The 112,690-nt window shown below is 52.2% G+C and carries 101 protein-coding genes; 29 read left to right on the forward strand and 72 right to left on the reverse strand.

The genetic code is table 11. From position 1 onward, the window contains the following. The 7 genes from WKJ04_RS11610 to sdhC all read right to left on the reverse strand — a co-directional run. Positions 1-268, reverse strand: a 268-nt coding sequence (locus WKJ04_RS11610) for an ATP-grasp domain-containing protein (RefSeq protein ID WP_337880572.1), incomplete at its 3' end; no start/stop codon positions are given. A gap of 145 nt (positions 269-413) precedes the next feature. Continuing rightward, positions 414-1,607: a 2-oxoglutarate dehydrogenase complex dihydrolipoyllysine-residue succinyltransferase gene (gene odhB / locus WKJ04_RS11615; RefSeq protein ID WP_337842060.1), complete on the reverse strand. Its 1,194-nt coding sequence runs from the start codon at positions 1,605-1,607 to the stop codon at positions 414-416. Positions 1,608-1,745: 138 nt separating this feature from the next. Next, entirely contained in the window at positions 1,746-4,553 is a 2,808-nt protein-coding gene (locus WKJ04_RS11620; RefSeq protein WP_337880573.1) for a 2-oxoglutarate dehydrogenase E1 component, read from the reverse strand. Positions 4,554-4,655: 102 nt separating this feature from the next. After that, positions 4,656-5,375, reverse strand: a complete 720-nt coding sequence (locus WKJ04_RS11625) for a succinate dehydrogenase iron-sulfur subunit (protein ID WP_337842062.1) — start codon at positions 5,373-5,375, stop codon at positions 4,656-4,658. 12 nt (positions 5,376-5,387) lie between these two features. Next, positions 5,388-7,160 carry a succinate dehydrogenase flavoprotein subunit gene (sdhA, locus tag WKJ04_RS11630; RefSeq protein WP_337880574.1) on the reverse strand — a complete coding sequence of 591 codons (1,773 nt, stop codon included), beginning with the start codon at positions 7,158-7,160 and terminating at the stop codon, positions 5,388-5,390. Continuing rightward, positions 7,161-7,508 carry a succinate dehydrogenase, hydrophobic membrane anchor protein gene (sdhD, locus tag WKJ04_RS11635; protein WP_337880575.1) on the reverse strand — a complete coding sequence of 116 codons (348 nt, stop codon included), beginning with the start codon at positions 7,506-7,508 and terminating at the stop codon, positions 7,161-7,163. It abuts the gene before it with no gap. Next, positions 7,499-7,876, reverse strand: coding sequence for a succinate dehydrogenase, cytochrome b556 subunit (sdhC, locus tag WKJ04_RS11640; RefSeq protein ID WP_337880576.1), 378 nt, complete (start codon positions 7,874-7,876; stop codon positions 7,499-7,501). Before sdhC ends, sdhD begins: the two co-directional genes overlap by 10 nt. A gap of 432 nt (positions 7,877-8,308) precedes the next feature. On the opposite strand from sdhC, the gene gltA reads away from it, so the two are divergent. The 3 genes from gltA to WKJ04_RS11655 all read left to right on the forward strand — a co-directional run bounded on the left by gltA (position 8,309) and on the right by WKJ04_RS11655 (position 11,316). Continuing rightward, positions 8,309-9,589 (forward strand): citrate synthase, encoded by a 1,281-nt coding sequence (gltA, locus tag WKJ04_RS11645; RefSeq protein ID WP_337842066.1) that lies wholly within the window; start codon positions 8,309-8,311, stop codon positions 9,587-9,589. A 71-nt stretch (positions 9,590-9,660) separates the two neighbouring features. Then, positions 9,661-10,869 carry a cysteine desulfurase gene (locus WKJ04_RS11650; RefSeq protein WP_337880577.1) on the forward strand — a complete coding sequence of 403 codons (1,209 nt, stop codon included), beginning with the start codon at positions 9,661-9,663 and terminating at the stop codon, positions 10,867-10,869. Next, positions 10,870-11,316: a SufE family protein gene (locus WKJ04_RS11655; protein ID WP_337880578.1), complete on the forward strand. Its 447-nt coding sequence runs from the start codon at positions 10,870-10,872 to the stop codon at positions 11,314-11,316. It abuts the gene before it with no gap. Positions 11,317-11,336: 20 nt separating this feature from the next. Here WKJ04_RS11655 and WKJ04_RS11660 read toward each other — a convergent pair whose 3' ends face one another. Continuing rightward, entirely contained in the window at positions 11,337-12,338 is a 1,002-nt protein-coding gene (locus tag WKJ04_RS11660; protein WP_337880579.1) for an NAD(P)H-quinone oxidoreductase, read from the reverse strand. 111 nt (positions 12,339-12,449) lie between these two features. On the opposite strand from WKJ04_RS11660, the gene WKJ04_RS11665 reads away from it, so the two are divergent. Together WKJ04_RS11665 and WKJ04_RS11670 are read left to right on the forward strand one after the other, a co-directional pair. After that, positions 12,450-13,640 (forward strand): class I SAM-dependent methyltransferase, encoded by a 1,191-nt coding sequence (locus WKJ04_RS11665; RefSeq protein ID WP_337880580.1) that lies wholly within the window; start codon positions 12,450-12,452, stop codon positions 13,638-13,640. Between the two features lie 37 nt (positions 13,641-13,677). Then, entirely contained in the window at positions 13,678-14,247 is a 570-nt protein-coding gene (locus WKJ04_RS11670; protein WP_337880581.1) for a YceI family protein, read from the forward strand. A gap of 49 nt (positions 14,248-14,296) precedes the next feature. Here the strand turns inward: WKJ04_RS11670 and WKJ04_RS11675 are convergent, their stop codons facing one another. The 6 genes from WKJ04_RS11675 to WKJ04_RS11700 form a co-directional block, all read right to left on the reverse strand. After that, complete coding sequence (locus WKJ04_RS11675; protein WP_337842072.1) at positions 14,297-14,596, reverse strand: PilZ domain-containing protein; 300 nt, start codon at positions 14,594-14,596, stop codon at positions 14,297-14,299. A 98-nt stretch (positions 14,597-14,694) separates the two neighbouring features. Then, entirely contained in the window at positions 14,695-15,084 is a 390-nt protein-coding gene (locus tag WKJ04_RS11680; RefSeq protein WP_337842073.1) for a response regulator, read from the reverse strand. A 67-nt stretch (positions 15,085-15,151) separates the two neighbouring features. After that, positions 15,152-19,033 carry an ATP-dependent RNA helicase HrpA gene (gene hrpA, locus WKJ04_RS11685; RefSeq protein ID WP_337880582.1) on the reverse strand — a complete coding sequence of 1,294 codons (3,882 nt, stop codon included), beginning with the start codon at positions 19,031-19,033 and terminating at the stop codon, positions 15,152-15,154. 106 nt (positions 19,034-19,139) lie between these two features. Further along, positions 19,140-19,559 (reverse strand): CBS domain-containing protein, encoded by a 420-nt coding sequence (locus WKJ04_RS11690; RefSeq protein ID WP_337842075.1) that lies wholly within the window; start codon positions 19,557-19,559, stop codon positions 19,140-19,142. 44 nt (positions 19,560-19,603) lie between these two features. Continuing rightward, positions 19,604-20,623, reverse strand: coding sequence for an isoaspartyl peptidase/L-asparaginase (locus tag WKJ04_RS11695; RefSeq protein WP_337880583.1), 1,020 nt, complete (start codon positions 20,621-20,623; stop codon positions 19,604-19,606). Positions 20,624-20,737: 114 nt separating this feature from the next. After that, complete coding sequence (locus tag WKJ04_RS11700) at positions 20,738-21,682, reverse strand: endonuclease (protein WP_337880584.1); 945 nt, start codon at positions 21,680-21,682, stop codon at positions 20,738-20,740. Between the two features lie 309 nt (positions 21,683-21,991). On the opposite strand from WKJ04_RS11700, the gene WKJ04_RS11705 reads away from it, so the two are divergent. Further along, positions 21,992-23,623 carry a response regulator gene (locus tag WKJ04_RS11705; RefSeq protein WP_337880585.1) on the forward strand — a complete coding sequence of 544 codons (1,632 nt, stop codon included), beginning with the start codon at positions 21,992-21,994 and terminating at the stop codon, positions 23,621-23,623. Positions 23,624-23,644: 21 nt separating this feature from the next. On the opposite strand, the gene WKJ04_RS11710 is transcribed toward WKJ04_RS11705, so the two are convergent. Both WKJ04_RS11710 and WKJ04_RS11715 read right to left on the reverse strand, forming a co-directional pair. Then, positions 23,645-24,139 (reverse strand): DUF1543 domain-containing protein, encoded by a 495-nt coding sequence (locus WKJ04_RS11710; protein ID WP_337880586.1) that lies wholly within the window; start codon positions 24,137-24,139, stop codon positions 23,645-23,647. Further along, on the reverse strand, positions 24,139-24,735 hold the full coding sequence (locus WKJ04_RS11715; RefSeq protein WP_337880587.1) for a nucleoside deaminase: 597 nt from the start codon (positions 24,733-24,735) through the stop codon (positions 24,139-24,141). Before WKJ04_RS11715 ends, WKJ04_RS11710 begins: the two co-directional genes overlap by 1 nt. Before the next feature lie 158 nt (positions 24,736-24,893). On the opposite strand from WKJ04_RS11715, the gene sbcB reads away from it, so the two are divergent. Next, entirely contained in the window at positions 24,894-26,330 is a 1,437-nt protein-coding gene (gene sbcB, locus WKJ04_RS11720; RefSeq protein ID WP_337880588.1) for an exodeoxyribonuclease I, read from the forward strand. A gap of 122 nt (positions 26,331-26,452) precedes the next feature. Then, entirely contained in the window at positions 26,453-27,469 is a 1,017-nt protein-coding gene (locus WKJ04_RS11725) for a hypothetical protein (protein WP_337880589.1), read from the forward strand. A gap of 520 nt (positions 27,470-27,989) precedes the next feature. Here WKJ04_RS11725 and WKJ04_RS11730 read toward each other — a convergent pair. Next, a complete protein-coding gene (locus tag WKJ04_RS11730) occupies positions 27,990-28,628 on the reverse strand; it encodes an NAD(P)-dependent oxidoreductase (protein ID WP_337880590.1) in 639 nt (212 codons plus the stop codon). Between the two features lie 109 nt (positions 28,629-28,737). Between WKJ04_RS11730 and WKJ04_RS11735 the strand changes: the two genes are divergently transcribed. Next, positions 28,738-29,634 (forward strand): LysR family transcriptional regulator, encoded by an 897-nt coding sequence (locus WKJ04_RS11735; protein ID WP_337880591.1) that lies wholly within the window; start codon positions 28,738-28,740, stop codon positions 29,632-29,634. An 84-nt stretch (positions 29,635-29,718) separates the two neighbouring features. Here WKJ04_RS11735 and WKJ04_RS11740 read toward each other — a convergent pair whose 3' ends face one another. Further along, on the reverse strand, positions 29,719-29,871 hold the full coding sequence (locus WKJ04_RS11740) for a hypothetical protein (RefSeq protein WP_337880592.1): 153 nt from the start codon (positions 29,869-29,871) through the stop codon (positions 29,719-29,721). 357 nt (positions 29,872-30,228) lie between these two features. Continuing rightward, the gene (locus WKJ04_RS11745; protein WP_337880593.1) at positions 30,229-30,561 is read right to left on the reverse strand and encodes a YebG family protein; all 333 of its coding nucleotides are present in this window, start codon (positions 30,559-30,561) and stop codon (positions 30,229-30,231) included. A 135-nt stretch (positions 30,562-30,696) separates the two neighbouring features. Here WKJ04_RS11745 and WKJ04_RS11750 point away from each other — a divergent pair, with 135 nt between their 5' ends. Together WKJ04_RS11750 and WKJ04_RS11755 are read left to right on the forward strand one after the other, a co-directional pair. Continuing rightward, positions 30,697-31,971, forward strand: coding sequence for an anti-phage deoxyguanosine triphosphatase (locus WKJ04_RS11750; protein ID WP_337880594.1), 1,275 nt, complete (start codon positions 30,697-30,699; stop codon positions 31,969-31,971). 37 nt (positions 31,972-32,008) lie between these two features. Beyond that, positions 32,009-33,046 carry a patatin-like phospholipase family protein gene (locus tag WKJ04_RS11755; protein ID WP_337880595.1) on the forward strand — a complete coding sequence of 346 codons (1,038 nt, stop codon included), beginning with the start codon at positions 32,009-32,011 and terminating at the stop codon, positions 33,044-33,046. 178 nt (positions 33,047-33,224) lie between these two features. Here the strand turns inward: WKJ04_RS11755 and WKJ04_RS11760 are convergent, their stop codons facing one another. The 34 genes from WKJ04_RS11760 to yceD form a co-directional block, all read right to left on the reverse strand. Then, positions 33,225-34,286, reverse strand: a complete 1,062-nt coding sequence (locus WKJ04_RS11760; RefSeq protein WP_337880596.1) for an alpha/beta hydrolase — start codon at positions 34,284-34,286, stop codon at positions 33,225-33,227. A 24-nt stretch (positions 34,287-34,310) separates the two neighbouring features. Next, positions 34,311-34,784: a hypothetical protein gene (locus WKJ04_RS11765; RefSeq protein WP_337880597.1), complete on the reverse strand. Its 474-nt coding sequence runs from the start codon at positions 34,782-34,784 to the stop codon at positions 34,311-34,313. A gap of 180 nt (positions 34,785-34,964) precedes the next feature. Next, positions 34,965-35,882 (reverse strand): restriction endonuclease, encoded by a 918-nt coding sequence (locus WKJ04_RS11770; protein ID WP_337880598.1) that lies wholly within the window; start codon positions 35,880-35,882, stop codon positions 34,965-34,967. A gap of 11 nt (positions 35,883-35,893) precedes the next feature. Beyond that, a complete protein-coding gene (locus WKJ04_RS11775) occupies positions 35,894-36,787 on the reverse strand; it encodes a hypothetical protein (RefSeq protein WP_337880599.1) in 894 nt (297 codons plus the stop codon). A 68-nt stretch (positions 36,788-36,855) separates the two neighbouring features. Continuing rightward, a complete protein-coding gene (locus tag WKJ04_RS11780; protein ID WP_337880600.1) occupies positions 36,856-38,337 on the reverse strand; it encodes a restriction endonuclease subunit S in 1,482 nt (493 codons plus the stop codon). Then, the gene (locus WKJ04_RS11785; RefSeq protein ID WP_337880601.1) at positions 38,337-39,971 is read right to left on the reverse strand and encodes an N-6 DNA methylase; all 1,635 of its coding nucleotides are present in this window, start codon (positions 39,969-39,971) and stop codon (positions 38,337-38,339) included. Before WKJ04_RS11785 ends, WKJ04_RS11780 begins: the two co-directional genes overlap by 1 nt. Before the next feature lie 27 nt (positions 39,972-39,998). Beyond that, positions 39,999-41,078, reverse strand: coding sequence for a Fic/DOC family N-terminal domain-containing protein (locus WKJ04_RS11790; protein WP_337880602.1), 1,080 nt, complete (start codon positions 41,076-41,078; stop codon positions 39,999-40,001). Positions 41,079-41,274: 196 nt separating this feature from the next. Continuing rightward, positions 41,275-44,796, reverse strand: a complete 3,522-nt coding sequence (gene hsdR / locus WKJ04_RS11795; RefSeq protein WP_337880603.1) for a type I restriction-modification system endonuclease — start codon at positions 44,794-44,796, stop codon at positions 41,275-41,277. 260 nt (positions 44,797-45,056) lie between these two features. Continuing rightward, positions 45,057-45,344 (reverse strand): Rho-binding antiterminator, encoded by a 288-nt coding sequence (locus tag WKJ04_RS11800; RefSeq protein WP_337880604.1) that lies wholly within the window; start codon positions 45,342-45,344, stop codon positions 45,057-45,059. A gap of 55 nt (positions 45,345-45,399) precedes the next feature. Beyond that, the gene (locus tag WKJ04_RS11805) at positions 45,400-47,409 is read right to left on the reverse strand and encodes a metallophosphoesterase (protein WP_337880605.1); all 2,010 of its coding nucleotides are present in this window, start codon (positions 47,407-47,409) and stop codon (positions 45,400-45,402) included. A gap of 61 nt (positions 47,410-47,470) precedes the next feature. Further along, positions 47,471-50,251, reverse strand: coding sequence for a TonB-dependent receptor (locus tag WKJ04_RS11810; RefSeq protein ID WP_337842099.1), 2,781 nt, complete (start codon positions 50,249-50,251; stop codon positions 47,471-47,473). 361 nt (positions 50,252-50,612) lie between these two features. After that, entirely contained in the window at positions 50,613-51,113 is a 501-nt protein-coding gene (locus tag WKJ04_RS11815) for a GNAT family N-acetyltransferase (protein ID WP_337842100.1), read from the reverse strand. Between the two features lie 59 nt (positions 51,114-51,172). Continuing rightward, positions 51,173-51,553, reverse strand: a complete 381-nt coding sequence (locus tag WKJ04_RS11820) for a hypothetical protein (protein ID WP_337880606.1) — start codon at positions 51,551-51,553, stop codon at positions 51,173-51,175. A 103-nt stretch (positions 51,554-51,656) separates the two neighbouring features. After that, positions 51,657-52,859, reverse strand: coding sequence for a 2-methylaconitate cis-trans isomerase PrpF (prpF, locus tag WKJ04_RS11825; RefSeq protein WP_337880607.1), 1,203 nt, complete (start codon positions 52,857-52,859; stop codon positions 51,657-51,659). A gap of 91 nt (positions 52,860-52,950) precedes the next feature. Continuing rightward, a complete protein-coding gene (acnD, locus tag WKJ04_RS11830; RefSeq protein ID WP_337880608.1) occupies positions 52,951-55,536 on the reverse strand; it encodes a Fe/S-dependent 2-methylisocitrate dehydratase AcnD in 2,586 nt (861 codons plus the stop codon). Between the two features lie 56 nt (positions 55,537-55,592). Beyond that, positions 55,593-56,723 (reverse strand): 2-methylcitrate synthase, encoded by a 1,131-nt coding sequence (gene prpC, locus WKJ04_RS11835; RefSeq protein WP_337842104.1) that lies wholly within the window; start codon positions 56,721-56,723, stop codon positions 55,593-55,595. A gap of 37 nt (positions 56,724-56,760) precedes the next feature. Next, positions 56,761-57,651, reverse strand: a complete 891-nt coding sequence (gene prpB, locus WKJ04_RS11840) for a methylisocitrate lyase (RefSeq protein WP_337880609.1) — start codon at positions 57,649-57,651, stop codon at positions 56,761-56,763. Beyond that, positions 57,644-58,363, reverse strand: coding sequence for a GntR family transcriptional regulator (locus WKJ04_RS11845; RefSeq protein ID WP_337880610.1), 720 nt, complete (start codon positions 58,361-58,363; stop codon positions 57,644-57,646). Before WKJ04_RS11845 ends, prpB begins: the two co-directional genes overlap by 8 nt. Positions 58,364-58,870: 507 nt before the next feature. Then, positions 58,871-59,653, reverse strand: coding sequence for a YchF/TatD family DNA exonuclease (locus WKJ04_RS11850; protein WP_337880611.1), 783 nt, complete (start codon positions 59,651-59,653; stop codon positions 58,871-58,873). A gap of 10 nt (positions 59,654-59,663) precedes the next feature. Further along, a complete protein-coding gene (locus tag WKJ04_RS11855) occupies positions 59,664-59,990 on the reverse strand; it encodes a PilZ domain-containing protein (protein ID WP_337880612.1) in 327 nt (108 codons plus the stop codon). Between the two features lie 10 nt (positions 59,991-60,000). Next, on the reverse strand, positions 60,001-60,900 hold the full coding sequence (holB, locus tag WKJ04_RS11860) for a DNA polymerase III subunit delta' (RefSeq protein ID WP_337880613.1): 900 nt from the start codon (positions 60,898-60,900) through the stop codon (positions 60,001-60,003). Positions 60,901-60,903: 3 nt separating this feature from the next. Then, positions 60,904-61,536: a dTMP kinase gene (gene tmk, locus WKJ04_RS11865; RefSeq protein WP_337880614.1), complete on the reverse strand. Its 633-nt coding sequence runs from the start codon at positions 61,534-61,536 to the stop codon at positions 60,904-60,906. Beyond that, a complete protein-coding gene (mltG, locus tag WKJ04_RS11870; protein ID WP_337880615.1) occupies positions 61,536-62,546 on the reverse strand; it encodes an endolytic transglycosylase MltG in 1,011 nt (336 codons plus the stop codon). Before mltG ends, tmk begins: the two co-directional genes overlap by 1 nt. After that, positions 62,543-63,307 carry an aminodeoxychorismate lyase gene (gene pabC, locus WKJ04_RS11875; RefSeq protein WP_337880616.1) on the reverse strand — a complete coding sequence of 255 codons (765 nt, stop codon included), beginning with the start codon at positions 63,305-63,307 and terminating at the stop codon, positions 62,543-62,545. Before pabC ends, mltG begins: the two co-directional genes overlap by 4 nt. A 105-nt stretch (positions 63,308-63,412) precedes the next feature. Beyond that, the gene (locus WKJ04_RS11880; RefSeq protein WP_337880617.1) at positions 63,413-63,931 is read right to left on the reverse strand and encodes a DUF6702 family protein; all 519 of its coding nucleotides are present in this window, start codon (positions 63,929-63,931) and stop codon (positions 63,413-63,415) included. Further along, the gene (locus tag WKJ04_RS11885; protein WP_337880618.1) at positions 63,931-66,342 is read right to left on the reverse strand and encodes a M1 family metallopeptidase; all 2,412 of its coding nucleotides are present in this window, start codon (positions 66,340-66,342) and stop codon (positions 63,931-63,933) included. Before WKJ04_RS11885 ends, WKJ04_RS11880 begins: the two co-directional genes overlap by 1 nt. Positions 66,343-66,483: 141 nt before the next feature. Continuing rightward, entirely contained in the window at positions 66,484-67,719 is a 1,236-nt protein-coding gene (gene fabF, locus WKJ04_RS11890) for a beta-ketoacyl-ACP synthase II (protein ID WP_337880619.1), read from the reverse strand. Positions 67,720-67,904: 185 nt separating this feature from the next. Beyond that, a complete protein-coding gene (gene acpP / locus WKJ04_RS11895) occupies positions 67,905-68,141 on the reverse strand; it encodes an acyl carrier protein (RefSeq protein ID WP_337842116.1) in 237 nt (78 codons plus the stop codon). A gap of 127 nt (positions 68,142-68,268) precedes the next feature. Continuing rightward, positions 68,269-69,015, reverse strand: a complete 747-nt coding sequence (gene fabG, locus WKJ04_RS11900; RefSeq protein WP_337842117.1) for a 3-oxoacyl-ACP reductase FabG — start codon at positions 69,013-69,015, stop codon at positions 68,269-68,271. An 8-nt stretch (positions 69,016-69,023) separates the two neighbouring features. Next, complete coding sequence (gene fabD / locus WKJ04_RS11905; RefSeq protein ID WP_337842118.1) at positions 69,024-69,959, reverse strand: ACP S-malonyltransferase; 936 nt, start codon at positions 69,957-69,959, stop codon at positions 69,024-69,026. A gap of 15 nt (positions 69,960-69,974) precedes the next feature. Further along, positions 69,975-70,934, reverse strand: a complete 960-nt coding sequence (locus WKJ04_RS11910) for a beta-ketoacyl-ACP synthase III (protein ID WP_337842119.1) — start codon at positions 70,932-70,934, stop codon at positions 69,975-69,977. Positions 70,935-70,940: 6 nt separating this feature from the next. Beyond that, the gene (gene plsX, locus WKJ04_RS11915; RefSeq protein ID WP_337880620.1) at positions 70,941-71,981 is read right to left on the reverse strand and encodes a phosphate acyltransferase PlsX; all 1,041 of its coding nucleotides are present in this window, start codon (positions 71,979-71,981) and stop codon (positions 70,941-70,943) included. Positions 71,982-71,986: 5 nt separating this feature from the next. Beyond that, on the reverse strand, positions 71,987-72,151 hold the full coding sequence (gene rpmF / locus WKJ04_RS11920) for a 50S ribosomal protein L32 (protein ID WP_337842121.1): 165 nt from the start codon (positions 72,149-72,151) through the stop codon (positions 71,987-71,989). A 16-nt stretch (positions 72,152-72,167) separates the two neighbouring features. Then, positions 72,168-72,695 (reverse strand): 23S rRNA accumulation protein YceD, encoded by a 528-nt coding sequence (yceD, locus tag WKJ04_RS11925; RefSeq protein ID WP_337842122.1) that lies wholly within the window; start codon positions 72,693-72,695, stop codon positions 72,168-72,170. 128 nt (positions 72,696-72,823) lie between these two features. Here yceD and WKJ04_RS11930 point away from each other — a divergent pair, with 128 nt between their 5' ends. Next, positions 72,824-73,417, forward strand: coding sequence for a nucleoside triphosphate pyrophosphatase (locus WKJ04_RS11930; RefSeq protein ID WP_337842123.1), 594 nt, complete (start codon positions 72,824-72,826; stop codon positions 73,415-73,417). On the opposite strand, the gene WKJ04_RS11935 is transcribed toward WKJ04_RS11930, so the two are convergent. Further along, positions 73,414-74,067, reverse strand: coding sequence for an HAD-IA family hydrolase (locus WKJ04_RS11935; RefSeq protein ID WP_337842124.1), 654 nt, complete (start codon positions 74,065-74,067; stop codon positions 73,414-73,416). The two genes, WKJ04_RS11930 and WKJ04_RS11935, sit on opposite strands and share 4 nt — an antisense overlap. 1 nt (position 74,068) lies before the next feature. Continuing rightward, a complete protein-coding gene (rluC, locus tag WKJ04_RS11940; protein WP_337842125.1) occupies positions 74,069-75,028 on the reverse strand; it encodes a 23S rRNA pseudouridine(955/2504/2580) synthase RluC in 960 nt (319 codons plus the stop codon). A gap of 494 nt (positions 75,029-75,522) precedes the next feature. Between rluC and rne the strand changes: the two genes are divergently transcribed. Then, the gene (gene rne, locus WKJ04_RS11945; RefSeq protein ID WP_337880621.1) at positions 75,523-78,597 is read left to right on the forward strand and encodes a ribonuclease E; all 3,075 of its coding nucleotides are present in this window, start codon (positions 75,523-75,525) and stop codon (positions 78,595-78,597) included. A gap of 57 nt (positions 78,598-78,654) precedes the next feature. Here rne and WKJ04_RS11950 read toward each other — a convergent pair whose 3' ends face one another. Continuing rightward, positions 78,655-79,713, reverse strand: coding sequence for an alpha/beta fold hydrolase (locus WKJ04_RS11950; protein WP_337880622.1), 1,059 nt, complete (start codon positions 79,711-79,713; stop codon positions 78,655-78,657). A 78-nt stretch (positions 79,714-79,791) separates the two neighbouring features. Between WKJ04_RS11950 and WKJ04_RS11955 the strand changes: the two genes are divergently transcribed. Continuing rightward, complete coding sequence (locus WKJ04_RS11955; protein WP_337880623.1) at positions 79,792-81,081, forward strand: hypothetical protein; 1,290 nt, start codon at positions 79,792-79,794, stop codon at positions 81,079-81,081. A gap of 41 nt (positions 81,082-81,122) precedes the next feature. On the opposite strand, the gene WKJ04_RS11960 is transcribed toward WKJ04_RS11955, so the two are convergent. Then, positions 81,123-82,265: a phospholipase A gene (locus WKJ04_RS11960; RefSeq protein WP_337880624.1), complete on the reverse strand. Its 1,143-nt coding sequence runs from the start codon at positions 82,263-82,265 to the stop codon at positions 81,123-81,125. A gap of 1 nt (position 82,266) precedes the next feature. Here WKJ04_RS11960 and WKJ04_RS11965 point away from each other — a divergent pair, with 1 nt between their 5' ends. Beyond that, entirely contained in the window at positions 82,267-82,605 is a 339-nt protein-coding gene (locus WKJ04_RS11965; RefSeq protein WP_337880625.1) for a zinc ribbon domain-containing protein YjdM, read from the forward strand. Positions 82,606-82,635: 30 nt separating this feature from the next. On the opposite strand, the gene WKJ04_RS11970 is transcribed toward WKJ04_RS11965, so the two are convergent. The 9 genes from WKJ04_RS11970 to WKJ04_RS12010 all read right to left on the reverse strand — a co-directional run bounded on the left by WKJ04_RS11970 (position 82,636) and on the right by WKJ04_RS12010 (position 91,372). Next, on the reverse strand, positions 82,636-82,980 hold the full coding sequence (locus tag WKJ04_RS11970; protein WP_337880626.1) for a GFA family protein: 345 nt from the start codon (positions 82,978-82,980) through the stop codon (positions 82,636-82,638). 164 nt (positions 82,981-83,144) lie between these two features. Continuing rightward, the gene (locus WKJ04_RS11975) at positions 83,145-83,540 is read right to left on the reverse strand and encodes a hypothetical protein (RefSeq protein WP_337880627.1); all 396 of its coding nucleotides are present in this window, start codon (positions 83,538-83,540) and stop codon (positions 83,145-83,147) included. Between the two features lie 53 nt (positions 83,541-83,593). Then, positions 83,594-84,352, reverse strand: a complete 759-nt coding sequence (locus tag WKJ04_RS11980) for an SDR family oxidoreductase (RefSeq protein ID WP_337880628.1) — start codon at positions 84,350-84,352, stop codon at positions 83,594-83,596. Positions 84,353-84,393: 41 nt separating this feature from the next. Then, entirely contained in the window at positions 84,394-85,284 is an 891-nt protein-coding gene (gene mmsB, locus WKJ04_RS11985) for a 3-hydroxyisobutyrate dehydrogenase (RefSeq protein WP_337880629.1), read from the reverse strand. 1 nt (position 85,285) lies between these two features. Further along, entirely contained in the window at positions 85,286-86,425 is a 1,140-nt protein-coding gene (locus WKJ04_RS11990) for an enoyl-CoA hydratase/isomerase family protein (protein ID WP_337880630.1), read from the reverse strand. 9 nt (positions 86,426-86,434) lie between these two features. Further along, positions 86,435-87,208 (reverse strand): enoyl-CoA hydratase, encoded by a 774-nt coding sequence (locus WKJ04_RS11995; protein WP_337880631.1) that lies wholly within the window; start codon positions 87,206-87,208, stop codon positions 86,435-86,437. Positions 87,209-87,218: 10 nt separating this feature from the next. Continuing rightward, positions 87,219-88,376: an acyl-CoA dehydrogenase family protein gene (locus tag WKJ04_RS12000; protein ID WP_337880632.1), complete on the reverse strand. Its 1,158-nt coding sequence runs from the start codon at positions 88,374-88,376 to the stop codon at positions 87,219-87,221. A 211-nt stretch (positions 88,377-88,587) separates the two neighbouring features. After that, positions 88,588-90,084 carry a CoA-acylating methylmalonate-semialdehyde dehydrogenase gene (locus tag WKJ04_RS12005; protein ID WP_337880633.1) on the reverse strand — a complete coding sequence of 499 codons (1,497 nt, stop codon included), beginning with the start codon at positions 90,082-90,084 and terminating at the stop codon, positions 88,588-88,590. A 103-nt stretch (positions 90,085-90,187) separates the two neighbouring features. Next, entirely contained in the window at positions 90,188-91,372 is a 1,185-nt protein-coding gene (locus WKJ04_RS12010; protein WP_337880634.1) for an acetyl-CoA C-acyltransferase, read from the reverse strand. 268 nt (positions 91,373-91,640) lie between these two features. Between WKJ04_RS12010 and WKJ04_RS12015 the strand changes: the two genes are divergently transcribed. The 8 genes from WKJ04_RS12015 to WKJ04_RS12050 all read left to right on the forward strand — a co-directional run bounded on the left by WKJ04_RS12015 (position 91,641) and on the right by WKJ04_RS12050 (position 100,416). Next, the gene (locus WKJ04_RS12015) at positions 91,641-92,045 is read left to right on the forward strand and encodes a MerR family DNA-binding transcriptional regulator (RefSeq protein WP_337843657.1); all 405 of its coding nucleotides are present in this window, start codon (positions 91,641-91,643) and stop codon (positions 92,043-92,045) included. A 220-nt stretch (positions 92,046-92,265) separates the two neighbouring features. Continuing rightward, complete coding sequence (locus WKJ04_RS12020) at positions 92,266-93,435, forward strand: isovaleryl-CoA dehydrogenase (RefSeq protein ID WP_337843658.1); 1,170 nt, start codon at positions 92,266-92,268, stop codon at positions 93,433-93,435. Between the two features lie 226 nt (positions 93,436-93,661). Beyond that, a complete protein-coding gene (locus tag WKJ04_RS12025) occupies positions 93,662-95,269 on the forward strand; it encodes a carboxyl transferase domain-containing protein (protein ID WP_337880635.1) in 1,608 nt (535 codons plus the stop codon). Between the two features lie 10 nt (positions 95,270-95,279). Then, on the forward strand, positions 95,280-96,083 hold the full coding sequence (locus WKJ04_RS12030; protein WP_337843660.1) for an enoyl-CoA hydratase-related protein: 804 nt from the start codon (positions 95,280-95,282) through the stop codon (positions 96,081-96,083). A gap of 1 nt (position 96,084) precedes the next feature. Continuing rightward, a complete protein-coding gene (locus WKJ04_RS12035) occupies positions 96,085-98,064 on the forward strand; it encodes an acetyl/propionyl/methylcrotonyl-CoA carboxylase subunit alpha (RefSeq protein WP_337880636.1) in 1,980 nt (659 codons plus the stop codon). Positions 98,065-98,067: 3 nt separating this feature from the next. Further along, complete coding sequence (locus WKJ04_RS12040; RefSeq protein ID WP_337880637.1) at positions 98,068-99,018, forward strand: hydroxymethylglutaryl-CoA lyase; 951 nt, start codon at positions 98,068-98,070, stop codon at positions 99,016-99,018. Positions 99,019-99,047: 29 nt separating this feature from the next. Then, positions 99,048-99,749: a CoA transferase subunit A gene (locus WKJ04_RS12045; protein ID WP_337880638.1), complete on the forward strand. Its 702-nt coding sequence runs from the start codon at positions 99,048-99,050 to the stop codon at positions 99,747-99,749. 10 nt (positions 99,750-99,759) lie between these two features. After that, entirely contained in the window at positions 99,760-100,416 is a 657-nt protein-coding gene (locus WKJ04_RS12050) for a CoA transferase subunit B (protein ID WP_337880639.1), read from the forward strand. A 38-nt stretch (positions 100,417-100,454) separates the two neighbouring features. On the opposite strand, the gene WKJ04_RS12055 is transcribed toward WKJ04_RS12050, so the two are convergent. Together WKJ04_RS12055 and WKJ04_RS12060 are read right to left on the reverse strand one after the other, a co-directional pair. Further along, positions 100,455-100,973, reverse strand: a complete 519-nt coding sequence (locus WKJ04_RS12055; RefSeq protein WP_337880640.1) for a hypothetical protein — start codon at positions 100,971-100,973, stop codon at positions 100,455-100,457. 104 nt (positions 100,974-101,077) lie between these two features. Then, positions 101,078-102,079 carry a helix-turn-helix domain-containing protein gene (locus WKJ04_RS12060; RefSeq protein WP_337880641.1) on the reverse strand — a complete coding sequence of 334 codons (1,002 nt, stop codon included), beginning with the start codon at positions 102,077-102,079 and terminating at the stop codon, positions 101,078-101,080. Between the two features lie 91 nt (positions 102,080-102,170). Here WKJ04_RS12060 and WKJ04_RS12065 point away from each other — a divergent pair, with 91 nt between their 5' ends. Continuing rightward, positions 102,171-102,338 (forward strand): hypothetical protein, encoded by a 168-nt coding sequence (locus WKJ04_RS12065; RefSeq protein WP_337880642.1) that lies wholly within the window; start codon positions 102,171-102,173, stop codon positions 102,336-102,338. Between the two features lie 6 nt (positions 102,339-102,344). Here WKJ04_RS12065 and WKJ04_RS12070 read toward each other — a convergent pair whose 3' ends face one another. Then, entirely contained in the window at positions 102,345-103,244 is a 900-nt protein-coding gene (locus WKJ04_RS12070) for an NAD(P)-dependent oxidoreductase (protein ID WP_337880643.1), read from the reverse strand. A 95-nt stretch (positions 103,245-103,339) separates the two neighbouring features. Between WKJ04_RS12070 and WKJ04_RS12075 the strand changes: the two genes are divergently transcribed. After that, positions 103,340-103,825 (forward strand): glutathione peroxidase, encoded by a 486-nt coding sequence (locus tag WKJ04_RS12075; protein WP_337843669.1) that lies wholly within the window; start codon positions 103,340-103,342, stop codon positions 103,823-103,825. A 67-nt stretch (positions 103,826-103,892) separates the two neighbouring features. Beyond that, positions 103,893-104,876, forward strand: coding sequence for a 2-hydroxyacid dehydrogenase (locus tag WKJ04_RS12080; RefSeq protein ID WP_337880644.1), 984 nt, complete (start codon positions 103,893-103,895; stop codon positions 104,874-104,876). Between the two features lie 38 nt (positions 104,877-104,914). On the opposite strand, the gene WKJ04_RS12085 is transcribed toward WKJ04_RS12080, so the two are convergent. Next, the gene (locus WKJ04_RS12085; RefSeq protein WP_337880645.1) at positions 104,915-107,128 is read right to left on the reverse strand and encodes a S9 family peptidase; all 2,214 of its coding nucleotides are present in this window, start codon (positions 107,126-107,128) and stop codon (positions 104,915-104,917) included. 287 nt (positions 107,129-107,415) lie between these two features. Between WKJ04_RS12085 and WKJ04_RS12090 the strand changes: the two genes are divergently transcribed. From WKJ04_RS12090 to WKJ04_RS12100, 3 genes are all read left to right on the forward strand, one after another. Continuing rightward, entirely contained in the window at positions 107,416-109,995 is a 2,580-nt protein-coding gene (locus WKJ04_RS12090; RefSeq protein ID WP_337880646.1) for a TonB-dependent receptor, read from the forward strand. A 118-nt stretch (positions 109,996-110,113) separates the two neighbouring features. After that, positions 110,114-111,046, forward strand: coding sequence for an alpha/beta hydrolase (locus tag WKJ04_RS12095; RefSeq protein ID WP_337880647.1), 933 nt, complete (start codon positions 110,114-110,116; stop codon positions 111,044-111,046). 29 nt (positions 111,047-111,075) lie between these two features. Then, positions 111,076-112,182, forward strand: coding sequence for an META domain-containing protein (locus tag WKJ04_RS12100; RefSeq protein ID WP_337880648.1), 1,107 nt, complete (start codon positions 111,076-111,078; stop codon positions 112,180-112,182). A 36-nt stretch (positions 112,183-112,218) separates the two neighbouring features. Here WKJ04_RS12100 and WKJ04_RS12105 read toward each other — a convergent pair whose 3' ends face one another. Next, the gene (locus tag WKJ04_RS12105; protein ID WP_337880649.1) at positions 112,219-112,458 is read right to left on the reverse strand and encodes a hypothetical protein; all 240 of its coding nucleotides are present in this window, start codon (positions 112,456-112,458) and stop codon (positions 112,219-112,221) included. 1 nt (position 112,459) lies between these two features. After that, positions 112,460-112,690 (reverse strand): hypothetical protein (locus WKJ04_RS12110; protein WP_337880650.1); only part of this gene is annotated, 231 nt, incomplete at its 5' end.

The raw sequence follows: 112,690 nt of genomic DNA on the forward strand, positions 1-112,690 counted from the left end.
CTTTTTCGTCTGTCTGGTAAGTTACCAGATTCTTACCCAGCCATTTTTCTGCGAAAGCGCGGATTTCGTCTTTGCTCTTAACCAGCTTCACACCGCCCGCTTTACCGCGGCCACCAGCGTGAACCTGAGCTTTAACAACAAACATGTCGCCGCCGATCTGATCAGCTGCTGCAACTGCTTCTTCAACAGTGGCTGCGGCGATGCCTTTAGATACAGGCAAACCATATTGGGCAAACAGCTGCTTCCCCTGATACTCGTGCAAATTCATGGCTATTTTCCGTTCATTTTGACATTAAGGCTGCACCGGGGGATGCAGCCAGATTTAAAACCGGCGCCGATTATAGTGCCGATCGGTTCGATAAAAAATGCCGGGGGTACAAATAAACCGGCATTTTTTTACCTGTTCGCTGAAATTAGATATCCAGCAGAATACGGGTTGGGTCTTCCAGCAACTCTTTCACAGTCACCAGGAAACCGACAGACTCTTTCCCATCGATAATACGGTGGTCGTATGACAGAGCCAGGTACATCATTGGCAGAATTTCCATTTTGCCGTCCACCACCATCACGCGGTCCTGGATTTTGTGCATACCCAGAATAGCGGATTGTGGTGGGTTGATGATGGGCGTTGACATCAGAGAACCAAACACACCACCGTTGGTGATGGTGAAGTTACCACCAGTCAGGTCGTCCATGGCCAGTTTGCCGTCACGGCCTTTAATGGCTAAGTCTTTGATACCTTTTTCGATTTCAGCCAGGTTCAGCTTGTCACAGTCACGCAGAACTGGCGTGACCAGGCCACGTGGTGTAGACACCGCAATGCTGACGTCGAAGAAGTTGTGGTACACAATGTCATCGCCATCAATAGCGGCGTTCACTTCTGGGAAGCGTTTCAGCGCTTCAGTCACGGCTTTCACGTAGAACGACATGAAACCTAAACGGATGCCGTGTTTCTTCTCGAACACGTCCTGGTACTGCTTACGCAGGTCCATGATTGGCTTCATGTTCACTTCGTTGAAGGTGGTCAGCATGGCCGTGCTGTTTTTCGCTTCCAGCAGACGGTTGGCAATGGTCTTACGCAGACGTGTCATAGGCACACGTTTCTGTGAACGGTCACCCGTGACTGGTGCTACTACTGCGGCAGCAGCAGGAGCGGCTTTGGCCGGAGCCGCGGCAGCTGGCGCGCCAGCCAGGAATTTCTCTACGTCTTCTTTGGTCACACGGCCGTTTTTACCTGAGCCTTTGATTTTGCTGGCGTCTAAGCCTTTTTCAGCAATGAGGCGGCGAACAGACGGCGTTAATACGTCGTCGCTGTCAGCAGCTTCAGCAGCCGGAGCTGCTGCAGGGGCAGCGGCGGCTGGTGCAGCAGCCGCCGCACCGGCGTTCAGGTGACCAATGACTTGTTCAGCCAGCACTGTAGCGCCTTCGTCGTGCAGAATGTCGCCCATCACGCCATCGGCCTGAGCAACCACTTCTAACACCACTTTGTCTGTTTCGATATCGACCAGTACCTGGTCACGGCTTACGGCTTCACCTGTTTTTACATGCCAGGTGGCGATTGTTGCATCAGCAACTGATTCTGGAAGTACCGGGACTTTAATTTCCACTTTGTCACCTATTCTATTGGTCAGAGTTCAGTTTCATCTGCCAGCATTCTGCTGGCAGCTAAAAGCCAAAGTCAGAGGTCCGCAAACCGGCCCCTGACTGGGATACAGCAAAGCGCGGTTCCAGACCGCGCTTTTCAGTTACACAAGAGTCAGAGCTGCGTTCACCAAAGCCTGTTGTTGCTTGTTATGAACGGACAGGTAACCAACTGCCGGAGAGGACGATGCCTCACGGCCAGCATAAGTCAGCTTGGCACCGGCCGGGACTGACGCCCAGAAGTGGTGCTGACTGCAGTACCAGGCGCCCTGGTTCTGCGGTTCTTCCTGACACCAGACAAAATCTTTGACGTGCTGGTAATCTTTCAGTGCTTCGGCCATTTCTGCCGCCGGGAACGGATACAGCTGTTCAATCCGTACAATGGCAATATCGGTGATATTGCGTTTACGGCGCTCGTCCAGCAGATCGTAATACACTTTACCGCTACACATCACCACGCGTTTCACGTCGCTTGGCTTGAGTGGGTCGATTTCACCAATCACGTTGTGGAACACACCGCTGGCCAGCTCTTCCAGTGAAGAGGTGGCTAATGGGTGGCGCAGCAGCGACTTTGGCGACATCACAATGAGTGGCCGGCGCAGTGGGCGCACCATCTGACGGCGGATCATCGCAAACACCTGCGCTGGTGTAGACGGCACCACCACTTGCATATTGTGGTCAGCACATAATTGCAGGAAACGCTCCAGACGGGCTGAAGAGTGTTCCGGGCCCTGGCCTTCATACCCATGAGGCAGTAACAGGGTTAAACCGCACAACCGGCCCCACTTCTGCTCGCCTGAGCTTAAGAACTGGTCGATCACCACCTGAGCACCGTTGGCGAAGTCACCAAACTGGCCTTCCCAAATGACCAGTGCAGTCGGTTCAGCAGTGGCATAACCGTATTCGAATGCCAGCACGGCCTCTTCAGACAGCGCTGAGTCATACACCTGGAACGGGCCCTGGTCGGCACTGATGTGCTCCAGTGGTATATACACAGAAGCGTCTGCCTGGCTGTGCAGCACCGCATGACGGTGGAAGAAGGTACCACGGCCAGAATCCTGACCGACGATGCGGATACGGTTACCTGCACCCACGATAGAAGCGTATGCCAGAATTTCGGCAAAGCCCCAGTCAATTTTCTTCTCGCCTTTGAGCATTAATGCACGGTCTTCGTACACTTTGCCAACCTGACGTTGCAGTGTGTGAGATTCCGGGAACTGAATGGCTTTATTGCCTAAATCCACCAGCTTCTCCACTGGTAAAGCGGCGTCGTAAGGCACATCCCAGTCTTTACCAATGTAGGGAGTCCAGTCGGCCATGCTTTCAGTCATAGGACGCCATTCTTCCACCACGCAGTCGCCTTTATCCAGCGCGTCACGGTAGCCGTCGATCAGCTTCTGCACTTCGTCTGCAGCAATCACACCTTCCAGCGCCAGTTTCTGTGCATAGAGTTCACGTGGCGTCGGGTGTTTTTTGATTTTCTGGTACATCAGCGGCTGGGTTGCATTGGGCTCGTCCGCTTCGTTGTGACCGTTACGACGGTAACAAACCAGGTCAATCACCACGTCACGTTTAAAGGTGTTGCGGTAATCCACAGCTAACTGGGCCACAAAAACCACGGCTTCCGGGTCGTCGCCATTCACGTGGAAAATTGGTGCCTGCACCATCTTGGCAATGTCAGTACAGTAAGGTGTAGAACGGGTATCTTCCGGGTTTGACGTGGTGAAACCAACCTGGTTGTTTACCACGATACGGATAGAACCACCCACTTTGAACGCACGGGTCTGAGAGATGTTGAAGGTCTCTGCCACCACCCCCTGGCCTGCAAAGGCAGAATCACCGTGAATGGTGATGGGCAGTGCCATAGAACCATCGACGCAACCGCGACGGTCTAAACGGGCACGCACCGAGCCCATCACCACCGGATTAACGATTTCCAGGTGAGACGGGTTAAAGGCCAGTGCCAAATGCACATTACCGCCTTTGGTTTCGAAATCTGACGAGAAACCCATGTGGTATTTCACGTCACCGGCACCGACTACTTCGTATTTACCGGCAAATTCGTCGAACAGTTTGCTTGGGTTTTTGCCCAGCACGTTGATCAGGGTGTTCAGACGACCGCGGTGGGCCATACCGATCACACAATCTTTGGCACCCTGCTCACCGGCACGGTGGATCATCGCTTTCAGCATTGGCACTAAGGCGTCACCACCTTCCAGACCAAAGCGCTTCGCGCCAGGGAACTTGGAGGCCAGGTATTTCTCCAGGCCGTCAGCTGCTACCAGGTTTTTCAGGATCTGCAGCTTCTGTTCTTTGCTGTAATTGGCCTGCGACTGCACAGACTCCAGACGTTGCTGGATCCAGCGCTTTTCGTCAGTCGATACAATGTGCATGTACTCAGCACCAATGGTGCCGCAATAGGTACGCTCCAGGGCTTTGTACAGATCGCCCAGCTTCATGCTGGTTTCACCGCCGGCGAAGGAGCCTACGTTAAATTCACTGTCAAAGTCGGCTTCGGTCAGATCGTGGTGAGATAATTCCAGATCACGCACCCGTGGTTGTTTCCACAGGTTTAAAGGGTCGAGATTGGCGTGTTGATGGCCACGGAAACGGAAGGCGTTAATCAGTTGCAGTACTTTTACCTGACGCTGATCAGCACCACCGCCTGCCACCGTAATGACTTCACGGTGTTTGTTTTTCGCCAAATCTAAGAACTGAGCGCGGACATCGCTGTGGCGGGTTTCAAGATCAACACCGTCAATCTTCGGAAGGCTGGCAAAAAACTGACGCCATTCTTCGTCAACACTAGCCGGGTCGGCTAAGTAGGATTCATAGAGTTCGTCCACATAGGCCATGTTGCCACCGCCTAAGTGCGAAGACTCTAACCACGCCTTCATTACACCTTCGTGCATTTGGTTTCCCTTTATTCGAAGCACCTGGAAAAACTAGCAATGCTATTGCTTGATGATTTTCACCAAGGCTTATTTTTCGACTTTGAACTAACGAAGGGCGCTTTACAGCGCCCGGTTTAATAACATGGATTTGATTTGACCAATGGCCTTGGTCGGGTTCAATCCTTTTGGACATACGTTGACACAGTTCATGATGCCATGGCAGCGGAACACGCTGAACGCGTCATCCAAATCGTTTAAACGTTGCTCAGTGGCCGTGTCGCGGCTGTCCGCCAGGAAGCGGTACGCGTGCAACAGACCCGCTGGGCCGATAAACTTGTCCGGGTTCCACCAGAATGAAGGACAAGAGGTTGAACAGCAGGCACACAGAATACACTCGTACAGGCCGTCTAACTTCTCACGCTCTTCCGGCGACTGCAGGTATTCACCGGCAGGCGGCAGACCATCATTGATCAGGTAAGGTTTGACTTTTTCATACTGAGTGTAGAACTGGGTCATATCGACCACCAGGTCCCGTACCACAGGTAAACCCGGCAGCGGACGAATGACCAGCTTGCCGCCTTTGCCCTTGCCTAAAGCAGACAATGGAGTGATACAGGCCAGACCGTTTTTACCGTTCATATTCAGACCGTCTGAACCACAAACGCCCTCACGGCAGCTGCGACGGAAGCTTAAGGTTGGGTCCTGTTCTTTTAATTTCAACAGGGCATCCAACACCATCATGTCACGGCCTTCCGGATTGTCCAGCACATAGTCCTGCATCCGTGGCGCCGTATCCACATCTGGGTTATAGCGATAGATAGAGAATACTAACTTATTCATTCTGTATCCCTCTTAATAAGTACGGGCTTTAGGTGGGAAAGCCGGACGGAACTTGGTTTCCATATTCACTTTGCGCTTAAACATTGATTCAGTCTCAGGCGAATAAACGCTGTGGCATAACCAGTTCTCGTCGTCACGATCCGGGAAGTCAAACCGGGCATGGGCGCCACGGCTCTCCGTTCTGTAGTTGGCAGCAACTGCAGTAGAGAAAGCGGTTTCCATCAGGTTGTCCAGTTCCAGACATTCAATGCGCTGAGTGTTGAACTCTTTGCTCTTGTCGTCCAGACGGGCATACTTCAGACGCTCGCGGATCACTTTTAACTGCTCTAAGCCTTCAGCCATAGCCGCACCTTCACGGAATACCGAGAAGTTCAGCTGCATACACTGCTGTAAGTCTTTTTTGATTTGCGCCGGATCTTCACCCTGACCTGGTTTGCTGTCTTCCCAACGTTGAGTACGGGCCAACGAGGCTTGCAGATCAGAGTCTGAGGCAGCACGGTATTCAGAGGTTGCCGCCAGAGCTTCGCCCAGGTGCAAGCCAGTTGCACGACCGAACACCACCAGGTCAAGTAACGAGTTACCACCCAGACGGTTGGCACCGTGCACAGACACACAAGCGATTTCACCACAGGCAAATAACCCTGGGATCACTTCTTCACGGCCATCTGCTGTTGGACGCAGTGCCTGACCATGCACGTTAGTCGGCACACCACCCATCATGTAGTGACAGGTTGGGATCACAGGAATTGGTTCTTTCACCGGGTCCACGTGCGCGAAAGTACGGGACAGTTCACAGATACCTGGCAGACGGCTTTCCAGCACTTCTTCACCCAGGTGGTCCAGCTTCAGCTTGATGTGTGGGCCCCAAGGACCGTCACAGCCGCGGCCTTCACGGATTTCTGTCATCATAGAACGGGCAACCACGTCACGGCCGGCCAGGTCTTTGGCGTTTGGCGCATAACGTTCCATAAAACGTTCACCGTCTTTGTTCAGCAGGTAACCGCCTTCACCGCGACAGCCTTCTGTCACCAGTACGCCGGCACCGGCAATACCTGTCGGGTGGAACTGCCACATTTCCATATCCTGCATCGGCACGCCTGCACGCAGTGCCATCCCCACGCCGTCACCTGTATTGATGTGCGCGTTGGTGGTTGATGCAAAGATACGGCCCGCACCACCTGTGGCCAGAACCACAGCACGGGATTTGAAGTAGACGATTTCACCGGATTCAATGTCGATAGCGGTACAACCGACCACTGCGCCATCCTGGTTTTTTACCAGATCCAGGGCATACCACTCAGAAAACACCTGAGTTTTGTTCTTCACGTTTTGTTGGTACAGCAGGTGCAATAAGGCGTGACCTGTACGGTCCGCTGCAGCGGCAGTACGGGCAGCCTGTTCGCCACCGAAATTCTTCGACTGACCACCAAAAGGACGCTGGTAGACACGGCCATTCTCAAAACGGGAGAAAGGCAACCCCATGTTCTCCAGTTCAGTGATGGCTTCCGGGCCAGTTTTACACATGTATTCGATCGCGTCCTGGTCACCGATGTAGTCAGAACCTTTCACGGTATCGAACATATGCCATTCCCAGTTATCCGGGTGCGAGTTGCCTAACGCAACTGTGATACCACCCTGGGCAGACACCGTGTGAGAACGGGTTGGGAAGACTTTAGATAACAAGGCACAGGTCAGGCCTGATTGAGTGATTTGCAATGCGGCGCGCATACCTGCGCCACCTGCGCCGATCACCACGGCATCAAATTCGCGTACTGGAATAGCCACTTAAACACCCCACAAAACAAAGAGACCGACAGCTACATAACCGAAAGCCAGCGTGTACAGTAAAAACTGCAGCACAGCGCGCAGACGGGCGTTTTTGACGTAGTCAGTCAACACCTGCCATAAACCGATTTTGGTATGAACCGCGATACAAACTAAGGCTAATAAAGTACAGGCTTTCACTAATACGTTGGAAAACAGCCCTTTCCAGCTGTCGTAGGTCACTTCTGGTGTACAGAGGAAATAACCCAGAATAAACAAGGTGTACAACGTCAGAATGATGGCTGTTGCACGCAGCGAGACATAATCCTGAACACCGTCACGCTTTAAACTGGCTTGATTCAGAACCATAACCACACTCCTGCTACTACTGCTAATACAATCCACAATGCGATCGTCACTTTGGCGCTGGTGTTACCAGACTCCAGCTCTTCCCAGTGGCCCATGTCCATCACCAGGTGACGCAAACCACCCAGAATGTGATAGGTCAGCACTGTGATAGTGCCCCAAGCAATAAACTTGGCAATAAAGGATTGCATTACAGATTTGACGGTCTCGAAGCCTTCCGGAGAAGACAGAGACACTGCCCAGGCCCAAATTACGAACACCAGTGCAAAGAACATGGCAACGCCCGTTACACGGTGAAGAATGGAGGCACTGGCAGACGCAGGAAAAGAGATAGTTGTAAGGTCGAGATTTACAGGTCTTTGCTTTTTCACAGTTTCTTGCCCATCGACGCCCTTTTACGAGCTTTGTTGTCATTATTTGTTGCTGATTACTCAGTCAACGCCCAATGGATATACAGGCTTTCGCTTTGAGAGGTTCAGCCAGGGTCTTATCTATCAAGCACTGAACAGGTTTAAAAACCCGCGACAGTATATATTTCGCTAATTCGGATTACAATTTACATTTGAATCCAAATCTTAAATTCTTCCTACAAAAGCGACCCAAGTGGTTTATTCCTAAAACCCGCTGCATCAAGTTATAGAAAAGATCAATCGGTTTAGCCTAACGAATGTGCAAAATCAGGCAATACGACCAGAGTCGAATACTTATTATGCATTCGCGCATTAAAATTGACTTTTACTCTGCGGTTGACGTTAGAATAGCCGCGATAAAGGTTCAACCCAATTAAAAACAGGAGAAATCCAATGACAGGCAAAAAAGCTGTCTTGCAGATCGAAGGCCAGGCCCCTATCGAGCTCCCCATTTACTCTGGCTCAGCTGGCACCGACGTAATTGACATCCGTACTTTAGGTCAACACGGTTACTTCACCTTCGATCCAGGCTTTATGGCCACCGGCTCCTGTGAATCAAAAATCACCTACATTGATGGCGACAACGGCGTGTTATTACACCGTGGTTACCCAATTGAACAACTGGCTGAAAAGTCAGACTATTTAGAGCTGTGCTACCTGTTGCTGGAAGGCGAATTGCCGGGCAAGGCTGAGTACGAACACTTTGTTCATACCATTACCCGCCATACCATGGTGCATGAAAAGCTGGCGTCGTTCTTCCAGGGTTTCCGTGTCGACGCACACCCCATGGCCATGCTCTGTGGTGTCGTGGGCGCTATGTCGTCTTTCTACCACTCTGACCTGGACATCAACGACCCGGCACAGCGTAAGCGCTCTGCCCACCGTTTAATTGCCAAGCTGCCAACCATTGCGGCTATGGCCTACAAATACACTGTCGGTCAGCCATTCGTGTATCCACGGAACGACCTGAGCTACGCCGAAAACTTCCTGCACATGATGTTCTCTGTGCCGGCAGAAGATTACAAAGTCAGCCCAACGCTGGCCAAAGCCATGGACCGCATTTTCATGCTGCATGCGGACCACGAACAAAACGCGTCCACCTCTACAGTGCGTTTAGCCGGTTCTTCAGGCGCGAATCCTTATGCCTGTATCGCTGCCGGTGTGGCGTCTCTGTGGGGCCCTGCACACGGCGGTGCCAATGAAGCCTGCCTGAAGATGTTGCAGGAAATCGGTTCTGTGGACCGTATTCCTGAGTTTGTGGCCCGTGCCAAAGACAAAAACGACAGCTTCCGTCTGATGGGCTTCGGTCACCGCGTGTACAAAAACTTTGACCCACGCGCCAAAGTCATGCGTGAAACCTGCCACGACGTGCTGAAAGAACTGAATATCAAAGACCCGCTGCTGGATGTAGCCATGGAGCTGGAGCGTATTGCGCTGTCAGACCCCTACTTCATTGAGAAGAAACTGTACCCGAACGTGGATTTCTACTCAGGTATCATCCTCAAAGCCATCGGCATTCCAACCAGCATGTTCACCGTAATTTTTGCGATGTCCCGCACTGTTGGCTGGATTTCTCACTGGGATGAGATGCTGTCTGACAAAGGCCACAAAATTGGCCGCCCACGTCAGCTGTACACCGGTTACACTCAGCGCGATTTCGTGAAAAAAGACTAAGTCAGAAAGCACTTAGCATAACAAAGGCCGGATGTTAAAATCCGGCCTTTGTGTTTTCAGAGGCCTGACATGTGACTTTTTCAGCAGAGCTTTTTCGCGCCGAGTTTGGCTTTTTTCAGCAGCATCCGGAGTGGATCTACCTGGATAACGCCGCCACCATGCACAAGCCTGCAGCAGTCCTTGCGGCAGAACAGCAGTTTTATCTGACCCAGAACAGCAACGTTCACCGCTCCGCCCATGGCTTAAGCCAGCTGGCCACTGCCGCTTTTGAACAGTCTCGCCAGACAGTTGCACAGTTTCTGAATGCAGGTTCGAGCCATCAGGTGATTTTCCAGAGTGGTGCCACCGCCGCATTTAACCAATTGGTGTTTGGCCTGACAGGCACTGTACTTAAGCCGGGCGATCGGGTGCTGCTGACGGTACTGGAACATCATGCCAACCTGGTCCCCTGGCAGCTGCATGCCAAATCTGCCGGTATTGAGCTTGATTTTGTACCATTAGACCAGCACAACAGGCTGGATTTGACCGCCTACCAGCAATTATTACAACGCCAGCCGAAAGTCGTCAGTTTTGCTCAGGTGTCCAATGCGTTGGGTCATATCCAACCGATGGAGCAGATGGTGAAGATGGCCAAAGCCGCTGGTGCCCTGGTGGTGGTAGACGGTGCCCAGGGCGTGGTCTGGCAACAACCCGATCTGCAGCAATTGGATATAGACGCCTATATTTTCTCAGGCCATAAACTCTACGGCCCCACAGGTATTGGCGTGTTGTGCGCCAAAAAACAATTGCTGGAGCAGCTGCGCCCGCTGTTTGGTGGTGGTGAGATGATCCAGCATGTCAGCCTGGATAGTGTTAGTTTTGCCGCCCTGCCTTACCGGTTGGAAGCCGGCACGCCCAATATGGCCGGTGCTGTTGGCCTGGCTGCTGCTATTGCATGGTTGCAGAAACAGGACCAACAAGGCTTAAAATTGCATAAAACCCAGCTGTTACGCCAACTTTATGCAGCCTGTATGCAGATCCCCGGACTGGAGCTGTTGTCAGAGCCCGATCTCAACGCAGGGATCCTGCTGTTTAACCTGAAAAATGAGCATCCTGCGGACGTGGCCGAAGTGCTGAACCAGTTTAAACTGGCTGCCCGGGCTGGCACGCATTGCGCTATGCCGCTTTTTCAGCAGCTTAATGTCAAAGGGGCGGTACGTTTATCGCTGGCTGGTTACACAACTGTCACTGAAATTGCGCAAAGTATCGACATACTGACGAAATTACCGGAGTTCTTTTAAGTGGTCCGACAAGACATCTTTACAAATACAGCGGTGGCGCTGGATACCATTTTGCAGGTGCAGCTGCCGCTGCTGCAACAAAGCAACGACTGGCAGGCGAAATACAGGTCTTTAATGCAGTTAGGCAAACTGCTGCCCGCCCTGCCGGACGAGCTGAAACGGGATGAACTGAAAGTTCAGGGCTGTGAAAGTCAGTTTTGGCTGGTCCATCACAAAGATGCAGTCACGCAGCGGCATTATTGGGCCTTTGACAGTGACGCCCGCATTATTAAAGGCCTGGCTTGTGTGTTGCTCTGTCAGTTAAATGGCCAAACCAGTGGCGAACTGAAGTTTGATTTAGCTGCTCAGCAACTGGCCCAATTGCAGCTGGCTCAAAACCTCAGCCCCTCGCGCAACAACGGCCTCTATGCGGTGTTGCACAGGGTCAAACAGCAGACTCAACCTTAAGCGGGCTGTCGCGCCTGATTTTACCAGCAAAGCACCAGTTTGCCTGTCACCGCATTGCTTTGCAGCAACGCATGGGCCTGTTCCGCGTCGGCGAAGCTAAAGGTCTTTGCCACAACAGGCTGCAGGCCTTGACCTAAATTTTCGCCGCAACGTGCTAAAAACTGTTGGATTAGCTGCGCTTTATAGGCATCCGGGCGGTTACGCAAAGTGGAACACAGCAGCTGACCACGTTTTTTCAGCATCAGTGCCATATCCAGCTCCCTGGCATACCGACCACCCAGCATCGACAACACCACGATTTGTCCGTCCATGGCCAGCAGTTGCAGGTCTTTGTTCAGATAGTCGCCGGCGACAGGGTCAATCACCAGATCAAAACCGGCGGGGGTCAGCTGTTTGAATGCAGTAACAAAATCCTGCACCCGGTAATTCACCGCATAATCAGCACCAAGCGCCAGGCAAGCCTGAGCTTTCTCGTCGGCCCCCACTGTCACTGCGACTGTAGCCCCGAACAATTTTCCCAGTTGTATAGCGGCAGTGCCGACACCACTGGCTCCGGCATGCACCAATAAGCGTCCTTGTGCAGGCAGATGGCCTACTTGGGCCATCGCCTGAAATGCAGTCAAAAATACTTCGGCGCAGGCCGCCGCCTGGCTAAAACTCCACTCCAGTGGTTTTTTCATCAGATGCGCGGCAGGCAATGCCACATACTCGGCATAACCGCCGCCCGGCACCAGGCCAAACACCTGTTGCCCCAGCCAGGGTTGATGCTCTGCGTCTGCGGCGGCGACAACAGTACCGGCAACTTCCAGGCCTAAAATGTCGGACTCGCCTGGCGGTGGTGGATACAGCCCCTGGCGCTGCAATAGATCGGCCCTGTTTACGCCAGCGGCCGCAACTTTTACCAGTACCTGACTTGCCTGCAGTTGCGGAACCGCCCTTGAGTTCACTTGCAATGTGCTGGCCGGCCCTGCATCTTTCACTTCGATGCAACGCATCTGCGCCGGGATGCTCAGGTTTTCCATGGCTATGTCCTTGTATTTATCTGCCGTTTTTATGGTTTTACTTTAGCTTTGCCCAATGCTTCACTAAAATGGCCGCCTTTTGATGGACCTTTACTTTACCGGACCTAACTTATGAGCCACAGCATCATTTTACAAGCTGACCGCGAAAAATCGCTGAAACGTCGCCACCCCTGGGTGTTTTCCAAAGCGGTAAAAGCCGTTCAGGGTAACCCCAAAACCGGTGATACAGTGGATGTGCTGTCGGCCGACGGCCAGTGGCTGGGCCGTGGCGCCTATTCACCGGATTCACAAATCCGGGTGCGCATCTGGACCTTCGATCAGCAGGAACAGATAGACGCAGATTTTTTCAGGCGTCGTCTGGCGCGAGCCTGGGCTGTGCGCACCGATTTATTCGATTTAAACCAGACCAATGGTGTCCGGGTAGTCGCTGCCGAATCCGACGGCCTGCCGGGTGTCACCATTGATTTGTACAATGACATTCTGGTTTGCCAGTTGCTGTCTGCCGGTGCCGAAAAGTTTCGTGGCGAACTGGTTGCAGCGCTGACAGAGCTGTTCCCTGGGTACAGCATTTATGAACGCTCCGATGTGGACGTACGTAAAAAAGAAGGCCTGGAGCCGGTCACCGGCTGGTTGCATCTGCCACGTGACAGCGGTGAAGTGGTGATACTGGAGCGTGGCCAGCGGATCATGGTGGATGTGATTCACGGTCATAAAACCGGTTTTTATCTGGACCAACGCGACTCGCGTGCCGCCGCCGCCCGTTACGCCAAAGATAAAACTGTGCTGAACTGCTTCAGTTACACCGGTACTTTTGCCTCAGCTTGTCTGGAAGCCGGAGCCAGCCATGTCACCAATGTCGATATGTCTGAGCTGGCACTGACAACAGCGGAACGAATTATCGAACTCAATACATTGAACCTGAACCAGCTGACCAATGTCCGACAGGACGTATTCAAACTGTTGCGTCAGTACAAAGAGCAAGGCAAGCAGTTTGATATGGTGATCCTGGACCCGCCCAAGTTTGCCGACAGCAAAGCCCAGCTGATGAGTGCGGCCCGCGGTTATAAAGACATTAACCGGGTGGCGATGCAAATTGTCAAACCCGGTGGCTTGTTGCTGACGTTCAGCTGTTCAGGTCTGATGGACGAAATGCTGTTCCAGAAAATTGTCGCCGACGCGGCGCTGGATGCACAACGCGACTGTCTGTTTATCGAGAAGCTCAGTCAGGCCAGCGATCACCCTATTGCCAGTTTCTACCCTGAAGGCCATTATCTGAAAGGTCTGGTTTGTAAAATTTATTAATGTTGTCAGCCTGTTGCTGACCCATAAGGAGATTTGTATGAAGAAGATTGTCGTATTGCTGGCGTCGGCTTTAAGTTTTTCTGCACTGGCGGACTGGTCGGTGGACAGCCAGCAGTCCAGCTTGTCTTTTGTTTCAGTGAAAAATGAGCTGGTGGCCGAAACGCATCAGTTTAAGCAACTGCAAGGCACGTTGTCAGACGCCGGTGTGCTGGCTCTGTCCATTCCTGTCAGTGGCATTGAAACCCAGATCCCGCTGCGTAATGAACGGATTTTACAATACACCCTGCTGAGTAAAGACTTTGCCGCCATCAACGCCACAGCCAAAGTAGATATGAGCAAAGTGGCTGCGCTGAAAGCGGGTCAGACCCTGGCTGTACAACAGCCACTCGACCTGACCCTGTTGGCTCAGAGCCAGACCATCACGGCGCCCTTGCAGGTCGTGAAATTGTCTGACAAGCAATTGCTGGTCTACACCACAGCACCAGTAGTGTTGGATTTGACCAAATTTAAACTCGAAGCGGGCATTGAAAAACTGCGTGAACTGGCCGGTCTGAAAATGATCAGCCCACTGGTACCCGTCAGCTTTAGCGTGACGTTCACTCAGTGATCTGAAACTGTGACCTAAGGGCGCAGCTTGCTGCGCCTTTTTTATCGGATTAATTCATCTCTACAATTTGCACACCGAGCTGATAACAGTCTTCATGCTCCTGAGCACAACGCACCACTTTGGCATGTGCCGACAAAGGCGGAATACTGGGATTGTGGGTTTCCATTTTAATAAACAATAAAATGCCCATTTCCAACGGCTCGTCGACTTCCAGCGACATCCCGGTTGAACTTAAATCACGGCAAATCCCATCGATCACCCGGCCCGTCTCCGGATCTGTGATCATGATTTGCACCTGGGAATTCACCATCATACGGAAGTAATTGCGCTTATCATTTTGTCCGAGCATAAACTCCACCTGAGAGCGAGTTGGGTTGCAGGAGATTTACAAGGGTTCGCTCTGCCAACCTGCCCTGTTATAGACAAGTGTCGGATGACTGTAAAGCCTTATTTATGCACGTAACTGCACAATAAATCATCAATCAGGGAGTGAACCTGCTGTACATGCAGGGGTTTACTGACAAACGCATCGGCCCCTGCATCCAGCGCGTGCACTTCGTCCTGCATTCTGTCCATACCGGACATCATCAGCACAGGGATATGGCAGGTTTCAGGGGCGTTTTTTAATAAGCGGCAGGTATCCAGGCCATCCAGGCCAGGCATGCAAATGTCCATCAGCACTAAATCAGGTTTGGTCTCCAGCACCAGTTGCAGCGCTTCAGTACCACTTTTGGCGTAATACAGCTGGTAATAAGGTGACAAGTTACTGTCCAGATAACGCAGCATAAAGTCTTCGTCATCCACCACCATCACCTGTTTACGTCTGATTTCATTCATAGCATTCCCCGCCACGCCAAGTCCCTGAGATCCCAGTGTAAAAGCTGTTTCCGTTTTTGCCAAGCCGTTACTTCAGTTCATTGACGGCCAACAGAATACGTTTTACCGAAACCGGATAAGGCGTACCCAGAGTTTGAGCAAACAAAGATACTTTTAGTTCCTCCAGCATCCATCGCAACTCCTGCACTGGTTCCGGCACCACCCGTCCGGCGTATTTGCCCAACAGGTTCAGGTAAGCATCTTCAGCTTTGGCGTATTCCAGCGCCATCAGCCGGTCTCTGTGCGGGTCTATCGGCAGTTTTTCCTGCCGTTTTTGCATTGCCTGCAAATAACGCAGCACGTTGTCCAGCCGCGCTGCGCCATGCTGGCTGACAAACCCCTTAAATACCAAGGCATCCAGTTGCTGCTTGATTTCGCCCTGACCCTGCACATGCTTTAAATCGACTTTGCCTTTAAGTTTTTTCTGAATATCGTGCGACAGCGTCAGGATCTGCTCCACTTTCAGCGCAATTTTAACGACAGCGTCTCCCAATTCAGCCCGCACTTTTTCTTTTAATGACAAAAACTGAGCTTCATCCTCCGGCCACGGGTGTTCGTTCACCAACTGATCAACAGCCGCCGCAATACAGTCATCTATCAGCTCCAGCACTTTGCCAAAGGGGTTAAAGTAAAGGCCCAGTTTCGCTTTGTTCGGCAGCGATTCCTGCAGGTATTTGACAGGCGATGGGACATTGAGCAACAACAAGCGACGCAGACCGAAGCGGGATTGATGTCTGGCCTGCTCCGGATTGTCGAGCAGCTTGATCGACACTGAGGTTTTATCGTCCACCAGCGCCGGATAAGCCTTAATTTCATAACCCGCCTGCAGTTTCACATATTCCCTGGGCAGCTGGCCAAAGCTCCACTGCGTGAGCTCCTGTTGTTCTATGCCCTGCTCCGCCACCTGGCTCAGGTTCTGCTGCACCTTGCCCTGCAGCTCCTGTTTGAGCAGCAACAGGGACCGGCTTTGTTTTATGGTCTGTCCTTTCTCGTCCACCACCTTAAAGTTCATTTTCAGGTGTGTGTCCAGTTCGCTCAGTTGCCAGGCGTCCTCCGGTATCGTCACACCGGACATCCGTTTTAAGCGCTGCGTGATCACCTCAAGCAGCCTTCCATCATCGGGCTGAATACTTTGCAGCAGAGCGTCGGCGTAATTGGGTGCCGGCACAAAGTTGCGCCTGTATTGTTTGGGCAAACATTTGATCAGCGCGACCAGCAAGTCATGCCGAAGCCCGGGGATCAGCCAGTCAAAGCCTTGATCTTCCAGCTGGTTCAATAACGACAGCGGCACCAGCACACTGACGCCATCATCCGGCGCCCCAGGTGAAAAGTGATAATCCAGTGGCAAGGTCAGATTGCCCTGACGCCAGAACTCCGGAAACTTGTCTGCGGTGACATCGGCGGCTGCATGGCGGCGCAACTGCTCCGGGTCAAAATGCAGCAGTTTCGGGGTCTTGGCTTTGGCCTCTTTCCACCATTTGGCAAAGTCGATGCGGTTATTGGCCCACACCGGCACCTTTTCGGCATAAAAAGCCGCCAGGCTGTCTTCATCCACCAGGATATCGCGCCGGCGTGATTTCTCTTCCAGTTCGGTCACTTCATCAATCAGCCGCTGATTGTGCTGTAAAAAGCCTTCATTCAGGCCCAGCTCCTGATTAACCAGCGCCTCACGCACAAAGATCTGATGGCAGACGGCCGGATCAATTTTGCTGTACAGCACAGGGCGGCGGCCAACAATAATCAGGCCATACAAAGACACCTGTTCATAAGCGACCACAGCGCCTTTTTTCTTCTCCCAGTGCGGTTCGCTGTAATTGCGGTTGACCAGGTGCAACGCCAAGGGTTCTATCCACTCAGGCTCAATTTTGGCGACAGAGCGGGCGTACAGCCTGGAGGTTTCCACCAGTTCAGCCGCCATCACCCATTTGGGTTTGCGTTTAAATAACCCTGAGCCTGGAAACACATAAAACCGGCTTTGGCGTGGGCCCAGATAATCGGCGTCACTGTCCCGGCTGCCCACCTGGCCCAATAAACCACTTAACAGTGCACTGTGGGTTTGTTGGTAACTGGCTGGCTCCTGGTTAAAGGTCCATTGCTGTTCGGTGCAGATTTGGCTCAACTGGCCATACAGATCCTGCCATTCCCGCACCCGCAGGTAGTTCAGCAGTTCCTGTTTGCACAGGCGGCGGAACTGGTTGTTCGACAGCTGTTCCTGCTGCGCCTGCAAATAGGCCCAAAGGTTCAGCCAGGCATTAAAATCCGAATCGTTGTCGCTGAACCGGCCATGCAGTTCATCGGCTTTTTGTTGTTTATCCAAAGGCCGCTCGCGCGGGTCCTGAATAGACAGCGCCGACACTATCACCAGTACTTCCTGCAAACAGCCGGTTTTTGCTGCCGTCAGCACCATACGTGCCAGACGGGGGTCCACCGGCAGCCTTGACAGCTGTTTACCCAGTTCGGTCAGCTGCAGCGTTTTCACGCCTCCACCGGTTTTCAGCGCGCCCAGTTCTTCCAGCAGCTTCACACCGTCGTTGATAAAACGGCTGTCGGGTTTTTCGATAAAAGGAAAGGCCTGAATATCCCCCAGACCCAGTGCCAGCATTTGCAGAATAACCGAGGCCAGGTTGGTGCGCAGAATTTCCGGGTCGGTAAATTCAGGCCGGCTGATAAAATCCTCTTCGCTGTATAAACGAATACAGATACCGGCCGCCACCCGGCCACACCGCCCCTTACGCTGGTTGGCACTGGCCTGACTGATGGCTTCAATTGGCAGCTGTTGCACTTTGGAGCGGTAACTGTAGCGCGACAGCCGGGCTGTGCCCGGGTCAATCACATACCGAATGCCCGGCACTGTCAGCGAGGTTTCGGCCACGTTGGTGGACAGCACAATACGCCGCCCGGCATGACTTTGAAAAATACGGTTCTGTTCGGCCGCGCTTAACCGCGCATACAAAGGCAGCACTTCGGTATGGGGCAGTTTGAGTTTTTCCAGCGCATCGGCCGTGTCGCGGATCTCCCGTTCGCCGTTTAAGAAAATCAGAATGTCGCCCGGTGGCTCCTGATACAGCTCCTGCACCGCATCAAAAATCGACTGCAACTGATCGGCGTCTTTGTCGTCGTTTTCCGCAACAGGCCTGTACCGCACTTCGACCGGGTAAGTCCGCCCCGACACTTCAATAATGGGCGCATCATAAAAGTGTCTGGAAAAACGCTGCGGATCTATGGTGGCCGAGGTAATAATGACTTTCAGATCAGGCCGTTTGGGCAATAATTGCCGCAAATAGCCCAGCAAAAAGTCGATATTCAGGCTGCGCTCGTGCGCTTCGTCGATAATCAGCGTGTCGTATTGGTTTAAAAAGCGGTCCTGCTGGATTTCTGCCAGCAACACACCGTCTGTCATCAGTTTGACCAGCGTAGTGGCCGCAGTATGGTCACCAAAACGGATTTTAAAGCCCACCTGTTGACCCAGCTCCACCGACAACTCTTCGGCCAGACGGGCTGACACTGAACGGGCCGCCAGCCTGCGCGGCTGGGTATGACCAATCAAGCCCGCGACCCCCCGGCCAAGCTCAAGGCAAATTTTAGGAATTTGGGTGGTTTTGCCTGAGCCTGTTTCACCGGCAATAATTACCACCTGGTGTTTGGCAATGGCGGCTTTGATCTCGTCTTTTTTGCCCACCACAGGCAACTCGGCCGGGTACTGAATACGCGGCATCGCGGCCTGCCGGCTGGCCCGGCTTTGCACCGATTTCTCCATGCGCTCCGCCAGTTGGTTCAACTGTTTTTGCTGCTCTTCCGGGTTCTGGTCAGAACGGATGCGCTTCAGCGCCTGACGGAATTTAAACTGATCTTTCAGTAAACAATTGGCAAGGGTCTGAGTCAGGGCGGAGATAGAAACAGTCAACAGCATGGTCCTCTTTAAATAGGCCGCCATGCTATCAAGTTCACAGGGGAAAAATCCAGTCAGAACAAGGCGCAGCGTCGGCAGACTGCGCCAGTTTTATCGCCTTTTACGCTTAACTGACCGCTTTGTAATGGGCATGCAGTTCCAGATCGATGGCGCGCAGCACGTCGGAGCGACTGATCACCCCCAATAACACACCGTTATCATCCACCACAGGGTAAATTTTGGGTTTGGCCAATAACATGGTTTGCGCGAGATCCACGATACCGTCATACGACTTCACGGTCAGCACCTGCTGACGCATCACATCCCCGACTGTAGCGCTTTGGGCCAGGTGGTAGGTGTCTGACAGCATACGGGCCAGACAATCCTGCTCTGAGACAAAACCTATGACTTTTTTCTGAGCATCCACCACAGGGCCGCCCAGTTGTTCGGCAATAATCAGTTTATTGACCGCTTCTTCGACCGACATTTCCCGACTAAAAGTGACAGGATGGCGGTTCATATGATCAGCTACTTTCAGTAAGTCCATAATTCCCTCAAGATGTTGACTGGCAACATCTTAAGCGTAGCCGGTTAAAATGAACTCTCCTTAAAAATTTCGGTAACAGCGTCAAAGCCCTGCACTTTGCGGGCCCTGTACATCCCTTCTGTATTAAAACTCCAGCTGACATTGCCTTTGTGGTCGATCAGGATCACGCCGCCAGTGCCTCCGACTTTGGCCAGCTCCTGCTGAATCACCTGATCGGCGGCTTTTTGCGCACTGATGCCCTGATATTTCACCCGGGCACAAATATCTGAAGCCACACGGTAACGAATAAAAAACTCGCCATGACCAGTCGCTGACACAGCACAGCTTTGATTGTCGGCGTAGTTCCCCGCACCTATTACGGGCGCGTCACCAATGCGGCCATAACGTTTGGCCGTCATGCCACCTGTGGAGGTAGCGGCCGCCAGGTTGCCGTTTTTGTCGATCGCCACAGCGCCCACAGTGCCCATATTCCACTCCGGTTGCCAGGGCGCCTGTAAACGGAAATTCAGCGCCTGTTGAGGCAGTTTCTGCATACTGGCTTTGGCTTTTTTCAGCGCTTCCAGACGAAACTCGGTGTCGAAATAACTGTTGGGTACCAGTTCCAGTTTCTGCTCGGCGGCAAATTGCTCTGCACCTTTGCCAGACAGCATCACATGATCGGATTTTTCCATCACAGCACGCGCCAGCAGCACCGGGTTTTTCACTGTGGTGACACCGGCAATAGCCCCGGCTTCCTGTGTGTCGCCGCGCATAATGGATGCATCCAGTTCGTGGCGTTCATCAAAAGTGTACACAGCGCCTTTGCCAGCATTAAACAGCGGTGAGTCTTCCAGCACCAGCACCGCCTGAGTGACCGCATCCAGACTGCTGCCGCCTTTTTCCAGCACGGCATAGCCTTGTTCTACCGCATGTTTTAAGGTGGCATGGTAGGCCTGCTCCTGGGCGGCAGACATCTGTGCTTTTTCGATGGTACCGGCACCGCCGTGGATCACAATGGCAATGGGGGGCTGCGCAGCCAAAGCGGCCACAGGGAACAAAGCAGAGGCAATCAGCAGGCGTTTCATAGGTTATCTCGTTGATTTAATTCAGGCATACCCTTGTTGTACCTCAGAGCGGAGTCAACAACAAGGCTGTCACGGCAAATTCACTGCAGAGGTCGCTGAAGCCCACCCCTGCCTTCACTCCCCCGACTGGCCGGGGTCAGCGGCTTTGCAGTTGCCGGCCAGGCTAAAACCGGCCTGCTGTGCCTGCAGCTCAGAATCAAACAGCACCTGGTTAGACTCGGCAATCTGACGAAAACCACTGCAATGGCTGAAGTGGTATAACTTACTGTTTTTATTCCCTTTCACCACAGAAGCACTGAGCTGTGCGGGTTTGGCTGTGCTGTCAGACTGAACCGCAGCTGTCAGGCCAAAACGGCTGGGCTGATAGTTCAGGCGCCAGTGTTTTTTACCAGTGACAAAGTCATTGGCGTGCCCCATGTGCTGGGCCAGTCGCTGCTGCATCTGCTGTTCAGCGCTATCCACCGGGTCTTGCTGGTGCCAGGCCATAAACAGCTGCTGCTGCGCCTTGGCAAGCGTAATGCCGTATTTATCGGCCATATAAAAATAAATACGGGCAATGTCGCCGCGAATTTCCGGCCTGGGCTCCACCAGTCTGGCCTGAAAATCAATTTTTACCGGACACTGGCCGTACGCTGAGACCGAAGATGGCAACAAACCAAACCTGTAGTGCGCCCTGTCACCATTCACTTCCCCAATGGCCGGTTTGAGGTTAAATAAATCCGCTTCCATCCGCTGAAACAACTCGTCGTTGGCCGCGCAGGCTTTGCGCCCCCCCTGTTGCCAGCACGGCAATGGTGAACCAAACTGCTGAGCGGGCATCACATGTTCCCACTCAATGCGGCTGGCCCTTGGGCCGTTTTTCCGTACCTGATAACCACAGCTGTTCAGATCAGGAATGCCTTTCCCACCTTGCCATCGGATAGTACAACCACAATAAAACTCTTGCTTTTCTGACGAATACATCCGGCCAGCGACTTTTTTTGCGCTTTCAAAACTGGCTGGCGCAGCAACCAGTCCAAAGGAACTCAACCCCAGAACTATAGAAATCCAAAAATGCACAACACAACCCTTGACTAGCTATTTCGACCACTTCACGACAAAAGCAGCTTTCGCCTGTTACTTTACACAAATAACTACCATGATCCAGCTGATAACTGGCCTGAAAACAGAAAAATGTGAAAAATATTCACGCTTTGAAAGCTCGGCGTTGGCGAACTAAATAACTGGTTTTAAACACAATAGATAAAATCTGCTGGTTAAATTTATTTAACACAGAATAAACAGACTTTACACAAAGCAGCTTGCTTTGTAGGATGTCGACCTGTCGCTTATTTTTGTTTGTTTATCGCAACGATTCGGGTTACCCCCATGGACCAGGCATTTTTCCGTAGTAAAAAAGTGTTGGTCATTGATGACTGCGCCCCTGTGCGGGCAACCATCAAAGGAATGTTACAACTGATGGGTTTTGACGCCATTTTTATGGCGAAAGACGCTGACGAGGCGATTACAGCCTGTCACGAGCTGCCCTTCGACCTGATTTTGTGTGACTTCAATCTGGGTCAATGCAAAGACGGCTATCAGCTGTTCGAATACCTCAAAGACAGCCAGTTGTTAGCGCCGCTGTGCTGCTTTATTGTGATCAGCGCTGAAAACCAGCGCCAGATTGTGCACGGCCTGATTGAGCTGCAACCCGACGATTACCTGCTGAAACCTTTCAGCCAACCGGCCTTAATCGAACGTATCAGCCGCGCCATGCTGCAAAAAAGGGCTCTGCGCAAAGTGTTTTTTGCCTTATTTGAACAGGATTACCAGGCGGCGATCGATGAATGTGACCTGTTGCTGAAACAAAAAACCGAACACAGCCTAATGCTGCTGCGGCTAAAAGGCGAATTACTGCTGAAACAAAAACGCTACAGTGACGCAGAACGGTTTTATCAGGCCGTTCAAAAACAAAAAAACTACAACTGGGCCCGGCTTGGTTATGCCCTCTGTTGTTTTTACTTGCAGCGCTGGGAAGATACCGAACTGGAGCTGGCCGATCTGACCCAGTTCAGCGACACCAAAGTGGAAGCGCTGGACTGGTTATCCCGCCTGTATCTGCGTCATGGCCGCTATCAGCTGGCTTATGACAGCCTGTTGCAGGCCTCACTGTTATCGCCAAAAAACATTAGCCGGCAGCAGAACCTGAGCCTGATCAGTGCGTTATTGCAGGATTTTCCGGCAGCGGCCCGCATTCGCGGCAAAATAGTGCAATTTGCCCGCTATTCAAAAGACGATACCCCAGACAACTATCTGAACTACGCCCGGGCTTTGGTGGATCAGGCACAGGATTTAAACCTGCTGGAAAAAACAGTTCAGCTGCAAAATGCCAGTAAATCGCTGGATGAGCTGCATAAACGCTTCAACCCAGAACAGTTGCAACAGGCGATAGGGATTTTGCGCAGCCGGATGCTCAGTGCCAAAGCACAGCTGAAAGATGCCCGCCAGCAACTGCAACACATCAGCATGGCTGATATTCAGCAGTTGTCGGTAGACACCTGCCTGGATGCACTCAAAGCCTATTACCAGCTTGGCGATCTTTATGCCTGCGAACTTTGTATCGCTCGCCTGGATGCCCTGTTGCAAGGTCAGGATTATCTGACAGAAACCCAACGTATTCTGCTCACTTTTGAGCAACAAAAACACGACCAGCTGAAGCAGCAACTGAAACAAATCAACAGCGAAGCCACCGACGCTTATCAGCAGGGGTTGTATGGCCGTGCTGTGATGTTGTTTTGTGAAACCCTGGATTTTATGCCAACCAATCCTATGGTGGCTTTGAATGTGTTGCAGTCGATGAGTAAAGCCGCTGGCTTAACCAGTGAAACCTTGCCTTATGCCAAACAGGCCGCCAAAGTGCTGCGGCAACAGGAATTGCCTTCTAAAGAGCAGGCCCGCTTCGAACGTTATGTCAGTGTATTGAAATCGCAGCAACCTGCGCTGGCGCAAGTGCCGCTGTAAAAGAGCCTAAACCGCTCTGTTTCAGGCCAGCACCAGGTAATCGGACCGCTGCACCAGCTCAGCGTGGGCGCCAGGTACTAAATGCAGGTACTTGCCTTCCACCTGTTCAATCGCCAGGCAGTCATCAACGTCGATCACCGCATCGGTATGGGGCTTGTCCCACAGTGGTGGGTAGCGCTTTTTGCCAAGCGCTTTGGCTTCGGCTTTGTCATGCGCCAGCTGCAACACAAACTGGTGTTCTTCGCCAAAATTGCCCGGCAGATAGCCGCCGTAGTTCAGCAGAAACAGTTTCAGTGCCCCTGCTTCCGGTGGATTATCTTCCAAACGCAGCTGATAGCCCTCGATGCCATCCACAGCCAGCCAGCTGTCGATATGCATGCCAGGCAGGCTGCCAAACCAGAGCTCCCGCAATTGGGGGTAACAGCTTTCAAGACTGTCGCCTTCGACAAAGACCACATCATGCACTTCAATATTGGCCTTGGGGTGTTTACCTCCAAGCATCACCACATAGAGCATCAAGCCTCCTTACCGTTGTATATACGCCCGCCAGAGCTTTTGTAATAGTCCAGTACCGCTTTGGCATCGGCGCGTTTGAACTGACGTACCACCTCAATACCGGCATTTCGCAGGTAATCATACGACTGCTCAAACACCGGACCTTCATCAAAACCAATGGCTCGCGCGTCTGCGGCCGCACCTGCGCACACCAGCCGGTTCACACCACTCCAAAGCACAGCGCCCATGCACATGGCGCACGGCTCACAAGAGGTAAACAGCTCGCGCCCTGTATCCAGCGCCAGGCTAAAGGTGCCCAGCGCTTTTTCGGCCAGCATAATAGCCACGGTTTCGCCATGCAGGGTGCTGTTGGTCAGGGGCACCACCCGGTTTACGCCCACACCGAGCAACCGGCCTGAAGCGCGGTCAAAAATAGCGGTACCAAAGGGCCCACCTGTGCCACGCAGCACGTTTTGTCTGGACAGCTCAATGGCCAGCGCCATCTTTTCATCGTCTGTGTTGTACTGTTGATCCCAGTCAACCAATTCAGTCACCCAATCAGGCAACTCGACAGTCACTGCGCTGCCCGGCTTTGCAACAAAGGGAATTTTATTCATTGTGTGTGTCTCCATTCAGGCGCACCTTGTACCGCAAGGCGCAGGCAGGTACAAGTGAATTTTCTTCCTGTACCAGTGAAAGCGTGAATGACGCTTAAAGCCGATACTGTTAGACTGAGCATCACTACACAGAGACCAATAACCATAAGCTACGCAGAGTGAACCAGCCCGCTTCCCTTTATTTTTACGACTACGAAACCTGGGGTGCAGACCCGAAAAAAGACCGCCCGGCTCAGTTTGGCGGCATTCGCACCGACCTGGAGCTGAACCCCATTGGCGAACCGGATATGTGGTATTGCCAACTGGCACCGGATTACCTGCCACATCCGCAGGCGGCATTGATCACTGGCCTGACCCCACAAATCTGTAATCAGCGCGGGCTGACTGAACTGGAATTTTGCCGCCGCATTGCGGCGCGGTTCAGCGAGGCTGGCAGCTGTGTGCTGGGCTACAACAGCCTGCGCTTTGATGATGAAGTAACCCGCTACAGTTTTTACCGCAACTTTATCGACCCTTACGCCCGCGAATGGCAAAACGGTAACAGCCGCTGGGACCTTATTGACATAGTAAGAGCCTGCTACGCACTGCGCCCGGACGGTATTGTCTGGCCGGAGCGCGAAGACGGCAGCCCGAGTTTTAAGCTCGAAGAGCTGACCAAAGCCAATGGCCTTGGTCATCAGCGGGCACACGATGCACTCTCTGACGTGTATGCCACCATTGAAATAGCCAGGCTGATTAAACAGCATCAACCCAAGCTGTTTGCCTATTTGTTTTCACTGCGAAAAAAAGCAGAGCTGGCTGCCATGCTGGATACTGTGAACCTGATGCCTCTGGTCCATGTCTCAGGGCGCCTGCCAGCTCTGCAAGGCTGTGCCAGCTGGATAGTGCCTTTGGCCTGGCACCCAACCAATAAAAATGCAGTGATCGCCTGGAACCTGCAAGCAGACCCCAGCCCATTGCTGGACCTGGACCTCGCGTCAGTCCAGCAGCTGTTGTTTACCAAAACGGAAGATTTGGCGCCCGACCAACAGCGGCTGGGCCTGAAACTGATCCATCTGAATAAATGCCCGGTGCTGGCGCCGGCAAAAACCTTGTCCGAGCAACGGGCAGATGAATTGGGCATTGACCGCGGCGCCTGTCGCCGTCATCTGGATTTTTTACGTCAGCACCAGACCAACATACAAAACAAAGTGGTTGAACTGTACCAGTTGCCGAATGACTACAAAGATGAAACCAACCCGGATTATCAGTTGTACAACGGTTTTGTCAGCGACAGCGACCGCAAACTGATGCTGCAACTGCACCAGATGAGTGCCGAGCAGTTAGCCGCGACGCCGGTGCTGTTTAGCGAAGACCGTTTAAACCAGCTGCTGTTTTTGTTCCGTGCCCGCAACTACCCAAGCACCCTGACCTATCAGGAACAACAGCGCTGGCAACGTTACCGTGCCGATAAATTGCAACAGGGTCTGGATAAACCCAACCTGACCTTTGAAGAGTTTGGCTTGCAGCTGGAAAACCTGGCGCATGAGGTGGGCGACGACAGTAAAAAGATGGGTGTTCTGAAGGCACTCTATCAATACGCCCAAAGCCTCTAAAACGCAGTTCACGCAAACAGTGAGCCCGGTCAACAACTACACAAATTCCGGGCTCCCCCTCTATCTAGTTTCAGGTGCTTCTGCTAGCCTGCGCAACAATTCCACAGCTAAGGTAATTCGCGATGAAATGGCTGCGACAACTGAAAGTATTTTGTGCTGCGTTACTGTTAACCGGCTGTTTTGCACCGGCTTTATTGGTCAGCAGTCAGGCCCAGCTGATGGGGGAATTGCTGCGGCCTTTGGTAGGTTTTAACCCGCTGGATGTCAAACTGTTCGAAAACCCCCTCATTAAAGACCGTATGGTGGCTTTGATGGGAGAAGACAATTACCGTACTGCCACGACCTTGCTGTACACAGCCACAGCACTGCAGGTGCAAGGGCCTTTGTACTTTGTCACCTCCGAACATTCCCCCCTGCCACATCTGGCCGAAAAATCCGGTTTTGTCTGGAATTCCGAGCATAACCAAATGGCGGTTTTGCTGGTGTCTGGCGGCAAAACGGAGATTTTTGCCGAAGCAGTGAACAGTGCAGCCGGGGCTGTGGTGCCCAGTTGGCCGAAGGAGCTGGTCGACTACACCAGTCCGGACAAGCTGAAACAAAAAGCTATAGCGGGCGCCATCAGCCATTTGGGCCTGGAAGGCGACCAGGCCGCATTGGCCGAAGCAGCTTTATCCGGTGGCTCAGTTGAAAATGTGCTGGAGCAGCAACTGAAAGATCAGGTGCCGGACCCGATTGAAGAGATTAAACAAAAAGTCGAAGCTGGCCAGGAAGAACTGTTAGCCGCCCCCAAACAACGTTTTAACCAGATGGTGCAGGAAGCAGTGCCGACAGATGAAGATGTAGTTAAACAGTTTACCGGCAAAACCTCTGCGGAACTGGAGCAGGCCAAAGCGCTGAAAAAGCAACTGGATGAGGCTAAAGCCCGCGCCGCTGCCAATGTCAAAGCCGCACAACAACAGCCGGTGAAAGACAAAGCCACACTGCAAAAAGAAGCACAGGAATGGGCAAAAAAACAAGCCGCAGAAAAAGCCAGGCAGCAAGTCAAACCCATCACCCAGCCGGTCGATGATTTACTGGAAGAGCTGAAAGAAGAAACGGGCAACAAAACCAGCACAGAAAAGAAAAAAACAGGTGGTTGAACATGGCCCTGTTGGCACAAAAAGCCAAAGCCGGCACCGCAACTCAGCGAGCGCCGGCTGAACCTAAACTTATCAGCAGTTTCTCCTGCGCGGCCGACCCAACAGCGATCACTTCCCCGTCAACCGGATCCAGGCGGATTTCTAACGCACTGGACTGCAATGGCCAGTAGCGTTCAACCATGAAGCGCATAAATACCTTGTAATCCGGAGTGAGCACCTCTCCTTGTTTTCTTGATAGTCCGCCAGGACTTGTATCCACTGCCTGGCCGTTGCTCACAAATCAAACACTACACTGGTACTACCAGCGCTGTCCAGTCCCTATTTGAGCACCAACCAGTAAAGGGACAGGTCTGGCCGTTCCGGTGCCATTGACAGCTGTACTGGCAAAGGCGGGCATGTAAACGAAAGGGAATTGCAGGCATAGAACACAAAGACAACACAGACAAAGGCTCTGACTGCAATGGCAGCACAGAGCCTGATCTAATCGCATCGACCAGTGAAGCGGCCTGCGGGCGACCACTTAATATGCCAGGGTAAAACGCTGGTTCTGGTGAGCGGGCTGCTCGGCTTCATCCAGCATCGCCACCGCGTAATCACCGTTGGAAATACGGCTGTTGCCTGCTCCGTCCATCACTAACTGATCCTTACCTAACCGGAACTGGCCGGTTTTTTTGCCAGGGAAAATTTCTGCCGCCGGTGACAGGTAGCTCCAGTTCAGTGCGGTCTCGCCTTGCAATTGCTGCAACGCATAATAGGCACCTTCAGCACTGCCGCGGTACTGTGCAGGAAAGTGTGGACTGTCGATAAGCCGGCTGCCATCCGGTAATTGCAGTGATGCGGCCCCGCCAACCACCAGAACTCGTGGTACTGCGGCTGCTTTTACTGCGTGCAGAATGCTGTCAAAACCCCGGCGATAGTACCCCGCTACGTCCGCGTCCTTATGGCCACTGAAAGCGCTTATGAGTAAGTCAACACCGGCGAAAGCGGCCGTCAGCGCCTTGGTATCAAACACGTCCACCGCCTGCACTGTCAGGCCCGGCTCTGCCACCAGTTTGGCCGGGTTACTGACCAACGCCAGTACCTGATGACCTCGGGCCAGTGCTTCAGTCCGGATGGCAGAACCAATAAAACCTGAGGCACCAATTAATGCAATTTTCATCTTAAGTCTCCACTGATGGTTGAATTGCCCCTATTGTCCGGATTTTTATTGATTTAAAAAACAGCAAAAACAATAATTCACTGTTATTAAATTTAGAACAATGATTGCTATGGACTCACTGGATTTAAACGCATTACCGGTATTTTTTGCCCTTGCCGGCAACCGGAGTTTTACCGCAACGGCCCAGCAGCTGGGGCTGACCAAAACCAAAGTCAGCCTGAAAATTAAAGCGCTGGAACAGCAGTTAGGCGTGCAGTTATTTCGTCGCACCACCCGGCAAGTCAGTCTGACCACGGCAGGTGAACAGTTGTATCAGCACACGGCACCACTGATGAGTAACCTGCAGCAACAGCTGTGGTCTGTGCAGCAAGGAGAACAACAACTTGCCGGCAGCCTGTGTATCAGTGCGCCAGAAGATTATTGCCGCGAAGTGCTGGTCCCATTACTGGCAGAGTTTGCTGCTTTGCATCCGGCACTGCATATAGAGCTGAAAAGCAGCGACCAGGTGAAAGACTTGATCAGAGAAGGCATCGATCTGACGGTCCGGGTTGGCTGGTTAAAAGACTCCAGCCAGAAAGCCCAGCGCATCGGTCATTTTGAACAATGGCTGGTGGCAAGCCCGGCATATTTGCAGCGTCATGGCGAACCCAAACAGCCTGCTGATTTGGCCGAACATGCATTTATCAGCTTTAGTCTGCTGCCCTCCCCCCTGCTCTGGAGCTTTCAACAAGGGGAAAAATTGCAACAACAGCTGATGAAATCCCGTTTCAGTGTCAACAGCTCTGCTGCTGTCAGCGCTTTGGTGTTACAAGGCGTCGGTTTAGGAGTGCTGACGCATTACAGTGCAGGCCCTTTAGTGGAACAGACTAAGCTGGTAAGGCTTTTAGCCGACTGGCAATTACAGGACGGCGGCATTTATCTGGTGTACCCGCCGGGCGATCACAGGCCCGCCAAGGTACGGCTTTTTGTGCAGTTTTTACGGCAGCGTCTGGGTGGCCAGTTCTGAGATTCCGGATAAAAAAAGCCGGGCATTTGAGCCCGGCAAAAAACAGGTTTTCAGCAACAAGTTGCGCTTGCGCGCCAAAGGGGATTATTTCAGATAAACAGCGCTACTCAGGTTCAGAGCCTGGCCCATTTTTGCCAGAAAAGCATTGAGACGACGAACCAGCAGCAGAGCAGTAACGCGACGCTCTGAAGCGTGAGTAGCATTGCTTGTTTCAACTGTGGTGTTCAAAGTGTTCATAGCCAACCTCGTTTAGTCTGAGTAAGTTGTTTCATCCGGAAACGTGGTTATTGTGCTGAAATTTCAGCCAGTTGACTAACGAATTAAATTGCAACTTCGCATTAGTTTATTTAATGCTTTAACTTCAGCATGAATCAGCTGCCGTTCAGTTTCAAAAAGCATATTTTTAATCTCATGCAAAAAAACGCTCAACTAATACAACTACAATGAATAACTTATGCGACAACCCTGCATAAAAATGAATTTATACGGCTGTTTAGCCTATTTTTATGCAGGTTATTATATAACCGCTTTAATTAGTTCAGATAACTCAAAACCCCTGAGCAGACATACAAGCCCCATACGCTGCTGTTAAGCTTAAGCGGCCTGAGCTGCGTTCTCGTCAGTGCCGACAACGGCCAGCTTGTCTTTGGTTTTTTCGGCCTGAGTCTCTTTACCTGCAGTTTTGTCTTTGGCTGTTTTAGTTTTCTGGTTCAGGCACACCAACAGGTTGTCTTTATTTTTTGCCAGATAGAGCGCCAAGTCGTCTTGCTGACGCTCATCGCTTAGCAGCTGGCTTTGCCCCAACAGCACAAAAAGCTCATCAGCCAGATCCAGCATACGGTCATATGCGTCGGCCTCAGTCTTGCTGCTAAAGGTCATTTTCTCCACTCCGTTTCGTTCAACAATGTACTTTGTAATAACAGCCATCACACACCCCCTGATTAATTAACTGTTATTTTATACAGTGAACACTGTTTATTTGTCCAGTATTTTTCTGCAAATATTTCATTCCTGCCACAGCACTTTTGCCTTAGCATAAGAAAAAAGCTTAGGGAGTTGGGTATGGCAGTGTGGCTATCAGAGCTGTGGGCGGAACGCAGATTGGCAGAAAACAGCCAGCGACCGAACGATCACCGCACCCCATGGCAACGGGACAGAGCCAGAATTCTGCATTCAGCGGCCTTTCGCCGCCTGCAGGCCAAAACTCAAATCATGAGTGTGGGTCAGAACGATTTTTATCGCACCCGGCTGACCCATAGCCTGGAAGCGGCACAAATAGGCACGGCCCTGGTGGCTCAGCTCAGAGTGCAACAAACAGATGAGCCACTCAGCAGGCTTATCAGCGACGACAGCCTGATGGAGGCCTTGTGTCTGGCCCATGATTTAGGCCACCCGCCTTACGGACATGGCGGTGAAAAAGCGCTGAATGCCTGCATGCTGCACTATGGGGGTTTTGAAGGCAATGGCCAGACTTTACGTATTGTCGGCAAGCTGGAACCCTACACGGCCAGCGGAGGCATGAATTTAAGCCGACGCACCTTATTGGGCTTGCTGAAATACCCGATAGTGCAGCCGTCGCTGCAAAGCGATACGGCACTCGCGGTTAAACCAGTCAAAGCCATTTATCAGGCCGACGCCGATTTACTGGATTGGATACTTGCCCCTTTATCGGCCGCCGATAAAGCCCTGTTTCAGCAAACAGAATCTCTGACCAAAGCACCTTTTATAAAATCCGTGCATAAGTCGTTGGATGCTTCTGTGATGGAACTGGCGGATGATATTGCCTATGGTGTGCACGATCTGGAAGATGCGGTCGTGACAGGCACAGTCACCCGTCAGCACTGGCAGCACTTAGTGGAGCCGCAGTCCGATCAGCTGGGTGGCAAGATGGCCGCAGAGCTCGGCCTGATCGCCGATAAATTATTTATGAACGAGCATCATATCCGCAAGGACGCGATTGGCGCTTTGGTGAATCAGCTGATCACCAGTGTTGAGCTCTGTATCAGCCTGCCGGAAGCCACAGACCCCTTGATCCGTTACAATGCCCGCCTGCCGCAAGCACAGCAGCAACTATTGAACCTGCTGAAGAGTTTTGTTTATGAGGCGGTGATCTGTGCTCCGGATGTGCAACGCGCTGAATTTAAAGGCCAGCGTATCGTCAGGGATCTGTTTGAGGCCTTCACTGCCGAAGCTGAACGGTTGCTGCCCGCCAATACCAAACACCGCTGGCAACAGGCACAGGATGAGCAGGCCAAAGCCAGGGTGATTTGTGATTATGTGTCCGGCATGACAGACGAGTATGCCCTGCGTATGCATCAACAGTTATTTAGCAGTTAAGGCCAGATGTCACAGTTGAACAGTAAAGGATAAATCAGTGCGACCTTCTTCTTTGCGGGTGCAGGCCGGGCCAGACGCTTTTGCCCGCCTGAGCCAACATGGCCTCTGCCCCGACGATATTTCTTTGATGCTCGGCGCCAGTGGTGGCCCCAAATGGTTTGTATTGTATGGGCTGGATCGTTATCTGGCCGGTGAGTTTTTTCACGGCAGGCAACACAGTCTGCAGTTACTTGGCAGTTCAGCCGGTGCCTGGCGTTTTGGTTGCTTAAGCCAGCAGAACCCAGTGGCGGCCATTGACCGCTTTGCCAACGCTTACAGCACTTTGTGTTACCCCAAAGATGCCGGCATTGACCTCATCACGTCCATATCAGCCACAGTGATGGACGCTATCTACCCGACAGATGCTGAAGTGGATCAGGTACTGCACAACCCTGTAGTGAAACTGAACCTGCTTGTGGCCCGTCAACATCAGCCGCACCAGCCAAAGCCAAGCCAGCAACTGACGCACTTGCTGCTGGCCGCAGGTGCCAACCTGCTCAGCCCCAAACTGCTGCATAAATTTTACCAACGCGTGGTGTTCAGCGCGCCCGGGCAGCCGTCCTTATTCAGTCAGGTGCCGCACGAACGGCAAACCCTGACCCGAGAAACCCTGCGCCCGGCGCTGATGGCGTCCGGCTCTATTCCGCTGGTGATGCACCCGGTGCTGAACCCCGCCGGGCTACCGCAAGGCGCTTATCTGGATGGCGGTATTCTGGATTACCATATCAGCCTGCCCCTCGACACCGATGGCCTGATCCTCTACCCGCATTTTTACCCTTATCTGGTGCCCGGCTGGTTTGATAAAAGCCTGAAATGGCGGCGTAGCCGCGGCCAACTGCTGAGCAAAACAGTGCTGCTCAGCCCAAGTGACGCTTGGGTGAAGTCCTTGTCACTGCAGAAAATTCCAGACCGGAAAGACTTCAGCCAGCTCACGGATGCCAAGCGGTTAAGTTACTGGGCTGAAGTGCTGGAAAAATCGCAGCAACTGGCAGAGGATTTAAAACAGGGCCATTACCAGCTGGAACCATTACGCTGACTTCAACATTCAGGCACCTCGTTGCCTCAGGATGTCGTAGGGCTCTGTCTGGAAACGGCGCTTTGGCGCAGTACATTCCCCTGCCCGTGGCGCTGCACTGCATTGCCGCTTTGATTGCGGCCGCTACTTTGCTGTCAACCAAAGTGCGGGTCTGAACGACCCGCCGCTGGCTGTGACCTTAGTCAGCGTTGACTGCCAGCTCACGCTGCAAAAACGCAATCATGTCGTTCAATACCACTGGAGCATCCCGTTCAAAACAATGGCCAAGGAATTCGTTACAGCCATTGTCCAGGTAGGCGTGGTTGTACCCCTGGTAAATCTTCAGCTCAGCTTTCTGACCTGCCGCCCGCAATTTTTCGACATAACTGCTGGCCAGCTCCGGGGTGGTCAGCTGGTCTTTGCTGCCGACATGCACAAACTGCGCAGGCAGCCGGCGGACTTTGGCGTCTGGGATCAGGCTGACGGGTGACAAAGCGCGGTAATACTCTGGGTTGTCCGAGCGGTTAATCTCCGGGCCAAAAATGCCACGCGGCTCTGCATTGCCCCATTTCCAGAAGCCATTCTCAGCGGTTTCAAAATTGGCAAAGCCCGCTGCAGTTAAATCCAATGCGCCATAGCTGATCACCGCAGCCTGTACTGATAAATCCAGCTGCTCTGCGGTTTTTCCATCAGGAATGTAGCTGGGCTTGTAGCCGCCAGGGCCTTTGCTGAACCCCTGCTGCGACAATTTGTCCGCAGAAAGCACCACCATAGCCGCCAGATGACCACCAGCGCTATCGCCTGTCACGGCAATACGGGACGGGTCGCCGCCATACCCGGCAATATGCTGTTTTACCCAGGCCACTGCGCCCAGTGCATCTTCGACAATCTGGTTCATGGTGGTGCTGTTGTTATCTGCACTCAGCAAGCGGTAATCGGCATTCACCACCAGCAGCCCGCTATGGCTCGCCAGGTAATGGGCGGTGGAATCCATAATGCTTTTGTTATTCACCAGCCAGCCGCCACCATGGTAAATAATCAGCACAGGCGCTTTGTCTTTGGTGCTGGCCGCTTTATAAATGTCCAGTTTCAGCTCGGTTTGGCCGGCCTGGGTCCAGACCTTGTCTTTGGCCAGTGTCTGAAGTTGTTCAGCCTGTGTCACGCTGCTCAGGCCAAGAAGTACCAGCCAGACTGATACCTTAAGCCATTGGCGCACACTCAGGCCGGCTGTCCGCTGGTTTTGGTGAAACAAATGATGCATTGGATCCCCCTTGTCGATGCTGTATTAAGGCTGGCTGCTCTGCGGCAGGTACTGACTAATCTGCCATTGCTTGCTGGCCGGGTCCAGCCGTAACTGGTATCGGGCCAGCTTTTTCAGTTTTTCACCATAACGGGTTTCACCAATTTCAGTGCTGAATTTCTGCATCTCGGCCAGCTGCTGCTGGCCCTGACTGGCATTTTTCAGTGATTCATCCAGCTTAAAACGGGCGGTTAAATCCTGCTCCAGCCCCTGCTGATCCAGCAGTTGTTCCACCAGATAACTGACTTCCACTTCTTTGGTCTGGTCATCCAGCTCCGTCACGTTTTGCACCCGAACCTGACTGATCCCAATCCACTCTTTGGGCACAGGCCCAAAAAAACGTTGCTCAAGCAACTGCTGCATTTGCCGATCATCCGGCGTTTTGCCGCAGCCTTGCAGCAGCACTACTGCAAGCAGTAACGCCCATAAGGTTAATGTTGAAGAAAAGCTCAATTTCATTCGTCGTTTCCTGAAAAGGTGTGGGAAGCGCCACTTTGGTTTCGATCACAGGTGTCATTTTTCATACTTAGTGTCATCGCTTTGAAGTCTTTGAATGGCCATCATAAATCTATTCCAACGAATCTAACTATTGGTAAATCTCGTTTGGTTGGCGTCATCTGTAGTTCGGTTATTTATCTGTCACTCTTCAAAATAGTCACTGTCAAACTTTGGAATTCTGACAACACGGGTCGATACGCCCACTTCATGGTCAATCATCAGTTCAGCAAGTTTAATCCCGTCGACTAAAACAATCTTTTCAACTGATTTGGCAAACTCGACGGCTTGAGCGGTATAGGCTGAAGTGGTGATAAACACTCCTTTGCTGGCACGCTGACCAGCCAAAGCACCATAAAAACCCTGAATTTCCGGGCGCCCTACGCTGCTTTGCCAGCGTTTCGCCTGCACATAGACCTTTTCCAATCCCAATTTATCAAGTGAGATCACCCCATCAATGCCACCGTCACCGGAGCCACCGACGCGCTGCAAATCATTTCGGTTAGCGCCGTATCCCATCTTATGGAGCAAATCTAACACGATGGTTTCAAAGTAAGTTGGGCTCACCTTGGCGAGAGTTTCCAATAAGTCCGCAGCTACGCTTTCTCGCATTTCTTTCACTGCTGTGCCTAAACGCTCTTCTGGGCTAGCCGTTTCTACTGCAGGAACGTTTTTGATGGGCTTCGGAATTGGAGTTGTTGTGGATGTTGCATCTTTTAACCTTACGTCCATATAGCCAAACGCTAAATCAGCTACTTGCCCTTCTGACAGCGGGCCTGCATTAGTCGACGCAAATAATTTTCCTTCATCTGTTAAACACCAAACTCCCCGCCTGGCAGAGCTCGACAGACCCGCACGCTTCAACCGGTCATGTGCCCAGCCTATGCGATTTTTATATACCTGTTGTGCTTGACTGGGTAATAACTCAGCGCGCTCTTCTTCCGTTAATTGCATCGCATCAGCAGCTGCTTCATAAACTTCACGCGCAAGGGCACCATCTGGGCGGGTTGCCAAAAACCGCAGTACAGGTTCAATAAAAAGATCGTAGGTTGGAATTGCCATTGTATATCCGCTCACACAGTTGGTTGCCAAGGTGCTACATAAATTTCATCATAACTTGTCACCTGAATGGGTTTGATTCCCACGCTCCCCAGAAACAGTTGTTGACCCGCTTGAAGTGACGATTCATTGCAATAAATAAAAAACGCTTCACGGCGCTGATTTGGGAATTTTTTGAAGAACTTTGCCCGTTCGATCAGTAGCCAACGCAAGAACACTTCGGTGACTTCCAGGCCTAGACCAAAGATAAATAAATCGTTCTGGAAAATTGGGTTTAGCCAAGTATGGCGGCCAGGCCATTTGCTGAAATCGGCTTTACTGAACAATCTGTTGCCTGATTTGTGCAACATCGGCCGTACGCGCTCAACAGAGCCCATATAATCGGACAATCCCAAGCGAATACTACGCTTGTAATGTTGCATGCCGTTGATATGCCAAATGGCAAATTCGTTAGCGGTATCAGAAATAGGTTTGGCTGCGTAGTAACTGCCCCAAGGGTAGAAATCAGTGAACGTATATGCTTTTAACCGTTGTAGTTTTAAGCCAAGCGCATCTGATAAGGTATTTTCAAAGTTAGTCGTCAGAATTGGACATTTTTTGTCCTTGGCCCATTGCACAATGTTGCGATGGTGCTCCTTGGATTGCCAATGTGCCATGCCCTCACAGAATTCGGCTTGCAAACTTTTGCTCTGTCGCGCCATTTTTAAGTCGAGCACATCATAGAATTCTGTCAGTGATATCCCTTCCAAAGCTTTATCGTCGACATTACCAATTCGACTTTGCCACAGCTCTAGTAAGAGCTGTTTCCAACTGCTTGCACCATCGGCTGCGTTAAATAAATTCACGCCATTGCCAATGATCAGCGCGGGTTTTAGCCCAGGCTTTCGTAATAGCGCTTTGAAATCCATTCCCATTGTTCATTATTCCGTTTACATCTGAGTTTACTGAGTATGTTCTAGCAGCTATATGCTAATTGTCATGCTTTAGCCTTGGCTTTTTTCGCTAACTTTGCCCGCTCGGCTTTGATTTTGGCCAGTAACGCCTCAGCGCTATTGTCGCCGCTAATGAGATCGGAGTTGGCGGCTCGCCAATCGGCGGTGAGTTCACCACGGAATGCTTTGGCGAGAATGGATTGGGTGAGGTTATTCACCCGCGCTAAAGCGGCATTGGCTCTTTGTTCTATGCTGTCGGCGAAGGCGAATAGCTGTTCTACCCGGCGGACGATTTCGGTTTGTTCTTCCCTAGAAGGTAATGCAAAAGCAAGTTCATTCAATACTGTTAAACTCAAAAATGGTTGAGCACCACCTCTGGTCTGTTCATCAAAAATTCTCTGCTTTTGAGAATCGAAGAAGCATTTTAGATACTTACCTATAATGAAGCTTGGACGTTTTATTATCGCAATATTTTTGAAACTAAATTCGAAATCCACATCCACTAAGACGTTATTCCCTGTACCTGCACCGATATTTACAACAAGTAAATCATCACGCTCCGGAACACATTTCAAGTACAACTCCCTATGTTCTTTTTCCGAAATATAGCGTTTCTCAGAAAAATCCAAAAATCCCACGGTTAAGTCTTTCGCCATTATGTAGGGAAATCCCTCATTAAGGACTTTTGGTGTATTGTGCGCCCCATCTGTAATTTTTAATGCAAGATTTCCAAGGCGAAACCACTGCCAGGAATCTGGGATTTCAAATGGAATTTCTTCTGTGTTGGCTATTTTTGAATGTTTAGTCTCACGAATACCTCTTAACTTGCGCTCTTCAATTGCAATCTGTGAATAATCTCGGGGCTCGATTGAAGCATTAGATCGCCACTCCTCGCTCAATTTTCCGGAGACTGCGGCGGCGAGGACGGATTGGCGGAAGCTTTTTAGGATTTCGGGGATGCGCTCGAGGCGGGCTTTGGTGTTGTCAACCTGTGCCAGCAGGGTGTCCAGTTTTTCGGCTATTACTTTTTGTTCTGCTAGTGGGGGGAGCGGTAATCTAATAGCGCGAATGGCGTCCTGTGATATGTTGCGCATTGATAACTGGTTGCCAGTTGCTAAGCTCTCAATCTGAATACGGGCATCCTTCGAGTTTAAATATCGAAGCACCAACGGTTTTAATAAATTATCTATTTCTAAACGCAGAACCTTATCACTTAGGTACAAATTCTTAGATAAATTTTTAACCATCACACAGGCGCCAACTAGTTCTAGGGTGTTTGCTCTTGAAATAAGAAGGTCGCCGATATCGATCTTATGACTAGATTGCAGATGGTCAGTACTTAGTAATGTTTTACTCTCATTTTCATTAAATTCCCCCCATGTAACTGCACTAATCTTAATTAAGCCTTTCTCTTGCAACTGAGGTGGTCTTTCATCGCAACGGACACTTTTCCCTGTTTGAATTCCTGTTAAAAGGTCACCAAGAGCACAATTTTGCCAATCTAAGGGCAGATTCACCTCCCCCATCACACCGCCCCTTCCAAAGCCTTTAACAACGCATCCAACTCACTCAGCGCCGCTTCCAACTCTTCTTTCGCCTCGCGTGCCAATACATCTGGCTCTGGTAAATTCGCCGCATCCACACTGTCTTTGTCTTTTAGCCAGCTGATATCCAGCGAGTCGCCTTTATGTTCTTTAATCCACTCGCGGCTGAATTTGCGCCAGCGGCTATGGGCTAAACGCTCGTCGACGCCCTGGTTTTCATCGGTTGCAGCCACTTCTACCCGCTCGGCGTCAAAGCTGTATTCGCCCTCGATTCGCGGGCTTTGACCGTGCGGGTCGTCGCCGTAGACTTTTTCAAAGGCACCTAGATGTGGGTCTTGCCCAAAGCAGTCATCAGTAAAACCTAACGAGGCATTACCAAAGGGTGTGCGTTTACCAAAACTTGGCATATTGGTGCGAAGGTCGTAGACCCAGACGTGTTCGGTGCAGTTTTCGCTTTGGTATTTATCTTTGGCGCTGCCTTTGCTGAAAAACAGCACGTTGGTTTTCACGCCCTGGGCGTAAAAAATACCGGTCGGCAGGCGCAAAATAGTGTGCAGGTTGCACTTGTGCATTAAATCGCGGCGCACCTCGGTGCCAATGCCTGCTTCAAATAACACGTTGTCGGGCAGTACCACGGCGGCGCGGCCGCCCGGCTTTAAGTTGCGGTAAATATGCTGCAAAAAGGCCAGCTGTTTGTTGCTGGTTTTAAAAGTTAAATCGTCACGGGTGTTGCTGGCTTCGCCGCCTTTGCTGGTGCCAAAGGGCGGGTTGGCCAGAATGATATCGGCGGCTTTGAGGTTTTTACCGGCATCACCTAAGGCATTGCCTAAATGCACCACGCCGTCATCGTCGCCCTCCATGCCATGCAGCAGGCAGTTCATTAAGGCTAAGCGGCGGGTGCCGGGGACAAGTTCAACACCAACAAAGGCCTGGTTTTTCTGAAAGGCCTGCTGGGTGGCCGTTAAATCGTATAAATCGTCAGTGTGCTGTTTCACATAGCTATCGGCGGCAATTAAAAAACCCGCGGTGCCAGCCGCCGGGTCTTGTACTACTTCACCGGCTTGTGGTTTTAAACAGCGCACCATGCTGTTAATCAGTGCGCGTGGCGTGAAGTACTGGCCAGCGCCGGATTTAGTTTCGCCAGCGTTTTTCTCCAGTAAGCCTTCGTATAAATCGCCAAGGCCGTCTTTTTGCGCACTAAACCAGTCGATTTGATCGAGGTTTTTTATCATCTGCTCTAAATGACGTGGCTCACGCAGGCGGGTTTGGGCGTCGGCGTAGATGGCACTAATCAGCTGATCTTCATGCACCTGGACTTCAATAGTTTTACCAGGCTCTTTTGGATCTGCTTCAAGCCGCTTGCCAGTCGACAAAGCCAGCAAGATAGATTTGTAGTTATTTAGAAGGTTAATACCGGATTTGCTGTTTAAATCGCTCCAGCGGCAGCCTTCAGGTAATGGGTGTTTTTTTAAGGTGCCAGCTTCGGTGTTTTCATGCACCATTTTGATAAACAGCAACAGGACGAGTTCGGTGACGTAATCGCTGTAGTTAATGCCGTCGTCACGCAGCACGTCACAGAGGTTCCAGAGTTTTTGCACGATGTCGTTGTTGGTCATAGGGGACTCTATTGGTAACAATCAAGGTTAGCCATGTGCTTTTAACAAATCGCACAGTGGTTGGTTAATGTAATAATTGCCGCGGCCAATTTTCTGCTTCTGTAAAAAGCCATGTTCAACCAGCAATTCCAGGTATTTGGTGGCAGTAATGCGGCTAACGCCTAAATCCTCGACCAGAAATTCAATTTTGGTATAAGGGTGGTAAAACAGATTGTTTAGCAATTCCTGGCGGTAAATTTTCGGCAACTGCTCGCGCAAGCGGTGTTTTACGCCTTGCATCAAGGCTTTCATCTGGGTGATAAGCGTAATGGTGTCCTGTGCCGTCTCAATAATGCCGTCCAACATGTACAGCAGCCAGGGTTCCCAATTGCCAGTTTCGCGTACCTGCTGCAACTGCGTGTAGTAATCGGCTTTATGCAGAATGATAAAGCGGCTTAAATACAACACCGGCAAATTCAGTAAGCCCTTGGCTACTAAATACAAAATATTGATAATTCGGCCTGTACGGCCGTTGCCATCGTAAAAGGGATGGATACTTTCAAACTGGTGGTGAATGATCGCCATTTTCACCAGCGGATCGGCGTCACACAGGCTGTCGTCATTGATGTATTGCACTAGATTGGCCATCAATTGGCTAATTTCAGCGCCATGCTGCGGTGGTGTATATACCACTTCGCCGGTGCGGGCGTTTTTCAGCGCAGTGCCAGGCAAGCGGCGTAACCCGGCTTGGTTATGCTCAAGTTGTTGCTGCACCGCTAAGATGTCATCAAGCCGGATCAGGCTAGTACGCCGGACCGTAGCAAAAGCTTGTTTCAGCGCAAACACATAGTCTTGTACTTCTTTGGCGGCCGGGTTGGTCAGTGCTTCGGCAAACAGGTTGGCTTTGTACAACTCGTCATGCGTGGTGACAATATTTTCTACTTCCGAGCTGTCTTTGGCTTCTTGCAGTGCCAAGGTGTTAATCAGAATGGCTTCATTGGGAATACTGGCAGCAACACCTTTTAATTCGGCCAGATACCGATGGGCCTCCGCTGTTTTTTTTAACACAGCGCGGGTTTCCCAGCGGGCAATGTCAGCCAGCGGCAGCATGGGTAAGCTGTTATGCATACAAAGTGGCCTTTTTTATCTATGTCGCAGGCAATATATATATAAAACGAAGTAATTTATATATTACGAACTCTATTTGCATACAAAAGTAGAAAAACTATACATATACCCGTCGTTCTTGAAACTGTGGCTTTGTTGGCTACGCCATTTCGCCCGCAACTTCAAGATGCAAAATTCAGCGGGAGATAAAAACGCTTTAAGCACTTTGATGAAGCCACATCGCTTCAGATAACTCAGCCAGCACCTGGTCAAGCTGGTTATCCAACACCACATTGAGCCGCTTCGCACCACCGTCGTTGGCAAAACAGTTGTTGACGAACTCGCGGTCAACCACCACTTCATGCACTAACTGTTTAGCGAGCCGTTCTAACCATTTGCGTTGGTTCGAATTGAAGTTGTGTTGTTTGTACAGCCGCTGCATGGCATTGGCCACCCGCTGTTCAAAAGGTAGCAACGGCTCACCGAGCGCCGCCCGTCGAATATGGCCAACAATACTGGCTGCAATGTCTTCTTTGGTTTGACCACGCACGGCAGATCGCAAGGTTGCCTCAGAAAACCCGGCACTATCGAGCATCAACTTTACTTCTTTGAGCTGCTCGCGGGTTAAATCCCGTGGTTTGTTTACCACCACCGCAAGTGCCACGGATTGATTGAGTTGTGCTTTGATAAACTGCTCAAAGCTTTCTAAGTAATCCTCCGGCTTTTGATATTTGCCATAGTTTTGTTCATGCACCACCAGTTCGTCATAGTGATCAGACAATACCGGCTGATACAGCGAGCCAATCAATTGGTTGACGGCGTTCAGCTGGTTTAACAACCCGCTATGTTGCTGAATAAATTTGGCAGCTTGGGTCGGGCCCATTTGTTTTAAATGGGTGTGCAGGTTTTTCGGTTCAACGCCCCACAGGTTTTGTAGCTCACTGAGTTTTTCTTTCAGCGCTGGCTTTTTGTCGGCTTTGTTTTCGGCTTTACGTAGTACACGCATTAGTTTTTGACTGAGCTGACTTAACACAACGTCGGCATGTGTTTGGCCCTGTTGTTCACCTGGGGTTGCCAGCGCTTGCTGTAATTTTTCAGGGCTCACCAATTCGTCGACTAATTGCTCTATGGTGATATTGGGGTCTTTGACCAGCGGTTTCATGGTATTGACGTCTTGCAGCGTGGCGTAAATATCCACCGGGTCGTAAATACGAAACACGGTTTTGCCGATTTCATCACAGCGTCGTGTCGCACGGCCAATCATCTGCTCGTACAAAATGCGCGATTTAACCCGGCGCATAAATACCAGATTACAGATTTTCGGCACGTCGATGCCTGTGGTCAGTAAATCAACAGTGATGGCGATATTGGGGTAACGCTCGTTTTTGTACTGACGGATTAACTGTTCCACTTTATCGCTTTGACCGGTGATTTTGGCCACTGCTGCTTGGTTGTAATCACCGTTGTAGAGCTCTTTAAACGCCTCGTCTAACAGGCGTTTGACCATATCGGCATGCAAGTCGGTGGCGCAAAAAATCATGGTTTTTTCATCGCCAAAGGGGTCGAGCTCTTTGGCCAGTTGGTTACAAATCACCCGGTTAAAGTTTTCGTTGATCACCCGACGGTTAAAAGCATCCACCTCAAAATTAAGTTCGTCTTCAAGATCGGCTACTTCAATTTCGCCGGTTTGGGTGTTGATGGCCTGTACCTTTGCACCTTTTTCAAATTTGATGCCGTTCTGAGTGAGCAAAGTTTCAAAGCGGATCGGCGGCTCGTGATCAATCAGCCAGTCATCGGCCACAGCTTCGCGATACGAATAGGTGTACACCGGTTTACCAAAAATCTCGCTGGTATGCTTGGCTGGCGTGGCGGTGAGCGCTACTTTGAAGGCATCAAAATAATCGAGCACGCGCCGGTAGCTGGATAGGTATTGCGCCGCATCCCGGGTTGCCAGTTCACCGTCTGTCATTTCCTGATCCAGCGTGTAACCACGGTGCGCTTCGTCGATGATGATGCAGTCGAATTGGTCAAGCGCCGGCGGGTTATCGCTGATAAAGATGCGTTTGACCATAGCTTGCACTGTGGCCACCTGCACGCGGGTTTCAGCTTCGGCGGCCATATCGCCCAGTTCAGCGATATTGTAAATCTTTGACAGCGTGTGGTTTTGCTCCAGCGGTGCCTCATGGAAGCTGTCTAACGCTTGTTGGCCGAGCGCTGTTCGGTCGACCAAAAACAAAATTCGTTTAAAGCGCTCAGTTTTTAAAAACCTGTACATCAAACCAATAATGGTGCGGGTTTTGCCGGTGCCGGTCGCCATGGCCAGCAAGGCAGTCGGCCGGTTTTGGGCAAGCACTTTCTCTACCGCTTCAATGGCTTTTTTCTGATATTCACGAACCTTCAGGTAGCCAAAAGGTTCCTTTTGCAGTTGTTTCTCTGCCTCTTCCTTGCTGCGTTTCAGCAGGTCGGTTAAACCCTCTGGGGTATGGAAACCCTGTAAGGCCCGTTTGAGGTTACTTGGCGAACGGATATCACGAAACCAGGTGCCGGATTGCTCGGCCAATTGTGGTACATAAGGCCGGCCGTTACAGGAGTAGACAAACGGCACTTGATAATGGCCACTCTGGCCATCTGACCAGGCGGAGGTTAAACCAGCCAATTGCCAGGCGCTGGTTTGCGCTGAAGCCAGTTGGTAACCGCGGCTGTAACGTTCAGCCTGATCGATTTTACCGGCGACGTTGACGTTCTCTTTTTTCGCTTCAACCACGGCAATTGGCGTAAGGCCAGCAAAGAGCACGTAATCAGCCCGACCTTTTTCGCCGTTAAGTGAAGTTGGCCATTCTGCAATGGCTTTATTTTTGCCTTTTTCCGGTCGGTCGCCGTTTTTAAAAGTCAGTGCTTCGCTGTCCGCTACCCAGCCAGCTTCTTTCAGTTGCTGGTCAATCAAAATACGGGTAAGCGCTTCATCCAGCACAATATGCTGGGTTGCTGCCTGAGTGTTTTTGTTCAGAGTCTGCCGTTGTTGCGCCTGCGTTTGCTCATCTTTCTGTGAAAGCTGAGATTGCAGCGCTTTGATTTTGGCTTCGTACTCAAGCTGCTGCTGCGCCAATGCCTGCTCGTGCTGCGCCGATTGCGCTGCTAACGCCCTCGCCTCTGCATCCATCGCAAATGACAGCGTTTCATATTCAGTCTTTTCTTTGGCGATGAGCTCGTTTAGCTGCTTGCTGGAACTTAAATCGATACTGGCTTGCTGTAACTCCGCTTTGACTTTGGCAATTTCAGCTTGCAGGTCACGCAGCTGTTGGCTCGGGTCGACAGGTGCTACAAAAGGGCTCGGTTTAAAAGCAATTCCGGCTTTACCAAAGGACTGATGAAACCAAATCGCCAGTTTGCGGGCAACCATTAAGCCGTTGATGGCTTCTTTATGCGGTGTTTTGAACTGGTGGGTTGCCTTATTTCCCTCGATGCGTAGCGTATGAAAAAGCTCACGCACCACAGGCTCCAGCTTTAATTCACGGTTGAGTTTGTAAAGCAGATCAGCCTGCGTGGTGTGCTGGTCAAAATCAACGCCCGCCAAAACAGCAATATGCTGGGCCAAGGCTTCACCCAACTGGCGCAGTTTCATCAAAGTGGTATTGGGGTCGCTGGGAAAGGCACGCTCAGCAGCAGCTGCAAGTTCGGTAAACAGCGAGTCGTGTTCGCTCAGAAAGTCAAAATTTGTGCTGTGATTTGCCAACGTCACTGTCTGCAACCCCTTTTGTCGTATCGAAATGGGAAAATCCCTAACAAACTCATTCTGCCAAGAAATTAGAATAAAAACACGAGGTTAATTAAAAAACATTAAGCTTCAGGTGCGACGGGACAGCAAAACCAGCTGCAACTAACAATGACAAATTTCCGTGTGAACGAAGTTGTGTCTTGCGGTATAAGATCGAGCTGGCCCCCAATAGCGGTAGGATTGCGCTGTCTGGTAGCCGCCTTGGTAGGCGGGTCGGCCTGAGGCTACAAGGCGCAGCTGCCGCCCTGCTGCAACCAGATATCCTGCAGCGGGGCCTGCGGGTCAAGCACATGGATGCGTTCAATTCGCAGCAGCGCAACGTCCTGCGGCGGCCCCTGCAGTTCCAGCTGAAGAAACTCTTGTCCGTTGCTGCTGCGGGTGTCAGCGGCCACACCGGTCAGCACAGTGCCATCCAGCAGATGCAGCTCTACCTGGTAACGCCGCATACAGATAATTTCGATATGGTCGTGCAGATCGCAGGCAAGCATAGCTGGGTTGATGTTTTGGCTCACGGTGGCCTCCTTTGGTCAGTTGTTGTGGGCAGGGAACACCCCCTGCCCTTGCAGTCTAGTCCTTCAGCAAGGCGCCGCTTTGCAAATCTACGCTAAAGCGGCGATTGGGCAGCCCCTGCTGAAAGCCATTTAAAATGGCAAACAACAAAGCAAAATGCTGCTGACTGTAGTGCTGCAGGCTGAGCTGCTGCCAGTCCCGGCTGACCACAGCCGGGGCTGCCCCCAATTGTTCACCTAACCAGCGGTACTGGGCCAGACGACGCTCACCAATATCTGGTATCGCCAACTCGCCGGCATTTTGCAGCCGGTAAAAATCCACCGCCACCTCAAAACCGGAGATCTGGCTGAGGTCAGCCCAGTCTTGCCCTGCTGCACTGGCCTGTTGCTGCAACAAGCTGGCCCCTGCCTGATAAGCCGGTTGTTGCAATAAGGCAGCTAACTGCGTTGGATCGTTCAGGTAGCTCGCCAGACTGAGTTCACCAGGTTCTGACGCCAGTAGCAGCATTTGACCGGCATTCAGTTGAAGCAACAGAGTACGCAGCTCAGCAGGCCAGTCTTTGGGTAAAAAACGCAGCCGGGTTAATTCCTGCAAATGGCCTTTGGTAAAGTCACGGTAGTTTTTTGCCTGCAACAGTCCGAGATCCCACAGCGGTTCTCCATGCTGTTTCAGTTGCTGCCATTCACGCTGATAAAAACCAAATAAGGCGGAAAAGCCGGGCACCTGCTGCAGCAGGATGGTATCGACTTTTACTTTTTGAGTGTTTTGCAGCGTCAGCAGCTTATAGGCCGGTACATAGGCCGCTAATGACGGCGCCTGAATATTCACCAGCTGGCCACCGTTTTTGGCTGGCACAGCGGCGGTATTATTTAAATGCATATGGCCAGCCACATGCAGTCGTAACCCGGTGTCAGCCAACAAGGCACTGGTTGGCGCCAGCGGCACCCGGCTTAACTGGCCTTGGTCCTCACCAAACAACTGCTCGATAGCGCCGCTTTGGCCCTGATAAAACTCGGCCATCGGGAAATGACTGAAGCTCAGCAGCGTTTTCCCCTGCGCTTTGGCGCGACTGACCACGGAGCGGATCCAGGGCAGCAGCTGCGGCTTGTAGGTCAACAATTCGTTGTAGCCCGCATTGCCGGAACCGGCATACTCCAGCTGGCCATTCTCCAGTTTGGGCTTATAGACATTGGCGTCAATCGCCAGTAACCAAAGCCCAGGCACAGGCTCCACCAGGTAGCTGGCATCCGGCACAAGCTCACAGACGGGTGCCGCACTGCGTTGGTTAGCGCTACTTTGATTGGCACTACCTTGGTTGGCACAGACCTGGTACTGACGCTGCTGTAACCCACTTTGTGCTTTGGCGCTGCTGTACTGATAAGGCTGGTCAAGCTGGCTATACGGACTCTCCCAATACAGATCCGATTCGCTCGGATAAAAGCCATAATCGCCCAGCAGCTCCAGCACACCGCTGTAGCCCAGGTGGCCCAGTTCAGCCGAGCAAATTAGCCGTGCGGCTTTACTGGCAGACTGACACTCTGCGGAATCCGGGCTGAAAATCGGCTGCGGCCTGGCGTCACTGCCGAGAAAATCATCTTTCCCACCAGCACTGGCAAAAGGCCGCACCGGATCATGATTGCCCAGCGTCAGGAAAAACTTCATGCCATGCTGCTGTTCGTACTGCTGCAACAGCTGCTTCAGGCCGCGTAAATGCACCGGCTGACCGTCGTCACTAAAGTCTCCCGGCAACACCACCAGCTTGACCTGACGCCGGGCGGCATCATCAAGTGCCGCTTTCAGCGCAAAGTAGTTTTCGTTAAATAACCGGGTGGAATGCAGCTGCGCAGCCATAGTGCGGATAGTCGCGAACTGGCCGCTCTGCTCGTCCTGGATGCCACGAAAGCTGTGGTCGGCGAATTTGGCGTACACATCATGAAAATGTGCGTCCGGCATAAAGGCAACCTGAAGTGGCTGCTGCGTCGATACGGCAAAGGCTGCACTGCTGAAGCTGGTCAGGCTGGCGGTCAACAGCAGAGCGCTAAAACGAAGAGAACCAGAGAACGTCATTGGGTCCTGTCCCTTAAAGAAAAAGGCCACAGCAGTGCTGTGGCCTGGAGCGCCGAATAGCTTAGAAATCGGCTCTTAAACCCAGGCTGTAACGACGGCCCGAGAACTCATACATCACCGGGAAGGCCGGTGTCAGGGTGTAACCTGAGGTCTCTTCATCGGTGATATTAATACCCTTCAGACTGACACGGACATTGTCCGTCAGCTGGTAACTGACAGATAAATCGGTCTGGCCATAGGCATCGCGGTACACCGGATACATATTCAGGTGAATGTATTCCACGTATTTATCCTTGTAGTTGTAGGACAAACGCGCGTCAAAGCTGTCGTTTTCATAATACAAGGTGAAGTTATAGGTCTTATCCGCCAGGCCTTCCGGCGGTGTTGGAATACCCAGGGTGGACGAACCGGTCAGCGTATTGTCCAGCATGGTGTAGTTGCTGTTAATACCAAAACCTTCCAGCGCCGGGCTCAGTGCGTCCAGTGGCAACTGAGCAATCAGCTCCAGACCTGTCACTTTGTAAGAGCCCTCGGCATTGACCGGCTGATAGACATCGAAGTCGTAGTATCCATCCAGCGAGCCGTCGGCATTGCGCTTTTCGACATTTTCCACCACACCGGTCAGGGCTTCGCGCACCACCCCTTCAATGTTTTTCCAGAAGTAAGACGCAGCCAGAATACCGCCGTTTTCCATATACCATTCCACGCCAGTTTCCCACTGTTTGGCCTGGGTTGGCTGTAAATCCGGGTTACCGTCTTTAAAGCGGAACTCGTTCCAGCTGACACTGCGTTTGTACGCGATGTCGGTTAAGGCCGGACGCATCAGGGTTTCTGAGGCGGCAGTACGCCAGATCACGCCATCGGTAAGCTCAACCGTCAGGTTGAAACTTGGCAGTACATCCTTGTAGTTACCGTCTTTTGACACCGGATCTTTGGTGTAACCCGTGCTGCCATCAGCATTCTGGATGGGGTGGTAACCAAAAGAGGTGACATCGGTATCCACGGCGCGCACACCGGCATTCAGTTTGGCTGGCAACGAGGCCAGTTCAAAATCGAAATTCGCCATGGCATACAGTGCAGTCACTGACTCATCCACACGGTAGAACTGATCGACCTGGAATGGTGTGTAGAAACCGGCGTAACGGAATGTACGGCGGGCATAATCATTCGACACCTGCATCCAGTTCAGATCTTTTGGCCGGTAAGCACCACCAGGCACTATGTCTGAGATGTAGCCCAATTCACTGTCCTGCAAGGTACGCTTGTTGACCCAGGAGCTGTCACCGGCGGCCGGGCCCTGAATTTTAATGGCGCCAAACTGACGTTCTTTTGACTTGTCGGTGTAACGGGCACCAAACTCCACTGAACTTAATGCAGCCACTGCGGACCAGTCGATATCGCGTTTAAAATCCAGCTGGGCCGCATATTTATCGTCGGACACCTGCTCCAGCTCAGTTTCATAGGCCTCAAACAGATATTTGCTGGCCGCATTGTACATATCAATGGTGGCCGGGTTGGCGCTGGGAATGGTCTCACCGCCTGTCGTTGTCCAGCGGGTGCGGGAAGGTGCATAAGCCACATGCTTCAGGTTGGCGTAGTCGGCCGTTTTATCGGCTCCTGAATAGCCCAGCAGCGCTTTGACATCCCAGTCATTCAGCTGCCAGTCCAGGGTGGCGCTGTATTGGTTGTATTCGGTTTCGTTAATCCGCTCTTTGCTCAGAAACTCATGCTGGGTAGCGGTGTAAGACACGTCAGTCAACACCACCATGCCGTACTCAGCCAATGTAGTGTCGTCATAAGAATGAATGGTTTCCAGGGTGCTGCGGCTGGAAGCGGAATAAGCCGCTGCATCGTATTCATCTTCAGTGCTGTCGTAACGGCCCAGCATCGCATCCAGCGTCAGGCTGAATGCAGAACTTGGTTTGTACTGCACAGAGGCTGTGGCGCCCCATTTATCCTGCTCGTTCAGATAAGCACGGTCGCCTACTTTGTCCTGGAAAATAATGCGGCTGGTTTCGTCTTTATTCATTCTGTCCTGCACCACAATACCGGCGTCACGGGCCAGCACAGCAGCGGCCTGAGTGGAACGGGTGCCAGAGGCTTCCAGAAAACGGCCCATAGGACGGAAATTAATACCTGAGTTGGAGTCGGTTCTGTTGGTCCGCTCGGCTTTGGAAAAAGACACTAACGCACCCCAGTCACCAAAAGTGTCACTGGCCATCAATGAGAATTTCGGATCGACTTCTTCTGAAATGGAGTTATGAGCCCCTTCTGCCGACAGCACCAGTTGGCCTTCGCTGAAGTCAAAAGGTTTGGCGGTACCAATCAGCACTGAACCGGCAATGCCGCCCTCCTCATCCGCTGCAGTGGGCGACTTTTGCACTGTCACGCTTTGAATAATTTCAGAGGCGAAAATATCAAACTCCACGTCGCGGCCACCGCTGCCAGAGGCTGTCGCCAGGTTGTTGATGGACACATGGGTAAACTCAGACGGTAAAGAGCGCACATTCACCTTGCTGCCCAGGCCCTTGCTGCGTTCAATGGTCACACCAGGCATACGCTGCAGCGCTTCGGCCAGGTTTTGCTCCGGGAAATCGGCAATGTCGGTGGCCACAATAGAATCTGAGAAGCCAATGTTTTGCTGTTTCATGTCCACAGCACGTTCCAGGCTTTTGCTGTAACTGCCTTTGACGGCAATGACTTCGACCTTTTGCTCACCGCTCTGTGCGGTTTGTGCCAGCACAGGGCTGCTTATTAAGCCGATCAGCACATGCCCTACCGCCAGACTGATCAGCGTCCGCTTGGGTAATGCACAGCTTGTATGGTGTAAATGCGCTTTCATCAGGGTTCCCTTCACATCAGTTTTTGTTGGTTTTCGTCGCAACACCGCTTTCGGCCTTGCGTTTGATGGGGGGCGAGATTACAGCGTCATTGTGATGGTTTTATTGCATACTTTTTTTGAATCAATGAGTTATTCACAGTGTAAGGATCGTCAGCAGCAATGCTTTCGCCAAAATTCTGAGGTATTTGCCGCTTAGCTTTTCTGAACGAAAGTAAATTAAAGCAAATACTTTCAAACGCTTAATGAAAGCACTTTCAGCAGAACTGCGCCGAAGTTTTCTGCACCACGCACCTGGCTCTGCCAAACCGGGCAGGCAGGGCGAGGCGGTTAACAGCCGGAATTTTACGATGGACAGCAGGAACTAAAAGAGCTGTTTGTGCATATAAAGGGCCTGTTCCGGCTGGTAGCTGTGCAGCATGGCCTGCTGCTGCAAAGACAACGTCTCAAGGATGGAAAAACCCAGTTTATGCCAGTATCTTTCTGCGCCCTGCACCGCCACCAGCGTCAATGAACCAAATTGCTGTTGCCTGGCATAGTGTTCCGCATGATGGAGTAGCAGGTTCGCCAGACCTGCCCCCCGACTGGCCGACGACACCGCCATATCATGCAGGTACAGGGTATCTGGCTTGGCACACAGACTGAAATCAGCCCCCAAAGCACTGATGTTCCCATAGGTTGATGGGTAGCTCAGTAAATAAGCATGCAGCTGCCTGTCTTTGAATAACCCCCAGCAGGAAGCAGAAAACCCTTCGAGACGCCCTTGCATCACGGCTGCACTTTCATTCAGTGCCAGTGGATAACATTCAGCTTGTAAGGTTAATAGGGCAGGTAAATCGGCAGGACATAAAACGCGCAGTTCCATCAGGGGCACCAGTCGGAAAACAAGGCAGCATTGTGTGTCAATGCTGCCAGCAGTGCAACTTAGTTCAGGCTTTGCAGCAGGGTTTTATCCAGACCGTCGCCGGACAATAATTTCACCACGGCTTGACAGTGATCAATGGTAAATTCACCTTCAGCAATTTGCTGGTTTAACGCTTCACGCCGGCTTTGCACCACTGCAGCCACTGTTGCTTTGTCGTTTCCCAGTTTCTTTTGCAGCTTATCCAGCCAGGGGTAGAGCTGAGCTTCGGTCAGATAGGCTTCCTGCCGGACTTCCGGGTGATAATCCTGGCAGGCATTCACATTCAGCAAATAGAAATTCAGGTAACCGGCCACTGTCAGTAATTGATAATTTTTGGTTTCGGCACTGACCGGGGCCGCAACCACCACTGAAGCAAACAGCACAGCAAGCAACTTTTTCACATTCCACTCCAACTGATAAATCCGATACGCACCCTAATCTACAAGCACTGCAGCTGATTTGCAATCTGCCGTTTTTTTCAATCAGCTGCGCTGCACACCGTCCTCACTGCCCCTGGTTTGCACCAGGTTCTGCAGGAACCCGCACCCATCCTTCCATTAATACGCGGGCACTGCGGCTCATAATGGCTTTGGTCACAGTCCAGCTGCCGTCCTGTAAGCGGGCCTCAGCGCCCACCCTTAAGGTGCCGGACGGATGACCAAAACGCACGGCGCTGCGCTCGCCACCGCCAGCCGCCAGATTCACCAGAGTACCGGGAATGGCCGCAGCCGTGCCTATGGCCACCGCACAGGTGCCCATCATGGCGTGATGTAACTTGCCCATCGACAGCGCCCGCACCAGCAAATCCACCTCTGCCGCATCAACCGCTTTCCCGCTGGATGCGGTATAGCTTGTTGGCCGCGCGACAAAAGCTATTTTTGGCGTATGCTGACGGCTTTGTGCTTCGCTCAGGTCCTTAATCAGCCCCATCTGCAAGGCACCATAAGCCCGGATTTGTTCAAAACGCGCTAAAGCCGCAGCATCGTTATTTATGTCATCCTGCAGCTCAGCACCTGTGTAGCCAATATCAGCCGCATTGACGAAAATGGTTGGAATGCCCGCATTGATAAAGGTTGCAGGAAAGCTGCCAACATCGGGTACAGTTAAAGTGTCAACTACGTTTCCAGTTGGAAACAGAGAACCGCCACCTTCGTTGTCATCCTCCGCCGGGTCAACAAACTCCAGCTGCACTTCAGCCGCCGGGAAGGTCACGCCGTCCAGCTCAAAATCGCCCATTTCCTGCACCTGGCCATCCTGCATCGGAATATGGGCCACAATGGTTTTCTGAATATTGACCTGCCAGATATGCACTGTGGCCAGGCCATTGGCGGGTAAAGCGGCGGCATCAATCAGGCCTGACTGAATGGCAAAAGAGCCGACCGCCGCCGACAAATTGCCACAATTGCCAGACCAGTCAACAAAGGCTTTATCAATAGACACCTGACCAAACAAATAATCGACCTGATGGCCTGCCTGGCTGCTTTTGCTGACAATCACGGTTTTACTGGTGCTGGACGTGGCGCCGCCCATGCCGTCAATTTGTTTGCCGTACGGGTCCGGACTGCCAATCACCCGCAGCAACAGTTGGTCGCGCGCAGGCCCCGGCTGCTGCGCCGCTTCAGGTAAATCCTGCAACCGGAAAAACACGCCCTTTGAGGTTCCGCCACGCATATAAGTGGCAGGGATTTTAAGTTGTGGTTTAAACATTTAGCCTCCTGCGGCTAAAAACATGGGCGCAGCAAGCTACGCCCCTACAATCAACAATGAATAACAGTGGTGTTCCACAGTTCCATGACCATCAGGCTTCGCCCAAAAAGTCTTTGGCAAAGCGTTGCAACACACCACCCGCTTCGTAGATGGAGACTTCTTCAGCTGTGTCTAAACGGCAGGTCACAGGAACCTCCAGCCGCTCACCAGTAGCGCGATGGATCACCAGCGTCAGCGTGCAACGTGGCAGTCGTTCGCCAATCACGTCATAGGTTTCAGTGCCGTCAATGCCTAAAGTCAGACGGTTCACGCCAGACTTAAACTCCAGCGGCAATACCCCCATACCAATCAGGTTCGTGCGGTGAATACGTTCGAAACCTTCAGCGACAATGACTTCCACGCCAGCCAGACGCACACCTTTGGCGGCCCAGTCGCGGCTGGAGCCCTGGCCATAATCGGCACCGGCAATAATGATCAGTGGCTGTTTGCGTTCCATATAGGTTTCTATGGCTTCCCACATCCGTGTCACTCTGCCTTCTGGCTCAAGGCGTGCCAGCGATCCCTGCATCACTTTGCCATCCACCACCACCATTTCGTTCAGCAGTTTGGGGTTGGCAAACGTAGCTCGCTGCGCCGTTAAATGGTCGCCCCTGTGGGTGGCGTAGGAGTTAAAGTCTTCTTCAGGTAAGCCCATTTTCGCCAGGTATTCGCCAGCCGCGCTGTCGGGCAAAATGGCGTTGGATGGCGATAAGTGGTCGGTGGTGATGTTATCGCCAAGAACAGCCAATGGCCTCAAACCGCTTAAGCTGCGCTCACCCGCTAAGGCCCCTTCCCAATAAGGTGGACGGCGAATGTAAGTGCTCTGTGGCCGCCAGTTGTACAAAGGGTCCACTTTAGTGCCGTAATCGACGTTCAGGCTGAACATCGGCTCGTACACTTTGCGAAACTGCTCAGGTTTGACGCTTTGCGCCACCACAGCATCAATCTCAGCATCACTAGGCCAGATATCTTTTAAGGTCACAGGCTTACCGTCGTGATAGCCCAATATGTCTTTTTCGATATCAAAACGCACCGTACCTGCAATGGCATAAGCCACCACTAAAGCCGGAGAGGCTAAAAACGCCTGTTTGGCATAAGGGTGAATACGGCCATCAAAGTTGCGGTTACCGGAAAGAACTGCGGTCGCATACAAGTCCCTGTCGATAATTTCCTGTTGGATGGCAGGGTCGAGCGCACCGCTCATGCCGTTACAGGTGGTGCAGGCAAAAGCCACAATGCCAAAACCCAACTGCTCCAGTTCCGGCAACAGAGCCGCCTCTTCCAGATACAGCTGCACCGCTTTGGAGCCCGGTGCCAGTGAGGTTTTCACCCAGGGTTTGCGGCTTAAGCCCAGCTTATTGGCATTACGTGCCAACAAACCGGCGGCGATCACATTGCGTGGGTTACTGGTGTTGGTGCAGCTGGTAATGGCGGCGATAATCACAGCGCCATCCGGCATCTGGCCATCAGCCGGTGCGGTAAAACCTGTGGCAATACCGGCTTTGGTTAAATCCGCTGTCGCCACGCGTTTATGGGGGTTGGACGGGCCTGCCATATTACGGACCACAGTCGACAGATCAAAGGTCAGCACCCGCTCGTACTGAGCTGTGGCTAAATCGTCGGCCCATAAGCCCAGGGTCTTGGCATAGGTTTCCACCAGCCTGACCTGTTTGGCATCGCGGCCGGTCAGCGTCAGGTAATCCAGGGTTTGCTGATCTATAGAGAACATGGCAGCGGTGGCGCCGTATTCAGGGGTCATATTGGAAATGGTAGCCCGGTCGCCCAGGGACAAATGCGCCACCCCTTCCCCATAAAACTCCAGATAAGCCGACACCACTTTTTCTTTACGTAAAAACTCAGTCAGCGCCAGCACTAAGTCGGTTGCCATAATGCCGGGTTGTAACTTGCCGGTCAGCTCGACGCCAATAATATCCGGCAGCCGCATCCAGCTGGCGCGGCCCAGCATGACGTTTTCCGCTTCCAGCCCTCCTACCCCAATGGCAATGACGCCCAGCGCATCCACATGAGGGGTATGGCTGTCTGTGCCCACTAAGGTGTCCGGGTACGCCACACCATCTATGGCATGGATGACAGGCGACATCCGCTCCAGGTTAATTTGGTGCATGATGCCATTGCCCGGTGGGATCACATCCACATTTTTAAAGGCAGTTTTGGTCCAGTTAATAAAATGGAAGCGGTCATCGTTGCGTCTGTCTTCAATGGCTCGGTTTTTCTCAAAAGCGTCTTTTTCAAAACCTGCATGCTCGACGGCCAGCGAGTGGTCCACGATCAGCTGGGTCGGCACCACAGGGTTGACCAGCGCCGGATCGCCGCCTTTGCTGGCAATGGCGTCACGTAAACCGGCTAAATCCACCAGCGCGGTCTGGCCCAGAATATCGTGACAGACCACCCGGGCCGGAAACCAGGGAAAATCCAGCTCTTGTTTGCGGTTTATCAGCTGCCATAAATAGTCATTGAGTTGTGCCGGGTCGGCGCGGCGTACCAGGTTTTCCGCATGGACGCGCGAGGTGTAAGGCAAAGTGGCCCAGGCACCTGGTTTTAACTGGTTGACCGCCTGGGCGGCATCAAAATAGTCCAGGCCGGTATCGGCCAGGCTTTTACGAAAATTGCTATTCATCTTGTCCATCCAAAAACAGCGGCCGGGGCCGCTGCTGTTTTAGTTCTGTTACCTGCTTAGCCACGTGCTGCCAGTGGAGTCACAACGCGTGGTTCTACGCCCACATAGTCTGCACTTGGGCGAATAATACGGTTGTCCGCACGCTGTTCCATCACATGAGCTGCCCAGCCGGTTAAGCGTGAGCAAACGAAAATTGGTGTGAACAGCTTGGTAGGAATGCCCATGTAGTTGTAAGCCGAGGCGTGGAAGAAATCGGCGTTACAGAACAGTTTTTTCTCACGCCACATCACAGCTTCACAACGCACTGAAATGTCATACAGCATGCTGTCGCCATTGGCCTGTGCCAGCTTTTCTGACCAGGCTTTGATCACCGCGTTACGTGGGTCCGACTCGGAGTATATGGCATGGCCAAACCCCATAATTTTTTCTTTACGCTCCAACATGCCTAATAAAGTGGCTTCGGCATGATCCGGGTTATCCATCTTTTCAATCAGCTCCATCGCCGCTTCGTTGGCACCACCGTGCAGTGGGCCACGCAAGGAACCAATGGCCCCTGTAATGCAGGAATGCATATCCGACAGCGTGGACGCACAGACCCGCGCCGTAAAAGTTGACGCATTAAATTCGTGCTCTGCATACAGTATTAACGACGCCTGCATCACTTCGACATGCAGCGCTTCAGGTTTTTTGTCATGCAAAGTCCAGAGGAACTGCTCAGCCACAGAATCGGCCTCAGTCTCCACGTTGATGCGTTTGCCATGGTGACTGTAGTTGTACCAGTAGTTGATCAGGCCAGGGAAAATCGCCAGTAAGCGGTCTGCGGCGTCCTGTTGCTCTGCAAAACTGTGCTCAGTCTCCAGGTTACCCAACATAGAACAGCCGGTGCGCATCACATCCATAGGGTGAGCGCTGGCCGGAATACGTTCCAGCACTTCTTTCAGTGCAACGGGCAAGCTGCGCATCGCTTTTAACCGCGCTTTATAGGCCGTTAATTCAGCCTGAGTTGGTAATTCGCCTTTTAAAATCAGGTGCGCTACTTCTTCAAAACTGCAGTGGGCCGCTAAATCTTTTACGTCATAACCGCGATACGTCAGGCCTGAGCCGGTTTTGCCTACTGTGGATAACGCGGTTTTCCCGGCGATCTGGCCTCGCAGGCCTGCGCCCGTCAATTCTTTTGCTGCTGCCATCGGTTTTCTCCATCCAGTTGATTTGAAATTGGTTTTATTATTTGTTTTTGCCCTGAGCAAACAGTGAATCCAGTTTCTGCTCATAGCTGTGGTAATTCAGGAAGTCGTACAGTTCGACGCGGGTTTGCATACTGTCGACCACCGCCTTTTGATCGCCATTGGCCAGAATGGATTCATACACATTCAGGGCGGCTTTATTCATCGCCCGAAAGGCCGACAGCGGGTACAACACCATCTTCACACCAACAGCGGCCAGTTCATCTTTGTTGTACAAAGGCGTCTGACCAAACTCGGTGATATTGGCCAGCACAGGTACCGACAAGGCGGAGGTAAAGGCCTGGTATTGCTCCAGTGTATGCACGGCTTCAGCAAAAATGGCATCAGCACCGGCTTCGACACAGGCCAAAGCCCGCTCAATGGCGGCTTCTAACCCTTGCTGCTGCAACGCATCGGTGCGCGCCATCACAAAAAACTGCTCGTCCGTACGGGCATCAACCGCCGCTTTGACCCGGTCCACCATTTCATCCTGCGACACAATTTCTTTGTTCGGTCTGTGACCACAACGCTTTTGCATCACCTGATCTTCAATATGAAAACCAGCAGCACCGGCCCGGGTCATTTCTTTGACCGTACGGGCAATATTAAAAGCGCCCCCCCAGCCGGTGTCGGCATCCACCAATAAAGGCAATTCAGTCGCACCGGTAATACGGCGGATATCTTCACAGACGTCGTTTAACGAGGTCATCCCCAGATCCGGCAACCCAAAAGACGCATTGGCGACACCAGCGCCAGACAGGTACAGGGCCTTGTGCCCTACCCGCTCCGCCATCATCGCCGTGTAGGCGTTGATAGTCCCCACCAGTTGCAGTGGTGCCTGTTCAGCAATGGCGCGACGCAGCTTGGCGCCAGGGCTCATTAAATTAGCCATGTGTGGTTCCCCGTTCAGTTAAGTGTTGTTCTATATTGCGTCTGGATGCGGCTATATGGCGGCGCATCAGTAAATCGGCCAGCTCGCCGTCACGGCAGGCAATGGCATTGAGAATAGCTTTATGTTCGTCAAAAGCCCGTGACACCCGAGGCCCATTCATGCCCATCTGCACCCTGTACATCCGTACCAGGTAATAGAGCTCATCACAAAGAATATTGATCAGATACGGATTTTTACTGCCGAGAATGACACGGTAATGAAAGTCGACATCTCCGGCTTCCTGGTAATAACTTTCGCCTTCACGCACCCGTTGTGTCGACAAATGCTGATCCAGCAGCTCACGCACCTGCTGAATTTCAGTCTCTGTCATATGTTCCGCCGCCAGACGGCAGGCCAGGCCTTCCAGCTCTTCCCGCAGCTGATACAAAGACCTTAAGCCCTCGACCGACAACTTCACCACCCTGGCACCGGCGTTGGGTGTACGTTCAATTAAATGGCAGCGTTCCAGCCGGGCTAAGGCTTCGCGCAGTGGAGCGCGGCTTAAATCAAAGCGTTTGGCCAGTTCGGGTTCGCTGATCTTTGAGCCTGCCGGGATTTCGCCTTCGACTATGGCGCGTTGGATCTCCAGCAGCACCCGGTCGGCTGCAGTGACTGCATCTTTCAGATAAGGGTTCAGCATCAGATTGTCGACATAAAAATCAATGAACAGCATTTTTCGGCAAAAAAACTGCTCAGTCAAGCGTAAAGTCAAATATTATGTCGACATAAGTACGAATGAAAAAAACATGCTGTCAAAGGCGCTAACAGCGAATTGCAAAAAACAGTCATCGCCAAACAAGGTTTTACAGTTTTTATTAGATTATTTTTATCTAAATTAATAAAACTTTTAAAACAGAGACGTCTATCAAACAGCTGTCACTGATCCCGAAAAACCAGGCGAAACTCAGGCAGGCTCTGCGCTCAGATGTGGATAAGCTGGGGGTAAAGGCGGGATAAAACCTGTATAAGCATGGCTATTGCAATAAAAACAAACAAATGTCTGCCGCAGCACTGACAGGAAAATTTAATATTCGTTGGCTACACTGAAAATCAAGTGAGTGGTTCGAAGTGACACCTCATCGTTGTCCCCTATAGCGCACGGCTCATTGAGATGAGCCATTCCCCTAAGCCCAGAATGAATCCCTTGATTCTGGGCTCCTTTTCCTTAAATTTCAGCGAGTTACTTTTTGGCATTCACCTGAGGAAAAAGCCGGTAGAAGTTCTCTGTGGTTTGTGCGGCCAGGGTCTCAACACTGACGGCCCGTTGCTCTGCAATGCAGGCCGCCACGGCGCTGACATAAGCGGGCTGGTTGGTTTTACCCCGGTATGGCACAGGGGCTAAGTACGGCGAGTCGGTTTCGATCAGCAGCCGATCGGCCGGTACTTTTTTAGCGACGTCTCGCAATGAATCCGCATTGCGGAAGGTGACAATGCCGGATAACGAGATATAAAAGCCTAAATCCAAGGCCGCTTTGGCAGTCTCCCAGTCTTCGGTAAAACAATGCAGCACCCCACCGCATTGCTCAGCATGATGATGACGCAGCAGGTTCAGGGTATCGGCTCTGGCATCGCGGGTATGCACAATCAGCGGCTTGGCGACTTGTCGTGCCACGTCGATATGACTGACAAAAGCCTGCTGCTGGGTCTGTTTGGCATCCGGACTGTAGAAATAATCCAGTCCAGTCTCTCCCACTGCCACCACAGCCGGATCCTGACATAACCTGAGTAATAACGCCGGGTCTACGCAGTCCGTCTGATGCAGTGGGTGCTCGCCACAGGACACAGAAACATGGGGGTATTTTTCCACCAGCTGCTTCATTGCCGGGAACTCAGCCAGAGACACCGACACGCACAGCATGTGTTCGACCTGAGCCGCAGCAGCCTGTGCCACCACTTCATCTAAAGTTAGCGCCAGTTTATCCCATTCCAGACGGTCTAAATGGCAATGTGAATCGACAAACAAACAACTTCTCCTAAAGGCTGTAGGTGGATTCATGTGAATCCAGCATACCGCTTAACAACTTTTCTATTTTATCCTGCAGCTGGTACTTATCATCAATAAAAACTACCCCTATACCTGCAGGCTGGGCGCTGTGAGCATTTTGTGGCGTGATCCAGACCACTTTGCCGCTGACAGGCAAGGCTTCCAGCGCATCCGGCAAGGTAACCCGTAATGCCAGCGAATGCCCCATTTTATAGGGCCGGGCTGTGCGGACAAACAAAGCGCCATTCTTCATTGCAGGCATATAACTGCGATACAGTTCTTTTAAATCGGCAAAATCAAGCTGCAGTTCTTCCACATCCCCTCCACTACACCAAAGCAGTCCGGATAAAAAGCAATAACGCCGCCAGATTCAGCTGACTGTTCTGACCCGACACCAAAGCTCTGTCTTTCTGCCATTGCTGCAATTTGGCCACCAGCTGTAACTGTTTGCTTTGCCCCCCTCCGGCTTTAGTCCAGAGCTGCTGTTTGAGAAACCAGTTCAGCGTCATCGGCAGCTGTTCGTCGTCCGGCAAGGATTGCAGCACATGGTATAAATCCAGCTTTTGCTCGACATACTGTTCAAGCAGCACCAACTGGGCCGAAATAGCCGCCGCCTTGTCAGACTCCAGTAATTCCAGGGCCAATAAGGGCGCCCCTCCAGTGTAGTCCAGCAGAAAGTCAGGCACAGGCCGGCTGCTGTGTTGTGCCAGCCACTGCTGAATATCTGCACCAAACACCGGGGCCAATGACCAGTGCTGACAACGGCTGCGAATGGTGGGCAGCAACTGCGCCGGATGCGCACAAAGCAGCAACAGAAAACTGTCCTTTGGCGGCTCTTCCAGCGTTTTTAATAAGGCGTTGGCGGCGGCCTCCGACATCTGTTCCGCGTCGGGCAGAATGACAACCTTTTTCCCGCCTTGCTGAGCGGCGCCCTGCATGAAGACGGTCAGTTGCCGTATCGCGTCTACCCCAGTGTGCTGGTCTGCAGCCGGAGTCCATAAATCAGGATGATGTCCTGCTTTAACCAACAAACAGCTTTTGCACTGGCCACAAGCCTGCTCAGCCGCCGGCTGCCGGCAAAGTAAATAGCGGGCCAGTTGTCTGGCCAAAGCCTGTTTGCCTGTGCCTTTGGCGCCGCTCAGCAGCAACGCATGAGGCAACTGCTGACGGGCAGCCAGTTGTATCAGCTGCGAACACAGGGGGATCAGCCAGGGGAAGTCTTTCACCTGTTACTCCTGCAGGGCGTCATACCAGCCATCCAATGCCTGCAAAATACAGAGTTGCACCTCGGCCATCGGCAGGCTGGCGTCAATTTGCACAATACCGCTTTCTTCCCTGGCAATTTGCTGGTACCTGGCGCGGGTGCGCTGAAAAAACGCCAGTTGCTCCTGCTCTATTCTGTCCAGCTCACCACGTGCTTTGGCGCGGGCCAGACCTATGGCCGGGTCTATATCCAGATACAAAGTCAGATCCGGGCGCAACGAGCCCAATACCGCAGTGCGGATCTGATCAATCAATGACTCAGACAGTTGCCGGCCTCCGCCTTGGTAAGCCCGCGACGACAGATCATGGCGGTCTCCCAGCACCCATTGCCCTTGTGCCAGAGCAGGTTCAATCCGGCTTTTGACCAGTTGCATCCGGGCGGCGTACATCAGCAACAATTCAGTTTCTGGCGCCACCTGCTCATCCTGCACCTGTTTGACCAAGGTGCGGATTTGTTCTGCCAATGGCGTCCCACCCGGTTCACGGGTGCTGATAAAGTCAATCTTGTGTTGGTTCAGCCAACGCTGCACTGTCTGAATGGCGCTGGTTTTTCCGGCGCCTTCCAGACCTTCCACCACAATAAAACGGCCCTTTTGCATTAGTTTTTCCCAAAAATATATTTCTGCACTGCGGCATTATGTTCGGCCAGCGTACGCGAAAACTGGTGTGTGCCGTCGCCTTTGGCGACAAAATACAGCCAGTCGGAAGCCTCAGGTTTAGCCGCGGCCAGCATGGAGCTGTAACTTGGCAGCGCTATGGGGCCGGGTGGCAAACCAAAGTGCTGGTAAGTATTGTAAGGATGCGGGTTCTTTAAATCAGCCCGGGTAATATCGCCATTAAAGCTGTCCCCCAAACCATAGATCACCGTCGGATCGGTCTGCAGTTTCATTTTTAATTTCAGCCTGTTGACGAATACCGAACTGACCAGCGGTTTTTCAGGTTCATGGCCACTTTCTTTTTCCACAATGGAGGCCATGATCAGCAGCTGGTATGGATTCTGGTACGGCACATCGGCAGCCCGTTGCTGCCAGGCCTGCTCAAGTTTTTGCAGTAATAACTGGTGGGCCCGTTTGAGTAAATCACTGGCCTTACTCTGAGCCGTGTAGTGGTAAGTCTCAGCAAACACCATGGCCTCAGGTAAGGTCGGTGCAGCGCCCCACTGTTCTGGCCAGCTTAACAATGCCGTTAAATCGGCTTCGTCCGCCAGGTCATAATGCAGATAAGGGCTTTGCGCCAGCCGTTGCAGGCTTTGTTTCAGCGTTTCCCCTTCCTTGAGCACCACGCTGAATTGGGCCACCTTGCCACTGGCAAACAGCTGCAGTACAGAGAGCACCGACTGACGCGGCTGCACCTTGTACACCCCCTGATGCAGTTTGCTCAGTTCAGGATGGAACTTGAGATACAGGCTGAGCCAACGGCAACTGCTGCCCGATAACTGCCGGGTGTTCAGCCAGTTGCGGCACAGCTTTAGTGCCGTATCCCCTGCTTTGACTTCCGCATAGGCCTCACTGAACTGTACCTGGGTTTTTAACGCCGCCTGCCAGCTGTTCCACAGGCCAAAAGCACTGACCAGGCCCACCAGCAGGGCCACCATGACTGCACGAATCAATCCAACACTCCGTTCTGCACCGCCCGTACGGGCCCGAGATCATAAACTTTGTCGGCCAGTTGCCGCACCGGTACCACCTGCATCAGCGCATTGCAAAGAAAGATGGCGTCGGCCTGGACCAGGTGCGACAACGAATAATAGCCTTGTTGCGGCTGTAGTTGTGACAACAGCCGCTCACGCATCACCCCGGCCACCCCAGCCTGGTCCAATTGAGGCGTGTGCCAGACACCACCGGCATAAAAAAACAGGTTCGCTGCAGTGGCTTCTGTCACTCTGTCCATGGCATCAAGCACCAGCAGATCATCCCAGTCTGTCGCAGCCAGTTCAGCTTTGAGCAACACCTGTTCCAGACGGTTGTTGTGCTTAAGCCCTGCCAACCGCGGCTGACAGCCTAATTTCAGTTGCGCGATGCCAACTCGGATCCCCTGCTGTTGCCAGGGCTGATAGTCAGGCATGGCTGCGACAGACAGATGCAGATGGCTTTCGACTATACCGCCGGCACCATACCCACGGCCACCGGCGCCACGGCTCAGCAGCAATTTCAGTACCTGTTCCGGCGCCGTAATGGCCTGCTTTGCTGCGGCGGTCAATTGCTGTTCATCAATTGCAGGCATATTCAGTCGCTCAACGCCCTGCTGCAACCGGTTTAAATGCAAGGGCCAGAGTTGCAACTGACCACGGCTGACACGCACTGTACTAAACAGTCCATCGCCGTAGTTAAAGCTGCGATCTGACGTGGTTAACTCTGGGTTGATTTGCATAACGCAATGAAGAACTTATTGAAATGCGGCAAGTATGCCTGAATTTGGCCCTTTTGAATATCAAAGGGGGCTAAGCCCCCTTTTGCTGGTATCCGTCAGCCCCCTTCAAAACAACAGCTGTTGCCAGCTTTGGCCTTTACGGAATTCGAGGCTGCGCACCTTACCGTCCTTTTCAACATTCACCAGATTCACCTGCTTAGCCCAGAACTGGTGCAGGCTGTTTTGCCTGATTTTTAAGCCGATGGCGCTGGTGTCAGGGCTGGCCTCCTGATACACCCACAAGTTATTGCCGTCTACCTCAGCCCCCAGCAATGTCAGGCTGACCGGTTTGGTGCCCTCAGCAAACAACCATTGCAGTTCAAACTCTGTCGTCACGTAGTCAGCAAACTGCATGCGGTTCTGCTCATTCTGCAACAGGTCCACAGCGCCATGCTGATGAGCCGCTCCCGCTTCCTTCCGAAGATGGCGCAGCGCATGCTCAGCATCATGCACAAAAAACTTGTGCATGATTTCAAGCTGGCCAGAGCGCGGGTTAAACAACACAGTCGTCACCGCAGCATTTAACTGATGGGCCTGGCTTGCCAACGGCAGCAGGCTGAACACAAAAGCAAAGATCCAACGCATTAGTCTTGTTTCCCTTTCAGCTTGGTTTTACTGTCCTGCATCAGGTCCATCTCTACCCGGTCTTTGCTTTTCTCGCGTTTAAAGGCTTCCACCCGTGATGGAATAATGCGGCGTGGGTAGTGATTGTTTTCGACATTCACATCGGCAGTCAGCCACTTCGGATCCACCACAGCCTCGACCAGCTCTTTGTCTGTCACTATCAGCTTGCTGACCTGCTGGGCTGATTTGCGCCAAATTTCAGCCGGGATCTGCAGCTCTTGCACTGAATCGTCAGCAAATTTCAGCTGCAGCAGAACAGGCATCACTAAACCGCCCTGATTACTGAAGTTCAGCACATAGTAGTTTTTGCTTTCGTCCAGAGCCCTGTCCAGCGCGGTGCGCTCCCAATCATCCAGCTCTTTGTACCATTGCTGGTAGTTATTCCGGTCTTTATTGGTGACGGTGAACTGATCATTTTTGTCGTAAAAATCAGTGATATCTGGGTTACGTTCCACCCAGGTTTCACGCCCCTCAACTTTGTTCAGCTCCACAAAACGCGATGCGGGTTTATTCTGTTCTTCCTGCCGGCGTTTCTTCAGGTCAATGTCCGGGTTTTTGCTGTCTAAATTCAGCTGGTAAATCTGATCCAGGGAGATATCCACATGGTCAGTAGTGTAGAACCAGCCTCGCCAGAACCAGTCCAAATCCACGCCACTGGCTTCTTCCATAGTACGGAAAAAGTCCGCTGGCGTTGGGCGTTTAAACTTCCAGCGGTTGGCGTACTCTTTAAAGGCGAAATCAAAGAGTTCGCGGCCTAAAATGACGTCCCGCAGTATATTCAGTGCCACAGCCGGTTTGGTGTAGGCGTTCGGCCCTAAACGGCTGACACTGTCGGACTGTGTCATCACAGGTTCCTGCAGCTCAGATTTCATAAAATCGACGATGTCACGGGCTTCCACTCCCCAGGGAATTTGTGGGTCCCACTCACGGCCGGCAATACCGTCCAGAAAACTGTTTAAGCCTTCATCCATCCAGGTCCATTGCCGCTCGTCGGAATTAACAATCATCGGAAAATAGTTGTGACCAATTTCGTGGATCACCACCCCAATCAGAAAGCGTTTTTCCGCCAACGAATAGGTGCGGCTGCCATCTTTTTGCAGTTCGGTGCGGGGGCCGTTAAAGGTGATCATCGGATACTCCATACCGCCAACAGGGCCATTGACCGACTGCGCCGTTGGGTAGGGGTAATCAAAAGAGAAACGTGAATACACCTCTAAGGTGTGCACCACAGACTCAGTGGAATATTTCTTCCACAGCTCGCCCCCTTCTTTCGGATAAAACGACATCGCCATTACAAATGGCTGGTCATCGCCGCCTTGTGCATAACCTTTGGCGTCCCAGATAAATTTACGCGACGACCCCCAGGCGAAGTCACGCACATTTTTCGCGCTGAAACGCCAGGTTTTCAGCTCGTCAGTTGCCGCTTTTTCATTGTCCAGTGCTTCTGCTTCGGTCACCACAAACACCGGACGTTTTGCGGTACGGGCTTGTTCCAGCCGTTGTTGTTGGGTTTGCGTCAGAACCTCTGCCGGGTTCTGCAAAGTACCGGTTGCAGACACTATATGGTCCGCTGGTACCGTCAGCTCCACCTCGTAGTCCCCAAATTCCAGCGTGAATTCACCCTGGCCTAAAAACTCTTTATTGGTCCAGGCTTCGTAATCTGTGTAGGCATGCAGACGCGGGAACCACTGGGCCAATAAGAAAATATCATTGCCGCCTTTACGGGCGTCTTTTGGGAAATGCTCATAACCGGAACGGGCATTGACCGCATCTTCTTCCACTATGTTAAACGCAAAATCCATCACGAGCTCAACCTGCTCTCCTGGTTTCAGCGTTTTGGCTAAATCCACCCGCATATTGGTGCCTACTATGGTGGCTTTCAGTACCTGACCATCCGGGGTTTTAATGTCGCCCAGCTGATAACCCAATTCATGGTCGGCCATAAACTGCTGGCGACGCAGCTCACTCAGGCTCAGCTTACCGGCTTCGTCCGGGTTTGGGTTCACGCCATCAAAAGTGCGGCTCAGCTCCGCCATGGAATCTGACTTGAAGATATTCTGGTCCAGTTGAAACCAGAGGTATTTCAGGCTGTCCGGTGAGTTATTCTGGTAACGGATGTGCTGGCTGGCGGTTAAACGACGCTTGGTTTCGTCCAGCCTGGCTTTAATTTTGTAGTCCACCTGTTGCTGCCAGTAACCCGTGGCTGGTTCACCCGCTGCATTGCGGTAAAAGTTTGGCGTTGGCAGCGCCTCATCCAACTGACGGAATTTATCAACAAAATGGCCTTTGGTTTGCTGCACTGTGTCGGCCTGTACGGCCAAACCACAACTCAGCAAGGCGCTGAGTAAAATTGTTTTTTTATAGTTATTCATCACTGCATCCGCTCTGGCAAAACCAACAGATTAAGGTGCTTTGGCCTGAGACTCAATCGGCACTGGCCTAAAACTTTTGTGGCTTTGGCGCACAAAAAAACAAAGGCAGCCGAAGCTGCCTTAAGGATGCACAGGTCTGTCTCAGATCTTTTTAAACAGAATGGACCCGTTGGTGCCACCAAAACCAAAGGAGTTACAGAGTGCGTACTCCATTTTGGCATCACGGGCTGTGTGCGGCACATAGTCCAGATCACAACCTTCATCCGGATTATCCAGGTTGATGGTTGGTGTCACTTGCTGCTGTTGCAATGACAGTACAGTGATAATGGACTCGACTGCACCGGCTGCGCCTAACAGGTGACCCATCATCGACTTACTGGAGCTGACCATCACTTTGGTGTCGTCCCCAAAAACAGACTTAATCGCCATAGTCTCTGCAATATCACCGGCCGGGGTTGAGGTGCCGTGCGCGTTGATATACTGAACCTGCTCCGCGTTGACACCTGCGTCTTTCAAGGCATTTTTCATCGCCAGTGCGGCACCACGGCCGTTTTCAGGCGGGGAGGTCATATGGTAAGCATCGCCACTCATACCAAAACCAACCAATTCGGCATAAATTTTGGCCCCACGGGCTTTCGCATGTTCGTACTCTTCCAGCACAACGACACCGGCCCCATCGCCTAACACAAAGCCGTCGCGGTCTTTGTCCCAAGGACGGCTCGCCTGTTGTGGCGCCTCATTGCGGGTCGACAAGGCGCGGGCAGCACCAAAGCCCCCCATGCCCAGGCAAGTGGAGGCTTTTTCAGCACCACCGGCAATCATCGCATCGGCATCGCCATAAGCGATCATACGCGCCGCCTGGCCAATGTTATGCACTCCGGTAGTACAGGCAGTGACAATACTGATATTCGGGCCTTGCAGACCAAGCATGATGGATAAATGACCGGAAATCATATTGATAATGGTCGAAGGCACGAAGAAAGGTGACAAACGGCGTGGGCCTGAACCGATCAGCTTGCTGTGGTTCTCTTCAATCAGGCCCAACCCACCAATACCTGAACCAACAGCGACCCCTATGCGTTCGGCGTTCTGTTCGTTAATTTCCAGCCCGGCGTCTTTGACTGCCTGTAAACCTGCAGCCACACCGTACTGAATAAACAAGTCCATCTTCTTTGCTTCTTTGGCCGGGAAGAACTGTTCCACATCAAAGTTCCGCACCAGGCCAGCGAATTTAGTGCTGTAGGCTTCAGTATCAAAATGATCAATCAGACTGATACCACTTTGTCCTGACAACAACTGTTGCCAGCTGGATTGAACATCATTGCCCATTGGGGTCAACATGCCCATGCCTGTCACTACTACACGACGTTTTGCCACAGAATCCTCCGTAGTCGGTAAAGAATGTTTTGGGGTTCACCCTACTGCTCTATCGAGCATAGTAGCCGCAGATCGCTATACGAACCTGTGGCAGCTTCTGATCACCAGTGCAATCAGCGGAATTTACCCTCTTGGCGCACAAATAAAAACGGGTAGCATAGCTACCCGTTTCTATATCAAAAATCTTACTCAGCGTGAGCTTTGATGTAGTCGATAGCTGACTGCACTGTGGTGATTTTTTCAGCTTCTTCGTCTGGAATTTCAGTGTCGAATTCTTCTTCCAGAGCCATCACCAGTTCTACTGTATCCAGAGAATCTGCACCCAGGTCGTCAACGAAAGAAGATTCGTTTTTCACTTCTTCTTCTTTAACGCCTAATTGTTCAATGATGATTTTTTTAACGCGTTCTTCGATGTTGCTCATCTTTTCTTCCTTTTTCTCATATAAATCGCAACAAATAGTGCAATTTTGTGTGGCGGCTAGTGTATGCGTAAGGCCGGTCTGATGCAAGTAAAGGCCAATGCTTTTACTGCTGGTCAAACCTGATGCCTTACACCATATACATACCACCGTTAACGTGAATAGTTTCACCGGTAATATAAGCCGCCTGGCTGGACGCTAAAAACGCCACAGTGGCTGCAATTTCTTCTGGCTGGCCCAGACGATTCGCTGGAACCTGACCGAAAATAGCTTCTTTTTGCTCGTCGTTCAGCTCTTTGGTCATATCGGTGTCGATAAAACCTGGGGCAATTGCGTTCACCGTAATACCACGGGACGCCACTTCGCGAGCCAGCGATTTGGTAAAGCCCAACACACCGGCTTTAGCCGCCGCATAGTTGGTCTGACCGGCGTTGCCCATAGAACCCACCACGGATCCAATGCTGATGATACGGCCGAAACGCTTCTTCATCATGCTGCGCAGCACAGCTTTACTTAAACGGTACACCGATGTCAAATTGGTTTGCATGATGTCAAACCATTCATCATCTTTCATCCGCATCAGCAAATTGTCGCGGGTAATGCCGGCATTATTGACCAGAATATCAATTTCACCAAACTGAGTTTTAATCTGTTCAAGACACTGCTCAATGGAATCCGTGTCAGCCACGTTCAGCACCAGGCCCTGACCACGCGCCCCTAAATACGCAGAAATAGCGGCAGCGCCGGATTCAGAGGTCGCTGTACCAATGACTTTGGCGCCTAAATCGGCCAGCTGTTCAGCAATAGCCCGGCCAATACCCCGGCTGGCCCCAGTGACCAGTGCAACCTGACCTTCTAACGAAATAAATGGCTTCATGCTTATCCTTATTCTGCAGCCAGCGCTGCTTTTAGTGCATCCAAATCTGGCACAGAGGCTGTCTTCAGATCTTTATTAATACGTTTAATCAGGCCACTCAGCACTTTGCCAGCGCCCAGTTCAATCACGGTGTCCACGCCCTGCGCGGCCAGCCACTCAATGCTTTCCGTCCAGCGCACCGGGCTATGCAACTGACGCACTAAGGCGTCTTTCATCGCGACTGGATCTGACGCTACCGAAACATCGACATTATTCAGTACAGGTATGACAGCTGTATGAAATTCGAGTGCGGCTAAATCGGCCGCCAGTTTTTCTGCGGCTGGTAACATCAAGGCGCAATGCGAAGGCACGGAAACAGGCAGAGGCAAAGCACGTTTGGCGCCAGCGGCTTTACAGAGTTCATTGGCCCGTTCAACCGCAGCTTTGTTGCCTGCGATTACCACCTGACCCGGACTATTGAAATTGACCGGCGATACCACTTCGCCTTGTGCCGCTTCTTCGCAAGCTTTGGCAATAGCGGCATCATCCAGACCAATAATGGCTGACATGGCACCAGTACCGGCAGGAACCGCCTGTTGCATATACTGGCCACGTTTTTCCACCAGCCTGACTGCATCAGCCAGGTTCAGGACACCAGCACAAACCAGAGCCGAATATTCACCCAAGGAGTGGCCCGCCAGATAATCCGGTTTGGCACCGCCCTGCTCCAGCCACACCCGGTACACAGCAACAGAGGCGGTTAACAAGGCCGGCTGAGTGCGGTGTGTTTCATTCAAATCTGTCTCTGGCCCAGAGGAGACCAGTTGCCACAGGTCATAACCCAAGGCGTCGCTTGCTTCAGCAAAGGTCTGACGCACTGTGGCAAATTCAGCGTATAAATCGCTCAGCATGCCGACGCTTTGCGATCCCTGCCCGGGAAAAACAAGTGCAAGTTTAGTTGTCATAAGAAAGTCTGCCTGTCAGTAACGGACTAATGCGGATGCCCAGGCGAAACCACCACCAAAAGCTTCCAATAATAAGGTTTGCCCCCGTTGAATGCGGCCATCACGTATGGCTTCATCCAGCGCCGTAGGCACAGTAGCAGCCGAAGTATTGCCGTATTTGTCCAGGTTAATTACCACCTGGTCCATCGACATCTCCAGTTTGCGGGCCACAGCGGAAATAATACGTAAGTTGGCCTGATGTGGCACCAGCCAGTCAATCTGTGATTTGTCGAGATTGTTGGCGGCCAGTGTTTGCTCCACCACTTCCGACAAACGGGTCACGGCCACTTTAAAGACTTCATTGCCTTTCATTACACCCCAACTGGTATGCACAGACGACTCGTCACCGCGCATCGGGTTGTCGACATACAACAACTCGGAGTATTTGCCATCGGCATGAATATGGGTAGACAAAATACCTGGTTGCTCAGACGCTTCCAGAATAACGGCACCAGCTGCATCGCCGAACAGGATCACCATGCTGCGATCCTCAGGGCTGACCAGCCGTGACAGACAGTCCGAACCTATCACCAATACCCGTTTGGCCAGGCCACCTTTTATATACTGGTCGGCAATGCTCAGCGCGTAACAAAAGCCGGCACAGGCCGCCGCAATGTCAAAAGCCGGAATACCAGGAATATCCAGTTCGCGCTGCACTTCGCAGGCGGCACTGGGTAAAGCGCGGGATGCACTGGTCGTCGCCAGTACAATCATATCAATAGAGTTTTTATCAATGCCGGCCGCTGCAATGGCTTGTAAAGCCGCCTGAGTGCCCATTGTAGAGACGGTTTCATCATCGCCAATAATGCGACGTTCTTTGATGCCTGTCCGTTCAATAATCCATTCGTCTGTGGTTTCTACCATGCTTTCAAGATCAGCATTGGTTCTGATCTGTGACGGGAAGTAACTGCCCGTGCCAATAATGCGTGAATACATTGGGTCCTACGCTTTGTCTATGAGTACGTGTTCCAGCCTGTCCTTTATTTTTACCGGCACCTGGCGTTCAACCTCGCGCACGGCTTGTCGGATGGCGCTCAGAAATGCTTCTTTCGTTGCATTTCCATGACTTTTCACAACAATTCCGCGCAATCCTATCAGACTTGCCCCGTTATACTGGTCGGGGTTCACGCCTAAGGCCATACTTTTTAGAAAAGGTTTAATCAGCCAGCCGAAAAGTTGCGCAGACATGGAGTTTTTCAGCGCAGTTTCCAGTCGTCTTAAGATAAGTTTCGCTACACCTTCGCAGGTTTTCAGTGCCACATTGCCGACAAAACCGTCACAAACAATCACGTCTGCCTTGCCTGAAAAAATATCGTTGCCTTCGATGTAACCAATGTAATTGATGTCACTGCATTCAGACAGCAGCAACGAGGTGCGTTTAATCTGGTCCGAGCCTTTGATTTCTTCTTCACCCATATTGAGCAAAGCGACTTTAGGCCGGTGAATTCCTTCGACCTCTTCCACCATCACCGCCCCCATCACCGCAAACTGAAATAAGGTATCGGAGTCGCAATTCACCGTGGCGCCCAAGTCCAGCATATAAACAGGTTTATCGGTGGTGGACGGTAATGAGCCAATCAAGGCAGGACGTTCGACGCCGTTCAGCATTTTCAGCACAAAATGCGCCATCGCCATCAGAGCGCCGGTATTGCCTGCACTGACACAAGCACCTACTTTGCCCTGCTCAACCAAATCCAGCGCCATACGCATGGACGACTGGCGTTTGCTGCGAAGTGCAACCGAAGGTTTGTCCGTCATTAAGACTTGCTGGGACGCATGCTGAATGTAGAGCTGCGGGTGTTCAGAAATACCATGTTCAGCCAGTTGCTGCTGTAAAACATCAGCGTCGCCGACCAGAGTTAAATCAAGATGAGGAAATTCTGAGATTGCAGCGAGCGCTGCAGGAATAGTTGAAAGGGGGCCATGATCGCCCCCCATCATATCTAAAGCAATTTTAAGCCTTGTTGGTTGCACTGAGTGCACCGGGCTTATTTTACTTTACGACCTTTGTAGTAACCGTCTTCAGTGATGTGGTGACGGCGGTGAGTTTCACCTGAAGTCGCGTCTACAGACAGGGTTGGCCCAGTCAGAGCATCGTGAGAACGACGCATGTCACGTCTTGCACGAGATTTTTTGTTTTGCTGTACAGCCATTGCCTTTCTCCTAAAACTATTTCTTCTTCAATTCTTGCAATATTGCAAATGGATTCGGTTTTTCTGGTTCCGGTTCTATCTCGCCCCAACTCATTTGCACTTTAGCCGGGTCGCATTGCCCTTCCTCGTGCGTTGGGAACAAAGGTAAAGCCAGAATTAATTCGTCCTCAACCAATTGCCTTAAGTTCACCTCGCCGTGTTCGTTTTTCTCAACCACGTCGTAGCGCTCAGGAATGTCATCGTGAGCCGAATCAATATCACTCCGAACCGGAGTGTATGCAAAACTGGCGTCCAGTTCCATCGGCATCGCATCGCCACAGCGTTCGCAACGCACCTGGATCTGGCAACGGGCTTCACCCTGAATATAGGTCAGACCCTGTTCATCAGTTCCGCAATGAACTGTTACTTCAACATCACCATTCGGATCCAGCAGCGATTCGGATAACCGGTCAAGGTTAGCCAGTGGAACTATGCCGTCGAAACTCGAACGTTTCTGCGCGGCCCGCACCGGATCTATAACAATGGGAATTTTTACCTTTTGCATAAGGCGCGCATCATATAGATCAGGTCTGGCACTGTCAAAGGGTTCTACGCTGTTTTTGTTAATTTTTCTCGCGTCAAACCAGTGGCTGGCGCTATAGTGCGGCGCATTATGCTAAAAGGAGCCGCTTTATGTCAAAACCTGCCCTGATTCTGGCCTCAACCTCCGTCTACCGTCAGGCCCTGCTGGAAAAATTAACCCCTAACTTCAGTACCGCCAAACCCGACGTCGATGAAAGCCCTTTAGCAGGTGAAACACCACAGCAACTGGTGGAGCGCCTGGCTGTACTAAAAGCACAGGCGATTGCCTCAAAGCACAACGAGGCCATAGTGATTGGTTCAGACCAGGTGGCTGTGTTTGAAAACGATATTCTGGGTAAACCCCATACTGTGGACAAGGCAATTGCACAACTCAGCCGTTTCAGTGGCAAAACGGTCACCTTTCTGACAGGTTTGGCAGTGGTCACCAGTGCAACAGGTCAGGTACAGGTGTTGACCGATGCATTTAAGGTCAGCTTTCGTCCGCTGACTCCGGATGAAATCCGCTGTTATGTTGAGCGTGAAATGCCGCTGAACTGTGCTGGCAGTTTTAAAAGTGAAGGCCTGGGTATCACCTTATTCAGCAAATTAGAAGGAGATGACCCAAACAGCCTGATTGGTTTACCCCTGATTAAACTGCATCAGCTGTTGAAAAACACAGGCCTTGATTTGCTGCTGGCGCCTTAACGGCCCAGCAGAGGTAAAAGTTCTGGCAGGGAATCAATAATGGCCCTGGGCTGGTAGTCAGATAACTCAGCCACACCATGGACCCCATGAGTCACCCCCACTCGCGGCATCGCCATGGTCTGCGCCATTTTCATATCATGAATGGTATCGCCCACCATCAGGGCGCGTTCAACCTTGATACCGAGTTCAGCGATAATTTGCTTCAGCATATCGGGGCTGGGTTTCGATTCCGCTTCATCGGCGCAGCGACTGGTATGAAAATAGGGCCTTAAGCCGGTTTCATCAAACATCCGCTCCAGCCCTTTACGGGCTTTTCCGGTGGCCACCGCCAGTAACACCCCATCACGGTGCAGTTGCTGAATCACCTGCTCTGCGCCAGCAAATAAGGGTGTCGGCGTATGGTCATGCAATACATACTGATCGCGGTAATGTTCAAACACCGTCTGACGCTGTGATGCGCTGATGCCAGGGAATAAAATATCAAACACCGGATCCAGGCTCAGCCCTATGATTTGTTTCACCTGATGTTCACTCGGCACCGTCAGTCCAGACAATTGCGCTGCGCTGCGCATTGCTGACACAATACGACCCACTGAATCCATCAGGGTGCCGTCCCAGTCAAAGATCACCAGATCTACAGCTTGACTCATGTTATTTTCTCGTCAGTTTTTCCAGTACCGCACTGAGTGGCTGATCCAAAGGAGCATCACAGCTGATCACTTTGCCGGTACCCGGATGGGTAAAACTTAAGGTTTTGGCATGCAGGTACAACCGGTTTAAACCAAGTGCCTGCATCTGGCTGGTAAATTCGTTGTCACCGTATTTATCGTCACAGGCAATAGCATGGCCTTTACAGGCCGTATGCACCCGAATCTGGTGAGTACGGCCTGTGACCGGAAAGGCTTCGACTAAGGTGCCTTCGGCGTAACGCTGCAAAATTTTAAACCGGGTTTCACTGGGTTTGCCCTGCACTTCATCCACCCTCACCACCCGCTCGCCGCTTTGCAGCGTGTTTTTACGCAGTGGCTCTGTCACCTTTTTGATTTTGCTATCCCACTGGCCGGCCACCAAAGCCCAGTATTTTTTCTCCACCGTTTTATTGCGCAGCTGTTCATGCAGATGGGTCAGCACCGAACGTTTTTTCGCAATCAGCAGACAACCTGAGGTATCACGGTCCAGTCGATGCACCAGTTCCAGATGACGGGCTGTCGGACGCAAGGCCCGCAAGGCTTCAATCACCCCAAAAGACAAACCACTGCCGCCATGCACCGCCATACCGCTTGGCTTATTTAATACAATCAATTCATTGTCTTCGTACAAAATATGCTGTTCGAGGTTTTTCACAATCGACAGTGAAGTCGAGACCGGTTCTTTTTCCGGCTCCGGACTCAGGGTAAAAGGTGGCACCCGCACCTGATCACCAGGTTGCAGTTTGTATTCCGGTTTAATTCGTTTTTTATTAACCCGTACCTCGCCTTTACGCAAAACCCGGTAAATCACACTTTTTGGAATGCCTTTCAGCCGGGCCAGAAGAAAGTTATCAATGCGTTGACCTGAAAAATCTTCTTCTACATCAATAAATTGGACTGGAGTTTTGATTTCTTCTGTCATGCGCTTTGTTTACTCTGTTCAGGCTTAAATTCTGTTGCTATTTACACTTATTCAGTGGGATAATCGGCCCGCTAATTTTGCCTGTTTTGGCGATTAGGGCGCTCCATGTGACGTAAGAGATATTGTGAGGCACCATTCGGGATGGCAGATCATACCGGATTCCTTGTGAAAACCAAGGATTTCCTAAGCCCCGAATGCGATGAATGCTGTTTGTCTGAGGTAATGCTGCGTAATTTGTTACCAACAGAGACAAAACACAAAGTCCGGTTAGTGGAGCAAAAAACAATTGCGACAACGCAACACGTTAGCGCGATCTGTGTCAGATCACAGCCAAATACATTTCAGTGCGGCCCATCAGGCGGCACGACTTAAAATGAGTTAGCTCAATCCGCCCAGTCGGGAGACTGCGCCACAGTTCAGTTTGAGTTATGTTTGACATCTGAAACGCGGACGCAGGATGTCGTTGCGTTGTGGCCTTTACTGAGTCACAAACAATGAAAAGAATGTTGATCAATGCTACGCAGGAAGAAGAAATCCGCGTAGCGCTTGTGGATGGACAAAAACTATACGACCTGGATATTGAAAGCCCAGGTCACGAACAGAAAAAAGCCAATATTTACAAAGGCAAAATCACCCGGGTTGAACCCAGCTTAGAAGCTGCGTTCGTAGACTACGGTGCTGAACGTCACGGCTTTTTACCTTTAAAAGAAATTTCCCGCGAATACTTCCCTGCCGGTTACACCTTCGACGGTCGTCCGAATATCAAAGAAGTGGTCAAAGAAGGCCAGGAAGTCATTATCCAGATTGATAAAGAAGAACGAGGCCAAAAAGGCGCGGCTCTGACCACCTTTATCTCACTGGCCGGTTCTTACCTGGTGCTGATGCCAAATAACCCTCGTGCCGGTGGTATTTCCCGCCGTATCGAAGGCGACGAGCGTCAGGAGCTGAAAGACTCCTTGGACCAGCTGCAACTGCCGGACGGCATGGGTCTGATTGTGCGTACCGCTGGTGTGGGCAAATCACACGAAGAGCTGGAGTACGATTTAAAAGCCTTGCTGAAACACTGGGCTGCCATTACGCATGAAGCCGAAAACCGCCCGGCTCCATTCCTGATCCACCAGGAAAGTAATGTCGTATTTCGCGCTATCCGTGATTACCTGCGTCGTGACGTGGGTGAAATTCTGATCGATAACGCACGTATTTTCGAAGAAGCCAAAGTTTATATTCAGCAATTCCGACCGGATTTTGCCCACCGAGTCAAAATGTACCAGGGTGAAGTGCCGCTCTTTATGCACTTCCAGATTGAAAGCCAGATCGAATCGGCGTTCCGCCGCGAAGTTCGCCTGCCCTCTGGCGGCTCTATTGTGATCGACAGCACCGAAGCTTTGACGGCTATTGATATCAACTCGTCCAAAGCAACCAAAGGCGGTGACATCGAAGAGACAGCCTTTAACACCAATCTGGAAGCGGCCGACGAAATTGCCCGTCAGTTACGCCTGCGTGACTTGGGGGGGCTGATTGTCATCGATTTTATCGACATGACGCCGGTGCGCCACCAGCGTGAAGTGGAAAACCGCTTAAAGGACGCTGTAAAACAAGACCGTGCCCGGGTTCAGATTGGCCGTATTTCCCGTTTTGGTTTGCTGGAAATGTCACGTCAGCGTCTGCGTCCGTCTTTAGGCGAATCAGCAACTCACGTTTGCCCTCGTTGCCATGGCCGCGGCACTATCCGCAGCACTGAATCCTCAGCTTTGTCTATTTTGCGTCTGATCGAAGAAGAAGCAATCAAGGACAACACCAGCCAAATTCATGCCCAGGTGCCTATTTCTGTTGCGACCTACCTGATGAACGAAAAACGTGATTCTGTGCGTCGTATTGAAAGTCGTCATGGTATTCAGATTTTCGTGATCCCGAACGAACATATGGAAACGCCACATTACGAAGTGACCCGTATCCGTATTGACGAAGAAATTGAAGACGCCAGCTACAACATGGTCAAAGCCCCGGCCGTGACCAGTAACCTGTACCATCCTGTGGCTGAGACCGCAGCTCGGGAAAAGCCAGCCGTATCTGCGATCAGCATGGCCGATGCGCCAGCGCCGTTAGCGAAACCAGTGGTGGCTGAACCTGCTGCACAAGAACCGGGATTATTGGATGGTCTGATCGGCTGGTTCAAAGCGCTGTTCGCCGGTAAAACCGCTGAACCTGAGAAAAAAGACGATAAACCTGTGCGCCGCGAACGCCGCGACAACAGACGTCGGGGCAGCAAAAACCGTCGTCGTGATGATGAACGTTCTGGCAAGGACGAAAACGCTCCGGCGAAAGCTGAACGCACAGAGCCAAAAGGCAACCGTGCTGAGCGTGGCGAGCGCCAGGATCGCACTGAGCGCCAGGAGCGACCACGTCAGGACAAAGCTGACCGCCAGGAGCGTGGTGACCGTCAGGACCGTGCTGAGCGTCAGGATCGTACCGAGCGCCAGGACAAAAAGCCAACCGAAAAAGTAGCAGCGCCTAAAGCTCATGAGCAGGATGATGATGCCCCCACTAAAGTGTCAGAACGTCGTCAGCGTCGTTCGCAGCGCAAATCGGTGCGGGTCGAAAAAGAAGGCCAGGTTGCACAGCCAGAATTGGCTGAAGTTTCCAGCCAGGCATTGGTTGCCGAAGCCTCTGTTGCGGTCAGCGACGCCGTGATCACAGTGGCCGCCGAAGCTGCACCTGCGCAGGAAGCTGTTGTTGTGGTGACTGACACCACAGAAGCTCAGGCTGGATCTGTGGATGTAAATGCAGTGGAAACTGCGGATGGCGGTGACGAGGACAAAGACGCCTCAGAAAGCCGCAGCCGCAGCCGTCGTTCACCACGGCATTTGCGTGCTGCCGGTCAGAAACGGAAAAAAGAGCAACAAGGCGAAGCCTCCGACGAAGCCACTGCGGCCCGTTATCCGGAAGATGAAAGCACTGCAGTGACAGAACAGCAACTGGATTTGCCTATTGCTGAAGAAACTACGGCGCTTGTGGCGCAGGTTGACGCTGACACTGTCACTCCGGTGGCCGAAGTGGCAGCGCCTGTCGCAGACGCTGAAGCTGCAGTTGTTGCAGAGGCTCCGGCCGAGGATGTGGTCACTCAGAACGACACTGCAGTTATTGCTGAAGCCGTCGAAGCAGCACCAGTTCAGGCTGAAGCCGCAGTTGTTGAAGTTGCAGCGCCTGCAGAAGTGACTGCGGCAGCAACCACAGGGGTTGACACTGCAGTCACTGAAGCTCCGGCTGCCGCACAGCCAGAAACTGTTGTCCGCGCAGAGGAACCGGCAGCTGCTGCAGAAGCGGAACAGGCTAAGGCACCAGCGAAATCGGCCCCAGCCAGGGCGCCACGTGCGAACCGTTATGCGTCAATGGTGGTCGCAGATATGAAAAAACCTGAACAGCTGTCTGAAGCCGCACAACAGGATGCACCTACAGCGATGGACCTGAATGATCGCCCCGTGGTGGTCAGTTCTGAGCGTCCGGGTGGGTCTGCCTCAGCACGTCAAATCAGTGTTGCGCCTATGACCAAACCTGACTCAGCTGAATAAGTTCAGTGCAAAAAAACCACCGCAACTGCGGTGGTTTTTTTATGGCTGAGATTTGCTTTATTGTGCCAGGGCTTTGGCAAAATGCTGGTCAATATAGGTCAGGCTTTGCTGACGCTGCTTATCCTGTTCAAACAGCACTTCATGCAAAGCGCCCTGAATCACCACAGGTCCGCCTGTCACACAACCAGACTCCGGGTTCTGTTGCAGCGCCTGACAAAATTCATTTTGCGCCCGGTTCGACACCACGGTATCCAATTCGGCCTGCAACACCAACAACGGAATTTGCAAGGAACTGCTGTTTGCCCGCATCGGCTCAAAGACGGCACAACTTTGGGCTAACCAGCCCCAGGTGGGCCCACCCAGCTGAATTTGCGGATACTGCAGGTTCAGTTCATTAAACCAGTCAAATCGTGACCTGGAGCCGGTTAAATCATTACCGGCAAACTCCCGCACTTTAAAAGGTGCGGCGGCAAAGCCGGCATAACCTTCACTGGAGAACACAGACATCAGGCTCCCCAAGGCACAGGCATCGTTTTCACTGAACAGCAGCTTTCCCTGGATCCCGTGCATCGGAGCGGACAGAGCCGCTGCAGCAAAGACCTCAGGGTGCTGCTCTAAATACAGGCTGGACACAGCGCCCCCCATCGAATGGGCCAGCAGCAATAATTTATGTTGTCGGGGTTCTGGCAACACCCTTTGCAACAACTGATGCATATCATCCACATAGGTCTGAAACTCATCAATGTGGCCTTTAAAGGGATCGTCCGTATAGCGGGCACTCAAGCCCTGCCCGCGGTGATCAAACAGCAGCACATTGTAGCCTTGTGCCAGAAAATGCTGCGCGAGCTCCTGATACTTCAACAACGTCTCAGTACGGCCATTTACTATCACCAGGGTCGCCTGTGCATTGGTCTGCTCCAGCCACAAATAGGGTATTTGATGGCCGTCGGTCAGAGGCAGGTATTGGGTGCTTTGTGCTGGCCAGGGCAACTCCAGCGGTTTGACGGCCGCAGACTCCAGTTCAGCGGCGCCAAGGGGTCCTCCCAGCAGTAAAGTTCCCAGACTCAGGCATAGCAGCTGGCTGGCCAGTGTCAGTTTCCGTGTTTTTTTTTGCAAAGTCTCTGGTCCTTCTGTCGCTGTCATCGTCAAAGTATGGTAAATAGCGCTGCAGTTTAACTGACCAAGGTTCTGCTTATGTCTGAAACACCAGCTCAGCGCCGCTTTCCCTGGATCCTGGCCCTGTTATGGACCAGCCCACTGCTGTTTTTTCTCTGGTGGTTTTATATCACCAGTCCGGCTGAACAAACAATGGATGCACCAGCATTTAACGCAGTGAAGCTCAGCACCACGCCTCTGGACAGTGCCAGCAATCACATGACGCTGTTGACCGGTCAGAATGAGTCCCTGAAACAGCTGTTGCATGATGTCAAGGCGCTGGATGTTCAGCTGGAAGCTGAGCAACTCTGGGTGCTGACCACGGAGCAATTACAACGTTATCAATGGCCTGAACTCAAACTGTTGCAAAGCTCGCCCGTGCCTGCAGGAGCTCACCTGTTGACCCTGTGGCAACAAAAACCTGTGCTTGCCCGCGCCAACCAGTTATACCAACAAGACGAGCAGCAACAATGGCAGCCTGTCTGGCAAAGTCAGGGCCGAATTGACCGTCTGCAAGCCATCGGCTCTTCATTGATGTACCAGGACAACCTGCCGCAGGCCGATATCTGGCTTTGGCCTGCAACAGCAGACCAACCCCGGTTAAAATCAGGCAGTGGCCGCGCAGAGCTGCTGCCTGTCCAAAACCAGCAAGGGAGCCTGGCTTATGTCAGTCGTGGCGCCGCTGAAGATGAAATCTGGCTGCAACCAGCCGGGCAAAACCCATACCGTCTGTTGTCTCTGCCTGGAGCAATAACACCAGTGCAGTTAACCTGGTCGGACGATCATCAGTGGATTTGGCTGCTCGACCATCAGGGGCTATTTCGCCTGTCACCCCAGACCCGGCAACTGCAGCTGGTGTGGCCAGCCACAGCGCCAGTACAACAATTTGAGCTGTTGAGCGGGCAATCCGCATTACTGTTGTCAGAACAGCAGCTGTTCCGGCTCAGTTTAACAGAGGGGACCCTGACGCCTGTTACCGCACCTGCCACAGTGAGGATGCAGTCTTACCAGCAGCACATCTATCTGCAGCTGGCTACAAAGGAAGGTTTATGGCGGTGGTCTGAACATGGCTTAGAGCCTATGCAACAGCTTACACTGCCCGCGGATGCCAAAGACTGGCAACTGGCCGGCGCTCAGCTGTGGTTTGTGCATAACGGGCACATGTATCAGCAATCGCTGACGGACGGTACCATACAGAGCAAGCGGCCATTACCAGCCGGCTTTGATCTGTCATGGTCAGTCGGACCCGATGGACTCTGGTACAGCAAAGTGGCAGCAGACCTGACCGGCAGTTACCAATTGCAGCCAATAGCAACACCTCGGGGTTAATTCCAACAAAAGGCGGAGCCGGGCCTGCTCCGCCTTGCCTGCTAGAAATTAAACAGCATGACCCCCAGACCTAAGCTGTTTTGTCTGTGGTTATAATCAAGCAGGGTTTCGCCATAACCGGAAAACAGCTGCAAATGCCAGCGCAACCCATCCAGCTTGGTTTTATCCACCGGATAGGTCAAATCCAGCATCCAGGAGCCCCGGCTCAGATACCCCAAATCATTGCGCCAGGTCAGTTGGGCTGTGGCAAGACCAGGCAGCCAGGTGGCGCTGATTTCATGACTGCCTGTATAGTCAATCAGATCCGGATTGTCGTCGTCTTTGACGTTTTCAGACAAGCGCTGGTGATAGCGCCAACGCAAACCAAAGTCTCCATGATCCATAGCCACAGCGGCATAAAGCCGGTTCCAGCTGCGTGACAAGGGATCACTCTGGCCGTTAGACTGGTGGGCTAAGCCAAACTGCAGCATTTGCAGTTCCCAATCACCGGGCAAGTCGCCCCATTCATCTTTCACCGGCACCACGTAGAGCAGCTCCGGTTGATAATCAGTGTTGCGAAAAGGTGCTGAATCCTGTTGATTCCACAGCTGCCACATCGACACCTGGGTGTAAGCAAACCAAAGATCCGCATTGTCAAACAACAGGTTACTCATCAGTTTAGCCCGCAGCGACAACTGCAGTTTGCTCTCCACCGGCTTGTAATTGTCATTGCGCAAAGCCTGCCCTCTGGACGGACTGCGCGGCTCACGGTTGATACTGGAGGTATAGTGCAGCGGCAAAAAGAAGTTCGGCAGATAAGTCCGGAATACAAAACGATCACGCTTTTCTTTCGGCGTCAGCTCCCAGTATTTTTCCATAATAGTTGCCAATTTCACTGATTTAGCTGGTGTCGCTGCCACCTCATCCGGCAAAGCAGTTCCGTCAGATGCCGGACTCGTTACGCCAAAAATACGGTCATAGCAGGCTAAACGCTGCGTGTTGTCCGCTGTAGTCCGGCAAACTGCTACATCCTGCGCCTGCGCTGCGGCTGCATAACAAACGGCAGCCATCCCCAGAGTGATTCTTTTCATCCATAACTCCATTTTTCCACCGTCGGCCTGACTCCATCGCACTGTCGGCTGAATGCTGTTTTCCGTCGTGTCGGGCAGGTGGTACACTTGCCACTTTTTAGTGACGGAGCCCATGATGACATCCTTCCCCGCCTGCCCCAGCTGCCAGTCAGATTACACCTATGCCGACCAGGATTTACTTATTTGCCCTGCCTGCGGTCATGAGTGGCGTGCCGATTCTTCTCCAGCCACAGACGACAGCCGCGACATCAGAGACAGTGCAGGAACACTGTTACAGGATGGCGATACGGTCACTGTGATCAAGGACTTAAAAGTGAAAGGCTCGTCATTGGTGGTTAAAATTGGTACCAAAGTGAAAAACATCCGGTTAGTCGATGGCGACCATGACATCGACTGCAAAATTGATGGCTTTGGCGCCATGAAGCTCAAATCAGAATTTGTCCGCAAAGTCTGAGCAGAGCAGCCACCGGCCTGAAGTTCTGCTTCAGGCATCTTTGCCATTGTAATGATGCACCTGCAGCGCATTCAAATCGACATCCGTCAGACATCGTACATTCACAGCAGCGGTTTGGTTGCCTTGTGGGTCGACCCCCAAACCAAAAGGTGCGCAGCCACAGACAGGGCAAAACTGATGTTTGATTTTATGACTGTTAAAGGTGTAGCTGGTCAACGCGCCGGCTTTGCTGAACGTCAGTGCACTGGCTGGCACAAACCAGAGTAAATAACCGCGACGGCTGCAAATTGAACAATTGCAGCTCAGCACTGAGTCCAATTGCCCTTCCACCTGATACTCCACAGCACCACAATGACAACTGCCATGATATTGCATGCTTAGTCTCCTGTTTTTGTTTGTCAGTCAACACTTCAGTCTGAACCATCAATCGTCAAGTCACTGCCCTAGCGCTGACACTGCGCCGTGGCGCCTTTCTGTCCGTTCAAAGCCCTGACGTTGCAGTAATTTAATTGAACCAATGTTCATTACAAATTCGCTTTTTACTGCTGCAGTGGCAGCGCTGCTTGATCGGGTGCCTGTTGCAACCATAGTCCCTGCTCCTCCACCAATACATGGCCTTTGCGATTGGTCACCTGCAACAGGCCGTTTCTGTGTAAAACATAGTGCAAACGGCCGCTGTTAAACCGGTAGCCCCAAAATAACGGCGTTTGTTTAGTGCCTACCCACCAGGGGCGGCCTTCAAGGGTGATGGTTGCCCCTGTGATTTTGGAGTGCCCCTGATACCGGATACTGGCGCAATCCTGCAGCACAGGGCAATCCGCATCCAACCGGATCCAGTAGGACTGGGTTTCCAGCCATTGCTGAGCTGAAACTGCTGTACTGAATACCAAGACCAGTAAAACTAAACGCATGACACCAAAAGATAAGGTTGGCATTCGCCAACCTTATCACAGTTTATTTACAACCGCAGTGGTGATTTATCAGCAACTTACATACTGATGCCGCCATCCACTTCCACCACCCGACCGGTAAAAAAGTCGTTCTCAAAAATGTAACGGGCTGTATGGGCAATTTCTGCGGCTTCTCCCAAACGCCCCACAGGTTTCATCGCCACCAGACGGTCACGGGCTTCCGGTTTCATCGCATCTGTCATCGCCGTGCGGATCACCCCTGGTGCGATGGCACCGACCCGGATACCGTAACGGCCCAGCTCACGTGCCCAGGTGACTGTCATCGCCACCACACCGGCTTTAGAAGCTGCATAGTTGGTTTGTCCCATATTGCCGGCTCGGGCCACACTGGACATATTGATAATCACGCCTTTACGGCCGGTTTTGACCATCAGGGCTGCCGCTTCGCGGCCACAGAGGAACACACCTGTCAGGTTGACGTCGATCACCGACTGGAATTGCTGCAACGACATTTTGGCAGTGATTTCGCCGTCTTTATATTTCAGCAGCAGCCCGTCCCGCAAAATACCTGCGTTATTGATCAGACCGTCAATGCCGCCAAAATCTTCGGCTATAGCCGCAAAGGTGCTTTCGACACTTTGTTCGTCTGCGACATTCGCCACATAGGTATGCACAGTGGTGGTAGCCGACAGCTCAGCTTTGGCCGCAGCCAATTGCCCGGCATTCATATCCAGCAGCGCCAGTTGTGCGCCTTCGGCAGCCAGCATACGGGCCATTTCCAGCCCCAGGCCCTGAGCACCACCAGTGACCACTATGACTTTATCTTTTAATTGCATAACGCTCTCTTCTCTTGTTAGCCATTGACCGCTGTTGCTTGTTAGTTCTTTTTGGCAAAGGCCTGAAAAATACTGGAAAAATCCTCTTTACCATGGCCCTGACGCTGATGCTGCACATACAGACTACGCGCCAAAGTGCCCATTGGTGTGGCAGAGCCACTGCCAAGCGCAGTTTCGGTGGCCAGGCTCAGATCTTTGGCCATTAAATCCACCATAAAACCGCCCTGATAGCCATTGCTGGAGGGCACATTGTCCATCACCCCAGGGCATGGATTATACAGCTCCAGCGTCCAGTTACGGCCAGAGCTTTTCAGCATAATGTCGGACAATACTTTGGGGTCCAGACCATTGTCGATGCCCAGTTGCAGCGCTTCGCTGGTGCCCGCCATCAAAACAGACAACAGCATATTGTTGCAAATCTTTGCCACCTGGCCAGCGCCAATGTCTCCCGCATGGAACAGGTTTTTGCCCATCGCCGACAACACCGCTTTGGCACGTTCAAAATGTTCGGCTTTACCACCGACGATAAAGGTCAGGGTGCCCGCCTTGGCGCCACCCACACCGCCCGATACGGGCGCATCAATAAAGGCGATACCCTGGGTGGCCAGTTCAGCCCCCACTTTGCGGGCTGTGGCGGCATCAATAGTCGAGCAGTCAATCACCAGTGCTTCTTTGCTGACATGACTGGCGATGCCCTGCTCTCCCAGGTAAGTGGCCGCCACATGCTTGCCAGCTGGCAACATAGAAATCACATAAGCGGCGCCAGTGACCGCTTCCGCTGCCGAGGCCATCACAGTGCCACCTGCCTCTGCCAACTGCGACAGAGCTGCAGGTGATAAATCAAAGGCCTGCACCTTAAATCCTGCTTTGACCAGGTTGGCCGCCATAGGGCCGCCCATATTACCCAAACCAATAAAAGCGACAGTGGTCATTTTAGTTCTCCAGATTGCCAAGCTCTCGCAGCGGGTGTGTATCGGCACTCCAGGGCGAGCTGAATAATTCGTTAATTAAATCTGCGGGTACTTCAGAAACGTTTTTGTATTTCCAATCTGGCTTTTGATCTTTGTCAATCAACAGCGCCCGCACCCCTTCGGTAAATTCACCCAGCTTGCCGCATTGCACACTTAACCCCAGTTCCAGCCGGAAACTGTCGGCCAGAATTTTGCTTTGCCCCAGCTGTAATAAACGAAACACAATGTGCGCAGTAATAGGACTACCGTACTGCAAGGAGGCTTTGGCTTTTGTCAGCCAGCTGTCATCCCCGGGCATCGCCTGAATTTGCTCAACCGCCTGCTGTAGGGAACTAACCCGGCCCAAGGCGGTAATTTGTTGCTGATGAGGCCGGATCTGGCTGGCTGGCATTAAATGACGGTTGCGTTCTTCCAGGTCCAGCAAAATATCGCTCAGCTTCTGGTGGTTCAGCGCCACCGTATTGCCCCATTTCACCGTCAGCAATTTATCCAGCAATTCCGCTTTTTTCTCATGCGGCAGAAAGTGGTCAGCCAGGTCAATAAATTTGGCATCGGCGGAGTTGATCGACGCCCCGGTCAGCCCCAAAAACAAACCGCAGCCTGCAGGCATCCGGTTTAAAAACCAGCTGCCGCCAACGTCGGGGTACAACCCTATCGCCATTTCCGGCATCGCAATGCGGCTGCTCACAGTGACAATACGGTGGGAAGCACCAGCCATTAACCCCAGGCCGCCGCCCATCACAATGCCATTGCCCCAAACCAGCACAGGTTTGTCAAAGGTGTGGATCAGGTAATCCAGGCTGTATTCTTTGGTAAAAAACTCGTTGACATAGGGCTGGAAACAACCAGGTTCAGCTTGCATTGCCTGATACAACTCGCGGATATCACCGCCGGCGCAAAAGGCTTTGTCGCCCGCCCCCTGAAGCCAGACCAGCGCAATAGCCGGGTCCGCTTTCCATTGCTGCATTTTGGGCAGCAATAACTCAACCATGGGCAAACTCAGTGCATTAAGCGACTTCTCTGAGTTCAACGTTGCGACGGCTATTTTTTTACCGCTGGCGGTGTCCAGCTCCTGAAACAGTACCACGTCCTGTTCAGACATCCTTACTCCTTAGCCATTGACCCACTGGGCCTGGCGTTTTTCTAGAAAGGCGTTGACGCCCTCTTTTTGGTCCAAAGTGTCAAATAAGGCGACAAACAGCTCCCGCTCCAGCGGCAAGGCTTTGGCCATACTGCCGTAACGGCCTTGTTGGATCAGATGTTTGCAGGCCGTGACCGCCGAAGGGCTTTGCTCCGCTACTTTGTCAGCGAGCGCCAACGCTTTGCTTAATGCTTCGCCTTTGCCAACCACTTCTTCCACCAGACCAATCTGATGCGCTTTTTGTGCATCCACCCGTTCGCCACAGAGGATCATGCGTTTGGCCCAGCCCTCACCGACCAGCCAGGCCAGATTCTGGGTGCCACCTGCACAGGGTAATAAGCCCACTTTGGCTTCGGGTAATGCCAGCACGGCCTGAGATTCCGCAATGCGGATATCACAGGCCAGCGCTACTTCCAGACCGCCGCCCATCGCATAGCCATTCATGGCTGCAATAGACACGCCACGAAAGTTGCTCAGGGTTTCAAAGGCCTGGCCAAAGACCCGAGCCATATCGGACGCGATGGTTTTATCACCACTGGCAAACAGGTTTAAATCTGCACCGGCAGAGAAAAACTTTTCGCCTTCGCCAGTCAGCACCAGCGCATACACATCTTTGTCAGAATTCAGCTGCAGTACCAGATCGCGCAGCGCTATCAGCGTTTGTGCTGTCCAGGTGTTCGCCGGTGGATTGCTGATGGTAATAAGCGCGGTATGCCCACGCTTTTCCAGCTTCAGTTCAGCCATTGCATGCTCCCTACAGAATGTCGCCAGCCGCTTCGTCCAGCAGACGACGGCCGATGATCAAACGCATAATTTCGTTGGTGCCTTCCAAAATCTGGTGCACCCGTACGTCGCGGAAATGGCGTTCCAGCGGGTATTCTTTGATATAACCATAACCGCCATGCAGCTGCAGCGCCTGATCGCAGACGGCAAAACCGACGTCGGTGGCAAAACGTTTTGCCATGGCACAATAGGCCGTGGCTTCCGGGTCGTGCTGGTCCAGTTTAAAGGCGGCCAGCCGCACCATTTGACGGGCCGCGACCAGTTCGGTGGCCATATCCGCCAGTTTAAACTGCAGCGCCTGAAAGGCCGCCAGTGGCTTGCCAAATTGCTGACGTTCCAGCATGTAATTGCGCGCTGTATTCAGTGCCTGCTGCGCCGTACCAATGGAGCAGGTAGCGATATTAATGCGGCCACCATCCAGCCCTTTCATTGCAAAGGCAAAACCTTCGCCTTCCTGCCCCAGCAGGTAATGCGCCGGTATCCGCACATTGTCAAAAGTCACCAGCCGGGTGGGCTGCGCATTCCAACCCATTTTCTCTTCGGCTTTGCCGTAGATCACGCCAGCAGCATCGGCTGGCACAATAAAGGCCGAAATACCTTTAGGCCCGGCTTCACCGGTGCGCGCCATCACCACCAATACTTCGGTGGCACCAGCGCCAGAGATAAACATTTTCGAGCCGTTCAGCACGTAACTGTCACCGTCTTTTTTCGCACTGGTGCGCAAGGACGCCGCATCTGAGCCTGAACCCGGCTCAGTTAAACAGTAAGACGCCAGCTTCTGGCCTGTGGTTAACACCTCACACCACTCGGCTTTTGCCTGCTCCGTGGCCCAGCGGGCAATCATCCAGGTGGCCATATTGTGGATGGTCAGCATGGCAGTGGTGGCAGTACACCCCATAGCCAGTTGTTCAAAAATCAGACTGGAGTCCAGCCGCGACAAGCCCAGGCCGCCGGCTGCTTCCGGCGTATACAAGGAGCAAAAGCCCAGCTCACCGGCTCGTTGAATCACGTCTTTTGGAAAATGATGCTCACGGTCCCACTGGGCGGCAAAAGGCGCCAGTTCCTGTTCAGCAAATTGTTTAGCGGTTTCAATAAAAGCTTTTTGGTCGTCGTTCAGAGAAAAATCCATCACTGCACCTGTTGATTCAAAGGCGGTGTCTTGGCACCGCTTGGTTTATATCCGTCGTACTTGAAGCTGCGGCGTTGTTGACTGCGCCATTTCGCCCCAGTCACATAGGTTGACCATGCTCCTGGGGTCTCACTGGCTTGTCGCCTCCCCGCAACGTCAAGTTACTTGGGTATACGTGGTTTGAAGTCTGGGTTTATTTATGATTATCCTCTTAACGCAGGTTAATCGACATATTCGGTCCTGACACCTGAATATCATCATCAAACCAGCGGGCGGTAATGGTTTTGGTCTCGGTATAAAAACGCACAGCCTGTTTACCATAAGCATGCTGATCGCCGTAGAACGAGCCTTTCCAGCCGGTGAAAGAGAAAAACGGCAGCGGCACCGGAATTGGAATGTTAATACCAACCTGACCCACTTCAATTTCATGCTGGTATTTACGCGCCGCAGCGCCGCTTGCGGTAAAAATCGAGGTACCGTTGCCATATGGGCTGGCGTTGACCAGTTCAATGGCCTGCTCCAGCGAATCCACGGCCATAGTGGCCAGCACAGGGCCAAAAATCTCTTCTTTGTACACCGTCATCTCGCGGGTGACATTGCTAAATACGGTGGGGCCAACCCAGTTGCCGTTCGGGTAACCGGCCACTTCAATGGCTGAACCGTCCACCAGGCAGGTGGCCCCTTCTTTTTTGCCCTGTTCAATCAGGGACAAGATACGGGCTTTGGCTTGTGGGCTGATTTGTGGGCCATAAGCCGCTTGTGGGTCCGTGTAGACACCAGGGCGAACCTTGCTGATGGCGTGCGCCACTTCTGGGATCCACTGCTGCGCATCACCGACAAAAACAGCCACAGAGATGGCCATACAACGCTGACCGGCCGCGCCAACTGAGGCACCAACCAAAGCGTTGATCACTTGCTGTTTGTTGGCGTCTGGCATTACCACCATATGGTTTTTCGCACCGGCAAAAGCCTGCACCCGTTTTAAATGCTCAGTGCCGGTTTTGTAAATGTACTGGCCGACATTGACCGAACCGACAAAGGAAATGGCTTTGATGTCCGGGTGGCGCAATAACACATCCACTTGCGCCTTGCCGCCGTGCACCACCTGCAATACACCTTTAGGCGCGCCAGCCTGCACAAACAGCTCGGCAATTTTGTTGACCGTCATCGGGTCTTGCTCAGATGGTTTCAATACAAAGGTGTTGCCACAGGCAATTGCCATCGGGAACATCCACAGCGGGATCATCGCCGGAAAGTTAAAAGGCGTAATACCGGCACAGACACCCAGTGGTTGAATGTAACTGTAGGTGTCGATGCTGCGCGCCACGTTCTCAACAGTTTCACCCATCATCAGTGACGGAATATTGGCCGCCTGCTCCACCACTTCAATACCACGCCAGACATCGCCTTTCGCGTCTTCCACCGTTTTACCGAGCTCCTGGCAGATAATCTCGGCGATCTCCGCCTGATGATCTTTCAGTAACTGCGCAAAACGCATCATTAAACGGGCCCGTTCAGACACCGGCGTTTCTTTCCAGCTTTTAAAGGCCTGCTTGGCAGACGCAATGGCCTGTTCCATTTCGTCCATCGTGGCGCATGGCGCCTGGGCTATCACTTCCTGAGTGGCCGGGTTGGTCACCGGGATCCACTGTTCTGTGCGTGAATTGACAAATTCGCCGCCAATAAAAAGTTGTACCTGGGTACTCATGTTACGTCTCCCCTTGGTTGGGTAGCGAATGCCACCCGGTTCATTATCGTTGTCTTTAGTCTGTTGATTCGACGGCTTGTCGCCTGTTGTTTTTAGTGTGCTGTCAGGGCAGTTCGACCGCCAGGGCCACAGCTTCGCCACCACCTATACATAAAGTGGCAATACCCCGTTTCAGACCTCGGGCCTGCAGTGCGTGAATCAACGTCACCAGAATACGGGCACCGGAAGCCCCAATAGGATGGCCCAAAGCACAGGCACCGCCATTCACATTGACTTTGTTTAGATCCAGCTTCAGCTCTTTGATGGCCAGCATGGTGACCATGGCAAAAGCTTCGTTAATTTCCCACAAATCCACATCCGTGGTGCTCCAGCCCAACTTTTGCAATAACTTCTGCACAGCGCCGACCGGGGCGACGGTAAACAGCTCGGGTTCCTGCGAATGGGTGGCATGCCCCACCACATGGGCCAGGACCTTTTTGCCTTGTGCCTGTGCCGCCTCATCCGCCATCAACACCAGCGCAGCCGCACCGTCCGAAATAGAGCTGGAATTGGCCGCTGTGATAGTGCCGTCTTTGGCAAAAGCCGGGCGAAGTGTAGGAATTTTGTCGATTTTGGCGTTACCTGGTTGCTCATCCACAGCAAACTCCAGATCACCTTTACGGCTTTTCACCACCACAGGGGTAATTTCAGTGACAAAAGCGCCTGACTGAATGGCCTGCTGGGCACGGCTCAGCGACAGTACTGCATATTCATCCATTTGCTCACGGCTAAAACTATGTTCGTCCGCAGTTTTTTGCGCAAAACAGCCCATGGCTTTGCCGTCATAGGCATTTTCCAGGCCGTCCAGCATCATATGGTCTTTGACTTCCGCATGCCCCATGCGCATACCGGCACGGGCTTTTGGCAATAAATAAGGGGCGTTGGTCATGGACTCCATACCACCGGCCACCACCACCTGAGCAGAACCTGCGTTGATCAGGTCACTTGCCAGCATCACGGCTTTTAAGCCTGAACCGCAGACTTTATTGATTGTCGTAGCACCAGCAGATAACGGCAGGCCTGCTTTTAAGGTGGCCTGACGGGCCGGCGCCTGGCCTAAACCGGCAGGCAGTACACACCCCATAATGACTTCACTGACATCAGCGCCCGCGACACCGGCCTGCTGTAAAGCAGCCTGGATCACGCTGGCACCAAGCTCAGTGGCCGAGACTTCGGATAGGCCACCTAAAAATCCACCCATAGCCGTACGTTTGGCCGCCACAATGGCTATTTTCTGCTGCTGTGTCATGTTGAAATACTCCGCTTTATCGCGCTGGTGAATAAATTTGGCCCTGAGCCTACACCAAATTTACGTTTACGCCAACGTCAACCTTGTAACACTATGGTCCTAGGCAACAGCAAAGGTTCAGGTCTGTATCGGCTGCGCCACTGCCGGGTGGCACCTTTGCTTTACAACCTGTCACCAACCACGATGAATCCACTTAATTTATCGGTCATCAGCTTTACCTTTACGTAAACTTCACTTATAGTGGCAACCAGTTTGCAGGAAGGCCCTTATGCTAGATAAAGAAGAAAAAACATACAGTATCAGTGAGTTGGCCAAAGAGTTTGATATCACGACCCGCAGTATTCGTTTTTACGAAGACCAGGGGTTGTTAACGCCTGAGCGCCAGGGCCAAACCCGGATCTACAGTAAAAGAGACAGAGTGCGGCTCAAACTTATCCTGCGTGGCAAACGTTTAGGCTTCAGCCTGTCTGAAACCGGTCAGTTGTTTGAACTCTATGACGCTGATAAAAGCAGCGCCAAACAACTGATGACCATGCTGAAACTGATTGAACAGAAAAAAGCCGAACTGCACCAGCAAATGGATGACATTAAAGTGGTGCTGATGGAGCTGGTGACAGTGGAAAAACGCTGTCGTGAAACCCTCGACGAATTAAAGCAAAAGACTCAGGCCTGAACCACAGGCCACAACAGGGGAACGGCGCTTGCGCCGCAATAAGAACGCACCGGCAAAGCCGGGCACCTCAACCCCACCATTCTTGGTGTGCAAAGAATGGTGGGGTTATACCTCAGTGACTTGAGGCTTCAGTTTCAAGTACGACGGGTAGATAAAAGACTCGGCATACCGGGCAAATAACCAAGACCACGTAAAAACATAAAGCAGACGGGGAAAGCTGATGTTCAGTAGCTACAAGACCTTAAATTTCGGCCTGGGTGACACGGTCGATATGATCCGCGAACAAGTGAACAGCTTCGCCCGCGAAGTGATAGCGCCACGCGCCGCCGAAATAGACCATAACAATGCTTTTCCGAACGAATTATGGCGCCAGTTTGGTGACTTAGGTCTGCTCGGCATGACCGTCAGCGAAGAATACGGTGGTTCGGGTTTAGGCTACCTGGAACATGTGGTGGCGATGGAAGAAATCAGCCGTGCTTCTGCCTCAGTCGGTTTGTCTTATGGCGCTCACTCCAACCTCTGTGTCAACCAGATTTTCCGTAACGGCAACGAAACACAAAAACAACGCTACCTGCCCAAACTCTGCTCTGGTGAACATATTGGCGCTTTAGCCATGTCTGAGCCCAATGCCGGTTCTGACGTGGTATCGATGAAACTTCGCGCCGAGAAAAAAGGCGACAGGTACATCTTAAACGGCAACAAAATGTGGATCACCAACGGCCCTGACGCCCATACCTATGTGATTTACGCCAAAACCGACATTCACGCCGGCAGCAAAGGCATTACCGCTTTTATTGTGGAGCGTGGTTTTAAAGGCTTCAGCCAGGCACAAAAACTCGACAAACTGGGCATGCGGGGCTCAAACACCTGTGAGCTGGTGTTTGAAGACTGTGAAGTGCCGGAGGAAAACGTGTTGGGTGAGGTTGGCGCCGGTGTGAAGGTACTGATGTCTGGCCTGGACTATGAACGTGTGGTGTTATCCGGCGGGCCGCTTGGCATTATGCAGGCCTGTATGGATGTGGTGGTGCCTTACCTGCATGACCGCAAACAATTTGGCCAGGCCATTGGTGAGTTCCAGCTGGTGCAAGGCAAAGTGGCCGATATGTACACCCGGATGAACGCAGCCCGGGCTTATGTCTACACTGTGGCAAAATCCTGTGACCGCCGCGAGACCACCCGCAAAGACGCCGCTGGCGCCATTTTATACAGCGCTGAACTGGCGACCCAACTGGCACTGGACGCTATCCAGTTACTGGGCGGTAACGGGTACATCAATGAATACCCGACGGGCCGTTTATTGCGTGACGCCAAACTCTATGAAATTGGCGCCGGCACCTCCGAAATTCGCCGGATGCTGATTGGCCGCGAGTTATTTAACGAATCAAATTAACCCAAAAAGGCGGTAGAGAGTACTGCAACAAAACGCCGACATGCCTGTGACCCCATCGCTGGGGGCTCGTTTCGCGCCGTCCCCGGTGCGTTGCGGCCGGCTTATTTGCCAAGGTACTCTCCTGTCAGTTCAGTGTTCTCCCTGTGCCGGAGTGCGGTCTTAGCTGACTTCATTCGACGGCTGGCAGAGGTGAAGAGCAACAACCCCATAAGCCAAGGTGGTGAATGTGGCCAAACTCAGCAGCAAAATAAACCCTCGTCAAGACGACTTCCTGCGTAACCAGGCTGCAATGCAGCAACTGGTCGACGATCTGCATGCCAAAGTGCAACAAATTAAACTGGGTGGCGGCGAAAACCTGATTGCCCGCCACACCTCGCGTGGCAAACTTTTTGTGCGGGACCGTATCCAGAAACTGCTGGACCCGGGTTCGCCTTTCCTGGAAATAGGCCAGTTTGCCGGTTGGGACTGTTACGACGATTACGTGCCCGCTGCCGGTGTGGTGGCAGGCATAGGCCGTGTCAATGGTGTGGAGTGTATGATTGTGGCCAACGACGCCACAGTCAAAGGCGGAACTTATTACCCGCTGACGGTAAAAAAGCACCTGCGCGCCCAGGAGATTGCCGAAAACTGCCTGCTGCCCTGTATTTATCTGGTCGACTCGGGTGGCGCCAACCTGCCGCGTCAGGATGAAGTCTTTCCGGACAAGTTGCATTTCGGCCGTATTTTCTTCAATCAGGCGCGCATGTCCGCCAAAGGCATTCCGCAAATAGCAGTGGTGATGGGCCTCTGCACGGCTGGCGGCGCTTATGTGCCAGCCATGGCGGACGAATCCATTATTGTCAAAGACCAGGGCACCATCTTTCTGGCCGGCCCGCCGCTGGTGAAAGCCGCCACAGGCGAAGAAGTGACAGCCGAAGACTTGGGTGGTGCCGATGTGCACTGCAAAATCTCGGGCGTGGCTGACCATTATGCCGTCAATGACGAACATGCACTGCAACTGGCCCGTAATGCGGTGTCCCGGCTGAACCATCAAAAGCCGGTGCAGGGTGACGTCAAACCAGTCGAAGCGCCGCTTTATGATGCCAAAGAGCTGTACGGCATTGTCGGTACCGATCTGAAAAAGCCCTTTGAGGTGCGTGAAGTGATTGCCCGACTTGTCGATGGCTCCGACTTTGACGAATTCAAGCAGTTCTATGGTCCGACGCTGGTCTGTGGTTTTGCCCGCATTTTTGGCAACCCCATCGGCATTGTCGCCAACAACGGCATCCTGTTCAGCGAAAGTGCACAAAAAGGCGCACACTTTATTGAGCTGTGCGCTCAGCGCAAAATCCCCCTGCTGTTTTTACAGAACATCACCGGCTTTATGGTGGGTAAAAAATACGAAGCCGAAGGCATTGCCAAACATGGCGCCAAAATGGTGATGGCCGTGTCTTGTGCCAATGTGCCGAAATTTACGGTGCTGATTGGCGGCTCCTATGGTGCCGGTAACTACGGCATGTGTGGCCGCGCTTATGACCCGACCATGATGTGGATGTGGCCAAACGCCCGTATCTCGGTGATGGGCGGCGAACAGGCTGCCGGTGTTATGGCCACTGTGACCAAAGACGCGTTGGCCCGTAAGGGCGAGCCGCTGTCTGCCGAAGCCGAACAGGCCATCCGGGAGCCTATAGTCAAACAATACGAGCAACAGGGTCACCCCTACTACGCCTCGGCCCGCTTATGGGATGACGGCATTATTGACCCGGCGCAAACCCGGATGGTGCTGGGCCTGGCGTTGTCTGCCGCCCTGAATGCGCCCATTGCCGAATCGAAATTCGGCGTGTTCCGGATGTAAGGAAAAGCCGATGACTTATCAGACGATTCAAACCTCATTAAGCCCGGACGGTGTTGCCGAGCTGGTACTGAACAGGCCAGAAGTGCACAACGCTTTTGGGGATGTCACTATTGCCGAAATGCAGCAAGCGCTGCGTGAGTTTGCCGCCCATCCGGCGGTGCGGGTCTTGCTGCTGAAATCCAATGGCAAAAACTTCAGTGCCGGTGCTGACCTTAACTGGATGCGCTCAATGGCGCAGAAAAACTATCAGCAGAATCTGGACGATGCCGCCGAGTTAGCCGAGCTGATGCGGCTGCTCGATAGCTTCCCCGCCCCCACCCTGGCCCTGGTGCAGGGCGCCGCTTTTGGCGGTGCTTTGGGCCTGGTGGCCTGCTGCGATATAGCGCTGGCTGAACCTGGTGCCAGCTTTTGTTTAAGTGAAGTGAAAATAGGCCTGATCCCGGCCGTGATCAGCCCTTATGTGATGCGGGCCATAGGCGAACGGGCCTGCCGTCGTTATTTTCTGACCGCAGAACGCTTCAGTGCCGACACCGCGTTGCAGCTGGGTCTGGTGCATCAGTTAGCCGAAGCTGGCCAGCTTGATGTGGCAGCTGATGCCATGGTCCGTGGCTTATTGCAAAACAGCCCGGCGGCCCTTCGTTGTGCCAAGGAGCTGATGGCGGCGGTTTACCAACAACCCATTAATTCCAGCCTGATTGCCAGCACCACAGCGCGTATTGCGGCTATTCGGGTGTCTGCAGAAGGGCAAGAAGGTTTAACCGCCTTTTTGGAAAAACGCGCACCAGCCTGGTTGCCAGCCACGGAGGCTCACTAAGATGTTCCGTAAAATTTTGATTGCCAACCGCGGCGAAATTGCCTGCCGGGTAATTCAGACCGCGCACCAGATGGGCATTCGTTGTGTCGCTGTGTATTCCGAAGCCGACGCCAACGCCCGTCATGTGCAACTGGCCGACGAAGCCTACCTGCTCGGCCCGGCGCCAAGCAAAGACAGTTATTTACGCGCCGATAAAATTCTGGCCATTGCCAAACAAAGTGGTGCCGAAGCCATTCACCCCGGTTACGGCTTTTTGTCGGAAAACGAAGAGTTTGCCAAAGCCTGTAGTGACGCCGGTGTGGTCTTTATTGGCCCGCCTGTCGACGCCATAGCAGCGATGGGCAGCAAAAGCGCTGCCAAAGCCATTATGACAAAGGCGGGGGTTCCGCTGGTGCCCGGTTACCATGGCGACAATCAGGACCCGGCCTTTTTGCAGCAACAGGCCGATCAGATTGGCTACCCCTTGTTGCTCAAAGCCGCTTACGGCGGTGGCGGCAAAGGGATGAAGGTGGTGTGGCACTCGGGCGAATTCAGCGAGCAGCTGCAAAGCGCTAAACGCGAAGCCCAAAATGGCTTTGGTAATGACAAAATCCTGATGGAACGTTACCTGACCAAACCCCGTCATGTCGAAATTCAGGTGTTTGCCGACCGTCATGGCAATGCGGTGTATCTGGCGGAGCGCGACTGCTCCATTCAGCGCCGTCACCAAAAAGTGATTGAAGAAGCCCCAGCCCCCAACTTCAGCGCTGCTCAGCGCAAAGCCATGGGTGAAGCGGCCGTCAAAGCGGCCCAGGCCATTGCCTACCAAGGCGCCGGCACAGTGGAGTTTTTATTCGACGAAGACGGCTCTTTCTATTTTATGGAAATGAATACCCGTCTGCAGGTGGAGCACCCGGTCACCGAGATGATCACAGGGCAGGATTTAGTGAAATGGCAGTTGCTGGTGGCCGCTGGGCTGCCACTGCCACTGAGCCAGCACGAAATTACTTTAGACGGCCATGCCATTGAAGTACGGGTGTACGCCGAAGATCCGGACCACGATTTTCTGCCAGCCACCGGCAAACTGACCTACCTGCGTCAACCCGAAGCCAGCCGTCACGTGCGGGTGGACACAGGCGTGGTGCAAAATGATGAAGTGTCGCCTTTTTATGACCCGATGATAGCCAAACTGATTGTCTGGGATGAAAACCGCGACCGCGCTATCAGCCGGATGTTGCGGGCGCTGGACGACTACCGCATTGCCGGGGTGAAAACCAATCTGAACTTTTTAACCCGGTTGCTGGAGCAACCGGCTTTTGCCAACGCTGAGCTGGACACCCATTTTATTGAACGGCACAAAGAGGCCTTGTTTGCGCCGCACCAGCAGGAAACCCATCAGGCCGCCCTGTTGGCTGCACTGTATTTATTACTGCAGCAACGTGGTGAACAACCGGGGTCTGATCCATGGCAGCAGGTCTCAGGCTGGCGTTTAAATGAAGCATCGACTGTTCAGTTTGTGCTGAAAAACGGCGACGAGTCACATCAGGTCAGCCTGGCGACAGACCAAAGCCCGATGCTGGCGAGTTATGCCGGCGTAGAGACAGCAGTGTCAGCCAGCCTGGAAGGAGATGAGCTGCAGGCCAACCTGGCGGGTCACCGGCTGAAAGTCCGGGTCAGCCAAAGCGGTGAACAGCTGTCGGTATTTTTTAAGCAACAACGCTATGATTTTATCTACCAGACTGAACGTCAAAGCCGGCTGGACGAAGACAGCACAGGCCATGGTTTGACAGCACCAATGAACGGCACAGTGGTCGCTGTGATGGTGCAAGCCGGCGCCAAAGTTACGGCCGGTCAGACCTTGCTGGTGATGGAAGCAATGAAAATGGAGTACGCCATTAAAGCGCCTTCTGCCGGTACCGTCAGCCAGATTTATTATGGCGCCGGTGATTTGGTCAAAGATGGCGCCGAACTGGTCGCCTTTGACGCAGAGCAAGCGGAGTAAAGCATGGCCCTGACCTTACAGATGAAAACCAACGAGGCATTGCCAGACAGGGTACGTCTTGTTGAAGTTGGCCCCCGTGATGGTTTGCAAAATGAACAGGCGGTGGCGCTGGAGGCGAAAATCGCCTTGGTGAATGCCTTGTCGGACACAGGTTTGCAGGTGATTGAAACCGGCGCCTTTGTGTCGCCCAAATGGGTGCCGCAAATGGCCGGCTCCGCCGATGTTTTTGCCGGCATCAATCGCCAGCCTGGCCTGACCTACTCCGCGTTAACCCCTAATCTGCAGGGCTATCAGGCCGCTCTGGCGGCTGGGGCCACAGAGGTGGCTGTGTTTGGAGCGGCGTCCGAAGCTTTTACCCAAAAAAATATCAATTGCAGCATTGACGAAAGCCTGCAGCGTTTTGCCCCCGTGCTGGCACAGGCCCACGCCGATGGCATCCGGGTGCGTGGTTATGTGTCCTGTGTGCTGGGGTGCCCCTATCAGGGCGAGGTCTCGCCTGCCGACGTGGCCAAAGTCGCGAAAGCCCTGTATCAGATGGGGTGTTATGAAATCTCTTTGGGTGACACTATAGGGGTGGGCACACCACAGAAAGTCCGGCAGATGCTGGATGCCGTGTTGGAAGTGGTGCCTAAAGCCAAACTGGCAGTGCATTTTCATGATACCTATGGCCAGGCGCTGGCCAATATTTATCAGGCGCTGCAGATGGGCATCAGTGTCATCGACAGTTCGGTGGCTGGCCTGGGGGGCTGCCCTTATGCCGCCGGCGCCTCGGGCAATGTGGCCACTGAAGAAGTGGTCTATCTGCTGAATGGTTTAGGTATAGAGTCTGGTGTGGACCTGCAGAAACTGGCAGCAGCCGGCTGGGCCATCAGTGCCGCCCTTGGCAAAGCCCCTAGTTCTAAAGTAGGACTGGCTCTGCGTGCACGTTGCGCGGACAATGACAACCAGACGTAATAACAGAACCGAGTAACAAAGGATCAACAATGGCAGGTTTTAATAAAGTCGTGACCAGCTACGAGCAAGCGCTGGCGGGCCTGAGCAACGGCATGACGGTGATTGCCGGTGGTTTTGGCTTATGTGGTATTCCGGAAGGCTTGATTGCCCAGATCAAAAAAATGGGCACACGGGACTTAACCGTGGTCTCCAACAACTGCGGCGTCGATGGTTTTGGTTTGGGTATTCTGCTGGAAGACAAACAAATCAAAAAAATGATCGCCTCTTATGTGGGTGAAAACGCACTGTTTGAAAAACAGCTGCTCTCCGGTGAGCTGGAAGTGGAACTGACACCGCAAGGCACACTGGCGGAAAAAATGCGCGCCGGTGGTGCCGGCATTCCGGCCTTTTTTACCGCCACCGGCTACGGTACCCCTGTGGCTGACGGCAAAGAAACCCGCGAAATTAATGGTCGCCATTATGTGCTGGAGCACAGCATCACAGGTGATTTCGCCATAGTGCGCGCCTGGAAAGCCGACCGCTACGGCAACCTGGTGTTCCGCCATACCTCGATGAACTTCAATCCTATGGCCGCAACCGCTGGCAAAATCACCGTGGCGGAAGTGGAAGAAATTGTGGAACCGGGTGAGCTGGAACCGAGCCAAATTCACACCCCTGGTATTTATGTGCACCGGGTAATCAAAGGCAATTTCGAAAAACGTATTGAACGCCGTATGGTCCGTCAGGGTTAAGGAGACAAGCATGGCTTTATCACGCGAACAGGTAGCGATGCGCGTCGCTCAGGAATTACAGGACGGCTTTTACGTGAACCTGGGCATAGGTATTCCAACCCTGGTGGCCAACTATGTACCAGCCGGTATTGAAGTGATGTTGCAGTCCGAAAACGGCCTGCTCGGTATGGGCCCTTACCCCACTGAAGCAGAAATTGACGCCGACATGATCAACGCCGGCAAAGAAACAGTGACTGCCATCAAAGGCGCGGCTATTTTCAGCTCAGCCGAGAGTTTTGCCATGATCCGGGGCGGCCATGTCGACCTCACAGTGTTGGGTGCCTTTGAAGTGGACCAGAATGGCAACATCGCCAGCTGGATGATCCCGGGCAAACTGGTCAAAGGCATGGGCGGCGCTATGGATTTAGTGGCCGGTGCACAGAACATTATTGTCACCATGACCCATGCCGATAAATACGGCGAGTCTAAACTGCTGACCAGTTGCACCCTGCCACTGACCGGTGTGGGCTGCGTGAAAAAAATTGTGACTGACCTGGCGGTACTGGAAGTGAAAGACGGCGCTTTCCACTTGCTGGAGCGGGCACCAGGCGTCAGCGTGGAAGAAATTCAGCAAAAGACGGCTGGCAAACTGGTCGTCAATGGCGATATACCAGAAATGCAGTTTTAATTGGCTATACAAAGCCGGCCATAGCGCCGGCTTTTTTATCACAGCAAAAAGGCGCTGATTTGAGCCTTTCCAGTGCCCCCCTGCCGGTTAATATCCCCGCCAATCAGTGCGATTTCATTTACCGTACGAACCACCGAAACCCGGTCCACATCCCCTATCAGCATCACAAAGGCGCGCTGCTGATTCGCCAGCTTGTACCAACCCACTCTGTAGCCTGGTAAATTCAGCCCTTTTTGCAATTCCACAGGTTCAAACTCTGCCAGCTCATCACAATACCGTAAGTCAATTTTGCTGTTAGCCGCATGTATATGCTCCAGACGGGTCTGAAATAAACCGGCTTTAATTTCCAGTGCATCCAGAGTCATGGCGACACTGTTGTCATTCAGCTTCAGGCACAAGCCCAAAAACAACAGACAACAGAGCGCCATGCCCCACAGACAGAACCTCAGACTTTGTGGAAACACCCAATAGAGTAAAAAGAAGAGCAAGGCAGGCATCAGCAACAAAGCGGTGATCAGACAGAGATAAAGTTGCCATCCCAAATCAAAAATATACATAAAATTCACATTAATCAGCGTATTGGCTACATGATAATAGCAGTCTTGCTTTCAGGGCATGATTTATTGTTAAAAATAATTAAATTATGTAACTTGACTGGCATTTATTCGTCACCAGAACCGCAATGCAGTTGGGGTTCAAACATAAACTTTTGCCGGTAGGCTTTGGGTGTCAGACTGGTGTAATGGATAAACAATTTGCGAAACGAGGACAGATCTTCGTAACCCACCAGCGCCATCACCTGCTCCACCGCCAGACTGGTATTCTCCAACAGAGATTTAGCCCGCTCAACCCGCAAACGTTGTAAATACGCTATTGGGGTTTCATCCAGATGCTGTTTAAAACGACGGATCAAGGTTCTGCTGGTCATCGCAAAGGCTTCAGCAATGGAGTCCAACGTTAAGGGGGACTGCAGGTGCTGCTGCATATAGTGCTGAATTTCGGCCAGTTTAGGGTCGCTGTGCACCAGCGGCAATTGTAAGGACAGATAGGGCAACTGCGAGTGACGGTTTGGGTCTGTCAGCATAATTTTCGCCATCTGCTGTGCAAAGGCGGTATCCATCATCAGTTCGACCAGCCGCAAACACAAATTCAGGTAAGAGGTCGTTGCGCCTGCTGTCAGAATATTCTGCTGCTGCACCACCAGTTCCTGCAGGTTTAGTTGCACCTTGGGAAACATCTGGCGAAAGTAGTTGTTGAAAAACCAGACGGACGTGGCCTGCTTCTGATCCAACAGACCTAATCCAGCCAATGCAAAAGTGCCACTGCAAAAAGCCGTCAGCCACTTGTCCTGCAGGTAAAACTCAGTGATTTGGCGCTGGTAAGGACAGAGGACCTGACTTGCCTGCCGCAGATCGGCTGGTTTGGTGTCATGAAACCCAGGAATGATCAGTGCATCCACAGCCGTTAAATCCACAGGTTCGGTTTCAACCCATACGGCACCAGAGCGGACCTGCGGCTGCGGCCCTATCAGCTTCACCCGAAACAGCGGTTCCTGCTGCTTCAGAAAATACCAGTACTGATTACAAAAGGTAAAAAAGTCCTGGATCGAAGCCACTGCCCCCAAAGCGACTTGCTCCGAAACCCAGACGGCGATAGTTTTCATTTGTCACTTTCACCACCTAAAAAGTCAATAATGCCACTTTAGTCGATTATGCACTGAAGATAAAGTGAACACTGTCACAAAGGAGGTCATCATGGCATGTATCAATAAACGCACTGTCGTCTGGGTATTGTTAGTTTTGACCTGGGGCTTGGTGTTGTCGCTGGGCTGGCAGACACAACCAGAACTTTGGCTGCATCTGGTGCAGATCCCCTTACTGCTGGTACTGACCTTAGGGTTGGCCAGCACCAGCCTGGATTAGCAGAAATCAGCTTTTATTGGCGGGTTGGCGCTGCAGGACAGTCAGTAAACTGGAGGTGTCCCAGCGACCGCCGCCCTGGGCTTGCACCTGGGCATACAACTGATCCACCAGGGCTGTTACTGGCAAGCTGGCCCCATTGCGACGGGCTTCATTCAGCGTAATCGCCAGATCCTTGCGCATCCAGTCGACAGCAAAGCCGAAGTTATACTGGCCATCCAGCATGGTATGACCGCGGTTTTCCATTTGCCAGGACTGGGCAGCCCCTTTGCTGATCACATCCAGCACCGCATGACCATCCAGACCCGATTGCTGAGCAAAATGCATCGCTTCAGCCAGCCCCTGCACCACACCGGCAATACAAATCTGATTGACCATTTTGGCCAGCTGACCAGCCCCGGCCGGACCCAACAATCTGGCGGAGCGTGCATAAGACTGCAGACAAGGTTCGGCTTTGGCAAAATGCGGAGCTTCGCCCCCAAGCATAATGGTCAAGGCACCATTCTGTGCCCCCGCCTGGCCTCCTGACACCGGTGCATCGAGAAAGCCAACCCCGCGGGCCGCGCAGGCCGCATCAAGCTCACGGGCCAGCTCAGCTGAGGCTGTTGTATGGTCAATCAGCAATGAACCTGCAGCCATAGAGAGCAACACCCCCTGCTCGCCATAAACGACCGCACGCACATCATCGTCATTGCCAACACATAACATGACCAGCTCAGCATCTTGCGCCGCTAAAGCCGGGCTTGCTGCCCAGCTGCCACCAAATTCCTGCACCCATTGTTCAGCTTTTGCCTGAGTCCGGTTAAACACTGTGACCTGATAACCGTTGCGCTGCAAATGCCCGGCCATCGGATACCCCATCACGCCTAAACCAATAAAGGCAACCTTTTGTTGAGATAAAACTGACATATTTTTGACTTATTTCTGTGACAGACTGAGGCCAAGCTTACTGAGTCGCTGCAATGATTGCAAAAACAGGCGACCAACCGCCAAAAAGGACTGTTATGCCGAAAGTGCATCATTTCAAAGTCAATGACCATCAGGGCCGTACCGTCGATCTGGCGAGTTACCGCGACAAAGTGTTATTGATAGTCAACACTGCCAGTCAATGTGGTTTTACCCCACAGTATCAGGAACTGGAGCAACTGTATCAGAAGTACAAAGATCAGGATTTTGTCGTACTGGCCTTCCCCTGCAATCAGTTCGGCTCTCAGGAACCCGGCACGGATCAGGAAATTCAGCAGTTCTGTGAACTCAATTATGGGGTCAGTTTTCCTGTTTTTGGCAAAGTACAGGTCAATGGCCTGGATGCTGACCCTCTGTTTGAGTACTTAAAGGATCAGGCCAGAGGTTTAATGAAAACCCGCGCCATCAAATGGAACTTCACCAAATTTCTGGTGAATCGCCAGGGCGATGTGGTGAAACGTTATGCCCCGAGAACCAAGCCCATGAGTTTGTGCCAATCGGTCGAAGAAGTACTGAAATCTTGATCTGTCGCAGGGACTTCCGCCCGGCGTTGAGTTAGGCTGGTGGGGTGTGATGCAAAGGAGCCGCAGAATGAAAGTCGCCTTATTCAGTGCCAAAAAATACGATCAGCAGAGTTTCAGCCAGTGGGCCAGTGCCCGTCTGGAGTTCAGCTATTTTGATACCCGGCTGGATATCAGCAGTGTTGCGCTGGCAGAAGGCCATGATGCGGTTTGCTGTTTTGTGAATGACGACTTGTCCGCACCCGTGCTGGAAGCACTGCAGCAGCAAGGCGTGCGCATGGTGGCATTGCGCTGCGCTGGTTTTAATAATGTGGATCTGGATGCCGTCAGAACACTTGGCATTCGGGTGGCCCGGGTGCCGGCTTACTCGCCTGAAGCTGTCGCCGAGCATACAGTGGCCATGATACTTTGCCTGAACCGCAAACTGCACAAAGCCTATAACAGAGTGCGGGATGATAATTTCGCCCTGGACGGCCTGCTTGGTTTTAATCTGCATGGCAAAACCGTTGGCCTGATTGGTACAGGCAAAATTGGTAAAGCCACGGCCCGTATTTTACTGGGATTTGGTTGTCGTCTGGTCTGCCACGATATTGAGCCGGACACCGACCTCCAGCAATTGGGTGTTAGCTATCTGCCGTTAGAGGATCTCTTTGTGCAGTCTGACATTATCAGCCTGCATTGCCCCTTAACACCACAGACTGCCCATCTGGTCAATGACTCCAGCCTGATGCTGATGAAAGACGGTGTGATGTTGATCAACACCAGCCGGGGTGGTCTGGTTGACACCAAAGCGGTGATTAAAGGCTTAAAAAGCCGCAAAATTGGTTATTTAGGTCTGGATGTGTATGAGCAGGAGGCGGATTTATTCTTCCGGGATTTATCCGAGCAGTTGATAGATGATGAGGTGTTTAAGCGCCTGCTCACCTTTCCCAATGTACTGATCACTGGTCATCAGGCCTTTTTCACTCAGGAAGCGTTGCAACAGATTTGTCAGACCACCAGCGACAATTTGCTGGCTTTTGCAGAAAACCGTCTGACCGGCACCGAACTGTAAAAAGGGCGGTGAGCACAACCGCCCTTCTCTAAGCTGAGTTATTTCAGCTGGCGTTCAAAATAAGCCGTAATGGTTTTATGCAGATGGGTCTGCACCTCCTGACCAAACATCGAATGTTTGCTGCCAGGGTAATCCATGCTGTCAAACAGTTTGCCTTGTTTTTGCAGCTCTGAATACAACTTGGTGCTGTGCGTAAAGAGCACATTGTCATCGGCCATGCCATGGTAAATCAGCAGGTTGCCCTGATAATCCTTGACATACGGAAACACAGAACTGGCGTCATAACCGGCTTTGTTGCTGTTTGGATTGCCCAGATAGCGCTCAGTGTAGTGTGTGTCGTACAAAGACCAGTCTGTCACTGGCGCCCCGGCCACACCGGCCTTAAAGTAATTCCCAGCTTTGAACATCGCCATAATACTCATATAACCACCATAGCTGTGGCCATAAATGCCAATGTTGTCCGCATCCACATAAGGCAGGCTGTGCAGGTACTCCACGCCGGTGATCTGGTCTTCAATTTCCACCACAGCCAGCTTTTTGTAGATTGGAGCTTCAAAGGCTTTACCGCGGTTTTCCGAACCTCTGTTGTCCAGTTGGAACACCATATACCCCTGTTGCACCAGGTACTGGAAATACAGATCTTTCTGGCTCCAGCTGTTGGTGACACGCTGCGCACCGGGGCCACCATACACCCCTACCACCACAGGGTACTTTTTGCCGGCTTGCAAAGTTTTAGGTTCAAACAAGCGGTAATGCAGTACCTGTCCGTCTTTGGCTGTTAAGGTACCAAAACGAGGTTGGACCAATCCATCTTTATAAGCAGCCAGAGGGTGGTTCCCCGCCACTTCGTTCGCTTCCAGTACAGTCAGCACCTGGCCTGAAGTGGTTCGCAGTTCCACTTTGGTTGGCTGAATGACACTGGAGAAACTGTCGATAAAACTCTCACCTGTTTTGGCCATCACCACGGCATGGGAATAGCCCGGAGCCGTCAGACGCTCAATAGCACCTCCTTGCAAAGGCACTGCATACAAATGACTTTCCAGCGGTGTGTCTTTACGGCCGGAAAAAAACACCAGGCCTTTGTCTTCATTAATGGCTTCAATTTTATTGACGATCCAGTCGCCCTGCGTCAGCTGACGCACCAGACTGCCGTCGTTTTTATACAGGTACAGGTGTTTATACCCATCCCGCTCCGATGCCCAGACAAAATGTTTGCCATCTTTGAGGAAAAACAAATCATCATGCAAATTCAGCCAGGTGGTGCTGCGTTCCGTCAGGAGCACCTTGGTTTGCTTGGCTGGCAGCTGCACTGAACGCAACTCCAACGTCTGCTGATCACGGCTTTGCCACTGATAGGTCAGCTCGTCAGCTGACTGAGTCCAGTTCACCCGGGTCAGGTAGATGTCCTGTTCTTTGCCTAAATCCAGCCATTGGATCTGAGGCCGCTTAATGGCGGTTACCCCCAGCTGAATTTTAACATTTGGCGTACCGGTAAAGGGGTAACGCTGGCTGTACAGCTTAATTTCGTCGGCATAAATTTCATTGCGCACCGCTTCAGCGACCGGGCTCTCATCCACCCGGCTAAAGGCAATTTTGCTGTCATCCGGTGCCCACCAGTACCCTGTCATGCGGCCCATTTCTTCCTGAGCCACAAATTCCGCCATGCCGTTTTTGATCACACCACCGCCATCAGTGGTCAACTGGGTTTCTTTGTTGTTTTGCAGGTCCAGCACAAAAAGGTTTTGTTCGCGGACAAAAGACACATAACGGCCTTTAGGCGATATTTGTGCATCGGTTTCAAAGGCTTCAGTGTCGGTCAGCTTACGGGCTCTGGCACTGCTCAAATCGTAGTAGTACAAATCCCCATTGAGCGGAAACAGCAGCGCCTTGCCGTCTTTCGACCAGTGATAACTGACAATACCTGACGCAAATAAACGCAGACGTTCACGCCGGGCTTTTTCTTCATCAGACAGGGTTTCAGGGCCGGAGAATAAGGTATCTGAATCGACCAGCAGACTGTGTTTGCCTTCTTTAGGCTGGTACTGCCACAGATCCAGACGATTGGCATCCGAGCTTTTACCTTTGAGGTAAGTCACCCTGCTGCCGTCAGGCGAAAATGCCAAAGCGCGGGGTGCGGTCCCGCTTAAAGCAGGTTCAGCAAATAAGCGCTCAAGTGTCAGCGGTTGTATGGCAGCAGCAGAGCCCGCCATCAACAGCATGGTTCCGGACGCAGCCAGGGTTATTTTTTTCACAGAGGTTCCTCTCGTTAGTGTTGTTATTCTGATAAAGAAGCGCACCAAAACGGCGCAAACTCAGCGCTCTTGCCCGCTGTATTCTACGGTGAATTGCCATCGTCCTGCACCATTGCTGTACCCCTCTCACCAAACCGAAGCAACAAAAAAAGAGACAAATGAACCAAATCAACAGACAAAACAACAAGAAATCACGATAGACAAAAAAATATTTTTCCCATATGGTCATTGATGAGCTCAGCGAAAAAGAACTGAGACAACTACAAAATCCAGATGAGAAGGCAATCATGATGAACAAAAACAACTACAACCCTATCGCAGTGGCGATAAAAACTGCCTTATGCGGCAGTTTGTTACTCAGTACCGGGACTCTGGCTCAGGAGGTCGCCCAAGCGCCTGCAGCCGACGACAAGTCCGTCGAAAAAATCGTCGTGGTAGGTTCGCGTGGCGCACCACGTTCAGTCGGCGACTCTGCAGTCCCGGTCGATGTGATAGGTGGCGAAGAGTTCGCCAAAAACGGCACCAGTGACATGGTCAGCCTGATGAGCGCTAATGTCCCTTCATTTAACGTCAATGCGCAGCCAATCAATGATGCGTCGACCTTAATTCGCCCTGCCAACCTGCGGGGTTTACCACCAGACAGCACCTTGGTGCTGGTCAACGGCAAAAGGCGTCACCGCGCGGCTGTGATCACTTTCTTGGGCAGCGGTATTTCCGATGGTTCACAAGGCCCCGATATTTCGGTGATCCCCTCCATTGCGCTGAAACAAATCGAAGTATTACGTGACGGTGCCGCCGCTCAGTATGGTTCAGACGCCATTGCCGGTGTGATTAACTTTCGCTTAAAAGATGCTGACGAAGGTGGCTCTTTGGAAGTGAAAACAGGGCAACATTATGAAGGAGACGGCGATTTACGGCAGATTTCCGGCAATATAGGCCTGCCTTTTACTGACAAGGGCTTTGCCAACTTAAGCGCAGAATACAAACAATCGGACCCAACCAGCCGCTCCGTACAACGCTGGGATGCAGCAGACTCTATTGCTGCAGGCAATAACCTGATCGCCGACCCGGCTCAGATCTGGGGATCGCCGGAATTTAAACGTGACGCCAAAGTGTTTTTGAACATGGGCGCTGAAGTTGCGAAAAACCGCGAGTTTTATTTATTTACCAACTGGGCTGAACGTGATGTCGAAGGGGGCTTCTATTTCCGTCACCCGACCACCCGCGGCGGTGTGTATTCCAATGATGGCGGAGACACCTTATTAATTGGCAATCTGGACGAGTCGATGGGCGCCTGCCCGACTATTTCCGCCAAAACAGGTAACAGTATCCGCAGCCACGCCGCCATTATGGCCGACGTCAATGCACTGCCTGATCACTGCTTTACCTTCTACAGCATGTTGCCAGGTGGCTTTACCCCTAAATTCGGCGGTGTAGTCACAGACACCGCTATTGCTTCAGGTGTAAAAGGTGAAACAGACTCAGGCTGGTTCTTTGATGCCAGTATGTCGGTCGGCCGCAGCGAAGTGGAATTTTATATCAAAAACACCATCAACCCGTCTTTAGGGGCCGATACGCCACGCAGTTTCAGCCCAGGCAAATATGTGCAGCTGGAAAAAGCCGCTAACCTGGACTTTAACAAGCCAATTGAAGTGGATGCACTGCCTTACCCGCTGAATGTGGCCGGTGGTGTCGAATACCGCGACGAGACCTTTGAGATTTATGCAGGCGACCCGGCCTCTTTTGAAGTGGGTCCTTTAGCTTCACAGGGCTTTGGTATTGGCTCGAACGGTTTCCCTGGCTTTAAGCCAGAAGATGCCGGTTCTTTTAACCGTTACAGCTATGCCGCTTACACCGAGTTGGGTGCCGAGTTCAGCGATGCGTTCCGGATGGATTTTGCCCTGCGTTATGAAGATTTTGAGGATTTTGGTAACACCACCAACGGCAAAGTCACGGCCCGTTACCAACTGAGCGATGAAATGGCGTTACGTGCAGCGGCCAGCACCGGCTTCCGCGCGCCAACCATTGGCCAGAGCAGTGTGCGTAATGTCACCACCTCCTTTGCCGCTGGTTTAGGTCTGGTTGACACCGCCACCCTGCCACCCACCCATCCGATCTCCGTGCAAAAAGGGGGTAAACCTCTGACGCCGGAAGAGTCGAAAAACTTCTCTGTTGGTACTGTGCTGGAAGTGGATGACTGGTATGTCACGCTGGATTATTTCCATATCAAAGTGGAAGACCGGATCAGCCAGACCTCGTCGCTGGATTTAACCCCAGAAGATATCGAAGCGTTATTGGCACTGGGCGTAAAAGATGCCTCCAGCTTTACCGGGGTGAAGTACTTTACCAATGACTTCGACACCACCACGCAAGGCGTCGATTTAGTCTCCAACTACTCGATGGATTTATGGGGCAGCCGCACCACCTTCTCTTTAGCCTACAACTGGACTGATACCACGGTAGACAGCCATTCAGCCTACATTAGCGATTCTAAAGTAGAACAACTGGAACGGGGCCTGCCCCGGGTCCGTGGTAGCTTTACGGTGGCGCAGAATTATGGTGACTGGGAAGGTTTTATCCGCTTTAACCACTTCGGCGCTTTCTATGAAGACCACTTAGACAGTGGCGTATTACTCGAGTCTGATGGTGGTTTACCTATTGAAGTAGGCTCAGAAATCACCACCGATCTGGAGCTGACTTACCATGTCAATGACAGTTATGACATTGCAGTGGGGGCGCAGAATATTTTTGACGTCTACCCGGATGAGCATAAGTGGGACGGTGTTGCAGGTTCCAAATACCCAACCACAGCAGTGATGGGTATTAACGGCGGTTTCTACTACGCCCGCTTCACTTACAAGTTCTGATAGCACAGTAATCAACCCCGCTTCGGCGGGGTTTCTTTTATGCCTGCTCCTCTGTCCCTGCAGCGATTTACAGTAGCCCCTGCGCATGGCAAAGTTTGTGCTGACACAGGAGAGCCATATGCAACTGATCCCTTGGCAATACCAGACCCAGTATGGATTTAGCCTCAGAGGCTACACAACCCAGCCACGTGGGCTGCCGTTGTTACATGTATTGCATGGCAATGGCTTTTGTTCCCGCATGTATCAACCTTTACTGGAACTGTTGTACCCGCAGTTTGATCTGTTTTTATCGGACGCTCAGGGCCACGGAGACTCTGATCACGGCGGCCACTTTGTGGGGTGGAATGAAAGTGCCGAGCTGGCGCTGGATGCGTTTCTGGCGCACCGGCATCAATTTGGCAAAGTGCCCTGCTATGCGGTTGGCCACAGCTTTGGGGCTGTACTCACGGCGCTGATCAACAGCAGATCAGACAGCCCTTTTCAAAAAGCAGTGTTGTTGGACCCGGTGCTGTTTACGCCCCTGATGCTCGGAAGTATGCGACTGCTGGACTGGGTAGGCTTATACCGCCATAACCCTATGGCCAAAAAGGCGCGTAAAAGACGTGCAAGCTGGCCTGACCGTCAGCACGCCTGGAATTACCTGCATCAGAGAGGAATGTTCAAAGGCTGGCATGACGACGCGTTGGCCGCCTACATTGACCATGCGTTGCAGCAGGGCCAAGCTCAATTCAGCCTGAAGTGCCCACCAAGCCGCGAAGCGGACATATTCGCTTCGTACCCTAAAGGATTATGGGCCGCGCTGAAAAAGCCCTGCAGCCCAAGCTTGTTGCTGTATGGCGATGCGACTTATTCCTTTGTGACCAAATCAGCCCGCAAATGGGCACTATTTAATCCTGCCGTCCAATTAATCCAGGTCAAAGGCGGGCATTGTTTTATGCAGGAAGATCCCAACACCAGTGCTGCACTTATACAGACTTTTTTAACCCCTTCGGATCGTCTGGCTGATTTATCCGTAACAGCCCCATTCCATGTCACAGAAGTTGATTTATAATGGCGCCAGTTTTATGGAACCGGATCCTTATGAAAAAACAGTTATTGCTTTCTGTGTTGCTCAGCAGTTTAGCTGCCTGCAGCCAGTTACCCGACCAGGCGCCAGCCCCAGTGACGCAAGTCAACGAGCCAACACCAGAACCTGAACCCGATCTGGTCGAAAACGAAGTGCTGAATGATCAGGCCACTCAGTCCGTTGCGACTGACTTTGGCCATATCTTTATCGACCGGGATATGAGTTTCAGCGGCACGTTGTCCTGCCGTAACTGCCCTGGCGTTAAGTACCAGATCAACCTGTATCAGGATGGCAAGTTTGAGGCCCGTCAGGAATATATCGACAGCCCGGAGGTCAACCTGGTAAAAGGCAACTGGTTACTCGAAGAGCGTACTATTCATTTGATGTCTCAGACCCTTAAATTGCCGTCCTTTCAATTTGTCAGCAATAACAAAATGGTGTTACTGGATGAAGCTGGTAAACCTGTGGTGTCGAAAGATAATTTTGAACTGATCCGCAGCCAGAATTTTGTCAAACTGGACACCAGTATGAAAATGTTGGGCTTGTACCAGGTCAAAGACAACCAGGCCAGTTTTACCTCCTGTACCAATGGTGAGACATTCAGTATCGCCATGACCCAGCATCATATCCCTATGCTGCGCAGTTACCAGCAGGACAAAAACCTGAATGGCAAAGCAGTCATCGCCACTATGGTGGCCCGTCAAAGTCCAAAAGAAGACAAACTGGTGTTTGTTGAACAGTTTGAACAGTTCTGGCCGGGTGCAAGCTGTCCGGATCAGTACAACATGTCAAAAGTTCAGGGCATTGTCTGGCGGGTCAACCGGATTAAATACATCCAGGTGCCTCAGCAGTACAATTTACGAATGATGTTTAACGACAATGCACGTTTGTATGGTTTCTCTGGCTGCAATTTCTTTAACGGCAGTTACAGCCAGAGTTCCAACCTGCTGAAGATTGATCCTTTGGTCAGCACCCGTAAATACTGCGCTGAAAGTAACTATTACGAATCCAAGTTCACTCAGCATCTGCAGGGCGCCGATCGTATTGAATTAAATGGGGATAAGTTACAGTTGTTCCAGAACAATGAAGTTGTCGTGGAAATGAGCCCGGCACTGAACTGATTCTTTGGTTGTTCAATGCTAAAAAAGCCCCTGAGGTCAGGGGCTTTTTATTTGCTGTTGTGCTTGTTGGTTTCGATCGTCATCCAGCCGGATGGCAATTTCACAGTGATCCGGCTGAGGAAAAAACAGCGCATTAATCACTTCACGCCGTACTACCCATTCGCCTTTTCTAAAATGCAGCCCTGCGCGACTGCTCAGTGTCAGGCTCGGATTACCACCAAGAATTGCATTCAGCAAGCGGCTTAATGCAATCAGTACATTGATGATATAAGTCATTTCAACACCCTCCTTGTAGAAAGCCGAGATCTTTTATAGCTGGTTGCGACAGATTTATGAAATGCGAAACGAAAAAAATGGCTGGCAGGGTTACGTTGCCCTGCTCGAATGGTCCAGCACCGATTTCGAAGTAAATAAAAAAGCCCCCCGCTTTCGCGAAGGGCTTTTTCATTGAATTGGGAGCCTGGCGGTGAACAACATTATTCCGGGCGTCCTGCCCTCCCCCCTTCGG

The sequence above is a fragment of the Rheinheimera sp. genome (genome assembly GCF_037442345.1).
Classification (GTDB): domain Bacteria; phylum Pseudomonadota; class Gammaproteobacteria; order Enterobacterales; family Alteromonadaceae; genus Pararheinheimera.

Coding starts and splice junctions, on each gene's coding strand:
- WKJ04_RS11725 (WP_337880589.1), top strand. CDS start 26,453: ATGAAATGGCTGCGACAACTGAAAGTATTTTGTGCTGCGTTACTGTTA.
- WKJ04_RS11965 (WP_337880625.1), top strand. CDS start 82,267: ATGACATCCTTCCCCGCCTGCCCCAGCTGCCAGTCAGATTACACCTAT.
- WKJ04_RS11705 (WP_337880585.1), top strand. CDS start 21,992: ATGGACCAGGCATTTTTCCGTAGTAAAAAAGTGTTGGTCATTGATGAC.
- WKJ04_RS12035 (WP_337880636.1), top strand. CDS start 96,085: ATGTTCCGTAAAATTTTGATTGCCAACCGCGGCGAAATTGCCTGCCGG.
- WKJ04_RS11780 (WP_337880600.1), bottom strand. CDS start 38,337: ATGGGGGAGGTGAATCTGCCCTTAGATTGGCAAAATTGTGCTCTTGGT.
- WKJ04_RS11885 (WP_337880618.1), bottom strand. CDS start 66,342: ATGAATAACTATAAAAAAACAATTTTACTCAGCGCCTTGCTGAGTTGT.
- WKJ04_RS12010 (WP_337880634.1), bottom strand. CDS start 91,372: ATGACACAGCAGCAGAAAATAGCCATTGTGGCGGCCAAACGTACGGCT.
- rne (WP_337880621.1), top strand. CDS start 75,523: ATGAAAAGAATGTTGATCAATGCTACGCAGGAAGAAGAAATCCGCGTA.
- rluC (WP_337842125.1), bottom strand. CDS start 75,028: ATGACAGAAGAAATCAAAACTCCAGTCCAATTTATTGATGTAGAAGAA.
- WKJ04_RS11910 (WP_337842119.1), bottom strand. CDS start 70,934: ATGTATTCACGCATTATTGGCACGGGCAGTTACTTCCCGTCACAGATC.
- WKJ04_RS12075 (WP_337843669.1), top strand. CDS start 103,340: ATGCCGAAAGTGCATCATTTCAAAGTCAATGACCATCAGGGCCGTACC.
- WKJ04_RS11980 (WP_337880628.1), bottom strand. CDS start 84,352: ATGCAATTAAAAGATAAAGTCATAGTGGTCACTGGTGGTGCTCAGGGC.
- WKJ04_RS12065 (WP_337880642.1), top strand. CDS start 102,171: ATGGCATGTATCAATAAACGCACTGTCGTCTGGGTATTGTTAGTTTTG.
- gltA (WP_337842066.1), top strand. CDS start 8,309: ATGACAGGCAAAAAAGCTGTCTTGCAGATCGAAGGCCAGGCCCCTATC.
- prpC (WP_337842104.1), bottom strand. CDS start 56,723: ATGGCAGCAGCAAAAGAATTGACGGGCGCAGGCCTGCGAGGCCAGATC.
- WKJ04_RS11695 (WP_337880583.1), bottom strand. CDS start 20,623: ATGAAACGCCTGCTGATTGCCTCTGCTTTGTTCCCTGTGGCCGCTTTG.
- WKJ04_RS12020 (WP_337843658.1), top strand. CDS start 92,266: ATGTTCAGTAGCTACAAGACCTTAAATTTCGGCCTGGGTGACACGGTC.
- WKJ04_RS11775 (WP_337880599.1), bottom strand. CDS start 36,787: ATGGATTTCAAAGCGCTATTACGAAAGCCTGGGCTAAAACCCGCGCTG.
- WKJ04_RS11710 (WP_337880586.1), bottom strand. CDS start 24,139: ATGCTCTATGTGGTGATGCTTGGAGGTAAACACCCCAAGGCCAATATT.
- WKJ04_RS11730 (WP_337880590.1), bottom strand. CDS start 28,628: ATGAAAATTGCATTAATTGGTGCCTCAGGTTTTATTGGTTCTGCCATC.
- acpP (WP_337842116.1), bottom strand. CDS start 68,141: ATGAGCAACATCGAAGAACGCGTTAAAAAAATCATCATTGAACAATTA.
- WKJ04_RS12105 (WP_337880649.1), bottom strand. CDS start 112,458: ATGACTTATATCATCAATGTACTGATTGCATTAAGCCGCTTGCTGAAT.
- WKJ04_RS11745 (WP_337880593.1), bottom strand. CDS start 30,561: ATGGCTGTTATTACAAAGTACATTGTTGAACGAAACGGAGTGGAGAAA.
- WKJ04_RS11750 (WP_337880594.1), top strand. CDS start 30,697: ATGGCAGTGTGGCTATCAGAGCTGTGGGCGGAACGCAGATTGGCAGAA.
- prpF (WP_337880607.1), bottom strand. CDS start 52,859: ATGTTTAAACCACAACTTAAAATCCCTGCCACTTATATGCGTGGCGGA.
- WKJ04_RS11625 (WP_337842062.1), bottom strand. CDS start 5,375: ATGAATAAGTTAGTATTCTCTATCTATCGCTATAACCCAGATGTGGAT.
- WKJ04_RS11680 (WP_337842073.1), bottom strand. CDS start 15,084: ATGAATGAAATCAGACGTAAACAGGTGATGGTGGTGGATGACGAAGAC.
- WKJ04_RS12100 (WP_337880648.1), top strand. CDS start 111,076: ATGAAAAAACAGTTATTGCTTTCTGTGTTGCTCAGCAGTTTAGCTGCC.
- WKJ04_RS11665 (WP_337880580.1), top strand. CDS start 12,450: ATGAGCCACAGCATCATTTTACAAGCTGACCGCGAAAAATCGCTGAAA.
- WKJ04_RS11845 (WP_337880610.1), bottom strand. CDS start 58,363: ATGCTGTTCATTGATTTTTATGTCGACAATCTGATGCTGAACCCTTAT.
- prpB (WP_337880609.1), bottom strand. CDS start 57,651: ATGGCTAATTTAATGAGCCCTGGCGCCAAGCTGCGTCGCGCCATTGCT.
- WKJ04_RS11785 (WP_337880601.1), bottom strand. CDS start 39,971: ATGACCAACAACGACATCGTGCAAAAACTCTGGAACCTCTGTGACGTG.
- WKJ04_RS11935 (WP_337842124.1), bottom strand. CDS start 74,067: ATGAGTCAAGCTGTAGATCTGGTGATCTTTGACTGGGACGGCACCCTG.
- WKJ04_RS11955 (WP_337880623.1), top strand. CDS start 79,792: ATGTCTGAAACACCAGCTCAGCGCCGCTTTCCCTGGATCCTGGCCCTG.
- WKJ04_RS11960 (WP_337880624.1), bottom strand. CDS start 82,265: ATGGGCTCCGTCACTAAAAAGTGGCAAGTGTACCACCTGCCCGACACG.
- WKJ04_RS11995 (WP_337880631.1), bottom strand. CDS start 87,208: ATGGCTGAACTGAAGCTGGAAAAGCGTGGGCATACCGCGCTTATTACC.
- WKJ04_RS11815 (WP_337842100.1), bottom strand. CDS start 51,113: ATGGAACTGCGCGTTTTATGTCCTGCCGATTTACCTGCCCTATTAACC.
- WKJ04_RS11930 (WP_337842123.1), top strand. CDS start 72,824: ATGTCAAAACCTGCCCTGATTCTGGCCTCAACCTCCGTCTACCGTCAG.
- WKJ04_RS11660 (WP_337880579.1), bottom strand. CDS start 12,338: ATGGAAAACCTGAGCATCCCGGCGCAGATGCGTTGCATCGAAGTGAAA.
- WKJ04_RS12015 (WP_337843657.1), top strand. CDS start 91,641: ATGCTAGATAAAGAAGAAAAAACATACAGTATCAGTGAGTTGGCCAAA.
- WKJ04_RS11770 (WP_337880598.1), bottom strand. CDS start 35,882: ATGGCAATTCCAACCTACGATCTTTTTATTGAACCTGTACTGCGGTTT.
- fabD (WP_337842118.1), bottom strand. CDS start 69,959: ATGACAACTAAACTTGCACTTGTTTTTCCCGGGCAGGGATCGCAAAGC.
- WKJ04_RS11620 (WP_337880573.1), bottom strand. CDS start 4,553: ATGCACGAAGGTGTAATGAAGGCGTGGTTAGAGTCTTCGCACTTAGGC.
- rpmF (WP_337842121.1), bottom strand. CDS start 72,151: ATGGCTGTACAGCAAAACAAAAAATCTCGTGCAAGACGTGACATGCGT.
- WKJ04_RS11975 (WP_337880627.1), bottom strand. CDS start 83,540: ATGCCAACCTTATCTTTTGGTGTCATGCGTTTAGTTTTACTGGTCTTG.
- WKJ04_RS11760 (WP_337880596.1), bottom strand. CDS start 34,286: ATGCATCATTTGTTTCACCAAAACCAGCGGACAGCCGGCCTGAGTGTG.
- WKJ04_RS12095 (WP_337880647.1), top strand. CDS start 110,114: ATGCAACTGATCCCTTGGCAATACCAGACCCAGTATGGATTTAGCCTC.
- WKJ04_RS12055 (WP_337880640.1), bottom strand. CDS start 100,973: ATGTATATTTTTGATTTGGGATGGCAACTTTATCTCTGTCTGATCACC.
- mmsB (WP_337880629.1), bottom strand. CDS start 85,284: ATGACCACTGTCGCTTTTATTGGTTTGGGTAATATGGGCGGCCCTATG.
- WKJ04_RS12000 (WP_337880632.1), bottom strand. CDS start 88,376: ATGGATTTTTCTCTGAACGACGACCAAAAAGCTTTTATTGAAACCGCT.
- WKJ04_RS12060 (WP_337880641.1), bottom strand. CDS start 102,079: ATGAAAACTATCGCCGTCTGGGTTTCGGAGCAAGTCGCTTTGGGGGCA.
- WKJ04_RS12030 (WP_337843660.1), top strand. CDS start 95,280: ATGACTTATCAGACGATTCAAACCTCATTAAGCCCGGACGGTGTTGCC.
- WKJ04_RS12070 (WP_337880643.1), bottom strand. CDS start 103,244: ATGTCAGTTTTATCTCAACAAAAGGTTGCCTTTATTGGTTTAGGCGTG.
- pabC (WP_337880616.1), bottom strand. CDS start 63,307: ATGCAAATCAACCCAGAGTTAACCACGTCAGATCGCAGCTTTAACTAC.
- hrpA (WP_337880582.1), bottom strand. CDS start 19,033: ATGCTGTTGACTGTTTCTATCTCCGCCCTGACTCAGACCCTTGCCAAT.
- WKJ04_RS12005 (WP_337880633.1), bottom strand. CDS start 90,084: ATGAGTACCCAGGTACAACTTTTTATTGGCGGCGAATTTGTCAATTCA.
- WKJ04_RS11715 (WP_337880587.1), bottom strand. CDS start 24,735: ATGAATAAAATTCCCTTTGTTGCAAAGCCGGGCAGCGCAGTGACTGTC.
- WKJ04_RS12050 (WP_337880639.1), top strand. CDS start 99,760: ATGGCTTTATCACGCGAACAGGTAGCGATGCGCGTCGCTCAGGAATTA.
- WKJ04_RS11690 (WP_337842075.1), bottom strand. CDS start 19,559: ATGGACTTACTGAAAGTAGCTGATCATATGAACCGCCATCCTGTCACT.
- WKJ04_RS11735 (WP_337880591.1), top strand. CDS start 28,738: ATGGACTCACTGGATTTAAACGCATTACCGGTATTTTTTGCCCTTGCC.
- WKJ04_RS11765 (WP_337880597.1), bottom strand. CDS start 34,784: ATGAAATTGAGCTTTTCTTCAACATTAACCTTATGGGCGTTACTGCTT.
- WKJ04_RS11970 (WP_337880626.1), bottom strand. CDS start 82,980: ATGCAATATCATGGCAGTTGTCATTGTGGTGCTGTGGAGTATCAGGTG.
- WKJ04_RS11670 (WP_337880581.1), top strand. CDS start 13,678: ATGAAGAAGATTGTCGTATTGCTGGCGTCGGCTTTAAGTTTTTCTGCA.
- WKJ04_RS12045 (WP_337880638.1), top strand. CDS start 99,048: ATGGCAGGTTTTAATAAAGTCGTGACCAGCTACGAGCAAGCGCTGGCG.
- WKJ04_RS11880 (WP_337880617.1), bottom strand. CDS start 63,931: ATGCGTTGGATCTTTGCTTTTGTGTTCAGCCTGCTGCCGTTGGCAAGC.
- WKJ04_RS12040 (WP_337880637.1), top strand. CDS start 98,068: ATGGCCCTGACCTTACAGATGAAAACCAACGAGGCATTGCCAGACAGG.
- WKJ04_RS11675 (WP_337842072.1), bottom strand. CDS start 14,596: ATGCTCGGACAAAATGATAAGCGCAATTACTTCCGTATGATGGTGAAT.
- fabG (WP_337842117.1), bottom strand. CDS start 69,015: ATGAAGCCATTTATTTCGTTAGAAGGTCAGGTTGCACTGGTCACTGGG.
- WKJ04_RS11810 (WP_337842099.1), bottom strand. CDS start 50,251: ATGAAAGCGCATTTACACCATACAAGCTGTGCATTACCCAAGCGGACG.
- WKJ04_RS11790 (WP_337880602.1), bottom strand. CDS start 41,078: ATGCATAACAGCTTACCCATGCTGCCGCTGGCTGACATTGCCCGCTGG.
- WKJ04_RS11740 (WP_337880592.1), bottom strand. CDS start 29,871: ATGAACACTTTGAACACCACAGTTGAAACAAGCAATGCTACTCACGCT.
- acnD (WP_337880608.1), bottom strand. CDS start 55,536: ATGAATAGCAATTTTCGTAAAAGCCTGGCCGATACCGGCCTGGACTAT.
- WKJ04_RS11805 (WP_337880605.1), bottom strand. CDS start 47,409: ATGACGTTCTCTGGTTCTCTTCGTTTTAGCGCTCTGCTGTTGACCGCC.
- sdhD (WP_337880575.1), bottom strand. CDS start 7,508: ATGGTTCTGAATCAAGCCAGTTTAAAGCGTGACGGTGTTCAGGATTAT.
- tmk (WP_337880614.1), bottom strand. CDS start 61,536: ATGCAAAAGGGCCGTTTTATTGTGGTGGAAGGTCTGGAAGGCGCCGGA.
- WKJ04_RS12080 (WP_337880644.1), top strand. CDS start 103,893: ATGAAAGTCGCCTTATTCAGTGCCAAAAAATACGATCAGCAGAGTTTC.
- WKJ04_RS11990 (WP_337880630.1), bottom strand. CDS start 86,425: ATGTCTGAACAGGACGTGGTACTGTTTCAGGAGCTGGACACCGCCAGC.
- WKJ04_RS12090 (WP_337880646.1), top strand. CDS start 107,416: ATGATGAACAAAAACAACTACAACCCTATCGCAGTGGCGATAAAAACT.
- yceD (WP_337842122.1), bottom strand. CDS start 72,695: ATGCAAAAGGTAAAAATTCCCATTGTTATAGATCCGGTGCGGGCCGCG.